This is a genomic window from Corynebacterium sp. 212_CJEI, assembly GCF_001055915.1.
In the GTDB taxonomy this organism is placed as follows: Bacteria; Actinomycetota; Actinomycetes; order Mycobacteriales; family Mycobacteriaceae; genus Corynebacterium; species Corynebacterium jeikeium_D.
In genome coordinates, this window is the sequence record NZ_JVPT01000063.1 from 1 (window position 1) to 112,122 (window position 112,122).

Annotated in this window: 90 protein-coding genes and 1 riboswitch; of the genes, 32 read left to right on the forward strand and 58 right to left on the reverse strand. The window is 58.9% G+C overall.

The window, feature by feature from the left end; genetic code table 11:
• Window positions 1-69: 69 nt before the first annotated feature.
• The 4 genes from nadA to bioB all read right to left on the reverse strand — a co-directional run bounded on the left by nadA (window position 70) and on the right by bioB (window position 3,389).
• Window positions 70-1,146 (reverse strand): quinolinate synthase NadA, encoded by a 1,077-nt coding sequence (gene nadA, locus ADB02_RS07750; RefSeq protein ID WP_016422958.1) that lies wholly within the window; start codon window positions 1,144-1,146, stop codon window positions 70-72.
• Window positions 1,147-1,438: 292 nt separating this feature from the next.
• Entirely contained in the window at window positions 1,439-2,017 is a 579-nt protein-coding gene (locus ADB02_RS07755; RefSeq protein WP_049190416.1) for a hypothetical protein, read from the reverse strand.
• A 75-nt stretch (window positions 2,018-2,092) separates the two neighbouring features.
• Window positions 2,093-2,395: a hypothetical protein gene (locus ADB02_RS07760; protein WP_016422960.1), complete on the reverse strand. Its 303-nt coding sequence runs from the start codon at window positions 2,393-2,395 to the stop codon at window positions 2,093-2,095.
• Window positions 2,382-3,389, reverse strand: a complete 1,008-nt coding sequence (gene bioB / locus ADB02_RS07765; RefSeq protein WP_049190419.1) for a biotin synthase BioB — start codon at window positions 3,387-3,389, stop codon at window positions 2,382-2,384. The genes ADB02_RS07760 and bioB overlap by 14 nt, the downstream gene beginning before the upstream one ends.
• Window positions 3,390-3,580: 191 nt before the next feature.
• Between bioB and ADB02_RS07770 the strand changes: the two genes are divergently transcribed.
• Complete coding sequence (locus ADB02_RS07770; RefSeq protein ID WP_241482436.1) at window positions 3,581-4,249, forward strand: TetR family transcriptional regulator; 669 nt, start codon at window positions 3,581-3,583, stop codon at window positions 4,247-4,249.
• A gap of 40 nt (window positions 4,250-4,289) precedes the next feature.
• Here ADB02_RS07770 and ADB02_RS07775 read toward each other — a convergent pair whose 3' ends face one another.
• The 5 genes from ADB02_RS07775 to ADB02_RS07795 all read right to left on the reverse strand — a co-directional run bounded on the left by ADB02_RS07775 (window position 4,290) and on the right by ADB02_RS07795 (window position 9,613).
• On the reverse strand, window positions 4,290-5,654 hold the full coding sequence (locus ADB02_RS07775; protein WP_049190421.1) for a Na+/H+ antiporter family protein: 1,365 nt from the start codon (window positions 5,652-5,654) through the stop codon (window positions 4,290-4,292).
• Between the two features lie 89 nt (window positions 5,655-5,743).
• Complete coding sequence (locus ADB02_RS07780; protein WP_016422964.1) at window positions 5,744-6,103, reverse strand: biotin/lipoyl-containing protein; 360 nt, start codon at window positions 6,101-6,103, stop codon at window positions 5,744-5,746.
• A 71-nt stretch (window positions 6,104-6,174) separates the two neighbouring features.
• The gene (locus ADB02_RS07785; RefSeq protein WP_049190423.1) at window positions 6,175-6,480 is read right to left on the reverse strand and encodes a hypothetical protein; all 306 of its coding nucleotides are present in this window, start codon (window positions 6,478-6,480) and stop codon (window positions 6,175-6,177) included.
• Window positions 6,480-8,093, reverse strand: a complete 1,614-nt coding sequence (locus ADB02_RS07790) for an acyl-CoA carboxylase subunit beta (RefSeq protein WP_016422966.1) — start codon at window positions 8,091-8,093, stop codon at window positions 6,480-6,482. The genes ADB02_RS07785 and ADB02_RS07790 overlap by 1 nt, the downstream gene beginning before the upstream one ends.
• A gap of 23 nt (window positions 8,094-8,116) precedes the next feature.
• The gene (locus ADB02_RS07795; protein WP_049190425.1) at window positions 8,117-9,613 is read right to left on the reverse strand and encodes a methylmalonyl-CoA carboxytransferase subunit 5S; all 1,497 of its coding nucleotides are present in this window, start codon (window positions 9,611-9,613) and stop codon (window positions 8,117-8,119) included.
• A 274-nt stretch (window positions 9,614-9,887) separates the two neighbouring features.
• Between ADB02_RS07795 and glgX the strand changes: the two genes are divergently transcribed.
• Window positions 9,888-12,029 carry a glycogen debranching protein GlgX gene (gene glgX, locus ADB02_RS07800; protein ID WP_048734718.1) on the forward strand — a complete coding sequence of 714 codons (2,142 nt, stop codon included), beginning with the start codon at window positions 9,888-9,890 and terminating at the stop codon, window positions 12,027-12,029.
• 172 nt (window positions 12,030-12,201) lie between these two features.
• Here the strand turns inward: glgX and ADB02_RS07805 are convergent, their stop codons facing one another.
• Window positions 12,202-12,444: a HigA family addiction module antitoxin gene (locus ADB02_RS07805; RefSeq protein ID WP_005510305.1), complete on the reverse strand. Its 243-nt coding sequence runs from the start codon at window positions 12,442-12,444 to the stop codon at window positions 12,202-12,204.
• A 323-nt stretch (window positions 12,445-12,767) separates the two neighbouring features.
• Here ADB02_RS07805 and ADB02_RS07810 point away from each other — a divergent pair, with 323 nt between their 5' ends.
• The 3 genes from ADB02_RS07810 to ADB02_RS07820 all read left to right on the forward strand — a co-directional run bounded on the left by ADB02_RS07810 (window position 12,768) and on the right by ADB02_RS07820 (window position 18,143).
• Entirely contained in the window at window positions 12,768-14,411 is a 1,644-nt protein-coding gene (locus tag ADB02_RS07810) for an exonuclease domain-containing protein (protein WP_049190428.1), read from the forward strand.
• A gap of 113 nt (window positions 14,412-14,524) precedes the next feature.
• The gene (gene treY / locus ADB02_RS07815; protein ID WP_048734725.1) at window positions 14,525-16,987 is read left to right on the forward strand and encodes a malto-oligosyltrehalose synthase; all 2,463 of its coding nucleotides are present in this window, start codon (window positions 14,525-14,527) and stop codon (window positions 16,985-16,987) included.
• On the forward strand, window positions 16,977-18,143 hold the full coding sequence (locus ADB02_RS07820) for a GTP pyrophosphokinase (protein ID WP_049190431.1): 1,167 nt from the start codon (window positions 16,977-16,979) through the stop codon (window positions 18,141-18,143). Before treY ends, ADB02_RS07820 begins: the two co-directional genes overlap by 11 nt.
• On the opposite strand, the gene ADB02_RS11345 is transcribed toward ADB02_RS07820, so the two are convergent.
• Window positions 18,091-18,483, reverse strand: a complete 393-nt coding sequence (locus tag ADB02_RS11345; protein WP_080969602.1) for an RNA-binding S4 domain-containing protein — start codon at window positions 18,481-18,483, stop codon at window positions 18,091-18,093. The two genes, ADB02_RS07820 and ADB02_RS11345, sit on opposite strands and share 53 nt — an antisense overlap.
• A complete protein-coding gene (locus tag ADB02_RS07825; RefSeq protein WP_005510313.1) occupies window positions 18,484-18,729 on the reverse strand; it encodes a hypothetical protein in 246 nt (81 codons plus the stop codon).
• 152 nt (window positions 18,730-18,881) lie between these two features.
• On the opposite strand from ADB02_RS07825, the gene ADB02_RS07830 reads away from it, so the two are divergent.
• Window positions 18,882-19,628, forward strand: a complete 747-nt coding sequence (locus tag ADB02_RS07830; RefSeq protein ID WP_016422973.1) for a helix-turn-helix domain-containing protein — start codon at window positions 18,882-18,884, stop codon at window positions 19,626-19,628.
• 6 nt (window positions 19,629-19,634) lie between these two features.
• Here the strand turns inward: ADB02_RS07830 and ADB02_RS07835 are convergent, their stop codons facing one another.
• On the reverse strand, window positions 19,635-20,336 hold the full coding sequence (locus tag ADB02_RS07835) for a YigZ family protein (protein WP_016422974.1): 702 nt from the start codon (window positions 20,334-20,336) through the stop codon (window positions 19,635-19,637).
• A 129-nt stretch (window positions 20,337-20,465) separates the two neighbouring features.
• Between ADB02_RS07835 and treZ the strand changes: the two genes are divergently transcribed.
• On the forward strand, window positions 20,466-22,382 hold the full coding sequence (gene treZ, locus ADB02_RS07840; RefSeq protein ID WP_049190434.1) for a malto-oligosyltrehalose trehalohydrolase: 1,917 nt from the start codon (window positions 20,466-20,468) through the stop codon (window positions 22,380-22,382).
• On the opposite strand, the gene ADB02_RS07845 is transcribed toward treZ, so the two are convergent.
• The 3 genes from ADB02_RS07845 to dnaE all read right to left on the reverse strand — a co-directional run bounded on the left by ADB02_RS07845 (window position 22,379) and on the right by dnaE (window position 31,075).
• Entirely contained in the window at window positions 22,379-26,059 is a 3,681-nt protein-coding gene (locus ADB02_RS07845) for a hypothetical protein (RefSeq protein WP_049190436.1), read from the reverse strand. The genes treZ and ADB02_RS07845 overlap by 4 nt on opposite strands.
• A gap of 106 nt (window positions 26,060-26,165) precedes the next feature.
• Window positions 26,166-27,461 carry a threonine ammonia-lyase IlvA gene (gene ilvA, locus ADB02_RS07850; protein ID WP_049190440.1) on the reverse strand — a complete coding sequence of 432 codons (1,296 nt, stop codon included), beginning with the start codon at window positions 27,459-27,461 and terminating at the stop codon, window positions 26,166-26,168.
• Window positions 27,462-27,517: 56 nt separating this feature from the next.
• Window positions 27,518-31,075, reverse strand: coding sequence for a DNA polymerase III subunit alpha (gene dnaE / locus ADB02_RS07855; RefSeq protein WP_016422978.1), 3,558 nt, complete (start codon window positions 31,073-31,075; stop codon window positions 27,518-27,520).
• A gap of 244 nt (window positions 31,076-31,319) precedes the next feature.
• Here dnaE and ADB02_RS11595 point away from each other — a divergent pair, with 244 nt between their 5' ends.
• The 3 genes from ADB02_RS11595 to ADB02_RS07865 all read left to right on the forward strand — a co-directional run bounded on the left by ADB02_RS11595 (window position 31,320) and on the right by ADB02_RS07865 (window position 34,278).
• The gene (locus tag ADB02_RS11595; protein WP_016422979.1) at window positions 31,320-31,484 is read left to right on the forward strand and encodes a hypothetical protein; all 165 of its coding nucleotides are present in this window, start codon (window positions 31,320-31,322) and stop codon (window positions 31,482-31,484) included.
• Window positions 31,485-31,564: 80 nt separating this feature from the next.
• Window positions 31,565-32,854: an alanine racemase gene (locus ADB02_RS07860; protein ID WP_049190443.1), complete on the forward strand. Its 1,290-nt coding sequence runs from the start codon at window positions 31,565-31,567 to the stop codon at window positions 32,852-32,854.
• Window positions 32,851-34,278, forward strand: coding sequence for a D-arabinono-1,4-lactone oxidase (locus ADB02_RS07865; RefSeq protein ID WP_048734784.1), 1,428 nt, complete (start codon window positions 32,851-32,853; stop codon window positions 34,276-34,278). The genes ADB02_RS07860 and ADB02_RS07865 overlap by 4 nt, the downstream gene beginning before the upstream one ends.
• Here the strand turns inward: ADB02_RS07865 and rarD are convergent.
• The 4 genes from rarD to lspA form a co-directional block, all read right to left on the reverse strand.
• Entirely contained in the window at window positions 34,275-35,243 is a 969-nt protein-coding gene (gene rarD, locus ADB02_RS07870; protein ID WP_049190448.1) for an EamA family transporter RarD, read from the reverse strand. The genes ADB02_RS07865 and rarD overlap by 4 nt on opposite strands.
• A gap of 123 nt (window positions 35,244-35,366) precedes the next feature.
• Entirely contained in the window at window positions 35,367-36,092 is a 726-nt protein-coding gene (locus ADB02_RS07875; protein WP_049170281.1) for a hypothetical protein, read from the reverse strand.
• Window positions 36,089-37,000, reverse strand: coding sequence for an RluA family pseudouridine synthase (locus ADB02_RS07880; RefSeq protein WP_042389388.1), 912 nt, complete (start codon window positions 36,998-37,000; stop codon window positions 36,089-36,091). Before ADB02_RS07880 ends, ADB02_RS07875 begins: the two co-directional genes overlap by 4 nt.
• A gap of 68 nt (window positions 37,001-37,068) precedes the next feature.
• Entirely contained in the window at window positions 37,069-37,638 is a 570-nt protein-coding gene (gene lspA, locus ADB02_RS07885; protein ID WP_049190526.1) for a signal peptidase II, read from the reverse strand.
• A 90-nt stretch (window positions 37,639-37,728) separates the two neighbouring features.
• Here lspA and ADB02_RS07890 point away from each other — a divergent pair, with 90 nt between their 5' ends.
• On the forward strand, window positions 37,729-38,757 hold the full coding sequence (locus tag ADB02_RS07890) for a hypothetical protein (protein ID WP_241482437.1): 1,029 nt from the start codon (window positions 37,729-37,731) through the stop codon (window positions 38,755-38,757).
• 170 nt (window positions 38,758-38,927) lie between these two features.
• Here the strand turns inward: ADB02_RS07890 and ADB02_RS07895 are convergent, their stop codons facing one another.
• Window positions 38,928-39,695: a hypothetical protein gene (locus tag ADB02_RS07895; RefSeq protein WP_049190453.1), complete on the reverse strand. Its 768-nt coding sequence runs from the start codon at window positions 39,693-39,695 to the stop codon at window positions 38,928-38,930.
• Between the two features lie 91 nt (window positions 39,696-39,786).
• On the opposite strand from ADB02_RS07895, the gene ADB02_RS07900 reads away from it, so the two are divergent.
• Window positions 39,787-40,773, forward strand: coding sequence for an asparaginase (locus ADB02_RS07900; protein WP_080969603.1), 987 nt, complete (start codon window positions 39,787-39,789; stop codon window positions 40,771-40,773).
• A 1-nt stretch (window position 40,774) separates the two neighbouring features.
• Here the strand turns inward: ADB02_RS07900 and ADB02_RS07905 are convergent, their stop codons facing one another.
• From ADB02_RS07905 to ADB02_RS08010, 22 genes are all read right to left on the reverse strand, one after another.
• The gene (locus ADB02_RS07905) at window positions 40,775-41,437 is read right to left on the reverse strand and encodes a DapH/DapD/GlmU-related protein (RefSeq protein ID WP_080969604.1); all 663 of its coding nucleotides are present in this window, start codon (window positions 41,435-41,437) and stop codon (window positions 40,775-40,777) included.
• A 66-nt stretch (window positions 41,438-41,503) separates the two neighbouring features.
• Complete coding sequence (locus tag ADB02_RS07910) at window positions 41,504-42,970, reverse strand: DNA polymerase IV (protein ID WP_049190455.1); 1,467 nt, start codon at window positions 42,968-42,970, stop codon at window positions 41,504-41,506.
• A 15-nt stretch (window positions 42,971-42,985) separates the two neighbouring features.
• Complete coding sequence (gene ileS / locus ADB02_RS07915; RefSeq protein WP_080969605.1) at window positions 42,986-46,246, reverse strand: isoleucine--tRNA ligase; 3,261 nt, start codon at window positions 46,244-46,246, stop codon at window positions 42,986-42,988.
• 420 nt (window positions 46,247-46,666) lie between these two features.
• Window positions 46,667-47,680, reverse strand: a complete 1,014-nt coding sequence (locus ADB02_RS07920) for a DivIVA domain-containing protein (RefSeq protein ID WP_016422992.1) — start codon at window positions 47,678-47,680, stop codon at window positions 46,667-46,669.
• Between the two features lie 398 nt (window positions 47,681-48,078).
• Complete coding sequence (locus ADB02_RS07925) at window positions 48,079-48,378, reverse strand: YggT family protein (RefSeq protein ID WP_048731166.1); 300 nt, start codon at window positions 48,376-48,378, stop codon at window positions 48,079-48,081.
• Window positions 48,379-48,441: 63 nt separating this feature from the next.
• Window positions 48,442-48,963 carry a cell division protein SepF gene (sepF, locus tag ADB02_RS07930; protein ID WP_048731168.1) on the reverse strand — a complete coding sequence of 174 codons (522 nt, stop codon included), beginning with the start codon at window positions 48,961-48,963 and terminating at the stop codon, window positions 48,442-48,444.
• 122 nt (window positions 48,964-49,085) lie between these two features.
• Window positions 49,086-49,808, reverse strand: coding sequence for a peptidoglycan editing factor PgeF (pgeF, locus tag ADB02_RS07935; RefSeq protein WP_049190457.1), 723 nt, complete (start codon window positions 49,806-49,808; stop codon window positions 49,086-49,088).
• 6 nt (window positions 49,809-49,814) lie between these two features.
• A complete protein-coding gene (gene ftsZ, locus ADB02_RS07940) occupies window positions 49,815-51,122 on the reverse strand; it encodes a cell division protein FtsZ (protein ID WP_016422996.1) in 1,308 nt (435 codons plus the stop codon).
• A 268-nt stretch (window positions 51,123-51,390) separates the two neighbouring features.
• On the reverse strand, window positions 51,391-52,167 hold the full coding sequence (locus tag ADB02_RS07945; protein WP_049190462.1) for a cell division protein FtsQ/DivIB: 777 nt from the start codon (window positions 52,165-52,167) through the stop codon (window positions 51,391-51,393).
• A 4-nt stretch (window positions 52,168-52,171) separates the two neighbouring features.
• Window positions 52,172-53,665 carry a UDP-N-acetylmuramate--L-alanine ligase gene (gene murC, locus ADB02_RS07950; protein WP_016422998.1) on the reverse strand — a complete coding sequence of 498 codons (1,494 nt, stop codon included), beginning with the start codon at window positions 53,663-53,665 and terminating at the stop codon, window positions 52,172-52,174.
• Between the two features lie 13 nt (window positions 53,666-53,678).
• A complete protein-coding gene (gene murG / locus ADB02_RS07955; protein ID WP_016422999.1) occupies window positions 53,679-54,851 on the reverse strand; it encodes an undecaprenyldiphospho-muramoylpentapeptide beta-N-acetylglucosaminyltransferase in 1,173 nt (390 codons plus the stop codon).
• A gap of 4 nt (window positions 54,852-54,855) precedes the next feature.
• Window positions 54,856-56,664 (reverse strand): putative lipid II flippase FtsW, encoded by a 1,809-nt coding sequence (gene ftsW / locus ADB02_RS07960; protein ID WP_049190464.1) that lies wholly within the window; start codon window positions 56,662-56,664, stop codon window positions 54,856-54,858.
• Window positions 56,657-58,135, reverse strand: coding sequence for a UDP-N-acetylmuramoyl-L-alanine--D-glutamate ligase (murD, locus tag ADB02_RS07965; protein WP_049190466.1), 1,479 nt, complete (start codon window positions 58,133-58,135; stop codon window positions 56,657-56,659). Before murD ends, ftsW begins: the two co-directional genes overlap by 8 nt.
• Window positions 58,132-59,238, reverse strand: a complete 1,107-nt coding sequence (mraY, locus tag ADB02_RS07970) for a phospho-N-acetylmuramoyl-pentapeptide-transferase (protein ID WP_016423002.1) — start codon at window positions 59,236-59,238, stop codon at window positions 58,132-58,134. Before mraY ends, murD begins: the two co-directional genes overlap by 4 nt.
• Window positions 59,239-60,765, reverse strand: a complete 1,527-nt coding sequence (locus ADB02_RS07975) for a UDP-N-acetylmuramoyl-tripeptide--D-alanyl-D-alanine ligase (protein ID WP_049190468.1) — start codon at window positions 60,763-60,765, stop codon at window positions 59,239-59,241.
• 132 nt (window positions 60,766-60,897) lie between these two features.
• Entirely contained in the window at window positions 60,898-62,472 is a 1,575-nt protein-coding gene (locus ADB02_RS07980) for a UDP-N-acetylmuramoyl-L-alanyl-D-glutamate--2,6-diaminopimelate ligase (protein ID WP_049190471.1), read from the reverse strand.
• 138 nt (window positions 62,473-62,610) lie between these two features.
• Window positions 62,611-64,521, reverse strand: a complete 1,911-nt coding sequence (locus ADB02_RS07985; protein ID WP_049190475.1) for a peptidoglycan D,D-transpeptidase FtsI family protein — start codon at window positions 64,519-64,521, stop codon at window positions 62,611-62,613.
• Window positions 64,522-64,862: 341 nt separating this feature from the next.
• Entirely contained in the window at window positions 64,863-65,678 is an 816-nt protein-coding gene (locus ADB02_RS07990) for a hypothetical protein (RefSeq protein ID WP_049190478.1), read from the reverse strand.
• Window positions 65,679-65,742: 64 nt separating this feature from the next.
• Entirely contained in the window at window positions 65,743-66,783 is a 1,041-nt protein-coding gene (gene rsmH, locus ADB02_RS07995) for a 16S rRNA (cytosine(1402)-N(4))-methyltransferase RsmH (RefSeq protein ID WP_049190480.1), read from the reverse strand.
• A 260-nt stretch (window positions 66,784-67,043) separates the two neighbouring features.
• A complete protein-coding gene (gene mraZ, locus ADB02_RS08000; protein ID WP_049190483.1) occupies window positions 67,044-67,475 on the reverse strand; it encodes a division/cell wall cluster transcriptional repressor MraZ in 432 nt (143 codons plus the stop codon).
• Window positions 67,476-68,184: 709 nt separating this feature from the next.
• The gene (locus ADB02_RS08005) at window positions 68,185-68,628 is read right to left on the reverse strand and encodes a DUF3040 domain-containing protein (protein ID WP_049190484.1); all 444 of its coding nucleotides are present in this window, start codon (window positions 68,626-68,628) and stop codon (window positions 68,185-68,187) included.
• Between the two features lie 229 nt (window positions 68,629-68,857).
• Window positions 68,858-69,346, reverse strand: a complete 489-nt coding sequence (locus ADB02_RS08010) for an SAV_6107 family HEPN domain-containing protein (protein WP_049190537.1) — start codon at window positions 69,344-69,346, stop codon at window positions 68,858-68,860.
• Window positions 69,347-69,552: 206 nt separating this feature from the next.
• On the opposite strand from ADB02_RS08010, the gene ADB02_RS08015 reads away from it, so the two are divergent.
• Window positions 69,553-70,143: a GNAT family N-acetyltransferase gene (locus tag ADB02_RS08015; RefSeq protein ID WP_049182147.1), complete on the forward strand. Its 591-nt coding sequence runs from the start codon at window positions 69,553-69,555 to the stop codon at window positions 70,141-70,143.
• The gene (locus ADB02_RS08020) at window positions 70,124-70,798 is read left to right on the forward strand and encodes an LppM family (lipo)protein (protein WP_049190486.1); all 675 of its coding nucleotides are present in this window, start codon (window positions 70,124-70,126) and stop codon (window positions 70,796-70,798) included. The genes ADB02_RS08015 and ADB02_RS08020 overlap by 20 nt, the downstream gene beginning before the upstream one ends.
• Before the next feature lie 3 nt (window positions 70,799-70,801).
• On the opposite strand, the gene metF is transcribed toward ADB02_RS08020, so the two are convergent.
• Window positions 70,802-71,788: a methylenetetrahydrofolate reductase [NAD(P)H] gene (gene metF, locus ADB02_RS08025; protein WP_016423012.1), complete on the reverse strand. Its 987-nt coding sequence runs from the start codon at window positions 71,786-71,788 to the stop codon at window positions 70,802-70,804.
• Between the two features lie 66 nt (window positions 71,789-71,854).
• On the opposite strand from metF, the gene ADB02_RS08030 reads away from it, so the two are divergent.
• The 4 genes from ADB02_RS08030 (at window position 71,855) to ADB02_RS08045 (ending at window position 77,376) form a co-directional block, all read left to right on the forward strand.
• Entirely contained in the window at window positions 71,855-72,967 is a 1,113-nt protein-coding gene (locus tag ADB02_RS08030; protein ID WP_049170256.1) for a polyprenyl synthetase family protein, read from the forward strand.
• Between the two features lie 18 nt (window positions 72,968-72,985).
• Entirely contained in the window at window positions 72,986-74,686 is a 1,701-nt protein-coding gene (gene crtI, locus ADB02_RS08035) for a phytoene desaturase family protein (RefSeq protein ID WP_048731199.1), read from the forward strand.
• A gap of 86 nt (window positions 74,687-74,772) precedes the next feature.
• The gene (locus ADB02_RS08040) at window positions 74,773-76,389 is read left to right on the forward strand and encodes an alpha-(1->6)-mannopyranosyltransferase A (RefSeq protein WP_049190488.1); all 1,617 of its coding nucleotides are present in this window, start codon (window positions 74,773-74,775) and stop codon (window positions 76,387-76,389) included.
• Between the two features lie 6 nt (window positions 76,390-76,395).
• On the forward strand, window positions 76,396-77,376 hold the full coding sequence (locus ADB02_RS08045) for a phytoene/squalene synthase family protein (protein ID WP_016423016.1): 981 nt from the start codon (window positions 76,396-76,398) through the stop codon (window positions 77,374-77,376).
• A 30-nt stretch (window positions 77,377-77,406) separates the two neighbouring features.
• Here the strand turns inward: ADB02_RS08045 and ADB02_RS08050 are convergent, their stop codons facing one another.
• The gene (locus ADB02_RS08050) at window positions 77,407-77,781 is read right to left on the reverse strand and encodes an Rv2175c family DNA-binding protein (RefSeq protein ID WP_005510311.1); all 375 of its coding nucleotides are present in this window, start codon (window positions 77,779-77,781) and stop codon (window positions 77,407-77,409) included.
• Between the two features lie 79 nt (window positions 77,782-77,860).
• Here ADB02_RS08050 and ADB02_RS08055 point away from each other — a divergent pair, with 79 nt between their 5' ends.
• Window positions 77,861-80,233 (forward strand): PASTA domain-containing protein, encoded by a 2,373-nt coding sequence (locus ADB02_RS08055; RefSeq protein WP_049190490.1) that lies wholly within the window; start codon window positions 77,861-77,863, stop codon window positions 80,231-80,233.
• A 72-nt stretch (window positions 80,234-80,305) separates the two neighbouring features.
• Here the strand turns inward: ADB02_RS08055 and ADB02_RS08060 are convergent, their stop codons facing one another.
• From ADB02_RS08060 to ADB02_RS08090, 7 genes are all read right to left on the reverse strand, one after another.
• Window positions 80,306-81,691 (reverse strand): class II 3-deoxy-7-phosphoheptulonate synthase, encoded by a 1,386-nt coding sequence (locus tag ADB02_RS08060; protein WP_049182155.1) that lies wholly within the window; start codon window positions 81,689-81,691, stop codon window positions 80,306-80,308.
• Between the two features lie 68 nt (window positions 81,692-81,759).
• Entirely contained in the window at window positions 81,760-82,251 is a 492-nt protein-coding gene (locus tag ADB02_RS08065; protein ID WP_016423018.1) for a polyadenylate-specific 3'-exoribonuclease AS, read from the reverse strand.
• A 151-nt stretch (window positions 82,252-82,402) separates the two neighbouring features.
• Window positions 82,403-83,194 (reverse strand): lysophospholipid acyltransferase family protein, encoded by a 792-nt coding sequence (locus ADB02_RS08070; protein ID WP_049170252.1) that lies wholly within the window; start codon window positions 83,192-83,194, stop codon window positions 82,403-82,405.
• A gap of 102 nt (window positions 83,195-83,296) precedes the next feature.
• On the reverse strand, window positions 83,297-84,310 hold the full coding sequence (locus tag ADB02_RS08075) for an ROK family glucokinase (RefSeq protein WP_049170251.1): 1,014 nt from the start codon (window positions 84,308-84,310) through the stop codon (window positions 83,297-83,299).
• 9 nt (window positions 84,311-84,319) lie between these two features.
• Window positions 84,320-85,474 (reverse strand): glycosyltransferase family 4 protein, encoded by a 1,155-nt coding sequence (locus ADB02_RS08080; protein ID WP_049190492.1) that lies wholly within the window; start codon window positions 85,472-85,474, stop codon window positions 84,320-84,322.
• A gap of 53 nt (window positions 85,475-85,527) precedes the next feature.
• Window positions 85,528-86,598, reverse strand: coding sequence for an NlpC/P60 family protein (locus ADB02_RS08085; RefSeq protein WP_353797117.1), 1,071 nt, complete (start codon window positions 86,596-86,598; stop codon window positions 85,528-85,530).
• Between the two features lie 346 nt (window positions 86,599-86,944).
• Window positions 86,945-87,523 carry a C40 family peptidase gene (locus ADB02_RS08090; protein ID WP_048731217.1) on the reverse strand — a complete coding sequence of 193 codons (579 nt, stop codon included), beginning with the start codon at window positions 87,521-87,523 and terminating at the stop codon, window positions 86,945-86,947.
• Between the two features lie 14 nt (window positions 87,524-87,537).
• Window positions 87,538-87,680, reverse strand: a riboswitch (cyclic di-AMP (ydaO/yuaA leader).
• A gap of 413 nt (window positions 87,681-88,093) precedes the next feature.
• Between ADB02_RS08090 and ADB02_RS08095 the strand changes: the two genes are divergently transcribed.
• Entirely contained in the window at window positions 88,094-89,683 is a 1,590-nt protein-coding gene (locus ADB02_RS08095) for a DEDD exonuclease domain-containing protein (protein WP_049170245.1), read from the forward strand.
• Here ADB02_RS08095 and trpD read toward each other — a convergent pair.
• Complete coding sequence (trpD, locus tag ADB02_RS08100; protein ID WP_049190496.1) at window positions 89,680-90,747, reverse strand: anthranilate phosphoribosyltransferase; 1,068 nt, start codon at window positions 90,745-90,747, stop codon at window positions 89,680-89,682. The two genes, ADB02_RS08095 and trpD, sit on opposite strands and share 4 nt — an antisense overlap.
• Before the next feature lie 537 nt (window positions 90,748-91,284).
• On the opposite strand from trpD, the gene ADB02_RS08105 reads away from it, so the two are divergent.
• The 5 genes from ADB02_RS08105 to ADB02_RS08125 all read left to right on the forward strand — a co-directional run bounded on the left by ADB02_RS08105 (window position 91,285) and on the right by ADB02_RS08125 (window position 97,592).
• A complete protein-coding gene (locus ADB02_RS08105) occupies window positions 91,285-91,899 on the forward strand; it encodes a cytochrome c oxidase subunit 3 (RefSeq protein WP_088611596.1) in 615 nt (204 codons plus the stop codon).
• Window positions 91,900-91,974: 75 nt separating this feature from the next.
• The gene (locus ADB02_RS08110) at window positions 91,975-92,865 is read left to right on the forward strand and encodes a c-type cytochrome (protein WP_049190498.1); all 891 of its coding nucleotides are present in this window, start codon (window positions 91,975-91,977) and stop codon (window positions 92,863-92,865) included.
• Entirely contained in the window at window positions 92,862-94,073 is a 1,212-nt protein-coding gene (locus ADB02_RS08115; RefSeq protein ID WP_049170241.1) for a ubiquinol-cytochrome c reductase iron-sulfur subunit, read from the forward strand. Before ADB02_RS08110 ends, ADB02_RS08115 begins: the two co-directional genes overlap by 4 nt.
• Entirely contained in the window at window positions 94,070-95,698 is a 1,629-nt protein-coding gene (locus tag ADB02_RS08120) for a cytochrome b (RefSeq protein ID WP_016423029.1), read from the forward strand. The genes ADB02_RS08115 and ADB02_RS08120 overlap by 4 nt, the downstream gene beginning before the upstream one ends.
• Before the next feature lie 166 nt (window positions 95,699-95,864).
• Window positions 95,865-97,592, forward strand: coding sequence for an ABC-F family ATP-binding cassette domain-containing protein (locus tag ADB02_RS08125; protein ID WP_049190503.1), 1,728 nt, complete (start codon window positions 95,865-95,867; stop codon window positions 97,590-97,592).
• A 163-nt stretch (window positions 97,593-97,755) separates the two neighbouring features.
• On the opposite strand, the gene ADB02_RS08130 is transcribed toward ADB02_RS08125, so the two are convergent.
• Together ADB02_RS08130 and ADB02_RS08135 are read right to left on the reverse strand one after the other, a co-directional pair.
• Window positions 97,756-98,202, reverse strand: coding sequence for a cytochrome c oxidase subunit 4 (locus ADB02_RS08130; protein ID WP_016423031.1), 447 nt, complete (start codon window positions 98,200-98,202; stop codon window positions 97,756-97,758).
• A 35-nt stretch (window positions 98,203-98,237) separates the two neighbouring features.
• Window positions 98,238-99,413 carry a cytochrome c oxidase subunit II gene (locus ADB02_RS08135; protein ID WP_049190506.1) on the reverse strand — a complete coding sequence of 392 codons (1,176 nt, stop codon included), beginning with the start codon at window positions 99,411-99,413 and terminating at the stop codon, window positions 98,238-98,240.
• A 500-nt stretch (window positions 99,414-99,913) separates the two neighbouring features.
• Between ADB02_RS08135 and asnB the strand changes: the two genes are divergently transcribed.
• Window positions 99,914-101,839, forward strand: a complete 1,926-nt coding sequence (gene asnB / locus ADB02_RS08140; RefSeq protein ID WP_049190508.1) for an asparagine synthase (glutamine-hydrolyzing) — start codon at window positions 99,914-99,916, stop codon at window positions 101,837-101,839.
• Between the two features lie 178 nt (window positions 101,840-102,017).
• Here the strand turns inward: asnB and ADB02_RS08145 are convergent, their stop codons facing one another.
• The gene (locus ADB02_RS08145; RefSeq protein WP_005512007.1) at window positions 102,018-102,359 is read right to left on the reverse strand and encodes a HesB/IscA family protein; all 342 of its coding nucleotides are present in this window, start codon (window positions 102,357-102,359) and stop codon (window positions 102,018-102,020) included.
• 309 nt (window positions 102,360-102,668) lie between these two features.
• Here ADB02_RS08145 and ADB02_RS08150 point away from each other — a divergent pair, with 309 nt between their 5' ends.
• The 4 genes from ADB02_RS08150 to ADB02_RS08165 all read left to right on the forward strand — a co-directional run bounded on the left by ADB02_RS08150 (window position 102,669) and on the right by ADB02_RS08165 (window position 106,056).
• Complete coding sequence (locus ADB02_RS08150; protein WP_016423034.1) at window positions 102,669-103,433, forward strand: DUF3043 domain-containing protein; 765 nt, start codon at window positions 102,669-102,671, stop codon at window positions 103,431-103,433.
• Window positions 103,434-103,444: 11 nt separating this feature from the next.
• Entirely contained in the window at window positions 103,445-104,038 is a 594-nt protein-coding gene (locus ADB02_RS08155) for a bifunctional adenosylcobinamide kinase/adenosylcobinamide-phosphate guanylyltransferase (RefSeq protein WP_049190511.1), read from the forward strand.
• 102 nt (window positions 104,039-104,140) lie between these two features.
• Entirely contained in the window at window positions 104,141-105,178 is a 1,038-nt protein-coding gene (cobT, locus tag ADB02_RS08160) for a nicotinate-nucleotide--dimethylbenzimidazole phosphoribosyltransferase (protein ID WP_049190512.1), read from the forward strand.
• Between the two features lie 5 nt (window positions 105,179-105,183).
• Window positions 105,184-106,056, forward strand: a complete 873-nt coding sequence (locus ADB02_RS08165) for an adenosylcobinamide-GDP ribazoletransferase (RefSeq protein ID WP_049190516.1) — start codon at window positions 105,184-105,186, stop codon at window positions 106,054-106,056.
• 548 nt (window positions 106,057-106,604) lie between these two features.
• Here the strand turns inward: ADB02_RS08165 and ADB02_RS08170 are convergent.
• Together ADB02_RS08170 and ADB02_RS08175 are read right to left on the reverse strand one after the other, a co-directional pair.
• Window positions 106,605-108,482, reverse strand: a complete 1,878-nt coding sequence (locus tag ADB02_RS08170; RefSeq protein ID WP_049190518.1) for a vWA domain-containing protein — start codon at window positions 108,480-108,482, stop codon at window positions 106,605-106,607.
• A gap of 489 nt (window positions 108,483-108,971) precedes the next feature.
• Window positions 108,972-110,087, reverse strand: a complete 1,116-nt coding sequence (locus ADB02_RS08175; RefSeq protein WP_049190520.1) for a branched-chain amino acid aminotransferase — start codon at window positions 110,085-110,087, stop codon at window positions 108,972-108,974.
• Window positions 110,088-110,309: 222 nt separating this feature from the next.
• On the opposite strand from ADB02_RS08175, the gene ADB02_RS08180 reads away from it, so the two are divergent.
• Window positions 110,310-111,848 carry a leucyl aminopeptidase gene (locus tag ADB02_RS08180; RefSeq protein ID WP_080969608.1) on the forward strand — a complete coding sequence of 513 codons (1,539 nt, stop codon included), beginning with the start codon at window positions 110,310-110,312 and terminating at the stop codon, window positions 111,846-111,848.
• Between the two features lie 173 nt (window positions 111,849-112,021).
• Window positions 112,022-112,122: biotin/lipoyl-containing protein (locus ADB02_RS11350; protein ID WP_152682038.1), on the forward strand; the 101-nt coding region annotated here is incomplete at its 3' end.

The following is a 112,122-nucleotide window of genomic DNA, read 5'->3' on the forward strand; positions in this document are numbered from 1 at the left end:
CCCCCGCCGATGACGAGGAAGTCACACGTCAGTGTCCAACTGTCGAATGATGGGCGCAGACCAAACGTGTTACTCGCCTCCGCCTGGGTTACCGATGGCGATCATGCGCTCGACCGAAGCGCGTGCCTTGTCGGCGACATCCGGCTCGACATCGACTTCATCAGTGCCCTCAACGAGGCAGCGCAGCAGAGCCGCCGGAGTGATGAGCTTCATGTACGAGCAGGAAGCGCGGTCGTTGACCGGCTCAAAGTCAACATCCGGTGCGGCCTTGCGCAGCTGGTGGAGCATACCCACCTCAGTGGCCACGAGCACCTTGCCGTTGGGCTTGTTCTCCTTCAGCTTCTGCGCCTCGGTCAGCATCTCGCCGGTGGAGAGCATCTGCACGCGCTCGGGCTCGATGGTGCCTTCACCTGCGAGGTAAATCGCAGAGTTCGCGCAACCGCACTCCGGGTGAATGAACAGCTGCGAATCGGCGTTCTCCTCCGCGCGGTGCGCGAGTTCCTCACCGTTGATGTTGGCGTGGACGTGGCACTCACCAGCCCATACCTTGATGTTGTCGCGGCCGGTCTCACGGCGGACGTGTGCGCCGAGGAACTGATCCGGGTTGAACAGGATCTCCTGGTCTTCCGGGATGGACTTGACCACGTCGACGGCGTTGGAGGAAGTACAGCAGATGTCGGTCAGAGCCTTTACGTCTGCCGTGGTGTTGACGTAGCTGACTACCAGTGCGCCGGGATTCTCTGCCTTCCACTCGGCCAGTTCGTCTGCGGTGATGGAGTCCGCCAGGGAGCAGCCGGCGCGCTCGTCCGGAATAAGGACGGTCTTCTCTGGGCTCAGAATTTTGGCGGTTTCCGCCATGAAGTGGACACCACAGAAGACGATGACGTCAGCATCGGTTTCCGCAGCGATGCGGGAAAGTCCGAGGGAGTCGCCTGTGTAATCGGCAATATCCTGAATCTCCGGCAGCTGGTAGTTGTGCGCAAGAATTACGGCATTGCGTTCGCGGGCGAGGCGCTTAATCTCCTGGGCCCAGCGCTCATCTGCAATTACGCCACCGTAGCGGCCATCTTTATCGACTACCGATTCGTACAGATCCGATTCAAGGCGCGGCAGGCTGGAAGCATTGGCCGCAAGGCTGGTATTCACGGAAAACTACGTCCTTACTTCAATGGGCTGTGGCTACGACCGGAGAAAATGCCGTCACCGTTACCGGCAACGGTCCCCGGAGGCATTCGCAGCGGACTCAAACGGGCAAGTGCAAGAGACCTAAGCTCGCCACACAATATCGAAAAAGCCCCTAAATCGGGGCGCATACTGACATCGAGGACGAACCTATTTCCCAAAATTGTAAGGCTTGTATAAGCCTATTTCCCAATAACTACCCCTGTTCAGTAGGAATTAGTGCTTTACGACGGCCCCCGCGCAGAACCTCACCGTCTCACTTAGTGACCGAATCTGCGTCCGTAGCATTGTCTGCAGCGCTCTCGTTGCCTTCCGTGAAGTCCGTTTGGAACAACACCCGGGACCACAGTGCGAGCATGGCAACCAGTGGCGCGACCAGCAGTGCTACATAGGTTTTGAAGTCTGGAATCACCGAGAACTTATCGCCCGGCTGCATTCCCGCCAGATCCGGCTGGAGCAATGCCGCAACCGACTGACCGACGAGGTACGTCACTGCTGCGCTCATCAACGCGGAGAAACCTGCCCATCCAATTGCCGTGAGCATCTGCACAGGAGTCGTGATGGCACGGTTTCGGAAGGTAGTAATTCCCAGCACCAGGCCGCTGATGGCAGTGACAGCAACAAACCAGAGCAGCCCAATAAAACCAGCGTCAACGGTTTCTTGAATAATCGCTAGTTGGTTATCCGGGAGCATTTGCACTTGCTGCTTGGGGCGTAGGAATGCCCAGGCCACTCCGGCTATCGTTCCCGTTACGACGGAGAAGAGAACAATACCCGAGGCCATTGCCACGCTCTGCTTTTCAACGTGTGGGACTCGGGTATTTTTCATAGTCATAGTTGACTAACTTACCTCACGGCGCACATCCAGTACTAGCGTGCCCGAATGGCGCACTAGCACAATCAGCGCCTTTTATCGCTGCTCCAACATAACGGAGTCCACTTCGCCGTGGCGCGAGCACTTTGCAGTCCAGCCGTCCGGACGCACCTGCACCACCATCCGACGCCCACAGAGCTGGCAGAACCGAGGCGCCTCCAGTCCAGCTTTTGCACCATAGGAGCGTTCGCGCACTTCACCAGCTTCGAGGTCGGCGCCGGTAAAAGGATCGAACTTGGGCTCATCTCCCAGCACCATGGCCTGGAGCAGCTCTGTGGAGTCGACTTTCTTACTCCGCGGCGAGCGCGGGCTAGATGTCCGAGGCTTAGACAGTTGCATTGAGGGCCTTAATTGGGAGTCGTACCTTGCCAAGCATGTCCAGATCCTGCTCCGCCGGACGGCCCAGAGTGGTCAGGTAATTACCGACAATGACAGCGTTGATACCGCCGAGCAGCCCCTTTTCTGCGCCCAGGTCGCCCAGGGTGAGCTCACGACCGCCAGCAAAACGCAGGATGGTCTTCGGCAGTGCCAGACGGAAGGCACCGATGGCACGCAGTGCGTCCTTGGCTGGCATCGGCTCGCGACCGGCGAACGGAGTGCCCGGGCGCGGGTCGAGGAAGTTCATCGGCACCTCGGTCGGGTTGAGCGCCGCCAGGTCCTGAGCAAACTCGGCACGCTGCTCAAGGGTCTCTCCCATACCCAGGATGCCGCCACAGCAGACCTCCATACCGGCTTCGCCGACCATACGCAGGGTGTCATGACGCTCTTCCCAAGTGTGGGTGGTCACGACCTGCGGGAAGTAGCTCTTAGCGGTCTCAAGGTTGTGGTTGTAGCGGTGAATACCAGCCTTGGCCAGGCGATCCACCTGCTCCTGCGTCAGGATGCCCATCGAGGCAGCCACATTAATGTCCACCTCTGCCTGAATGGCGGCGACGGCCTGTTCCATCTGGCTGAGCAGTCGCTCGTCCGGACCCTTTACTGCAGCAACGATGCAGAACTCAGTCGCACCCGACTTTGCAGTCTGCTTTGCGGCGTCCACCAGGGCCGGGATATCCAGCCATGCCGAACGCACCGGGGACTCGAACAGACCCGACTGCGAACAGAAGTGGCAGTCCTCTGGGCAGCCGCCAGTCTTCAGCGAGATAATGCCTTCAACCTCGACCTCTTCGCCGCACCACTTCAAGCGCACCTCATGAGCCAGTGCCAGCAGATCCTCGATGCTGTCGTCATCGAGGTTCAGAACTGCCAGGGTCTCCTCATAGTTCAGCCCCTCACCGCGGCCGAGCACCTTTTCTCGGGCGAGTTCCAAAATGTCCTGCTGCTGTTGAGTCATGGGGGTGATGCTCCTTGAGGCTGGGGATAAAACTTGAACACTGTTTCAGAAGTTGTTCAGTTATCAAACTTAATACTGCGTCTACAGAATGTCGAACAGGGTTCAATTCCCGTCGTGTCGCGGATTTACGCTCCCCATTTCAGCCTTGAGACATCTTCCAGATGATTCTTCTTTCGTCTACGGTAGGCAGTGTGCAATTGACCAAGGACATCATTGTCGACGCAGCTCTCACCATTCTCAACGAGTACGGACTCGGCGATCTCACGATCCGCCGCCTGACTCGCCACTTGGGTACCGCCGCTGGCGCAATGTACTGGCACTACCCTTCCAAGCAGGCACTGCTGGGCGCCGTCGCTGACCGCATCTTGGCTCCCTGCACAGAGTTTTCCGCCACCGGCGATTGGCGTGCCGACATCGAAGCCGTCGCCGAGCTGCTCTACTCCTGCCTCACCGCTCATCGGGATGGCGCCGAGGTCGTCTCGGCCGCACTCGCTACGGGCACCGCCACGATTCGCCCCGAACAACTGCTTGCCGACGTCCTGGAGAATGCCCCCGAAACCTCCATTAGCACCCCATCAGCGGCTGATACCGCATCCGTCCTCGTGTACTTCATTCTCGGTGCGACAGTCGACCAGCAGACAGCCATCGCGCTTGACCTGAACGGCGCCAAGGGCGTTTCCAACAAGGGCGACACCAGTGGCGAGAACGCCGATGATAAGGATGTTGAGGTCGAGACTTCCTCTGAAGATGCTGCTGCACAGGCAAAAGAGCTCGGCCGCCAGCGCATTGCACTGGGAACCGAGCTCTTTATCGCCGGAATTGCGGGGGTTGCGGGGACTAAGGGAATTGCAGGTCAGTAAGCCCCGCTGAAACAATCACGCTCACGGTCAAGCCCCAGCGTTAGAGCACCAGAGCTGCTACCCAACCAGCTGCCAGCAGCGGCAGGTTGAAGTGCAGGAAGGTCGGAATAACCGAATCGCGAATGTGGTCGTGCTGCCCATCGGCGTTGAGACCCATCGTCGGGCCGAGCGTCGAGTCCGATGCCGGCGAACCAGCATCGCCCAGAGCACCTGCAGTACCAATGATGGCGACGGTAGCCATCGGCGAGAAGCCCAGCGATACACACAACGGCACATAGATGATGGCGATAATCGGCAGCGTCGAGAAGGACGAACCAATACCCATCGTGACCACCAGACCAACGACCAGCATGGCGAATGCAGCGGCAGGCTTGTTGCCCGCAAACAGCTCTGCTGTAGCGGTCACCAGCGGCTCGACCTGGCCGGACTCCGACATCACCGAGGCGAAGCCCTGTGCGGAAATCATGATGAAACCAATCAGGGCCATCATCTTCATACCGGCAGTGAACACGTCGTCCGCCTCACGCCAGCGCACGGCACCGGTGAGCATGAAGATTGCCAGACCAGTGAGTGCACCAATCAGCAATGGATCGGCATCGGTCTCCATAGAATTCATCACAATCTGGACGACGAAAGTCACCACGATTGCAACGAGAGCAACGATAACTCGGTACTTCGACACCGGTTCGTCAGACTGGGGTTCTGCGTGTGAGGACTGGGCAATCGGCCGATCTTCGTAATGCCGCGGCTTCCGGTAGGAGAAAAATACGGCAATGGCCAGACCGGCCAGCATGCCGAGAGCCGGAATGCCCATCGTCATCATGATGTTGATATTGGAAACATCAAGGCCAGCATTCTCGATGTTCCCCAGCAGGATGTCGTTCAGGAAGATAGAACCGAATCCGACCGGAACCCACATGTAGGTGGTGACCAAACCGAAGGTCATCACACTGGTAATCATTCGACGGTCGATGTTGAGGCGGTTAAATACCGGCAACAGCGGCGGAATAATCAGCGGGATAAACGCAATGTGAACTGGGATGAGGTTCTGCGACATGATCGCCATGGCCAAAATGCCGGCGACCATACCCCACTTGGTCCATGCCTCTGCCTTAGATTTAGCGTCTTCATCCTCCGTGCCGATCTTGGCAATCAGCCAATCGGCCAGCAGTTTGGGCAGCCCGGAGGATGCCACTGCCATGGCAAAGGCACCCAGCATGGCATAGCTCAGGGCAATCTTCGCACCACCAGAGAGGCCTTCCTGGAAGGCAACCATTGTGGCATCGAGCCCCATACCGGCGGAAAGACCACCGACCAAGGCGCCAATAAACAGCGCTAGCACAACGTGTACCCGGCAGACCGCCAGGATTAGCATCACCAAAACGGCGAGAAGAACGGCATTCATAAGGAAAATATTAAGGCAACCTTAAGTATTTCCAGCAACCGGAGCTAGAAAGATTTCACCCCAAAATCTTTACACCCCGGCTAATGCGGCTAATCAATCGAGACGAGTCCCTGGCCGCCCTGCACTGCGTCGCCGACTTCAACATGAATAGAGCCGACGGTGCCTGCAGCCGGGGCCGTAATCTCGGTTTCCATCTTCATTGCCTCGAGAATGAGCAGCACCTCCCCAGCCTCAATCTTCTGGCCTTCCTCGACCAAAATCTTGCTGACCGAACCTGCCAGTGGCGCCACCACCGAATTGGCGGAGACACCCGAGACACTAGCGGTGGCCGGCTCAACGGAAGCGCTCGACGATCCACCCAACACGATGGGCGAAAGACGCTTGGGCTCCTCAACTACTTCAACGTCGACATCGTAGGCAATGCCGCCGACAGTCACTTTCAATTTCATGGCTCAACAATCCTCACGTAGCAAAAGTCAATGAGTCAGACTCAAATAAGTCGGTTATCGAAAATTTCCAACTAACGCAGGTTGCGCTGCTGCTGGATCTGGCGTCCCTGCGCAGCCCACGTCTTATGGCGGTTGTATCGAATTGCCTTCACCTTGCCGCGATTGCCCAGGTACGCAGACACCGCTGCCGAAATGGCGATGACAGTATCCTCGGGGATATCTGCGTCCACGCGTTTGCGCAGTTCAGCCAACTCGATCTCTGCCTGATTCAGTCGTGCCGTGGCCTTCTGCAAGCTTGTCGAGGTCGCATCCAACCGGTCGGTCAGTTCAGCGACGAGCGCTCGCAGCTCCTTAATCTCACCGATGCCGTCAGACATTACTGTGGCCCCAATCCGTGCTTCTTGGCCGGGCGAACCTCGCGCTTGTTACGCAGAACTGACAGTGCATCAGCCACACGCAGGCGGGTTTCCGCCGGGTCAATCACGTCGTCGACCAGTCCGCGCGAGGCGGCGACATACGGCGTCGAGAAGCGTGTCTTGTATTCGGCGATACGCTCGTCGCGCACGCGCGCCTGCTCTTCCTCGTCGCCCGCGGCGGCAATTTCCTTTCGGAAGACCACGTTGACCGCACCCTCTGCGCCCATCACCGCAATTTCCGCGGTCGGCCATGCGAATACGTAGTCCGCGCCGAGGTCCTTCGAGCACATCGCCAGGTACGCACCGCCGTAGGCCTTACGCATGACGACGGTCACCTTGGGCACAGACGCTGCGGAGTATGCGTAGAGCATCTTTGCGCCGTGGCGGATGATGCCGCCATGCTCCTGGGTGACGCCCGGCATGAAGCCAGGAACATCAACCAGGGTGACCAGCGGGATGTTAAAGGCATTGCAGAAGCGGATGAACTTTGCGCCCTTGTCCGAGGAATTGATGTCCAGCACACCGGACATCACGTTCGGTTGGTTGGCGACAAAGCCCACGGTACGGCCTAAAACTCGACCAAAGCCGACAACCAGGTTGGTGGCAAAACCCGCCTGGCACTCGAGGAAATCGCCATTGTCGGCGATACGGATAATGACCTCGCGGACATCGTAGCCCTTCTTGCCATCGACGGGGACGATGTCGCGGAGCTCTGGATCCGGCTCGGCGTCGAATACCGGATCCACGATTGGCGGCTCTTCCGTGTTATTCTGTGGCAGGAAGCTTAAGAGCTTCTGCGCAATCAGGATGGCCTGCTCGTCATCGTCGGCAACGAAGTCGATATTGCCGGCCTTGGCCATGTGCGCATCAGCGCCACCGAGCTGCTCGGAGGTGACTTCCTCGCCGGTCACAGACTTAATAACGCCCGGGCCGGTGATGAACATCTGTGCCTTGCGAGTCTGAATGATGAAGTCGGTCAGCGCTGGCGAGTAGGCAGCGCCACCAGCACATGGACCTGCAATGATGGAAATCTGCGGCACCAGACCGGAAAGCCAGACATTGTTGTAGAAGACCTGGCCGTAGCCCGACAGAGAGTCAATCCCCTCTTGAATGCGAGCACCACCGGAGTCGTTGATAAACACGAACGGAGTGCCGTTGTCGGCAGCAGCGCGCATGGTGGCCGCAACCTTGCGGGACTGCGTTTCACCAGCGGAGCCACCCATGACCGTGAAGTCCTGGGAGGCCACGTGCACTGCCCGGCCGAGAACCGCGGCAGTGCCGGTGACCACACCGTCGGCAGGCGCGTCGGCAGTATCCATGCCGAAGTCGGTGGTGCGGTGAGTCATAAACATGCCGGTTTCACGGAAAGTGCCCTCGTCGACGAAGTTGTCGATACGCTCGCGGGCAGTCATCTTCCCACGTTCGTGCTGCTTGGCCTGGCGGGCTTCACCGCCACCGGCCTCAACACGACGACGCTGAGCATCCAAATAATCCAGGCGCTCCGCCATCGAGGCATCGACGCCCGGCGCGACGGCACCCGCCGGATTCGGCTGGTTTGCTGAACTTTGCGACATTGCTATCTCTTCTCCCGATGTTCCTAGGCGGGTTCCACCTGGACGGTCTGTGAGCGACCGCCAACGGTGACCTTGTAGCGAATTGGCTCGCGAATGGCATTGGCAGCACCAGAGACCTGCTCCGCCTCGCGCTTGAGCTGTTCGGCAGTCTTACCGACGTTCTTCGGCCCTTCGCCGCGCGTGGTGAAGAATCCCGGTGCGACGGATGGGAACAGTGCGTTGGTCAGGACGTCCTCGGCGGTGCCGTTGTAACCGTCGAGCTCCTTGGCCTGCTTGACCAGGTCGTCCCACTCTGGTTCGAGGAGATCAGCCGGGCGAACCGTGATTTCTTCCTTCTTGATCTGTTCCGCTGCCTGCTTAATCAGCTCTGGGTTGCGCTCACCCGGGCACTGCCCGTAATAGCCGAGCATGAGGTCAGCGAACTCAGCCGTCATAACCTTGTAGCGTCCCATCAGCACGTTAAACACAGCTTGCGTGCCGACGATCTGCGAGCTCGGAGTCACCAGCGGCGGGTAACCGGCGTCCTTGCGGACAATCGGTACCTCACGCATGACCTCTTCGACGCGGTCACCCGCGCCCTGGGCCTTGAGCTGGTTTTCCATGTTCGACAACATGCCACCAGGAATCTGCGACATGAAAATGTCGGTATTGACCAGGGTTTTCGACTCGAACTCTGCGTACTTCGGACGCACCTCGCGGAAGTGGTCACGAATGGTGATGAGGTTATCCATGTTCAGGTCGGTGGTGTAGTCGGTTCCCTCCAACATTTCCACCAGCGACTCGGTCGGGTTGTGCCCCGGGCCCAGCGACATCGACGAAATTGCCGTGTCCACGACATCCGCACCAGCTTCGATGGCCTTCATCAAAGTCACCATCGTGACACCGGTGGTCGAGTGACAGTGGACGTTAATCTGGGTGTCCTCGCCGTACGTTTCCTTGATGCCGCGGATGATGTCGTAAGCCGGCTGGGGTTTCAGCAGCGCTGCCATGTCCTTCAACGCAATGGAATCCGCCCCCATATCCAGTAGACGACCAGCGAGCTTCACGTACCCGTCGACGTCGTGAAGCGGAGACGTCGTGTAGCAGATCGTGCCCTGCGCATGCTTGTCGACGTTCTTAACTGCGCGCATGGCGTGCTCGAGATTGCGTGGGTCGTTAAGCGCGTCGAAAACACGGAATACGTCCATACCGTTTTCAGCAGACTTTTCGACGAACTTGTCAACCACCATGTCCTCGTAGTGGCGGTAACCGAGGAGATTTTGACCGCGCAACAGCATCTGCAGGCGACTGTTCGGCATCAGCTTGCGGAATGTCCGCAGGCGCTCCCAGGGGTCTTCATTAAGGAAGCGGATGCAGGCGTCAAAGGTTGCGCCGCCCCAGCACTCCACACTCCAAAAACCGGCCTTGTCCATTTCTTCACAGACATCGACCATGTCTTCCATAGCCATTCGCGTTGCCATGAGGCTCTGATGAGCGTCTCGGAACGCTACTTCCGTTACACCAATGGTTCGTGGACTCATAACTCCAAAAGTAAAGGCCTTTGGGGATCTTCGCGCGTTGGTGACCGCGAATATTGGGGATTCGGCGCCCGCCAAGGTGCGTTTAGAGTGTCAAATTGCCCACTTGCAGGGTTAAATACTTATTTTCACGCGAAGTTTATGCTCTTAATCGTTCGACTCGAATTTTTCCTTGGGGGTCGTTTTTGCGAAGTGCGCTCGACAGATGGGACGGATGGCGCGCCCACACGGGACCGAAAAAGGCTCATGTTTTTTACAAAACGGTTAAGGTAGTCACATGAACCAAGCAAATACAGTCGGCGATTATCAAGTATGGCCGGGTGAGCCTTACCCGCTCGGATCTACCTACGACGGCGCTGGCACCAACTTTGCACTCTTTTCCGACGTTGCGGAAAAGGTTGAGCTTTGTCTGATTAGCGCCGAAGGCGAAGAAACACGCATTGAGTTGGAAGAAGTCGATGCGCATATCTGGCACTGCTACATCCCGTCTATCATGCCGGGCCAGCGCTACGCCTACCGCGTACACGGCCCATTCGATCCGGCCAACGGTAAGCGTTGCGACCCCAACAAGCTGCTGGTCGACCCATACGCCAAGGCTTTCGACGGCGAATTCGACGGTCACCCATCACTGTTCAACTATGACATTCATGACCACTCGAAGCGCAACACCGAGGACAGCCTGGGACACACCATGACCTCCGTGGTCATCAACCCATTCTTCGACTGGGGCGCTGACCGCGCACCTCGCACGCCGTACAACGAGACCGTGATTTACGAGGCCCACGTCAAGGGCATGACCATGACTCACCCGGATATTCCGGAGGAGCTACGTGGTACCTATGCCGGTCTCGCGCATCCGGCGATTATTGACTACCTCAAGGACCTTGGTGTCACGGCTATCGAACTGATGCCGGTCCACCAGTTCCTCCAGGACGACCACCTGCGCGAAAAGGGGCTGCGCAACTACTGGGGCTACAACACCTTCGGTTTCCTAGCACCACACCAGGACTACTCGGCTTCCCAAAAGCCAGGCGGAGCAGTCAGCGAGTTCAAGGGCATGGTGCGCGCATTTCACGATGCCGGCATTGAGGTCATCCTCGACGTGGTCTACAACCACACCGCCGAGGGCAACCACATGGGCCCAACCATCTGCTTCCGAGGCATCGACAACGAGGCCTACTACCGCCTGGTCGAGGGTGACCGCCAGCACTACATGGACTACACCGGCACCGGTAACTCCCTGAATGTGCGCCACCCACACTCGCTGCAGCTCATCATGGATTCGCTGCGCTACTGGGTCTCCGAGATGCATGTCGACGGCTTCCGTTTCGATTTGGCCTCTACTCTGGCTCGAGAATTCCACGATGTCGATCGCCTCTCCGCCTTCTTTGACTTAGTGCAGCAGGATCCGATTGTCAGCCAGGTCAAGCTCATTGCAGAACCGTGGGATGTCGGCGAAGGTGGCTACCAGGTCGGTAACTTCCCACCGCAGTGGACTGAATGGAACGGTAAGTACCGCGACACCATCCGCGACTTCTGGCGCGGTGAGCCATCCACGCTCGGCGAGTTCGCTTCACGTATCACCGGTTCCTCGGACCTGTATGCAAACAATGACCGCCGCCCAACTGCGTCGATTAACTTCGTGACCGCGCATGACGGTTTTACTCTCAATGACTTGGTCAGCTACAACGAGAAGCACAATATGGCCAACGGCGAGGACAACCGCGATGGCGAGTCCCACAACCGTTCGTGGAACTGCGGTGTGGAAGGCCCGACCGACGACGAGCGCATCATTTCGCTGCGCGCTCGCCAGCATCGTAACTTCCTGACCACTCTCCTGCTGTCCCAGGGCACTCCGATGATTAGCCACGGTGACGAAATGGGACGTGGCCAGAAGGGCAACAACAACGTCTACTGCCAGGACAACCGTTTGGCCTGGGTCGACTGGAATCAGACTCGTACCAACTCTGAACTGGTCGAATACACCCAGTTCCTGACTGAGCTGCGTGCGGAACACCCAGTCTTCCGACGCCGCCGCTTCCTGCGCGGTGGCCCGCTCGGTGCGGAAACCGACGATCGTGACATTGCCTGGCTGACCTATGAGGGTCGTGTCATGACGACCGATGACTGGAACTTCGACTTCGGCAAGTCGTTGATGGTCTGGCTCAACGGCGATGCCATCACTGAGCCTGACCGCCGAGGTCACAGGATTGAGGATGACTCCTTCCTGCTGTGCTTCAACGCCCACCACGAGGACATCATGTTCCAAATTCCGGGCACCGAATACGCACACAGCTGGGAAGTCATCATCGACACCACAGAGATCACGGGTCGCCCGACCCGCGAGCGCATCGTTGAGCCAGAAGGCGAGCTCCGCGTGCCAGCCCGTTCTACCATCGTGCTGATCGAGCGACACTAGCCGCGTCCGCGTTGGGTGTAGGGGCCTGGGCCTGGGTTGGTTCCTACACAAAAATCCCCTGTCGGCGGAAGGCTTTTCTTCCACTGACAGGGGATTTTCGGCTCTGAGTTCAACTCAAAACAGGGTTTGGGTCAACACAGCACTGCGGGAGCCGAGCTGGCGTGAAGTCTTCTTACGCAGATGCGCGCATATTGAACTCCGCCTGAGAGTTCAACCAGTACTCCGGCTCGGTGTCAAAGTAGTCGGACAGTCGATTTGCGAGGTCAGTAGTGACCGCAGTGCGGCCGGTGCGAAAGCGCTCCAGAGTTGAGCTTGGCACGCCGATGGCAAGAGCCAGTCGGTAGATAGAGAGGTGTCGCGGCTCGAGGAAATTATCGTTCAAGATAGAACCAGGGTGCACAGGATGCGTGCTCAAAATGTTTACTCCTTATTTCATCGCTTCACTGGCATACGTTGTTTCCGCTTTGCCCTACGCTTGAGCTCGAAAGCTCGAACGACCAGTTACCGCCGTTCGTCGAAAAGTATAAGGAGCGCCCGCTCAAAATGCATCCGGACATTTAACCCCCCAAAACATGTGGTTTTCAGGGGTACAGACACCCCCGCTGTCCGAACATCCCATAAATATTCCTATTTTTGTGGGCATTTCCACATTGCCGGAAGCCACATGTACTCGGCGACAGCCGCAGGTACCGCAGCCTCTATGGGGCTCAATCCGCCATCGGCGCTACCATCTAGTGCATGACTACGACCACGCCATCCTCCGAGCCCGCCGTCGTCTTCGAGCTCACCGGCGACACGGTGACTATTACCGCAGATGGGCTCCGCCTTACCCACACCATCAACACGGCTAGCACCGCCCCCGCGAAGCCCCTCCCGCTTGCCGACGTTGCCGAGGTCGCATCGGCAAGTAAAAACGGTGTCTACACTCCGGCCAACCGCTTTTTCCCCGGCACGGTAGACCTCGGGGTAGCTTTGCCAAAGGCCCGTGTGATGCCTCATCGTCAGGCAGCAGCGCAGTTGCTGGCTGACCTCATGGCGGAGATGGCCAAGAATCCGGAGTTCTACAATTCAGCAGATGCTTTTACTTCCACGTTGATGCCGTGGGTGGCACAGCGCGCGGCAGTCACCGAAGGCGTGAGTGTGGTTGAGGGCGCGGGCGACGTCGTAAAGCAGTCTGTGCCTTTTGCACCGCTTCCTACTGGGGATGAGGTTGCGGCATCGGACATCGCACCGTTTGCAGCGTTCGATGTAGAGACAGCGAACGAAGACACCGGCTCGATTATTCAGCTTGGCGTTGCGGTCGTGCGTGGCGGGAAGGTGACGGAGCGTTATTCCTGGATGTGCCGTCCGCCAAAGGGGCTGGAGTATTTTGATGAAGCCAATGTCGCGATTCATGGCATCACGGCGGCGGATGTGGCCCGTGAGCCGTCATTTCCGGAGCAGCTGGCGAAGTTTATTGACGTCGTTGGGGATTTGGACGTAGTTGCTCACAATGCGCGGTTTGATTTCACTGCCCTGTCGCGGGCGTGCCGGGCGGAAGGCATTCCAGCACCGAAGTTGAATTTTGCGTGTACTTATATGTGGGCTCGGCAGATGCAGTTGGGGCTGCCCAATTTGAAGCTGCCGACATTGGCGGAGGCCGCGGGGGCGTCGCTGGAGAATCATCATGATGCGACGGCAGATGCGGTCGCATGTGCTGAGGTAGCGCTGTGGTTGATGGAGCAGCAGCGCGCAACATCGGTGGCTGATTTGAGCCAGAAGGTCTCGCTGAGCTTGGGCCAGATTGGCAGTGGACGAGTGCGGATGGTGCGCTATGACCCGGCTGGTGTCGCCAGCACTGGCGCCGGGACCAACGCGGGAACTGGTACTGGTGCTGGTGCGCAGTCCGGCAGTTCCGCGCCGTCACGTCGGCCGCGTCGCAATGCGAAGTGGGATGCGGCCAAGACACCGGACACCATTCCAGACCCGAATCCGGACGCGGATCCAAGCGGCCTGCTGTACCAGCAGCGGGTGACGCTGACCGGCGATTTTGCCCCGTATGACAAGGGCTTTCTGTGGGATAAGATCGCCTTTGCAGGTGCGAATATCAATAAGGGTGTCACGAAGAAGACGACAATTTTGGTCGCCGGTCCGTGGGATTCGGTGACGTCGAAGGAGAAGAGGGCTCGACAGCTGCAGGCCGAAGGCCAGGAAATCCAGATTTGGACTGAGAAGGAGCTCTTCACCGCACTCGGGCTGAATCCGGAAGAGGATGGCGCGTCCGAAGCAGGAGACACTGCGGAAGGGACACCTAGCGCCAGCGCCGGAAACAACTCCAGTGAGTCGGTTCCGTTGTTCGGTTCTACTTCCCTGCCCGGCGATGACGGAATGCCACCCTTCTAGGCCACGTTCACGAGAAGAAATTCGCATTCGGACGGCAGGCGCAGACTCTGGGGCTAGCTGCTGCCACAGCGGTCAGGCAGCAGCTTTTCCTGGTGGGCGGTATAAAGGGGAACATGAGTCGCCGACCAATTACGTCCACCTACCGTCTCCAACTCCGTGGCCCCAAGGCCGACCCAAACGGGCGCGCTTTCACGTTCGCTGACGCGGCTGAACAGGTCGGCTACTTGGCAGACCTCGGAATTTCACACCTGTATCTGTCGCCTATCCTCACCGCCGTACCGGAGTCTAACCATGGCTACGATGTCATCGATCCGACGACGGTGAACCCGGAGCTCGGCGGCATGGAAGAGCTGCAGAAGCTCGCGCAGGTGGCGCACAAGGCCGGTCTGGGCATCATTATCGACCTGGTACCGAACCACCTCGGTGTTGAGGAGCCCAAGCTCAATGCCTGGTGGTGGGACGTTCTGACCTATGGCAAGGATTCTCAGTTCGAGCCATACTTCGACATCGACTGGCACGAGGACAACGGTGCCAACGGCAAGATGGGGTTGCCGATTCTGGGCTCCCCGGAGGATATCGACAAGCTGGAGCTCGACACGTCTGGTGACGAGCCACTTCTGCGTTACTACGACAATGCATTCCCGGTGCGCCCCGGCACCGAGGACGGCACCCCGCAGGAAGTACATGATCGCCAGGCCTATCGCCTGATGTACTGGAAGGACGGGGTCATTGGCTACCGTCGATTCTTCAGCGTCAACGGTCTGGCCGGCATCCGCCAGGAAAACCCGGTGGTATTCGAGCACACACACCGCATCATCCGCGAGCTGCTAGCTGCGGACATCATTGACGGTGTCCGCATTGACCACCCAGATGGCCTCAGCAACCCATTCGGATACCTCAGCGAGCTGCGCCGTCTACTCGGCGATGACAAGTGGCTGGTTATCGAGAAGATTCTGGGTGCCGAAGAGCCACTGGATCCGAGGCTCCAGGTTGACGGCACCACGGGTTACGACGCCCTGCGTGAGTTCGACAATGTCTTCGTCAACCGCGACTCCCGAGACGCCATGAGCATGTTGGCTCTGCAGCAGTCCGGTTCAACCTGGGACAAGACTGCCGTGCAGGCAACTGCGCAGGCTCTCAAGCACGATGTCGCTGCTCACGAGTTGGCTGCAGAAGTCCGTCGTCTAGCACGTGCCCTGCGCCGCGATAACTGGTCTATCAGCGGTACCAGCGTCAGCGATGAGGTACTTATCGACACCATCTGCAAGCTGGTCGCTGCCATGCCTGTCTACCGTTCGGACTATGTCTCCCTGTCGCGAGTGGCTTCCACGGTCATTGGTGAGATGGCAGCGCGTTTCCCCTCGCGTGTCTTTGCTCTCGACCTCATTTCGGCAGGTTTGGTAGCCGGTGGTGAGGCCGCCACGCGGTTCGCGCAGGTCTGTGGTGCGGTCATGGCAAAGGGTGTTGAAGACACGACCTTCTACCGCGCCTGCCGCCTGATCAGCCTGAACGAAGTCGGCGGTGATCTCGGTCGCTACGGCATGTCGGCGGCGGAGTTCCACCTGTTGCAGTCGGAACGTGCTCGCCTCTGGCCACGAACCATGACCACGCTGTCCACGCACGACACCAAGCGCGGCGAAGATGTCCGAGCCCGCATCCTCCAGCTCTCCGATGTCTCCGGCGACTGGGCTGAAAATGTCCGCAACTGGATGGCCATCACCCCCGCCCCTGACGATGCCACCGGCTACTTCCTGCTGCAGAACATCATCGGAGTCTGGCCGACCGACGGCGTAATTACCGATGAACTGCGTGAACGCCTCCACGACTACGCCATTAAGGCCATCCGCGAGGCAGATGTGCACACCTCCTGGACGGAGCCGGTCGAGGAGTTCGAACTCGGCATTCGCAGCTGGATCGACGCGCTTCTCGACGGCCCCCTGACCGACTCCATCACAGAGTTCGTCCGCTCCATTGCGCCAGCTGCCCTGACCACGTCACTGTCGCGCAAACTCCTCCAGCTTGTCGGCCCCGGCATCCCCGATACCTACCAGGGGACGGAGTTCACAGAGGACTCCCTGGTTGATCCTGACAACCGCCGGTTCGTCGACTACGATGCGCGCGTCGCGGCGCTGGATAAGGTTGCTCGCGATGAGGTCACGTCGGTAACTAAGAGTCCAGAGCACCCAGCTGAGCTGCCGGAGGACTTTACGGATGCCGATGCGGACGTCGCAAAGCTGATGGTGACTCACCACGGAGTGAAGCTGCGTGCGGAACGCCCGGAGTCCTTCGTCGGCGGCGCCTACCAGCCAGTATTCGCCGTGGGTGTCGGCGAGCGTCATTTGGTCGGTGCAGCACGTGGACCGAAGGGCGAGCCGGAAGATGTTATCGCGCTGGTGACGCGGCGTCCGCTGGGGCTGCAACGCGAAGGCGGTTGGGGCGACACTACAGTGACACTTCCCAAGGGATTCTGGACCGACCGTTTCACCGGCCATACTTGGTCAGGCACCATCGCCGTGGCTTCTCTGTTCAGCTCCTTCCCAGTAGCACTGCTGGTACGCGAGGACGATGACGACTAAGCGCATGAAGGATTCGCTTCCCGACGATTCCCGCGACCAAACCCGCAAGGCTCAGTTGGCGGAGGATCGAGAGGTTACACGTGCGCTGCAGTCGAAGTACGACTCGTGGGCAACTCGGCACCCCACCGCCGCGCAGGACTTTGTCGATGCGATTAAAGAGATTCTCTCCGATGCCGGTTTGGCCTTTGACAATGTCACGGCGCGGGTGAAGTCTTTCCGCTCATTGCGGCAGAAGGCCCTGCGTCGTGAAGCGGATGGCAGCTACGTCTACCCTGACCCGTGGCACGATATCCACGACATCATCGGTGTGCGTGTAACCACGTACCATTCGACGGAGATTCCCGCGATCATGGATGCGCTGGGAGATTCGCTGACTGTGCTGCGTAGGATTGACAAAACCGCGGAGACACGAATCAGCGGCCGGTTGGGATACGGCTCCCAGCACTTGATCTGCAAGGTGTCGACGGCGGCGCCGTCAGAGCTAGCTCCATATGCGGATATGCAGTTTGAGGTGCAACTGCGCACTGTGCTGCAGCATGCGTGGGCGGAATTTGAGCACGATATTCGCTATAAGGCCCCTGAGGGAGCGACAGACCCGCGGATTGATCGAGCTTTTGCGCTGGCCGCTGGCCTTATTGAGCTCGCGGATCAGCAGTTCGACCAAGTCGTTGCCGTGCTGGAGGAATCCACGCCGGACGATTCCGCGCAGGGAGAGGGCAAACAGCCCTCAGCTCCGGCAAAGACCACAGCCGATGACATTGTGGTGACTGAGGAAACCCTACCCGGCGTGCTGACGATGCTGCTTCCCGATGCGCCCCGATCGAAATCAGAACATTACGGCTGGGCAGAAGAACTGCTGGAACGCAATGGCATCCGCACTGTCGGGCAGCTGCGAGAGCTACTTAATCCGCAGCGCCTCAGCGCCGTAAGCAAGGCCATGAAGTACCGCTTTAACCCAGGCCATGTGCGTGTTATTGATGACCTACTACTAGCGGCTCGCGGTGAAAAGCACATCAAGGCCACTGCGGATACCAGCCATAACCCGAAGCGTCGACCAGCCCGTTTGCGCGCACGGTTGCAGCAACTAGCGGAGGCCGGGATGCCTATGAGCGACGTCCCCGAAGACGATCGAGCTGACGGCGATCGCGCTTCGTAGGCCGCCCGGCACCGCGGTCGCGCGTCGGCATCGATGCGAGAATCTCCCTCGGAGGCGGTGGCGGAGAGTGGTCGATATAGCACTGCCTGGCCACCGGAGCTCCGACCCGCTTCTTCACCGTCTTGGTGACCTCAACAATGTGTTCGCGGTGGTTTGCCCACAGTCGCACTCTGTCCCCTGGGACGACTAGAACTGAGGGTTTCACGGCTTCGCCGTTGACTTTGACGTGGCCGCCACGGCACGCATCTGCGGCCAATGAGCGAGTTTTCAGCAACCTGACCGCCCAAATCCAGGCATCAATACGCACTGGCTCGGTAGACAATTGCTGCTGAGCAGGCATTTACTGCGGATCCTTGTAGTTCACAATCCGCTGAACCTTTTGCCAATTGAGAAAACCACCGACCAGGCCGACTACTGCCAGGATGAGGAATAGAGACATGCTTCCGGCTAGAAGTCCGAGCACTGCACCGCCGACGACACCACTGCCTGCCCATACAACGGCATTGCGGGAGTACTTTCGCACCGCGTTCTTGCGGAGCTCAATGGGGTTCTGAGGTTGGGGCTGAAGATAGCTCATGGAGTACATATTAGAGCGTTCTGGTCGCCCTGACGCATCGCATAGGTCGATAGGGCGTACAATTCGGGAAAAATTTCTACAGCTATAGCAAACCTGCTAGATATTCCTATTTGGGTAGGTAATTAACACAATGGCGTAGGTTGATTGCTAGTGTTAGTCCTATGACAGAAACTGTCCGCCCCCGCCACCGCATGGTCGACCGCGTTGCGGCGATCCTCGAACTCGTTGCGCGCTCTAACGAAGGTCTAACCCTCACTGACATCGCCCACACGCTGAACTATCCGCTCAGTACCACGCAGGGCCTTGTCAACGGTCTGACTGTGACAGGTTACCTTGACGAGTCCAACAAGCGTTACACGCTCGGCATGGCGCCGTTTCTGCTCAATGTCATGGCCGGTCGTCGCATGGTCAACGTTCCGACGGCTGAGCTCGAGGCGATTCACAACGAAACTGGCTTGATTACCGTGCTGGCACTGCCGGTTGGTGGCAAGCTTTTCTACCTCAAAACCGTCGGTGAATCCATGCGCTACCAGTACCTGACGGAGAACTTCCTGCCGCGCTCGCTGTTGCGCACCTCTGCAGGTTGGGTTTTGATGAGTCGGTTTGAAAAGCGCGAACTGTGGTCCTACCTGAACTCCGCGCGGCCGGAAGACCAGGTCTATGTGGATGATTTCCTCCGCCAGGCCGGGGAAATCGCAGAGACCGGCGTCTGTGCTGCCCCGGGTATTGCCGAAGGCGGTGGCGTTGACGGTGTCTCTATCGCAGTGGAGGAAGACGGTGCTACTGTCGCGGCAGTCTGCGTCTTCGGTCGGCCAGAAAAGATTGCGGAAAATAAGGACGAGCTGGTGGAAATTCTCAAGCGCCATCGCGGCGCACACAACGGCGAGGAATCCCCGAACCAGGGTTAGTGGCTGTTAAGCGCGCAGCTCCCACCAGATTTCGCCACCGTCCGTAGACGGCTCGCTAGCTCCCTTAGTCAGCGCCTGCATTTCGCCGTCAAGCTGGGCAATCCCATCGGCAGTCACCGCGATGGAAAACTCCACGTTCTGGCCCCACCGCGTTTCCACGATCTCATAACCACGAGCACGCAATTCCGCTTCGATGCGACCGGCATCTGCGGCGGAGACACTCACTACCCTCAAGGCTCTTTGCACGCGTCGCATGCGCGTGACTTTTTCTAGACACTCTAAGACCGAATCCGAATAGGCCCTCACAAGCCCACCCGTGCCTAATTTGATGCCGCCAAAATAGCGGATCACTACGGCGGTGACATTCGTCATTCCAGAGCCCTGGAGCACATCGAGCATCGGGCGCCCTGCCGTGCCACCAGGTTCACCGTCATCTGAGGATCGCTCCACCCGATTCCCTCCGACGACCTCATGAATGTATGCGCTGCAGTGGTGGCGAGCATCCGGGTACTCCGCCTTGGCCAAATTGATGACCTCTCGGGCGCTGTCTTCGTCGTCGGCACGCGCGATCCACGTAATGAAGCGAGATTTCTTAATCTCGATTTCATTCGTGACGATGTCACCGTCGGCGGGGACAATCAGCTCGATGTCACGCTGATTCTGCGTCGCTTCGGTCGAAGTGGATGGCTCGGTGGTCATAGTGTCCATTGTTGCCTATGGGCTTAGTGCACACCCAATCACCGCCGCTCGGTACTTTTCTCGACCTCACCTTTGACTCCCCTCGAATCCGCGGTGTTCGAAAACGTTTCCCTGTGCCCATCCGCTGACTGACCTACCATGGTGCCCATGAGCAACTACCGAGTCTGGGCCCCGTACGCTTCCGAAGTTCGTCTGCTGTTGGGCAATCCTGACGCGCCAGCGATTTTGGATATGCATCCCATCGCTGACGCGACCGATGACTACGGCGCCAACTCTGGTTGGTTTGAAGCTGATGTGGCTCGCACACCGGGGGATCGCTACGCATTTTCGCTGCGGGCACATGCGGGATACGGCGCGCCTGACGACGAATCGGGGGACCACTCCTCCCCCGCTGTCGGTGACTGGACAATACCGCTGCCAGATCCGCGTTCCCAGTCGCAGCCGGATGGTCCGCATGGTTTCTCCGAGGTCGTTGACCTGGGTGCCTATAAGTGGAAGGACTCGGCCTGGTCGGGCCGGATTCTGCCAGGAGGTCTGATTTATGAGCTGCATGTGGGCACCTTCAGCGATTCTGGTGATTTCGAAGGTTTGGTGGAACATCTAGACCATCTGATTGAGCTGGGGGTAACACATATTGAGCTGATGCCAGTGCAGCCTTTCGGTGGTGACCGTAATTGGGGCTATGACGGTGTGTCCTGGCACAGCGTGCACGAGGGCTACGGTGGCCCGCGGGGTCTACAGAAGCTGATTGATACGTGCCACCGAAAGGGTTTGGCTGTCATCTTGGATGTGGTCTTTAACCACTTTGGTCCAGACGGCAACTATGTGGGATTTTTCGGCCCCTACACCGCTGGTGGCTCGACGGGTTGGGGTGAGGTTGTCAATCTCACTGGCGACAACTCTGATGAGGTGCGTGCGTATATTTTGGATGCAGTGCGCCAATGGCTGGTGGATTACCACGTCGACGGTCTTCGTCTGGACGCAGTCCATGCCCTGCATGACGAGGGGGCATTCCACATTCTGGAGCAGATGCAGGTTGTCGCAGACACTGTCGCAGCCGAGACTGGTATTCCGCGTTCTTTGATTGCAGAGTCCGACCAGAATGATCCGCGTTTGGTCCGCCCGCGCGCTGCCGGCGGCTTTGGCCTCAACGCTCAGTGGGATGATGACGTCCACCATGCACTGCACACGCTAGTATCTGGCGAGGACCACGCCTACTACTCAGACTTTGGGTCGGTGGAAGCGCTAGCTAGTGCTTTGGAAACTGGCTTCTGGCATACGGGCACAATGTCGACGTTCCGTGGTCGCACTCATGGTCGTCTCTTCGACCTGTCTGTACAGCCCATGCATGCTTTCGTAACGTACACGACCACACATGATCAAACGGGTAACCGCGCTGTCGGTGACCGTCCGTCGATGAACCTCACCCCGGCGCAGCAGGTTTTAAAGGCAGCAGTTATCGCCTGCAGTCCTTTCACCCCGATGCTCTTCCAAGGTGAGGAATGGGGCGCCTCTACCCCGTTTGCTTTCTTCTGTTCCCATGAAGATCCGGAGCTGCAGCGGCTCACGCGCGAGGGACGCCTACGTGAGTTTGCCCGTGCCGGGTGGGATCCGAAGGAGGTATCCGACCCATCGGATCCAGAGACCTTCCACCACTCGAAGCTCAATTGGCAGGAGGTCTCGGAGGACTCGCACGCCACTATTCTGGCGGCCTACCGCGATCTCTTCGCGCTGCGGAAGTCCCACCCGTCGCTTCGCACTCCCTGGTCGGCATCTGTGGTGACTGAGTATGACGAGGACAATCGTTGCCTCGTCGTTGTGCGCAGCCAGGATGAGCGCGAAATGGGTGCCCGAAACTCGGATGCCTTTGAAACTGTCGCTTTGGTTGCGAATTTCTCCGACGCCGAAACCAGCGTCAGCCTGGATTCCGAGTTCGGTTCCGCCCACCTGCTACACACTTTTGAAGACGCAGCAGCCAGCATCGTCAATGACGAAGCTGCCGGTCCCGAAATCTCGCTTCCAGCGTGGGGCTACGCTGTCGTCTCGCTCAGCTAGTCAGCCGGACTTTCAGCCTCGGTGTCGGACTCTTCCTCATCCGCCGCACCCAACTCGGGTGCTGGCCACGGCAACTCGGTAACGTCACCGTGGAGGACGTGAGCCACCAACGCGTCTGCGATGAGAATATCGCTCATCACCAACGTCGGAACCAGGTCCGCCAGCTGAGCCCACATCGGAATCAGCTCACGGACAACGGCGACACTGGCATCAGAGTTCTCAGCCTGAGTACGAGCCAATACGCGGGCAGCCACTGCAATAAGCAGTGACGTTCCCGGCACCAGAGTCCAGTGCAGCGAAGGATCATCCGCATCGATGCCGTCGAGCTTGTGGAAGCGCACATTGACCGCCTTGCGCAGTCGTGGAGACGCCTTCGACACCGTCTTAAACAACACCCGAGAGGCGGCGGCAAGCTGGGTCATGACACCGGATTCCACAATCTCAGCACGATTGCGTACCACTTCATAGATTGCCGTGAAACGAGCGTCATCGTCGGTCAGCGGACCCGGGACCATGCGGTAAGGATCAAAGACCTGTGACAAAATAGCGCTGGCCTGTGCTTCAGGCAGCGAGGTAATCTGCACCGAGCTCTGGTCGATAGTAGCGGACTCCAGAGTGGTGTCCTGGCCGCTGGCAGCAATGTCCAGCAGTCCCTGGCCACCAGTTGTGCGCAGATAATCCAGCTGTCGAGAACGGTCCACGCTCTCATCAGTGAGATCCGCTAATGCTGCCAATGCACCGAGCCACGGCACACGGCGACGTCCTGGCACTGGCTTAGTAGCGCTGAAGTCTCCCAGCACGAGTCCGGAGGCGATAAACATACCCGGCTGATCGTCGAGCGCGATAACTGAACGGTTCAACGCTGCCAGTCCGGCGCGTGGTTCGGCACACAAGATCGCACCCAACCTAGGTGCGGCCAGCAGCGGATTCGCCTGCGCCATGTCGGTTGCACGACCAGCGCGCAAGGTCGCCAGTAGCGTCCACAAACGTGCGAGCTGATCCTGATTTAGCTCGCCCCACAGTTCCTGCGCGCGAGCAACGGAATCGGTGTCCTCGCCATCGAGGTCGATAGCCTCTGCATCATCGACATGATTCAGAATGGTCGACCCGGCCGCCGGCCACTGCGGGTGGCGTTCCTTTTCCACACCGAGAGTCACCTGCGCGACGAATGGGCCGAGGCCGCGGAGCTCGTCGGGAAGCTCGCATTCGCCCTCTACGACTTCCAAGGCGACGGGTTCGCGCCACGGCTGACCGGCGGCCCAGAGCCACAGGGTCATCGGCAAGTGCGAAACGTCGTCAGCGACATCAACCTCGATGATGTCGGTGGCTTCATCGTTGAAGGCAATCTGGCGGATGGCATCGCGGGAGGAAGCCTCCACCAGTGGTACAGACAGGCGCTTCCGTCCCGTCACACGTGTCCAGTCCAAACTGATGCGCAGAGCCTTCAGTAGGGAGATACGGTCTGCAAACTTGCCGAACTCCGCGTAGCCAGTATCGCCGAAACGCTTGATGGGGACGCGACAGATGTCGCGCTCACCGCTGGAAACTGCAACATGCGCATGGCGCAACTCGCCCGGGGCATTGACGACAATCTTGCCGAAGGCATCGACACGCTTCGGGCGGGTGACCAATGTAGTGGTGCGGCGGGCGACGGATTCGTCGGCAAGCGGAACCTCAAACTGCAGCGTGCCTGGCGTGACCTGCAACTGCAGCCATGCGCCCTCCTCGGTGGAAAGCTCGACGGTACCTGTGACTTCGTCCGCCCCGAGGCGCACGATAGCCGGCTCGGCGTCAAGCGGCTTGTCACCGGAAACAACGCGGATGTCAGCGGGGCTCAGCCCGTCGATGGTTGGGATGCGGAAGCCGTCTCCACCACCGCTGTAAGTAATCGTGAGGTCTGCCTGCTCCGCAATGGCGAAGTGCTTCTGGAAGCTGCGGCCACGCGGATTGACCAGACGAACCACGAACTCGCCGACCCACGGGTAATCGTCATCGGTAAGAATCTCAACCTCGCCACCCGCGGCGGGTACCTCGAGGTCATAGACCATGACGGAATCCGTGGTAAACGCACCATATCCACCAAAATCGGTGACGATAGCACGCCAGGACTCGTCCTTACCGGACAGCGTCGGCGGGAACACAGCGACCGGACCACCGGCGTAAACCGGGGTGCCGTAGGCAGACACCGTGCCGTCGAGACGCGCGTGAGGCATGGTCATTCGCGGTTGACGCTGCGGGGATGCCGACCGAACCTCGCCGGCCGCCCCGGACCGACGAACCTGAACTGCATGAACATCGCGGAGATCGATCTCAGCGACTTGCCACAGCTCCCAGTTAAATGGGCGCGGGTCCGATAGCAATGGCACCTCAGCGCCTGTGACGGGGTCAACGAGTGTGGCATCAACCGGGTAGACCACCGTAGCGGACGTCGAGTGTAGCGAGACCTTGTCTGTGACTGACTGACCGTCGGCACCGAAAATGAGAATCGGGTCCTCAGTGCTAATCGCGGGGACTCGCCAGTGCTTCTCATCGCCGATTTCCACCAGCACATCGCGCACCGGCTCATCGATGGTCACCACTGGACGCGGCAGCGAATCCTGCAGGCCCACCACCGGCGTCGTTGCTACCGTGCCGCCGAAGGTGACACGCCAGGTCCGTCCCGCCGGATCCAGCGGCGTCGGTAGCTGTACGCCAACGGTCTGCGTCAGCTCATCGAAGTACAGCTGCGGGCGGCCGGTCGTTGCCACCACGCCCACGGCTTCACGACGATTCGCAGTACCCGCCGGACGCATACGCAGCTCTTCACGCGCAGCGGCCACCAGCATGGGCGGCAGCCCCGCATCGAGCTGGCCGAGTTCTTCCCGGGCCTCCCAGTTGGCCGGATCGGCAGCGGTGGCAATGGCGTAGCCGAGGGTTGCTTTAAACAACTTGTGTGCCTGACGAGGTGCCGTCCTGGCCAACTGACGCAGCGCCAGCGGGTAGACACCATCTTCCGCCTCTGCGATTTCGGTCAGCAGCTCCTCGAGCAGCGGGTGAACCTTCGAGAGCGCCTGTACCAAGTCATTTGATGAAGGGTCGGATAGCTCCGCTACCCCGGCAAGGTCCTCGCAGCGCTCGATAATCAGTGGCATCACTGACAGCTGCACTCCCGCGTGCAGCAAAAGCACCTGCGCTGCCCGCTGCAGCGGATCCGCGTCGGCTTGGTTGCTGTCGACGTCGTTAGGCAAACCAGCTTTGGCCAGCATTGTCGGCACTGCGGCGGCGAGGTGCTTGATGAGCGCGCCGGTAGTGTCAGCGTCTGGATCCAGCTGCAGAGCGGCTGGCCAGTCCAGCCACATTTCGCTTGCCGACGCAACACGCGCGGCGCGTCCTACCAGCGAGGCAAGGGTGACCAGCGGGTGATTGTCAACGACACTTTTCGCAGCTTCAATATCAGCAGCAGTACCGCCCGCCAGATGATGGGCCAGGAGCGTTCCCAGGAAGCGGTCGATACGCTCAACCTCGTCCATCGCCAGCCCTGACCAGACAAACAGTGGCTCAACTTTGGCCTGTGTGGCGGATTCCAGCAGACCCGGAATCCGGGTGGCCAGGTCCTGCTCTGCGGCAGCCAGCCACATTTCGACAATCACGGTATTTTCCACTCGGACACCCTGGTCGACACTGCTTGCCCCAGTCATAGTGGGTGGACGCTCCCCTTCGCTACAAAGCTTGCTCGAAAAGATTCATTTAATTAACGGAGCTGGGAGGACTTCCTCGGAGGTTTCCCAGCTGGACCCAGCAAGTCTAGGTCAAAAAGTCATACTCTGGTGTGCCGGGTACCAGTCGGCGGCACTTCAGCGGCGAGGCATCCATGCGTGCCAGCAATTCCTCGAGGTCAGAGGCACGACGTAGCTCAATACCGACAAGAGCCGCGCCAGTTTCGCGGTTGTTGCGTTTGAGGTACTCGAACTGCGAGATGTCGTCATCCGGGCCGAGAACATCGCTGAGGAACATGCGGAGCTGGCCGGGCTTCTGCGGGAAGTTGACCAGGAAGTAGTGCTTGAGGCCGCGGTAGACCAGCGAGCGCTCCATGATCTCGGCATAGCGCAGCACGTCGTTATTACCGCCCGAGATGATGCAGACAACAACCTCGTCCGGTTCAAACTGCATCTGCTCCAGAGCTGCCACAGACAGCGCACCGGCCGGCTCAGCGATGATCCCTTCGTTCTGATAGAGATCCAGCTGCGCCTCACAGACCGCGCCCTCCGGCGCAATCATCGGATGAACGCGGTTGCGGTTGGCCTCCAGGATGTGCCATGGCAGGTCACCGAAACGGGCCACCGCGGCGCCATCGACGAACGGATCGGTGTGCCCCAGCGTAATCGGGCCATTGTTCTCCAGGGCTGCGCGCATGCAGGCCGCACCCGCAGGTTCCACACCCATGACCTGGGTGTTCGGCGACATATCCGACAGGTAAGAGGTGACACCGCTGAGCAGACCACCGCCACCGACCGGTACGCAGATGGTATCCAGAGTCAACCCCTGACCGGAGAGCTGCGCAATAATTTCAGCTGCGACAGTGCCTTGTCCGACGATGGTGTTGAAGGAGTCGAATGGCTCCACCATGGTGGCACCAGTGCGCTGTGCGTCAGCACGCGCCGCAGCGGCGGCCTCATCGAAGGAGTCCCCGACAACGACAATCTCAACGGCATCGCGGCCGTGGTAAGCGATACGGTCGCGCTTCTGCTTCGGCGTGGCATTGGGCACATAGATGCGCCCCTTAATACCCAGCTGGCGGCATGCGTAGGCCACGCCTTGAGCGTGGTTTCCTGCAGATGCCGCAACGACGCCTGCTGCTCGCTCTTCGTCGGTAACCTGAACCATGGCGTTGTAGGCACCGCGAATCTTGTACGAGCGCACGTCCTGGAGGTCTTCCCGCTTGAGGAATACCTTTGCACCGGTGATTTCGGAAAGACGTGGGCTGAACTGCAGCGGAGTGGCCGCAATAACCGAAGAAATTCGTGCCTGCGCAATCTGAATATCGGCCGCGTGAACAAGTCGGCGTTCGGTCTGGGAAGCAGGCACAGAATTCTCACTCATGAGCTATGACTCTACTCGGTCATACAACCGGTTGCGACAATCAGGGCCGCGATAAGCTACCCCAAAATGCTGGCCCCAATCGTCGCCTTCAGATCACCAATCAAGCTGGCGTCCCGGTCGACCCGCAAGTGCTCGCCGAGAACCAAAGTGGTGTGGGAATCGCCGTCGACAAGCTTGAGGTAAACGTCGGAGTCGCCTGGGTTGTCCAGCAGTACTGACTTCAGCTTGGCAATCATCTCCGGAGTGCACTGATCAGTGCGCATGGTCAGACGCAGCGGCGCCGAAGTGGAGCCATTGCGACCAAGGTCCGGCAGCTTCAGGTCATCACAGACCACACTCATGCGGTCATCGCGGTACTGAACGCGGGCACGAATAAGCACGATGGCGTCTTCAGCAATGCTGGTGGCAATCATCGCGTAGGTTCTCGCAAAAGCCATAACTTCCACGCGCGCGCCGTTGTGGTCCTCAATACCGATAATCGCCCAGGGCTGGCCGTTCTTATTCACGCGACGGTCAACGCTAGAGACAATGCCACCAATAGTGATTTCGGTGTTGTTAGCGACTTCCCCACCGACGACCGTGGTCAAAGCGGTATCGGTCTGCGCGGCCAGCGATTCTTCGAACCCATCGAGTGGATGACCGGAGACATAGAGGCCCAGCATTTCTCGTTCCAGGGTCAGCTCGTGCTTGCGATCCCACTTTTCATCCGGCACACGGATTTCAAAGATGCTCTCCGATCCGGTGTCCTCTTCCCCACCGAAGCCCGCAAACAGGTCGAACTGTCCCTTGTCTGCAGCCTTCTTGGTCGACAGCACCGAGTCAATGGCCTCTTCGTGAATGAGCGCAAGGCCCTTTCGTGGGTGCCCCAGCGAGTCGAAAGCGCCGGCCTTAATCAACGACTCGGTGATGCGCTTGTTACACGGCAGCGTCTCAATCTTGTCCAGGTAGTCCGAGAACGACGTGAACTTGCCCTTCTCCTCGCGCGTCTTCACAATCGACGCGACCACATCATGGCCGACGTTGCGGATAGCGCCAAGGCCGAAGCGAATATCCTCACCGACCGGCTCGAAGTCCATACCCGACTCATTGACATCCGGCGGCAGCACCTTAATGCCAAGGTGTCGACAGTCCGACAGATAAATAGCCAGCTTGTTCTTATCATCCGCCACCGAGGTCAACAGCGCCGCCATGTACTCAGCGGTGTAGTTGGCCTTCAGATACGCGGTCCAGTAGGACACCAGGCCGTAGCCCGCCGCGTGAGACTTGTTAAACGCGTACGAGGCGAAGGGCAGAATAATATCCCACAGCTTCTGGACAGCATCCTTAGAGAAACCATTTTCCAACATGCCGCCTTCGAAGTTCACGAACTCCTTGGCCAGCACCTCGGGCTTCTTCTTACCCATGGCCTTACGGAAACCATCTGCTTGGCCCGCGGTGTAATTCGCCAGCTTCTGCGAGATCTTCATGATCTGCTCCTGGTACACGATCAGGCCGTGTGTTTCTTCCAGGATTTCTTTCAGCTGCTCATCCAGTTCCGCGTGGATGGCGTTATAAGGCTTGCGACCATTCTTAATATCCGCGTAGTCAAAGTGCGCGTTCACACCCATCGGCCCCGGACGGTACAGCGCCAGCGATGCCACGATGTCGTCGAAGCCCGTTGGCTGCATGCGTTTGAGCAGCTCACGCATTCCGCCACCATCGAGCTGGAACACACCGAGGGTGTCACCGCGCGACAGCAGCTCATAGACCTTCGGATCATCGGTCTGAAGGTCATCGAGCAGAACTGTCTCGCCTCGGTTGGACTTGATGTGCTCAATACAGTCACCGATAACCGTCAGGTTTCGAAGACCCAGGAAGTCCATCTTCAACAGACCGATGGCCTCACACGCCGGATAGTCCCAGCCAGTGATAATCGCGCCGTCAGCCTGTCGCTTCCACATCGGGATGTGATCCAAGAGTGGCACCGACGCCATCACCACGGCACAGGCGTGCACGCCGGTCTGCCTAACGACGCCCTCGAGACCACGAGCCGTCTCGTAAATTCGAGCCACATCCGGGTCGGTTTCAATAAGCTGACGAACCTCGGCGGCCTCGCCGTAGCGTGGGTGCTCCGGGTCGACGATGCCGCTCAGCGGAATGTCCTTAGCCATAATCGCAGGTGGCAGCGCCTTAGTAATGCGGTCTGCAATCTGGTAACCCGGCTGACCGAACTGCACACGCGCCGAGTCCTTCAGAGCCTGCTTGGTCTTCACCGTACCGAAGGTGACCACCTGCGCCACCTTGTCTTCGCCCCAGCGATCGGCGGCGTAGCGAATCATTTCATCGCGGCGGCGGTCATCGAAGTCGATATCGATATCCGGCGCGGACGGGCGCTCTGGGTTCAGGAATCGCTCGAAGAGAAGACCGTGCTCAATCGGGTCGATATTGGTGATCCACGTCGCGTATGCAACCAAAGAACCGGCAGCGGAACCACGCCCCGGACCGACCTTGATGCCCACCTCACGGGCATGGCGGATCAACTCCGCCACGATAAGGAAGTACGACGGGTAGCCCTTACCGTCAATCACCTCAATTTCGTACTCCGCGCGCCGGATGTACTCCTCCGGTACCTCGCGCCCTTCAAAGCGCTTGCGCAGCCCCTCCATCACGTTGTGATGCAGCCATGTCGTCGGCGTCTCCCCTTCCGGAACGTCCGCCTTCGGCATGCGATCGTGCGGGTGCTCCTCCCACAGCTCGTCGTAGTCCTCGACGCGCTCTGCGATGAGCAGCGTGTTATCGCAGGCACCCGGGACTAGGTGATCCCAGGTCGCGCGCATTTCTTCGGCGGACTTAATAAAGTAGCCGTCACCGTCGAACTTAAAACGGTCCGGGTCATTGAGCGTCTTACCCGTCTGCACACAGAGCATAGCCTCGTGAGCCTTGGCCTGGTCACGGGTGACATAGTGGCAGTCATTCGTAACCAGCGGCGGCAGGTTCAGCTTCCGGCCAATCTCCAGTAGCTCACTGCGCACACGGGTCTCAATATCCAGCCCGTGATCCATCAGCTCAAGGAAGTAGTTTTCCTTGCCGTAGATGTCCTGCCACATCCCGGCGGCCTGCAGAGCCTCGTCGAACTGCCCCAGACGCAGACGCGTCTGCACATCACCCGACGGGCAACCAGTGGTCGCGATAATGCCCTCGGCGCGTTCTGCCACCAACTCGGCATCCATACGCGGGTACTTACTAATTTGTCCCTCATACGATGCCATCGACGACAGGTAGAACAGGTTCCGCAGACCCTGCGCATTCGCAGCCAACATGGTCTGGTGCAAGTAGGAACCGCGACCCGAGACGTCGTCTCGACGCTGATGCGGTTCACCCCACTGAATGCGCTTTTTATTAAAACGGCTCTCCGGCGCCATATATGCCTCAATGCCGATGATTGGCTTGATGCCCTTGGACTTCATCTGCCGATAGAACGCATTCGAGCCAAACATATTGCCGTGGTCGGTGACACCGACCGCAGGCATTCCCTGTCGCGCAACCTCGTCGGCGAGCAAATCAATCTTCGCCATACCGTCGAGCATGGAGTACTCGGTGTGATTGTGGAGGTGCACGAAGGAGGAGTTAGCCATGAGTCCAGATTGTAGACAATCCCCCGGACTGAACAAGATTCCTTCGAACACCCAAAATGAAGCAGCCCCTTATGCCTGCACAGTTATAGCTAAAGACGTGTGCAACATCACTCTTACTTTTCCTTTACTTTTCAAAACCAGTTAACAATACTCGACACCACGGTTCGTGAGGAAGTTCTCATGTTTTCCTCGCGGCCACAAAGAAACGCACTGCCCTCGAGCAAAGAACCAAAGGAGCAATACAGTGTTCGCACCACTTTCCGATGGCCACTTCACCTACTTCCCCAAGCCCGAGCTTGACGAGGTTCTTGCAACCATCGACCGCCGCCCAGTTGCCGCCGGCTACCTCATCGATGGCGATGTCATCACCTCCAACATGGATGCCGCCCGCTACAGCTGGCTGGTCTAAAAGGGCGCAGACCTGGAAAATTCTGACTTTCTTTTCAAAATCAAAGACAGTACAGGTTTTCAATGATTACGTTTTAGGGCATGAAACTTTCTCGAGCTTCTGCCCCGGAGTCCTCGGACACATCCCGCCCGGCTCCGACATCGATGTCTCACCTGCCTGAAGCGCTGCCGCCGCAGACGCCCCAGACAGCCCGCCCGCCACTAGCTACCGACACGCTGCTTAACTGCACTTCCCTTCCTGCAGTCGTCGTCGACCTCGCGGCGGTCGAAGCCAATGCCCGCGATATGCTCCGCCGTGCAAACGGGATGCCTATCCGCGTGGCCTCGAAATCGATTCGCATTCCACAGCTTATTTCGCACGTCCTGGCCTTCCCCGGTTTCCAGGGCGTGCTGGCATATTCACTGGCAGAGGCGCTGTACCTATTCCGAGAAGGCATTAGCGACGACATCGTCGTCGCCTACCCAACTCTTGACGCCCGCGCTATCTCAGAGCTTGCCGACGATGATGCAGCGCGTGCCGCCATCTGCGTCATGGTTGACCGTCCCGAGCATCTGGAGGCGCTGGCGTCGTCGGCAAGCGAAAATGCGCCAATCCGCGTGTGCATGGACGTCGACGCATCCTTTCGTCCCCTCCCCGGCGTGCATATCGGTACGCTGCGCTCAAGCCTGTTCTCGCCGAAGCAGGCAGCGGCGTTTGCCAAGCAGATCATTGCCCACCCGGAGCTGCAGCTGGCCGGAATCATGATGTATGAGGGACACATTGCCGGAGTGGGCGATGCCGGAAACTCCCTGCGTGCGCGCGCAATTCGAGTGATGCAGGCCGTCTCAAAGAAGGAATTGGCAAAGCGCCGCGCGAAGGTTGTCGCTGCAGTCGAGAAAGTGGCGGGGCCGCTGGAGTTTGTCAACGGTGGTGGCACGGGGTCGCTGGAGTCGACGTGCGCCGAGGCCGCAGTCACCGAGGCAGCGGCGGGGTCGGGGTTCCTGGCACCAACCCTCTTCGATAACTATCGCGCATTCAATCTGCGCCCGGCGTCCTGGTTTGTGTTGCCGGCGACGCGACGCCCTAAGAAGGGCGTGGTCACGGTGTCCGGCGGTGGTCGAATTGCCTCTGGACCGGCGGGAGCTGACCGGCTGCCAACCCCCTGGTACCCCACTGGCCTGCGCTACGCGGCAGAGGAAGGACCAGGTGAGGTGCAGACTCCGCTGCTCGGCAAGACCGCCGACGCAATTTCGCTGGGAGATCCCGTGTGGTTCCGCCACGCCAAGGCCGGCGAAATAGCCGAGCACACACAAGAAGTCATTGCAGTTCGAGATGGCGCCATCATCGCCCACTGGCCCACGTACCGAGGAAAGGGATTGATCTTCACATGAGCAATTCACGCAACAACGCCCGCTTCACAGTCTCTACAGTTGAGTCCCGCGTACCACGCGTACGTCGGCGTGCGCAGGCAAAAGCCGTCGCCAACTCTCATTGGAGCAATTGGGCGCACACGCAATCGTGCACCCCGTCCTACACTCATCAGCCGCACGATGATGAGGGCGTTATCTCGGTAATTAAAGCGGCGAAGACCGAAGGAACTACGGTGCGCCCGCTAGGGGCCGGTCATTCTTTTACTTCCGTGGCCACCACCGATGGGCACCGCATTCAACTCGACCGCTGCTCTGGTCTGGTCGAACTCGACGCCGCCAACCAGACCGCCACGCTGCGTGCCGGCACTCGCCTGCGCGACACTCCAGGTATTCTGCGCCCGCTCGGTTGGGCACTTCCCAACCAGGGCGATGTCGATCCGCAGTCGCTGGCCGGTGCTATCTCTACTGGCACACACGGCACCGGGCTTGGATTCACCGGCTTCGCAGGCACCGTGAAAGGATTCAAGATTGTCACCGCGGATGGCGTCGTCAGGCACTGCCATCCGGACGCTGAGGGAATCGACGGCGAGCTCTACCGCCTCGGACGGCTGGGACTGGGTGTCTTCGGCGTGCTTACGGAGGTCACGATGTCCGTCGTGCCAGCGTTTGATCTGCACGCCGACGAGCACCGCGAAGAGTTTGATTCCCTGCGCAAGAGTTTCGCCGAGCGCTGCAAAGAAGCTGACCACCTGGAGTTTTTCTGGTTCCCGGGACAGCGCGAGACGCTGGTCAAGCACAATACTCGCATTGAACCGCAGCGCCACCGCCGCCCGAGCCGCAATAGCCTGAAGCAGCGCCTGGGCAGCGCGCGTACGTATCTTAACGACGAAGTCGTCAACAACATGGGACTCTTGGCGTGCTGCGAGATTGCTAAGGCCATTCCCGCTACGACCGATACCATCAACCGGATTGCCACCAACACCGTGCCAGAGCGCAGCTACTCCAATGAGGCGCACAAGGTCTTTGTCTCGCCGCGCCGAGTGCGTTTCTCCGAGATGGAGTACTCCGTCCCGCTCGAGGCCGCTTCCGATGTCCTCGGGGAAATCCGCGACGCGATTGCCCGCAAGAGGATGAAAGTCTCCTTCCCCATCGAGGTGCGCTCCGCGAAAGCCGATGATGTGGCCCTGTCCACTGCGTACGGTCGCGACAGTGCCTACATCGCCATCCACCGCTACTGGAAGGAAAATTACCGAGAGTACTTCAACCTCATCGAGCCGATTTTCAAGGCCCACGAAGGTCGCCCGCACTGGGGCAAATTGCACACGCTTCGCGCGGAGGATTTCGCGGAACGTTATCCGCTGTTCGGCGAGGTCCAGGCACTACGGGAAAAGGTCGACCCGCAGGGAATCTTCCTCAACGAGCACCTGCGCGAACTTTTCTGCTAATTATCTGCCGGCTTTACGACGTCCCGGGTAACCGCCCCATCCGTCTGGTCGGCGGCATCGTCGGAAACCGCGGCCGGTTCAACACCGGCCTTGTGGAGTTCCCGGCGTACCCGACGCTGCCGGCGCATCTTCAGGATGAGGTCGCAGATGAACAGCGCGACGGCACCCCAGATGATGAAGAATCCGATCCAGCGCTCCGGTTCGAGCTGCTCGCCCAGCACAGTGACTGCCAGGGTGATTTGGAGAACTGGAGTCAGGTACTGCATCAGGCCCAAGGTGGCCAGCGGCAGGCGTTTGGCACCTTCGCCGAAGAGAAGCAACGGAATGGCGGTAGCAACACCGGCGCTCATCATGAGCAGCACGTGACCAGTTCCTTCGGAGGTAAAGGTGCTCTGTCCGTTGTAGGTCAACCAGAGGATGTATGCCAGCGCAATCGGTGTGATTACGGCGGACTCGGCCGTCAGCGAAGCTGCGGAGGAAAGCGATACCCGCTTCTTCATTAGTCCGTAAAAACCGAAACTGAACGCCAGCGCCAGCGCACCCAACGGCGGATGTCCCACACCAATTGTGAGAACAATGACCGCAATGGTTGCCAGGATGACACTGCCGAGCTGCAACCGCGAGATGCTTTCACGGAAGAAAATCATCGCCAACAAAACGCTGACCAGCGGGTTGATGAAGTAGCCGAGCGCAGCCTCCGCCACCTGCCCATTGTTGACCAGGTAGACGTACACACCCCAGTTGACGGAGATCAACAGTGCGGCAATAAAAATAGTGCCCCAGGTCTTGGCACTCGCGGCCTTCAGCTCTGGCCATGCGCGCATGAAGCTGAGGGCAATAACCATAAAGACAAGGGTCCAGACGAATCGGTGCGCCAAAATCTCTACGGCCCCTGCTGGTTCCAGCAAGGGGAAATAGAGCGGAAACAGCGCCCACAAAAGGTACGCACCGAATGCCTGAATCACTGTTGACTGACTCCTTTTCGTTCTTGTTGAAACTGACTGCGTACTGGCAGCAGAGTTCTAGCCGCTTCATCCTAGTCGTTTGGACTTGGCCGCTTAGTCCTGGCTTCTATTAGGTCTGGCCGCTTAGTTCTGGCTCAGCCCCGGCGCAAAGAGCGGATCTTTATCCGTGAAGCCGGAACTCAGCACCGGGCGAATACCAAAACGGCCACGCGCCGCATCTGACGGCAGCGCCTCGACAGCTTTCACATCGGGCATTTTCTTGACATCCATCAACGATTCAGCGTCACCATAGACCAGTAACCCGTTGAAGCCGAGCCGTTCGTCGTCAATCGCGACGTCTGCGTAAGCAGCCGCTAACTCCAGCTGATCTTGCAGCAGCTTTTCTTCGCTCGCTGTTTTACTCGGCTGCGGCAAATACCGGGTGCTCACACCGCCGATGATTGCAGTCGATACTCGCAGAGAGGGTTCTTTTTCATAGACCTGTGCCGCTTCTTGCGCATCGAGCAGCCGGTCAAAAGTCACCATCGCCCAGAACTTCGGGTCCTCCACGACTGGCTGGCCGGTCTTTAGCCGGTAGTCCTCTTTCTTCATATTCGCGAGGGACTCGTCGGCACGCTCTACGTACTGCTCGGTTGCTTCCCACGGGTCCGGGCCGAGCGCATCGCCGTTGAGATTTTGCGGCTTGCTTACCCGATCGGAGGTCGAAGCGACTGCTAAAACAATCACCAATACGACAACACAGAAACCAGAGATCAGTGCCATCACTGGCGAAATACTGCCGTCACCAGTGCTTTTCGCACGAGTTTCACGGCGTGGTGGGTTCTTGGATCCCGATGGGGTCTGCGTCATGCGCTCTGCCTCAAAACTTCCAATGCGTGGTTCAAATCATCTGGGTATGGACATTCGATTTCCATCCAGCGCCCATCTGCCGGATGGTGGAAACCAAGCGAGACCGCGTGAAGCCACTGGCGGTTGAGCCCCAGCCGCTTGGCCAATGCCGGATCGGAACCGTACATGGGATCGCCGCAGCATGGGTGATTCAGCGCAGAGAAGTGCACGCGAATCTGGTGCGTGCGCCCAGTCTCTAGATTCACCTTCAGCAGCGTTGCTGGGGCGAAGGCCTCAAGCGTTTCGTAGTGCGTCACAGCATGCTTGCCATCCTGGCGGACGGCAAAACGCCAACCCGCCGAAGGATGACGGCCAATCGGCGCATCAATTGTCCCCGACAGCGGATCCGGATGCCCCTGAACCAGAGCGTGATAGGTCTTGGACACCTCACGGTTTTTGAACGCCCGCTTGAGCACGGAGTATCCCCGTTCGGAGCAGGCGACAACCATCACGCCAGAGGTGCCAACATCGAGGCGATGCACGATGCCTTTTCGCTCGGGCGGACCGGAGGTAGAAATGCGGAAACCAGCAGCCGCCAGTCCACCGATAACCGTTGGGCCTTCCCAACCGACCGACGGATGTGCGGCCACACCGACAGGCTTGTGAACAGCCACCAAATCGGAGTCGTGGTAGAGCACGTCCATGCCCTCGACGAGTTCCTCTTTGGGAACCAATGGCTTTTCCACCGGCGGCAACAACACAGAGAGGAAAGCGTTTTCTTCCAATCGGTCGGACTTGCCAACGCTCACGCCATCGACCGTGATGTCCCCAGCCGCTGCCAAATCAGCCACCGCTGTGCGCGAGAGTCCCAGCAACTTAGCCACACCGGCGTCTACCCGCATACCGGCCAAGCCCGGTGGAACGGGCATCTGCCGGGTTTCTCGGTCGGGCTGGTGCGCTCCCCCGAGTGCTGCACCGGTATTTACTGCATTGTCGTTCACTGCTGTCCTCCCTCCGCCGACTGCATCTGATCCGTCTGGGAAGATTTCTTCTCCGCTGTAATCTGATCAGCGAAGAGATCCGGCTCCTTAGAAAAAACCATCCAGATAACGAGGATAATAACGCCCACTGTAATCGCGGAGTCCGCGATATTAAATACGGCAAAACCCTTAACCGACAGGAAATCGACGACGTGGCCGACGTAGAAACCGGGTTCCCGAAACAGCCTATCGATGAGGTTGCCCAGCGCACCACCAGCAATAAGCCCCGCCGCAGTCGCCGATATAGGACTGCGCAACCAATGGGAAAAGCACATCACAGCCAGGATGTAAACCAGCTGCAACGTAGTAAAAACCCAGGTGGCGTTCGTGCCAAAGGAAAAGGCTGCACCGGGGTTAAAAACGAGCCGCAACTCGAAGAGATCGCCAATGACCTGCACCGCAGGACGGCCATCGAGAGTCTTCAAAGCGATAATCTTGGTCAGCTGATCGATAATCGCAACTGACACAATAACCGCAGCGAGAATCCCCCGCCGCGGGAAATATGTCCTCGTTTCCTTCTTAGTCACTGTCCCATAATGGCCTAACAAACCCATATTCAGCCAACTGACACCGCCCGGGTGGTTCATATCCACCACGAAACCGGTACGCTAACCGGTGTGACTCGACGTTTCCAATCTCAGTTTGTTCCGGCCTCCTCTGCTTTACGACGTGCAGGAGGCACCACCTCCTCGTGGTTCCGTCGACCTAGCCGCAGCGACCAGCCTGGTCACACCAAGCGTGGCCTGCTGGCGAGGGTCGGCACCGCTGTTGTTGCCGCTACCACTGTGGTGTCATTGGCCGCGTGCTCGTCGGAAAGCTCGGTGGAAACGCAACCCGTGGACGTTGCACAACCCAAGGTCGAATTGACCAGTGCTGGTAGCGGTGAGCTGGCGAGCGTGCGCTGGAAGGACGACGGTGCAGAGCAGGAGTCGACCGTGGCGGTGACGCAGGGCTTCGCGCAGCGTGGCGGAAACGCCGATAGCGACCAGACGTTCCCGGACACCCGCCTGGAAATCCCCCTGACCAGCACTGTTACCAGCGATAACGATACTCGTGTGGTGACGTCAGAGGTGGGTAAACCCCACGGCTCCAACGATGAGCTGAATGAGGATATCGCTACCGCACGGGGCTTTATCTCTGATTGGTCAACAACGGCCACAGGTGAGGTTAAGGAACTCAAGCTGGGAGCGCCGGAGAAGGCGACCGACACCGCTCGCGCTGGTGTGGAGATGGCGCTGCAGCAGCTGCATTCCGTACCTATCGTCTTCCCTTCCGAGGACATCGGAAAGGATGCGACCTGGACGGTCGAAAGCGAGGTCGAAGGCCAGACCACGATGACGCAGAAGGTGACCTATACCCTGCTCAGCCGTGCGGGCGACATTGTTAATTTGAAGGTCGATGTCAAGCAGGTGCCGACCGTCACGGAGTTGGACACTGGTGGCGAGGGTGCGCTGAAGGTTGTCGAGGCCACGACTGACATGCTTGCCGACCGCGTCACCATCGACCTGACTAAGCCCCTTCCGATGAAGGGCAACATCGACTTTGTGACCTCCGTGACCTACGGCGACGGCAACTCCGATGTGCGCATCACTCAGCAGACGCACCGCGGGCTGGAGTTTAAGGACGGCAGCGGGTCGAAGAAGTAGCCCAGAAGAAATAGCTCTGGCCAGCGCAAGGTTAGAAGACGAGAAAGTGTCTAGGTTTATGTCACTTTTCTTCCCAAAAAATGGGCGGAACTGTCATAAACCTAGACACTTTCTTTTGTCTGCCCAGTGCACCCGACCGGGCTAGGCTGTGATGCCTGGGCCAACGGCACCTAAGCCGGTGGAGGCGGAGGAGGCGCGTCCTCCGCCGGAGCCGGAGCTGGCGGTGGCGGGACCTCCTCAGCCGGCGGTTCAGGCGCGGGTGGCGGAACTTCCTCAGCGGGTGGTTCGGGCGCCGGAGCCGGGGCTGGCTCCTCGACCGGTGCTGGGGCCTCCTCAACCGGAGCCTCTTCAACTGGGGCTTCTTCCTCCGGCTCAGGTGGCGGCGGAGGGGTTTCGCCCGGCGCGAGGCAGAACCCAGGCTTGTGCTCCGGATCAAGCGTCGATGCCAGGTTGCAGGCCCATTCCTTGCTCAGCATCCAACGGCCATCCCTGTAAATGAAGTCCACCTGATCCACGAGCATCGGATCTTCCTCCGGGCGGAGGATATTGACACCGGCTACGGCCTGCTTCGTCGTGAAGCCGGGCGTAATCGGATCAATGACATCAAAGCTGATTTCCTGCTCATTGGCACTATTGGTGACAATGTCGAAGAAATCGCCGGCAGTATCGCCGTCCTCAATGGTCAGCGCCTTTTCCTCGATAGGTAAATCGGGGTTGATAAGGCGTGCGAGGACGTCGTTAAGCTCTGCGCGCGTCGGCAGCATGATGACGGGTTCCGCCGAGCTGGATGTCTTCGATTCAGTCGTCGGCGCTGCAGTATTGCCACCACCGCAGGCAGCTAGCCCAAGTGCGCTGACCGAGACCATCGCCGCTACTGTCACACCACGCGCTGTGCGCCAACGCATTCCGCTAACGCGCTGGTTGCAGGGGACTTTCATATGTGCACTACTCCAATAAAATCTGCATGAAGATTCGCTGGCTTCACGCCTTCCATAATCCTACACAAGGCCAAAACATCGCCTGGGTAAGATGGTGGACATGTCGACTCAGGATCATTCCCCGGCTAGCTCGACCTCGTCTAGCACGGCCTCCCCTCGCCGAATCGTTGTCATCACCACCGGCGGCACCATCGCCTGCACCACAGATCGCAGCGGTGCGCTAACCCCGACCATCTCGGGCACGGAGCTCGTCGCAGCGGTCGCGCAGCGTTATCCAGAGGGCATGTTAGAGCTGGAAGTTCGTGAGCTCGGGATGCTGGACTCGTCGAATCTCGCGTTCACCGACGTTGACCGTGTTCTCGCCGCTATTCACGAAGTGCTTGATGACGACTCCGTGGACGGTGTCGTCGTAACTCATGGCACGGACACGATGGAGGAAACGGCCATGGCTGCCGATATTTTCCATGCTGACTCGCGTCCGGTTGTCTTTACTGGTGCACAACTTCCCTATGATCATCCGGAAACCGACGGACCGGGGAACCTCTTTGAGGCCGTGACCATTGCTTCCGATGCCTCTGCGCAGGGAATTGGCGTTCTTATTGTCTTTGGCCACGCAGTCTTGCCGGTACGAGGTGCGACGAAGTGGCACACAACCGATCCTTTGGCTTTTGCCACTAATGCACCGGAGGAGCCGGTTCGTCCAGATCCGCTGCCTCTGGCGGCTTTGGCGGGCTCGAAGGTAGAGATTATCCCCGCCTACTTGGGTGCAGATGGATCACTGCTGGATTCGGCAGTCGCCGCCGGTGCACGCGGCATTGTCGTAGAAGGCCTGGGGTCGGGCAATGTCTCCGATGAGTTTGCCGCTGCCATTGCCCGGGCCATTGCCGCTGATGTGACCGTCGTGATGGCAACGCGCGTCCCGCGTGGTGATGTCCACGCCGCCTACGGCGGTGCCGGTGGCGGTGCGACGCTGGCTCGGCACGGTGTGATTAGCGCTGGTTGCGTGCATGCACCGCAGGCGCGCATCATTCTCGCCGCCGCGCTGGCTGCGAATGTGCATCCGCAGACGCTGTTCTAATTCACGCCTCGATGATGCGGATGATTTTCGCCGGGTTTCCAGCCACGACTACGCCCGCGGGAACGTCCTTAGTCACCACGGCACCCGCGGCGACCACGGAATTGTCGCCGACGTGTACACCGCCCAGGATGATGGCTCCGCCACCGATCCAGGCATTGCGTCCGATGATGATTTCATCTCCAGACTCTAGATAAGCGGCGCGGGCCTCAGCTCCCAGTGGGTGTACTGGTGGAAGAAGCTGCACGTTGGGCCCGAGCTGCGCGTAGTCGCAGATTGTCACCTTCACCACGTCAAGTGCGGTGAGCCCAAAGTTGATGAAAACGTTGTCGCCGATGTGGATGTTATCGCCGTAGTCCAGGTAAATGGGCGGGCGAACGGTGCTGCTCTCTCCGAAAGACCCCAATGCCGGTGCCAGCACTTGCTGTGCTGCCTGCTGGTTTTCGCGGAACGCGACCTCAAATTCAGCAGCCACCTGGCCAATTCGCACGTTCAGAGCCTGCGATTCCGGATGGTCCGCGATATACCACTGACCGTTTAACATGCGCTGGCGGTTATCCAGACCGTCGTCGGGAAGTGTGGTCGACGGATTCGGATCTCGATCGGTGTTGCGCAACGAGGCGCGGCGAGCTGCCTCGAGCTCTGCAATGCGGGATTCGGTAGTCATAGTGCCCCAATTTACGGACAGCGCATAAACAGAGCGCCGCGAACGGCATCGAGGCAGGCAACCGCATCACGCATCCGCGTCGGGGCCGAGTTCGTCTTCGCTTTCCCGCTCAGGTTGCGGCAAGTCGAGAGCTGCTGCTTCGTCGGATGCCAGCCACTCCGGCCAGTCCAAACTGCACACCGCAGAGCACGGGCGCAGCTCCGGGTCGTCTTCCTTCAGCGTGATCATGCGCCCGGGGCCGCTGGTGCGGCTTTCAAAGCGGACAGTCACAATCCCGTGGCCCGACCCCTGCACCCAACCATGTCCATACTCGCTGTGGTGTACGTCCGAGGTGGGTGCCCACTTGGAGTCGGAAAGCCGAACGGTCGGCAACGCACCGGTTCCAGATAGCTCGACCAGGCCGGCGGGAGCGTCGGAAAGCGCAGGTGCTGGCACTCGATCTTCGACGGTGATTGCGCGGTCGAGCTCAGGAAACAGGACTTCTTGTATGTGCGAATCCAGCCCGGAGAAACCGACGCCCACCAATCGCACTGGGCCGACCTCCGCGGGCGTGAACGCGATTCGGTGCGCCACCGCCATGAGGGTGTCGAAATCCTGTGTGGCGTAGGCGAGCGTCTCAGATCGGGTATGGATGCTCAGGTCAGACAGACGCACCTTGCAAGTGATGGTGCGAGCACCACGGCCATCTTTTTTGAGCCGTCGAAATGCGGACTCACCTGCGCGATCGACGGCGGTGTGGAGCTGGGCCTGCGACTCCAAATCCTCAGGATAGGTGTACTCCGCCGATACAGACTTGGCGACATCGCGCTCCTTAACCGGCCGATCGTCCGTCCCCTGCGCCAGCTGCCACAGCATCACACCGGTTTTGGATGTCAGCGAAACCTCGACATCGCGCTGGGACATGGCGGCAAAATCACCGATCGTCTCCACGCCCAGCGTGTGCAGTTTCGCAGCGGTGACAGGGCCAATACCCCAGAGCTTCTCTACCGGCAATGGGTGTAGAAGCTCGTGATTGCGTGCGGGGTCCAGCACGTACACGCCATCGGGTTTCGCCAGGCCGGAAGCAATTTTCGCGAACTGCTTGCCCGCGCCCGCGCCTATCGACGAGGCCAAGCCGGTCTCCCGCCGGATATCTGTCCGCAGCTGCTCCGCCCAGGCAATGACCTGCTCCTTCGAGGCTCCCTGAAGCTCTTCGGGTTCCATGAAAGCCTCGTCGACGCTGAGCTGCTCGACCACGGGCACGCGCTCGCGGATTACAGAGAACACGCGGCGCGACACCGGCCCGTAGATGCCCTTGCGCGCGCTGACCGTCACTGCGGTCGGTGGCATGAGACGACGTGCGCGAGCCATCGGCATAGCCGAGTGCGCGCCGTACGCGCGGGCCTCATAGGAGGCACCGGCGACCACACCTCGACCGCCCAGTCCGCCGACGAGGACTGGCCGCCCGCGCAGAGTCGGGCGGGTGAGCTGCTCGACGGACGCGAAGAACGCGTCCATGTCGATGTGCAGAACCCACCGCCCGGAAGTCGGCATAGAGATTACTCTCCCCTACTGCTTGGCAATATCCGCCGAGCAGCCGTCCGCCACGTCGTAGCTCAGCGACTCTCCGCCAGCGACGACCTCGAAAGCGGTTGCGAGAACCTCGCGGGCGATGAGGTCAGCGTGGCGGTTGGCCCACTCCTCACGCTCGGCCGGCACCTGCAACTTCACCGAAATGCGGTCGGTGACCTCAAGGCCAGCGTTCTTGCGGGCATCCTGCAGACCACGGATGCGGTCAGCGGCCCAACCGCGGGACTCCAGGTCCTCGTCGAGCTCAGTGTCGAGCACAACCAGGCCATTGACGCCGTCGACCTCAGCGGTGGAATCCGGCGAGATCGCGACCAGGTTGCGGGTGTACTCGCCCTCCTGCAGCGGAATGCCATCGGCGACAACCGCGCCGTCGACAACCTCATAGTTGCCAGACTTCACAGCCTTAATGACCTTCTGGACGTCCTTACCCAGGCGCGGACCGGCCACGCGAGCGTTGACGGAGACCTCGAATCGTCCCACCGAGTCCACGTCGGAGGTGAACTCCACCTTGTCGACGTTGACCTCGGAGGAAACGATGTCGGTGTACTCACGCAGACGCTCGGCATCCGGGAATGCCAGGGTCAGCTTCTTCAGCGGCAGGCGGTTACGCAGCTGGTTGGCCTTGCGGATGCGCGATGTTGCCGAGCAGACATTGCGGACAATATCCATGGACTCAACGAGTTCGTCATCGGTCGGCAGCTTGTCGACGTCCGGCCAATCCTCCAGGTGCACCGAGCGGCCGCCAGTGAGCGAGCGCCAGATGACCTCGGTGGCCATCGGCAGCAGCGGAGCAGCCACGCGGGTGAGAACCTCCAGCACCGTGTACAAGGTATTGAAGGCCTCTGGGTGCTTGACATCGCCGGCCCAGAAGCGGTCGCGGGAGCGACGCACGTACCAGTTGGTCAGTGCGTCACAGAACTGACGGACCTCATCGGTGGCAGCAGCAATGTCAGTGTTGTCCAGGCATTCAGTGACAGCACGGACGGTTGCTGCAAGCTTGGCCAGGATGTACTTGTCCAGGATGTTGTCGGAGTCTACCGACCACTCGGCCGGTTTGGAAGCGTAGAGCTGCAGGAACGAGTATGCGTTCCACATCGGGAGCAGCGCCTGGCGCACGCCCTCACGAATGCCCTGCTCGGTGACAATCAGGTTGCCGCCGCGCAGAATCGGGCTGGACATGAGGAACCAGCGCATGGCGTCGGAGCCGTCGCGGTCGAAGACCTCGTTGACGTCCGGGTAGTTGCGCTTGGACTTACTCATCTTGTTGCCGTCATCGCCCAACACGATGCCGTGGGCGACGACCTTCTTGAACGCCGGGCGGTCGAACAGTGCAACCGACAGGACGTGAAGCAGGTAGAACCAGCCGCGGGACTGGCCGATGTATTCCACAATGAAGTCGGCCGGTGCGTGGGACTCGAACCACTCCTTGTTCTCGAACGGGTAGTGGAACTGCGCAAACGGCATGGAACCGGAGTCGAACCAGACATCCAGGACATCCGGGACGCGGCGCATCATGGACTTACCTGTCGGGTCGTCCGGGTTCGGGCGCACCAGCTCGTCAATCTCCGGGCGGTGCAGTGTGGTCGGGCGAACGCCGAAGTCCGCCTCCAGCTCATCGAGGGAACCGTAGACGTCGACACGCGGGTACTCGTCGTTGTCGGAAACCCACACCGGAATAGGCGATCCCCAGTAGCGGGTACGGGAGATGTTCCAGTCACGTGCGCCCTCGAGCCACTTGCCGAACTGACCGTCGCGGACGTGCTCCGGCATCCACTCAATCTCGTTGTGGTTGAGCTCCACCATGCGCTCGCGGATCTTGGTAACGGACACAAACCAGCTCGGCAGTGCCATGTAGATCAGCGGCTCGCCCGAACGCCAGGAGTGCGGGTAGGAGTGCTCGATGGTGCGGTGCTGGACGACGCGGCCAGCGGCCTTCAGGTCACGGATGATGTCCTTGTTGGCGTCAAAGACCAACTTGCCCTGGTACTCCGGCACCTGTGAAGTGAACTTACCGTCCATGTCCACCGGAATGATGACATCAATGCCGTATTCATTACAGGTGTTCATATCGTCTTCACCGAAGGCCGGCGCCTGGTGGACCACACCAGTACCGTCCTCGGTGGTGACATAGTCCGCCACCATAATCTGGAAAGCGTTCGGGTGATCTGCGAAGTAGTCGAAGATCGGCTGATAGGTCAGGCCTTCCAGGTCAGCACCAGCGAAGGTAGCCACGACCTCGTGTTCCTTGCCCAATTCCTTGGCGTAGGCACCAATCAGTGCTTCTGCCAGCAGGAAGGTCTTACCTGCAAACTCCGGCACGGAGGAATCCTCGCCGACCTTAACTACGGCGTAGGTGACCTTCGGGTTCACGGCCAGACCAAGGTTGGACGGCAGCGTCCACGGCGTGGTGGTCCAAGCGATAGCCGCAGTGTCAGCGAGCACCGGGTTGTCCGCCAGCGTCTTCTCCGCTGCCGAGCCTGCCTTGGCGCCGGTGAACGGGAAGGTCACGGTCAGGGTCGGGTCCTGCCGCATCTTGTAGGAGTCATCCAGGCGGGTCTCCTGGTTGGACAGCGGGGTGTGCTCTGCCCAGGAGTACGGCAGCACGCGGAATCCCTGGTAGACCAGGCCCTTGTTGTAGAGCTCCTTGAAGGCCCAAATCACGGACTCCATGTAACTCATGTCCATGGTCTTGTATCCGCCGTCAAAATCAACCCAACGCGCTTGACGAGTGACATATTCCTTCCACTCGCCCGCGTACCGCAACACCGACTCAGCGCAGTACTTGTTGAAGTTAGCCAGACCCATTTCCTCGATCTGGCCCTTGTCCTTAATACCGAGCTGCTTCTCTGCCTCCAGCTCAGCCGGAAGACCGTGGCAGTCCCAGCCGAAGACGCGACCAACCTGGTAGCCACGCATGGTCTTGTAACGAGGGACGATGTCCTTGACGTAACCGGTCAGCAGGTGACCGTAGTGCGGTAGACCGTTGGCGAACGGCGGGCCATCATAAAAGACGTATTCGTCAGCACCATCACGCTGATCGATAGAGGCCTGGAAAGTGCTGTCCTTGCCCCAGTACTCCAGAACCTTTTCCTCCAGTTCCGGAAACTTCGGGCTGGAGGTGTACTTACCAAAGTCAGCAGTGCGCGGATACGCGCCACCTGCCGGAGTGGCCTCAGCAGAGGCATTTACATCGTTCGAATTAGACACCGTTTCTACGTCACTTCCGTGGTCGAACATCATTAATACTCACCACGGGGACGCATGCCTAGCCCCTTCAGCGTTGTTACTGGTGACGCTGAAAAGGAGTCTCGCGCGGTACCACCCCGCTTGGCATCACGCTTTACGACGGTTCTTGCGAACAAGAACCATGCGGTTTCACGCGATAGCCCGCTTATTTAATAAGGCTTTGTAACGGTGCCAAACCGTTCGGTTCTACTGAGCCCATTTTCTACTGGACTGTTCTTCCGAAACGCTCCCCGGTGATGGCCGGCTCATTGCGCGTATGGGTGTCAGTATAGCAGTGTCTCAGGCAACTACTACAACCCTGACCGGAACAAAGAATGCGATTGGTTCGCAGGGAAAGATAACAAAAACCACCGCGCTCTGCCTCCCCTCCCTGGGGAGCCGAGCGTGGTGGTTTTCTACGTGTTGGCTACGTAATTAGTTGTTGTAGCCGTCGGCCGGGGCAGCCGACTCGCGAGAGTTCAGGTCGTCGAGCTGGGACTCCAGGAAGGTCTTCAGGCGGGTGCGGTACTCGCGCTCGAAGATGTGCAGCTCCTCGATGCGCCCCTCCAGAGCGGTCTGCTGCTCCTTGACGGTGGTCATGATCTCGTGGTGCTTGCGCTCTGCATCGTCCTGCAGCGCGGTTGCCTTCTGCTGCGCTGCGGTGATGGTGGCGTTAGAGCGAGCGTCTGCGTCGCTGATCATCTGCTCGCTGCGCTGGCGAGCGTCAGTGAGGGTCGACTCAGACTCGTTGCGGGCATCAGCCAACAGCTGCTCACTGCGCTCCTTGGCATCAGCCAAAGTTGCTTCTGCCTCATTGCGAGCGTTGGTGATAGTGCGCTCGGCCTCTTCATTGGCCTCTGCCACGGTGCGGTCAGCGTTTTCACGAGCCTCGGTGACAAGCTTGTTGGCCTCAGCGTCGGCGTCAGTGGTGACGCGATCAGCGGTGTCCTGAGCAGCCTGCAGGATACGAGCAGCGCGGAGGCTAACTTCCTGCGACTCGGTGCCGGTGCTTGCTGCAACTGCCTGCGGCTGCTCCGCAGCTGCGGAGGAAGCCTGCTGTGCAGAAGCCTCTGCCTCAGAAGCACGCTTCTCAAGAGCATCCAGACGATCCTGGTAGTGAGCCTCAATCTCCTGCTGCTGAGCGCTCAGGCGCTCGTTGTACTCAGCGCGCAGCTCCTGCTCAATTTCCTTGCGCAGCTTGTCCTCATCGACAGCCGGCGCCGCAGCGGCAGCACCGGAAGCAGCGTAGTCTGCGCCCCCACCCTGCTCTAGCTGACCTTCAAGGTCCTCAACGCGCTGGCGCAGCTCAGCGTTTTCATCCTGGAGCTCACCCAGTGCGTCCTCCACGAGGTCGAGGAACTGATCGACCTCGTCCTCGTTGTAACCACGCTTGCCAATCGGAGGCTTGCTGAAAGCCACATTATGCACATCAGCCGGAGTCAACGGCATGGTGAGTTCCCCTAACACTTTGAGCGGACAGTTCTTAAGAAATCTTAAGAGAATTATTTCCAGTAGTACTGTTTACCCGGCCAATCCTACCTGCTCTAGTCACAGTCCTCACCCCATTTATTTTGGGCAGGACTCTATCCCCCACGTTCTAACCAATGGCAAAGTTCTAGTAAAACGTTAAACCTCGCCCTTACCCTGCACCTTTAGCCACAGAACTTTACCCCCGACACAACAAAAACCCATTGGGGATTATATTCCCCAACGGGTTCCTATTGTTGCCCCCGATTAACACCCCCGGCGGCAATTCAATGCCCGAGAACATCGCATTCGGGACAGTCAAAACAACACAGCTCCACCGAAATCCACATTGTGGATCCCAAGCAAACAGTTAGCGATATTTACGCCACCGCGCCGAGAGCTACCTGCAGCACCATTCGCAGAATCATAAGGATGAAGAACAAAACAAGCACAGACATGTCCACCATCACGTTGCCCATCGGCATAGGCGGGATGAGTCGGCGCAACAGCTTCACCGGCGGGTCGGTAATGACAAAAACAACTTCGCCAATCGACGAAAACACCCTGCCTGGTCGCCAAGAGCGAGAAAATGACTGAATCATTTCAATCACAATGCGAGCCAACAGCAGATAGGTGAAAAGCTTCAGCAGGATTAGCAGAACTAGCAGTAGTGAAGACACGAATAAACAGTCTAGCTAATTAATCGAAATACGAAACACTAACAAGCCATGCGAGCCGGCTGACTAGCCGGACATCCGGTCGAACTGGCCCTCGTTGACATCGCAGCCATGCGGGTACAGGGTGAACACGGAGCCGTCAGCCTTGATTCGACCGCGCAGACCGAAAACCAGTCCAGCAACGAAGTCGACATAGCGCTTAGCCTCAGATGGGTCAAGCTCACTCAGATCGAAGGTGACAATGTCACCGTCGCGGAAGTGCGAACCGATGTCCGGAGCCTTGGAGTACTTGTCCTGGAAACCACTTTCCGGCTTGATGAAGACCTGCTCCGGTTCCTTGGTCTCAGCAACGGAGTGCAGGTTGCCGTAGCGGTAGTCCTCCTCGCGTGAGTTCACACTTGCAGTCTCACGTGGAGCCTCTTCGCGCAGCTCGTAGCGGTGGCGCTCCGCACGACGCGAGTCGGCATAGGAGTCATCAAAACGCTCCTCGTCACGGCGGTCAAACTCGTCGTAGTGCTCGTCGTAAGCCGCGTCATCAGTCGGGGTAAGACCGAAGAAATTTGAAACCCCACGGAAGAAATCAGCCATCTTCTGCTACGTCCTTCTTAGTGTGCGAATTTAAGTCTGTGCTACCCACAACCTACCGGCTGGGTTGGCAATATCGCATAGACACGCGCAAATTTGGCGCGCCAAAATTACAACTTTGAAACTTAGCCCTGCTCAGGCAGGATTACGATGCCCGCCTGACGGCCAGTCTTCCCCTCCCGCCGGTAGGAAAAGTACTGCTCATTGTCAATAGTGCAGCTGGGCTCGACATTGACATGCCGTACACCGAGGTCATAGAGCTGACGCATCAGGCCGGCGCGCACGTCGACACCGGCAGTCCCCTGCTTCGTTCGCATCTTCGCTCCGGGCAAATGCTTATCGACGTCATCGGCCATCGACTCAGGCACCTCGTAATTGTGGCCAGAAGCCGCCGCACCGAGAAGCGCATGGATATTCTCGGGCGTGGCACCGAGCTCAATCATCTTCTCGACAGATTTACGAACGATTCCGTTGCGGGCACCGGTCCGCCCTGCGTGTACCGCAGCGGCGACACCCGCATAATCGTCGGAAAGCAAGACGGGAACGCAATCGGCAACGAGCACTACCAGCGCGAGACCCGGCGTGGTCGTGACGATGGCGTCGGTAGCCGAGACAGGCTCAGTTTGTGGTTCGTTGACGACGGTGACCGTGTTGGTGTGAAGCTGCTCCATGTAGACGAAGCGGGCACGGTCGATTCCCAGAGAATCGGCCAAGCGCTGGCGGTTGCGTTCGACTGCGGACGGGTCATCGCCGACATGATCTCCAAGATTGAAGGAATCATATGGTGGCAGCGAAAACCCGCCGCGCCGATTCGTCAGAATTTTTCGGCTGCGGCGGGATTCAGTCATGATTTCTTAGAAGCCCCACTCCGGCAGGTCACTGGAAGCCTGGTAGCCGCCACGACGGTCGTCGCGGTCATCGCGGTGAGCACCACGGTAGTTGCGGTTTTCCTGCGTACGCGGTGTCGGGTTATCGGTGAACAGACCACCGCTGTTCGGGTTGGTGCGCGGGACAAAGCGGTCGCGATCCTCACGCTCGCGCGGCTGTGCGACCGGGCGCTCTTCCTCCACACGCGGGGCCGGAGCGCCGAGGTTGTCACCGCCCGGCAGTGCGCTGCCCTGTCGCGGTGCCTGCTCAGCGGCCGGACGCGCCTCGGCATCCTGTGCAGCCGGACGTGCAGCGGCACCTGCAGCTGGCTTGTCCAGCGGGTTGCCGTTACCCTGCTCAAAACCGGTAGCAATCACAGTGACGCGAACTTCGTCACCGAGGTTGTCGTCGATAATGGTACCGAAGATGATGTTGGCATCCGGATCAGCCTTTTCCTCCACGATGGACGCGGCGGCGTTGACCTCCATCAGGCCGAGATCGGAGCCACCGGCGACGGAAATAAGCACACCCTGTGCACCATCCATGGTGGACTCCAGCAGCGGGGAGTTAATGGCCTGAGTCGCGGCATTCATCACACGGTCGTCGCCGCGTGCGGAGCCAACGCCCATCAGAGCCGAGCCAGCCTCAGCCATTACCGAGCGGACGTCGGCGAAGTCGACGTTAATCATGCCCGGAATGGTAATCAGGTCAGTAATACCCTGGACACCGTTGTAAAGAATCTCGTCGGCAAAGCGGAACGCGTCCATCATGGACAGATCCTGCTCACCAATCTGCAGCAGACGCTGGTTCGGAATGGTGATAAGGGTGTCACAGACCTCCTTGAGGGTTTCAATGCCCTCAGCGGCCTGGCGCGCACGGCGCTTGCCCTCGAAGTCGAACGGCTTGGTTACCACGCCGACGGTCAGGGCACCGGACTTCTTGGCGATGCTCGCGACAACCGGAGCTGCACCGGTACCGGTTCCACCGCCCTCACCTGCGGTAACGAAGACCATGTCGGCGCCCTTGAGGGTCTCTTCAATCTCGTCCTTGTGGTCTTCCGCGGAAGTGCGGCCAACCTCGGGGTTAGCGCCAGCTCCCAGACCACGAGTTGCCTCACGCCCAATGTCGAGCTTGACATCAGCGTCGGAGAACATCAGGGCCTGCGAGTCGGTGTTGACTGCGATAAATTCGACACCCTTCAGCCCCTCCTCGATCATGCGGTTGACAGCATTGACGCCACCGCCGCCGACACCGACGACTTTGATAACGGCGAGGTAGTTATTCGGGGAGGTCATTGCGCGTTTCTCGCCCTTTCCTATAGGTCCTAAATAATTTCATCTAGCCACGTTGCACATGGGCCGCACGACAGCATTGGCACCGCCGGGCAGTACAGCTCTCCATGACACCGCACGGAAGAAGTGCATCATGGCCGAAAAGCTGTTGACCCCATTGTGGTCGAAAACTGCAAATAATTCAGCGACCTTTTAGCGCGTGTCGCTACCTTAAACCTGCACTTGAGGGATAGTGTTTAGCCACAGAAATCACTCCAGACACCACCATTCTCTACTCTCCCTTAGCAGCGGGTAGTCGGGGGTTGGAGACATTCCAAATCTTCTCGCCACGGTTCAGCACAATCTCCGTCGCGCGTGCCTTTTCTGCCGCATTATCCGAGGACCCGAAGTACACCTCGTATCCATCGGTCAGAAATAGCTTGATCTCTGCCTCGGAAGGAGCGCTAATCCGCTCCACACGGTGTGCAACGGGCTCTGGCAACGCCTTGACGACGTTCAAAACCGCCTTGATAACGCGCGGTTCGGGGTCAACTTTGCCGTCTGTTGGCTCATCCACACGAGGTGCATCAACAACCTCGATGACACCCGCCGGCGGGGCTGCCGTGACGAACTCCTGACCATTTGCGGAAAACAGATGCTCTCCGTCAGTGGCACGGACAAACACCACCGGGGTGAATTCTCGTACCGAAATAGTCACGCCCTGCGGCCACGAACGACTGACAGTCACGCTATCGACCCACGGCTGCCCCGCCACGGAGCGCGCTGAGGCATCCGTGTCCAAGCGAATGAGCTTTTGATTCTCGGAGATACCACTGGCCTCGACAATCGCGTCTTTATCCCCGTGGACGACGCCCTCAACATCGATGTTTTTCACAACCAGCCACGGCGAAAACCACACCACCGCTGCAACGATGGCGATAATCGCGGCCAGGCCACCGCCGACGAGCCAGCCGCGTCGCGGGGCGCGCGCTGAACGCCGACGCCACGACGCTGTTGCGCCCCGGCCTGCACCGTCGGTCTGCTGAGATTGCTTTCGGCTGGTTTTCACAGTGCTACGACTCCACCTGTTCGTCGTTGTCTCCGCTGAGCTCGCGCACGATTTCGTCGGCAAGCATCGTCACAGAGCCAGCGCCGATGGTCAGGATGACGTCGTGCGGTTCGGCGATTTCGCGAACGCGAGCCGGGACGCTGGTGAAATGCGGCTCATACGTCACAGGGATGGTCATTTTGTTGGCAATGAGCGCGCCGTCGACGCCCGGCAGTGGCTCCTCGCGGGCGCCGAAGACATCGAGCAATACGGCCTTGTCCGCCAGAGACAGGGCGGCAGCGAACTCGTCGGCAAAGTTGCGAGTACGCGAGTACAAGTGAGGCTGGAACACAGCGATGACCTTGCCACGACCGGCCTCGGTGACCAACTCCCGAGCTGCGCCGAGAACTGCGGAGACCTCGGTCGGGTGATGCGCGTAGTCGTCGTAGATACGAGCGCCAACAAATGGCCCCTCGCCGATACTGCCGTGGTAGTCAAAGCGGCGACGGACACCGGTGAATTCACCGAGACCGCGCGCCATACGCCCCAAATCTGCCCCGACGCAGTCGCCACCGACCATTGCAGCCAGCGCGTTGAGCGCCATGTGACGGCCGGGCTGATGAAGTTCAAACCTCACCGATGTCGAGCCAACAGTGGCCTCCACGCGGGCACCACCACCGACCGGAGTCCAGCCGTGCAAAACGGCACCGACCGGCAGCGTCGGGTGTTGAGCCAAGGCTTCTTCCCCACCATAAGCCAGCACGTTAATGCCGCGCTCCACCGCGCGCTCGCCCAATGCGGCCGCATGCGGATCCTCAGCACAGATGACCAGATGACCGCCATCCTTAATGCGCTCTGCAAAAGCGTCAAAGACGGCGTAGTAGGTCTCGTCGTCACCGAAAAAGTCAAGGTGATCGGGCTCGATGTTGGTAATTACGGCCACTTCCGGCTGGTAGGTCAACAACGAGGCATCCGACTCATCGGCCTCAGCAACAAAGACATCGCCACTGCCCTGGTGAGCATTGACACCGGCCTTGCTCATCAGACCGCCAACGGCAAAAGACGGATCCAAACCAGCTGCCTGCAAAGCGGCGACGGTCATCGATGTAGTCGAGGTTTTGCCGTGAGTACCGGCGATCAGGAGAGCCTTGGAGTCCTGCATCAACAGCGCTAACACATCGGAGCGTTTGAGCACCGGAATGTCCAGCTCATGTGCACCGGCCAGCTCCGGATTCGTCTTCGGGATAGCAGCGAAGGAAATGACCACTGCGTCCGGCAGCTCTCCCTCGCCAGCAAGCTCGAGATTCGCACGGTCATGCCCAATGGCGATGGTGGCTCCCATCGCACGTAGTCCCACCACCGCGCGGGACTCCTTGACATCGGAACCGGTAACACGAATGCCACGCGCCAACAGGATGCGAGCGATACCGGACATACCGGCACCGCCAATGCCAATCATGTGGACACTTGCGGGCAGCTCTCCCGTTACCGGCTGAAAGTCATCGAAATTAACGTTCATGTTTATGCTCGCTTTACTTCTTAGAGTTCACAGCCGCAGACAGCACCCGACGGGCGATGTTCTCCGCAGCGTTACCATGTCCAATGTTGGCCAGGGCGCGGCGCCCGTCGGCAAGCTTTTCTGGGGACGTGACCAGCGGAATCACGATATCCGAAACTGATGCCGCAGTCAGCGACTCGTCGGCGATGAGAATACCGCCACCAGCATCGATGACATCGGTGGCGTTGAGCGCCTGTTCCCCATTTCCGTGTGGCAGCGGAACGTACACCGCAGGCAAGCCGACAGCTGAGACTTCAGCCACCGTCATCGCACCGGAACGGCACAAAATCAGGTCGGCGGCGGAGTACGCCAGATCCATCCGGTCGATGTACGGCACAGCGACATAGGGGGCGTCCTCGCGGATAGCCTCGACCTCGACGTGATTCTTCTTGCCGTAGGCATGCAGTACAGATACACCGGCGTTGGCGAGCTCTGCGGCTGCACCGGTAACAGCTTCGTTGATGGAACGTGCCCCCTGCGAACCACCGGTGACAAAGAGCACCGGACCCTCCTGCGGTAAACCGAAGAACTCGCGGGCTTCGGCACGCTTGGCGTCGCGGTCCAACGCCGCGAGACTGGCACGCACGGGATTGCCAACAACCTCGGCCTTCAGGCCAGAGCCAGTCACGGCAGCCAAACCGACGCCCCCGAGTGCGACACCGAGCTTATTGGCCAGGCCCGCACGGGCGTTGGCCTCGTGAACCAGGAACGGAATCTTCTTCCCCGCACGGCACGCCATGTAGGCCGGTGCCGATACGTAGCCACCAAAGCCGATGACCGCATCAGCGTCAATGCGCTTGAAAACCTTGCGGGTCTCACGCACCGCACGAGCGACGTTGAGAGGCAGCTTGAACAAATCCGCAGTCGGCTTGCGCGGCACCGGCACTGGCGGAATCAGCTCTAGGTCATAGCCTCGCGCCGGTACGAGGGTTGACTCCAACCCCCGATTCGTACCGAGTGCAATGACGCGGGCATCCGGCTGCAGTTTCAAAATCGCATCCGCTACTGCCAGTGCAGGTTCGATATGGCCAGCCGTACCACCGCCGGCCACCACAATGGTCGGAGCAGAGCCATCTTCCTTGAGAAACTGCTCAGACTCCGAAGCGCCTTTCGCCCCAGCGGCTGCGCCCAGATTCTTGTCTGCCATGGTGTTATCGATTCCTCCTCCGCGGTGCTGAACCGCCGTTCCTATTGTTTCGGCCCGGGCGCTGGCGCGAACGCGACTGTCCGCCACGACCTTCGCCCCGAATCCTACTGCCCCGGCCTGAGCTTGACGACGACCAGGAGCCCTGTGACCGTCCAGTCCGCGGCGACCTCGCTGTAAAACCCCGCGTCCGTCCGTCGTCACTACGAGGGGAATAATCCACTTCGCGGCCACGAACACTGCCCGAGTTTCCGGAGCTTCCGGACGCTCGGAAGCCACGCTGCGGGGTGGCACCTCGGCCACTGCGGCTGCCTCCACTACGGCCGGCCCGGTTGGGTCGGTCAGCTCGGCCACTGTAGGTTTCCCGCACCTGCGCCCCCTCGCCACGTGGAGTACGCGCTCCACTGGTCACCACGGGCGGACCAAAGCGTTGCGGATCGCGATGGGCACGCACCTTCGGCGCGTGGCGACGCGATTCGTCATACGGGATTGGTTCCGGAATACCCAGGAACCTGTCCAGCCCCGGACGTCCCGAAGTCTGCATTGCAGAGACTGCCTCCGATTCGTGGCGGGCACATGTGGCCAGCAGACCCATCGAGAACAACGTCACCATCGCCGATGTACCACCAGCGGAAATCAGCGGCAGCTGCAGACCAGTCACTGGCAACGCACCAACGACGTAGCCGATGTTGATGAAAGCCTGCACCACGGTTGCAGCAGTAATCGTGCCCGCGAGCAGACGGAGAAACGGATCGTTCTGACGACCGGCGATACGAAGTCCCACCCAGCCGAGCGCTGCGTAGAGCAAAATAACCATCAGCGCGCCGAGAAAACCAGTCTCCTCACCGATAATGGCGAAAATGAAGTCATTCTTCGCCTCCGGTAGGTATCCCCACTTCGCGCTCGACTGACCGAGACCGACACCGGTGAGAGATCCGTCGGCAAGCGAAAGAAAGCCCTGGTAGGACTGGTAGGCATCTCCCTGCACATCGTTGAAGTTACCGAGCAGCGAGTCCAAGTAGACCCTGATTCGCGCCGAACGGAAACCCGCGGTGACGGTAAAAATCACCAGGGCGAAAGCCGCAGCGGCAAGCAGCCCGGTGATGAATACTCGCGGCAGGCCAGCAAACCACGCCAACGCCACCACGACGAACGCCATGGAAGCAACCATGCCGAGGTCACGCTGCAGCATCACCAGTGCCAATACCACGAAGCTGACCGCACCGAACAGCCCGAACAAATCGGTATAGGACACAGCAGTGCGGACCTTTTCAGCCAGCAGCTTCGAACCCCACAGTGCCAGCGCAATTTTCGCGATTTCTGATGGCTGCATGGTGATACCACCAATACTCAGCCACGAACGCGCACCGGTTTCCTCCAGGCCGATGCCGATACCAGGGATAATCACCAAAACCAGCAGCACAAAGGACAAAATCAGCGCTGCTGTCGATAGCGAGCGAATCAATTCCACCCGCATTCGCAGCACGATCCACATGGAGATAAGACCCGCCACCACCATGACCAGCTGACGGATGAACACCGACCACACGCTGCCCGAGTCGTTACCCGCGCTGGCCATGGATGCCGACAGCACCATCACCAGTCCGATTGACGTCAGCAGCGCGACGATAATCATCAGTAGGTGGTAGTCGAACAGCGGACGCGACTTCCAGTCGTTAAAACGCTCCACCCACGCCGGCCGCTCTCGAGCACTAGAGCTAGACGACGAGGGCCGCTGTGAACTGGTAGCCTTCGTCCCCTTTTGTGCCGTCGCGGCACTAGCGCTTAAATTACGAGCCTTGCGGGAGTTATCCATCAGTTGACGTCACCTTCTGCGCCCATTGCGCGAACAAGTCGCCACGTTCAGCCATTCCGGAGTACATGTCCAAGCTGGCGGCAGCTGGTGCCAACAGCACCACATCCCCAGGGTTGGCATATTCACTAGCTGCCATACAGGCCTTTGCCATGGCATCAACCTTGTCGGTGTCATCAATGACAACGACCGGCACAGCAGGTGCGATGCGGGAGAGCGCATCGCTGACTAGTTGCCTATCGACGCCCAGAACCACGGCGGCCTGCAGGCGATGAGCATGCTTCGCCACTAGCGGAGAGATTTCCGCGCCCTTGAGCTGACCACCGACGATCCAAACGACACGCTCATGACCGGACAGTGCAGCGTCGGCAGCGTGGGGGTTGGTGGCCTTGGAGTCATCAATCCACACGACATCATTTGCCTTATGGACAATCTGACCGCGGTGTGCGCGAACTTCGAAAGTCTCCAATGCCGCTGCAATTTGCTCCGGTGAGGTACCGATACTGCGCGCCATCGCAGTGGCGGCCACCGCGTCGAGAACACCTGCCCGGCCGGGAGGAGAAATTCCCGCTACCGGTGCGATGACAATGCCCGGACCAGAGTCGTCAGCTGCGGCATCGCCGCCGCCAAAAGCGCGGTCGACAATCATGCCGTCGCGAACTCCGACCTGGTGTGCCTCCGGGGGACCATCGGTAAAGCCCACGACGGAGTTGCCGAGCTCGTCGTTTTTCAGCATCTTTTCCACGTGCTCGACGACATCTGCGTCATCCGCACCGTAGATTGCGACAGTACCGCGCAGCGCACGGGTCTTGTCCAGACCGTAGTTTTCGTAAGAACCGTGCCAGTCGATGTGGTCTTCCGCCAGGTTCAGCAGTACTCCCGCATCTGGGCGAATGTTTGGAGCCCAGTGCAGCTGGAAGCTGGACAGCTCTGCGGCCAAGACCTCGATACGAGGCTCAGCAGTCAGTGCGTCGTACAGAGCCACACCAATGTTGCCCACAGCTGCGCCCTGCTCCCCGAGCATGGCGGCCAGCATGGAGGTGGTTGTGGTCTTGCCGTTAGTGCCGGTGACTACCAGCCAGGTACGTTTCGGCCCCCACAGCTGGGCACAGTCGCCGGCGAAAGCCAGCGCCACATCGCCGAATACCGGGACACCGGCCTCAGCGGCGGCGCCGAACAGCGGACTGGTCGGACGCCACCCCGGCGAGGTCACAATCGCAACCGCGTCGGCAAGCTCGTCGCGAGCGTCTGCGGTCGTGACATGCCGAACCGAAAAGTCAGCGGCAACCAGTGCGCCGAGAGCGGAATCGTCCACGACGACAACTTCCGGACAGCCGATGTCCTTGAGCATCGCAATGGCACCGCGACCGGAAACTCCGGCTCCTGCCACCAGAACTCGACCAGAGCGCACCGTAGCGACTAAGTCGAGATTTCGGATATCGGTGAGGTTGGTCGGGTCTGGTGAGTTAATCATTGAAATACGCCTACCTGAGAGAGCCAGTCACTGTAGAAGATGGCTGCGCCAATCATGTTGAAAATGCCTGCGAGTAGCCAGAAGCGAACGACAACAGTTGTCTCCGCCCAACCTCCGTTTTCGAAGTGGTGATGGAGAGGAGCCATGCGGAATACGCGCTTGCCAGTCGTCTGGAAAACCGCGATCTGGATTGCCACGGAAGCAACTTCCATCACGAAGATGAAGCCAATGATAACCATCAGCAGCTCAGTCTTGGTGACAAATGACAGACCCGCTACCAAACCGCCAAGAGCCAGCGAACCGGTATCTCCCATGAAGATCTTTGCCGGCGCTGCATTCCACCACAGGAAGCCCAAACAGGCGCCCAGACCCGCGACGGAAATAACGGCGATATCCAGCGGATCGCGGACGTTGTAGCAACCGCTGCCCAGCGAAGCCTCGCAAGAGTTACGGAACTGCCAGAAGGAAATCAGCGTGTAGGTGGCCAGTAGCAGCGCGGTGGCGCCAGCGGCCAGGCCGTCAAGGCCATCAGTGAGATTGACGGCATTCGTCCATGCGGCAATGACGATGAAGACAAATACCAGGAAGACAATCATGCCGAACCACACAGGCCCCGGTGCCAGATTCAGGAACGGAATATCTCGAATCAGCGACAAGCTCGTCGAACCGGGAGTCAAGCCAGACGCATCCGGGAACTGCAGCAGCAGCACGCCGAAAATCAGCGCTGCCGCCAGCTGCCCAACCAGCTTCGCTGTCTTGTTCAGCCCCAGGTTGCGTCCTTTGTAGAGTTTGATGAAGTCATCGGCAAAACCCAATGCGCCCATCGCCAGAACCAGGAACATCACCAACAGACCGGAGGCGGACGGCCCCACGCCAGTCTGGATATACGTAACGAGGTGTGAGAGGAAATAACCAGCGACGATTGCGGCGATGATGGCGATGCCGCCCATAGTCGGAGTTCCCCGCTTGCGCAGGTGGCTCTTCGGCCCTTCTTCACGGATCTCCTGGCCAAGACCTTCAGCAGAGAATTTGCGAATAAGCACTGGTGTTAAAAAGACACTCACCAGAAATGCAATCGCACCACTGAGAATAAGTTGAATCACTTACTTTTCCTCTCCGCTTTCACCTTCGGGCGTAGTCCCAACCTTGGCAGCCAGCGAGTCCGCGACCCGCCACATACCGTCCGCATAGGAGGCCTTGACTAACACCACATCGTCCGGACGCACCTCGGCCGCCACCAAATCCGCGGCAGTGGATGTATCCGGCACCCTAGAAGTATTTAACCCCAACTCTTCCGCTTTGTCGGCCAGGGCATGCACATTAGAACTCTCTCCGACTGCAATTAGTCGATCGATGCCGCGGCCCACAAGGTACTCGCCAAGCGACGAGTGCTCATCTTCAGCGGAATCACCAAGCTCACCCATCTGTCCCAGCACGGCCCACGATGAGGCGTCCTGGTGCGTTGGGCCAGCTGCTGTACGTGCCAGAGCATCAATCCCCGCACGCATCGAATCAGGGTTGGCATTGTAGGAATCGTTAATAACGACGATGTTGCCAGTGAGCTGCTGGACATCCATGCGCCGCTCTGACGCTGCCACATGCGCGGCCATCGCCTTTGCGACCTGCTCAGCATCAATACCGGATTCCACTGCCACCGCAATCGCCGCCAGGGCATTGGCCACTTGGTGCGCACCATAGACCTGCAGTTGGATCGGGAATGTACGCCCGTCCGGTACATGCAGGTCAAAAGATGCACGAGCAAAATCGTCGAGCTGCACATTCGTGGCGCGGTAATCCGCGGTTGCGTGGCGTTCGGAGTTCTCATCTGCAGAGAAGAACACCACCTTCGCCTGGGTACGCGGAGCCATGCCAGTGACGTAGTCATCGTCGGCATTAAGTACGGCCACACCGCCCTGCTCCGCAGCCGGCAGCGCTTCCACGAGCTCGCCCTTAGCCTGCGCGATTGCCTCGCGCGAGCCAAACTCACCAAGGTGCGCCGTGCCAACATTGAGCACCGCACCAATAGTCGGTGGCGCAATGCGCGCCAGGTGGGCCACATGCCCAATTCCGCGTGCGCTCATCTCCGCAACCAGGTACTTCGTCTCCGAAGTGCACTGCAGCACCGTGTACGGATGTCCAATTTCGTTGTTAAACGACCCCTTCGGCGCCACCGTCGGACCGTCGGTACGCAGCAGCGTCGCCATCATGTCCTTCGTCGACGTCTTTCCCGCCGAACCCGTCACACCGACGACATGCAGCTGATCCTTCTTCAGCTCGTCGACGACGTAACGCGCCAACTTACCAAGCGCTTCCAGCACCGCCGCCCCGGAACCATCCGGATCGTGTGCAAATGCGTCGGCATTGGAGTCCTGCTTACCAAGGGGCTTGACGACGACCGCAGGTTGCCCAACATCTCGTGCCGCCAGTGCCATCGTCGCTCCAGCGGCCACAGCCTGATCGATGAAGTCGTGGCCGTCGACACGCGCGCCCGGCAGGGCGAGGAAGAGCGAGCCTTCGCGAATTTTTCGGGAATCGAATTCTGCGGGCTGAGTCACTGTGGCGTCATCATCGACGTGGACGAGTTCACCTCCCACGATGTGAGCGATTTCCGCGGCGGTCAGGGCAATCATGATGTCTATAGTCCTTGTTGGTTAGAGTTCCAGGCGCCTAGTAAAGGATGATTTCTTGATTTTATTCGCTTACCGCGAATGGTTCGCGGTAGGCATGTCAGGTGGTGCGCTTCCTCAGCGATTTCAGCAATCTCAATCAGCGGATCCCTCCAGTCGCTGTGTGAGTGCTTCGGCCAGCTGTTCACGGTCATCGAACGGGTGAATCACGCCACCGATATCCTGGCCGGTTTCGTGTCCCTTGCCAGCCACCACGATGCTGTCACCGCTGTGGGCGAGCTCGACGACACGGCGAATTGCCTGGCCGCGATCGCCGATTTCCTCAACAACCGTGTCAGAACTGGCCTTGCCGCTGGCAACGGCTTCCTTCGCACCGGCGACCACGGCCGCACGGATTTCAGAGGGCACCTCGGAGCGTGGGTTGTCATCGGTGATGATGACGACATCGGCACCGCATGCAGCCTCAGCTCCCATAATTGGACGCTTGGCACTATCGCGGTCGCCACCGGCGCCGACGACAACCAGCACGCGACCTTCGGTCTGTGCGCGCAATGTGGCCAACACCTCAGCTACTGCGGCTGGCTTGTGGGCATAGTCCACCACAGCCAGGAAGTCCTGTCCGCGGTCGATGCGCTCCATGCGGCCTGGCACACGCACCTGCGCCAGGCCGCTCTTGGCCGCGTCATTGGCATGCCCAATCGCATCGAGCACAGCCCATGCGACTGCGGCATTGGCAACGTTGAAAGCACCCGGCAGAGGAACTTCCACCTCAACTGTGTCAGTGTTGTTTCGCGTTAGCTCCACATGCTGGACACCGTTAGTGGCGACAGTGGCTGCAGCGGCGTGCCATTCTGCAAAGACCTCGGCAGCTGGCGTCTTGTCGGTTACGCGATGCTGAGTATGGACAGTGGTGACTTGGACATCCGGGTCGCCGGCAGCGATATCTGCCATGCGGACACCCCAGTCGTCGTCGATGCACACGACAGCCTTCGGTGCATGTGTCGGACCTTCAGGATCAAAGAGCTTGGCCTTGGCTTGGAAATACTCTTCCAAGGTCTTGTGGAAGTCCAGGTGATCCTGCGAGAGGTTGAGGAAACAGCCGACGTCGAAACTGACTCCGTCTACACGTCCCAACGACAGTGCGTGGGAAGAAACCTCCATGACAACGTGCGTCACACCCTCGGAGAGCATCTGGTGGAACAGGCGCTGGAGGGCTGGAGCCTCTGGGGTAGTCAGGCTCGACGGAACGGCACGGCCATTGATGCGCGTGCCGGTAGTACCAATGATGCCTGTCGAGCATCCAGCTGCCAGCAGCGCGCCCTCCAGCATGTAGGTCGTGGTGGTCTTGCCAGAGGTGCCGGTAACCCCAATGATGGTCAGTGAATCCGAGGGATGATCGTAGATTTCTGCAGCAACGTGCCCCATGACGGCCCGGACATCGTCGACAACCAGGACTGGGCGAGTCTCCCCTGCTTCCCGCAGGATTTTCAGACCTTCCTCATCAGTCAGGATCGCTGTAGCAGCCGACTGCTGCGCGTAGCGCGCACCATGCGTGCGAGTACCTGGGACGGCAGCAAACATTCCGCCTTCAGGCACTTCGGCAGCGTTGAGTTCGATCGCGGCGATATCCGCTCCTGCCGCCGCGGATTCGGTAATGCCGTCAAGTCGGCCATGCGCGAGGTTACACAATTTCGCAAGGGTGGCGGTCATTGGCTGTTCCCTCTTTCAAGTCAGTCGTTGGTGTACAACAAATTGGAAAAATTCAAGAGATTCACTTTGCAGAAACCAAAGTAATAAAAGTCTGTGTATTAGTGCTGTCGCGGTAACTTCATTGTGGTGGTGACCTCGTTACGGCTGCAGCAACAACTTGCCTTCGCGGGGTGGCGACGGCGGTACGTTGTAGCGGTTAAGCGCCCAAGCGGCGATGTCCTTAAACAGTGGGGCTGCTGACTGACCGCCGTCACCATGAACACCACGCTGGGGTTCATCAAGCATGATGCCAATGACAAAACGGGGATCGTCGGCAGGCGCGATGCCTGCAAACGTGATGTAGTACTTGGAATTCGAGTACGCGCCGGTGTCGGGGTCAACCTTCTGCGCCGTACCTGTCTTGCCTGTGAGCGAATACCCCTCAATACTATTTCCGGCAGCGGTACCCGACTGCTGCCCCGTGGGATCAGACTGCATAACGCCTTCAAACATGGCGCGCACAGTTTGGGCGGTCTCCGGGCTAACCACACGCACTGTTTCCGGGCGCTCTGTTGCCGTCTTCGTGCCGTCCGGGGAAATTGTCGAACGAATCATACGCGGCGGGATGCGCTCGCCATCGTTGGCGATTGCCTGGAAAACTCCTGTCATCTGCAGCAGTGTCATGGCCATACCCTGACCAATGGGCAGGTTCGCAAATGTACCGCCGGACCACTGCGGACGCTGCGGCACCAAGCCGGAAGATTCACTGGGCAACTCGATACCCGTGGACTGCCCCAGCCCGAAGAGATGCAGCATCTCAGCGAAGCGGTCCTGACCCAAACGCTCTGCCAGCATTAGGGTGCCGACATTGGAGGACTTGCCGAATACACCGGTCGTCGTGAAAGCTTCCGTGCCGTGCTCCCATGCATCGCGCACGGTGACACCCGCCATATCAATCGTGCCCGGAACCTGCAGAACCTCATCCGGTGTGGTCTTGCCGTCTTCGATAGCGGCCGCTGCGGTAATAATCTTTGCTACAGAGCCCGGCTCAAATGGGTTCGATACAGCGGAGTTTCCGATAGTGCGCCCCTCTTCGAGCTCGGCCCCCATATCCTTATTCGGGTTAGCCGTGTCCGCCTGCGCCATTGCAAGCACTTCGCCGGTCTTCGCGTCGAGCACGACTGCCGACGCATCCTTCGCTCCCGAGTTGGCCTTCGCCTGGTTGACCTGCTGCTGGACAAAGTACTGCATGTCGAGGTCCAGGGTCAGCTCGTAAGTCGTACCGTCCACAGCTGCGTGGACATCGCGCGTGGATCCCGGGATTGCCACACCGTTAGAGGCGATATCAATGGTCTTGCCACCGTTAATACCCTGCAAAGTGGCATCACGAGAGGCTTCAAAGCCGAACTGGCCGACGCCATCCATGCCAATCTTGCCGATGACGTTAGCCGCCGTCGCCCCATTCGGGTACTGGCGAATATCCTGACGCTCCGCCACCAGTTCCGGATACTTTTCCACGATGGCAGCGGCCTTGTCCGGGTCGACATTACGCACGAGCACCTCATAGGTGCTGTCCTCATTGCGCAGCTTCTCCAGAATGTCCTTCGAGCTCACCCGGGACGGCGCGCTCATCACCGAGTTCTCCTCGGTTTCGGGTTCCGCTTGACGACGGCGACTGCTTCCCGACTTCTCCGCGTCGATGTCGGCCACGTCGAGTAGCTTCGGCAAATCCTTGGCGATCTGCTCGAGGCGTTCATCGTAGGTAGCGACATCATCCGGGCGCTGCTTATGGGCGTCCCCAATCCACTTGCGCAAAGTGTTCGGGTGAACGGTAATACTGCGTGCCTCCATAGTGAAGGCAAGCTGAGCTCCGTTACGATCGAGAATCGCACCGCGCCGAGCTGCATCAACAACTTCCACCGTGCGCTGATTCTGCGCCGCCGCCGACAGGTCAGGACCTGCGACGAGCTGCACCCAAGCCAAACGGGAGACCAGCACTACAACTGCGATAGCGCCTATAAACTGCAGCCAGTTGCGACGTCGGATGAAGTCCTTATTACTAATGCGCATTTTTTCGCGCGGGGGCACGCTTCGGTTGGTTTTAGCATCGAGCCCCCGGCTGCGCTGACCATCCCGAACGCGACTTTGGCCTCTGCGCTCACGGGATGTAATTCGGTAAGCACGTTCGCCGAAGTCATACCCCCCTCCACGGTTGGGGTAGTCGTCTTCAGATCGAATCATGCGCTAGTGCTTTCTACTAAGTCGATTCTCCCGCGCGCGATAACGTTAGGCGGTATTCCCTGCCATCGCGAGTACTGAATTAATTAGTCTACAGTCGACTGACCAGAAACAGTGGAACCGCCAGAATATCGGACAGTTGGCCAGTTTGGCCCAGTTTGTTTTCTAAGTTCCTACGGTGCTGGAGCTGGCTCGGGTGCCGGAGCTTCCGGTGCTTCCGGCGCCGCGACTGGCGCTTCTGGGGCTGGCGCTGGCGCTTCAGCCTCAGGCGCGGGTGCCGGAGCCGGCGCAGGTGCTGGTGCGGGCTCATGGTTCTGCGGCGCATACGGAGCGGTTGCCGGCAACCCGTTCGGACGTGGGTGCGCTTCCTCAATGGCCGGTGCCTGCATCCCCGGAACATTCTCGGTGTCCTTCGGGTTCGACGACGGCGCATGCGGAACATTCGGCGACTCACTGTTGAGGTCGATAATCTTCTGCTGCTTCTCATCGCCCGGTCGCACTTCCACGACCTTGCCTTCCGGATCAGTCGTCAAAACGGCAGGCTGCTCCGGATTGACCATGCCCTCTTCCACAGCACGCTGCGCGATAGCACCGGTTGACTTCATGTAAGCAACATCCCGCTCGAGCACCTCCAGCTGGTTACGCAGCTCCTTTTCCTTGGTCTGCGCAGCATCCAGCTGCAAGGATGTCGAGGTCGAAATACCCGACAGCCACATCGCCGCCACGATTCCGGCAACGACGAGAATAATCATCACGGCCGCACCGGCAAACTTGTGGTTATCCCTCGAGGACGTCGTAACGCGACGCCCACGCACCGAGATGACCTGCTGAGAACCTGTGCGCCCAAACCGCCTGCGCTGATAAAGATCCTGTTTCGTGCGGGCGCTGCGGCCGCGCTGACGAGTCTTCGTCTTGGCACCGGCGACGGTTGCAGATGCGCCGCGGGAGGTGCGCCGGGTGGGGGCGTGCTCCGTGATTGTCGTTGCCATGCTCGAAAGTTCTCCCAGTACTTAGATTGTGAAGGGTGCGTTTGGTGCGGTTGAAAGGTTTGGGTCAATCGGCTCGAATTCGCTCGATACAGCGAACTCTCACCGGTGCGGCTCGGGGGTTGTCTTCGATCTCGCTTGCCGACGCCTTTTCCGCACCTCTCGTGATGAGAGCAAAGTGCGGTTCATGCCCCGGAAGCTCCATCGGGAGCCCCGGTGGGGTTGTCGACTTCACGCGCTCCGCAAAGTCCTTCTTGACGATGCGGTCTTCCAGGCTCTGGTAGCTCATGAACACTGCACGCCCATCGACTGCGAGTGCATCGCAGACCTGTGGCAGTACATTTTCCAGAGCTTCAAGCTCACGATTTACCTCGATACGAAGAGCCTGAAACGTACGCTTGGCCGGGTGTCCGCCCTTGCGGCGAGATGCCGCCGGAATGGTTTCGTAGAGCAGCTCAACCAGACGGCCGGAGGTCGTAAACGGTTCCTTCTCCCGCTCACGCAGGATTGCCGAGGCGATCTTGCCGGCGAAGCGCTCGTCGCCGTAGGTCGATAGGATGCGCGCGATATCACCGTGCGAATAGGTATTGAGCACATCCGCTGCGGTAATCCCCTGGCTTGCATCCATGCGCATGTCCAGCGGGGCGTCGACTCGGTAGGCGAATCCACGATTGACCTGGTCAAGCTGCATCGAGGAAACACCGAGATCGAAAAGCGCACCTGCAATGCCCTTCTCAGCGGCGCGGGCGAGAATATCCTCCGCGCCACTTCCACCAGCGGCTGCAGGAATCTCACCACTGAGCACCTCGGCGAGCGAATCGAAACGCACACGGAAGGCTACAAAGCGATCACCGAAGCGCGCGAGACGTTCTTCTGCCCCTCGCAATGCATTGTCATCGCGATCGAGTCCAACAACGCAGAGCTTCGGGAACTGCTCCAACAGGTATTCCGTGTGTCCACCGGCACCAAGAGTGCCGTCGACAACTACTGCGTCGTCACCCAGCGCCTCGATGCCCGGGCGCAATAAATCAGTTACTCGGTGAAGCAAAACGGGGACATGACCAAACTCGCCGGACTTGCGATCATCCGCAGGTGCCGATCCGTTCATTTCCCCTCCTCACCGGGTATGTTCGCACTGGTCAGAGAATCTATCGAGTGTATTCCCGGTTTGCTTAACGACGAGTGCCGCGCCAGCAACCAGACCGCACCTCATGAGCACTACTGGGAATGCTGCTATCGGTGCTTAAAACAAAAAGCGGGGATGTTCACAGGGCCCCGCCTGACAGAACCTGGTATCGGGGAAGTACACCAGGGGCTATCAGGCAGAGTCCATGCGGACATTCCCTCTTTTCGGTTATTCCAAGCGGTTTATAAAACGCTGAACAGCGAGTCATCCTCACCTTCGGAGAAATCAGCTTCATGCTCCGCCTGGTAGGCCTCCCAGGACTCTTTGTCCCAGATCTCCAGAAAGTCAATAGAGCCGATAACCACGCACTCCTTGGAGAGATTCGCGTACCGACGGTGATCCATCGATAACGTGATTCGCCCCGAGCCATCAGGACGCTGCTCATCTGTGCTCGCCGCAAGATTTCGGATGAAAGCTCGCGCCTTGGCATTCGTACGAGAGGCCTTAGTAGCCCGCTGAGCTAATTTGACGAACTCCTCTTTCGGATACACCGCCAGAGAATGATCCTGCCCTTTAGTGACCATCAGGCCACCTGCGAGATCCTCACGGAACTTCGCCGGCAACGTCAGGCGCCCTTTGTCATCAAGCTTCGGCGTATAGGTGCCCAGAAACATGCGTCACTGGCCTCCTATCCCCGTGTCAACCTCAATGTCAACGCACAAACGCTTACCGAATTCAGGGATTTAGGCGTTGCCTTCAAGCAGAGCCAGAGGACTGTGCTTTCCCGCTGTGCCAAAATCTCGCCAAACTTTAAGCGCAAATCGGATATTCACTTCTGCAATGTTGACCAACCTCAATCAACATCACGCCCCACTTTACCCCACTATCTGCCACTATCAACACAAGAAGGAGAAAAATAGTCACAGCATCAGCGCAACCCCACCGCCAGGACATCCATTTTAACCCAATTGACCTGGGATTTTAAAGAATCACCTCGACAATTAAAGCGCGAATAAAAAGTGGGGCACCCACCCGCGACCACGCCGATAACGACGCCACACCAACCACATTGTTAACAGAAAGCAGTTTACGCCCCACTACCCACCACTTACCTGCTAAAAACCATCCAGATTCAACCTGGTCGCCAGACTTAGTGCGTTGACCTGCAATTTTGTTTCACCAGAGCCAAACTTTCGGAGATACCAACAACGACCGCAGATAAGAATTCCTCCATCCCAATAGCTAAGTGGGGGAAAGTGGGGACTCGGGGTGGGGCAAAGTGGGTGAGATCTTGTGGAGACGATTCACGTCTAAAAAAACCCAAAAAAGTGAGGGCAAGCCATCGCTGGCTTGCCCTCACTGTTAATTCTTGAGGCTTATCCCCTAACGGCCCTCGAAGCGGCCACGGAAACGCGATTCCAACGTGGAATCACCAGAGGAACCACGACCACCCGAGGCTCCTCGACGGCTCTTTGCCACTCCAGACTTAGACTTTCCAAAGTTCAGCCCCGAAGCAGAACTAGACTTCTTCTGCTTACCGGCGCCGGTCAGAGCCCAAACGCCGGAACCGAACATAAGACCAAAGCCGGCTACCGACAACACAATGAACCAATTGCTCACAGAGAAAAGAGCGACGCCGCCAATCAGCATCAGCAGGCCAAGGAGCATGAGCGCAAAAACCTGGATCGAAAACCCACGGGGTGCGCTGTTTTCCTCCGGAAAGTTGAACGCATTTCCGGCCATCGTCGAACTAAATTTAGGATCCTCAGCGTAGAGTGCAGACTCGATTTCGTCGAGCATCCGCTGTTCGTGCTCAGATAGTCCCACAATTCCTCCATCGCCTACTTGAGCATTGCCCACCGCGATACTGGCGAGCCTTGACCCTCAACCAACAATGCCGATACAGCAAAGTTAATCACAGGCCACCTGCTGCTAACGCGGCGTCCGTTAGCTTCATTCTTACCCCTTCAACGGGCGACTCACCTCTATTGTTCCATGAATCCGAACAATCCCCCATTTATTTAGGAAAGCAACGCTCTAGCACGCCCCCACCGGCTTACGCAGCCGCGGGCAGAACACCCAGCTCAGCCCGGACAGCCCCCAAGAATGCACAACTTAATTCCCACAGCTCCTGCGCCCGCCGAGAGTCAATGCGACGCGAAATACCCAACCGGACTTCCTCACGCAGTGCGGTGAACTGCTCGAACTTGGTGACCCAGCTATCAAATTCGGGCTGCTCTTTCTTTAAACGCAACCAGGCACTCTGTGTTGCCGAACGACGACGCTTAACTACCGAGCCCGAACGAGCGCCCGAGCCAGAACCCCCAGCCACCGACACATCGTCGCGATTCAACAGCGCGCCTGCGCAACGCAGCGCCGCACAGTAGGAAAGCTCCAACATCTCATCAGAGCTGGCATTCCGAGCATTCGCTAGCAGAGCCTCTGCCCGCCCCAGCAGCTCCAGCGATTGCCTTGAGACACCGACCGGGGCGACCGAACCCGACTGCGAAATCGCCCTAAACTCCACCACGTTCGACCTTGCCACCACCCTGCTTCTCCTTTCACGCAGCATTCACATGAGCACGGATTTTCCGCTTCCCCTTAGCGGGATTGACTGCAATCTATCCCCAACCCCGGACTACGCCAGGCATACTTTCGCACACCTGTTCGACTCGATGTTATTGCAGTAATCTCACAACTAAGTTCGTCTAAGTCGCTAATCTGGTCACTGTGAAATACAGCGTGGTTCCGATGACAGCAGGAGACTTCAATCTCCGCCTGCAAGAAGCAGTGGCTCTCTACATCACCGCGATGCAGTACAACCCCGCGATCTTGCCCGGTCGTCTCCACGAATGGCAGAAGCAAACCACTCAACCCGGCTTCATGGCTGCTGCAGCCATAGCTCACCCCGAAGAGCTCTCCCCTGCCCAGGCTCTCCGCGACCCGCGCTGCAGGTTGGTCGGCATCGGCTACTGCCGTACAGGATTGGACACGCACTGGTGGTATCGCCAGGTAAGAGATGGACTGCTCATGGACGGGCGCTCGCTACCGGACGTCGTCAAGCTCTTGGGCAACTACGCCGAACTGTCTGAGATTCACATACACCCCAGCTTTCAGGGGCGGGGACTCGGTAAACGACTGCTCCGCGAGTTGGTCGATTCCCGCCCAGAGACGCGAGTTCTGTTGTCAACCCCGGAATACCCGAATGAGGCCAATAGGGCATGGCAGCTCTACCGCCAATTTGGTTTCAAGGATGTTTTAAGGAACTTTTATTTCACAGGGGACTCCCGTCCCTTCGCAGTTCTAGGAGTAGATCTTCCCCGTGACATCATCACCGAGTGAACCTTCCACACCACGTCGACGGCTTTCGCCTCTGCGCATTGCCACCGCAATAGCCGGAATTGCCGCTATCTTGCCGCTCAGCGGCTGCTTTGACGCACAGGCTGGCATTACCATTTCCGGCGACGACAGGGTCTCGGGCACAATTCACGTAACACCCACGGAGGAAGTCCGTTCCCAATTTGAGCAGTGGCAAGTACCGGAAGATCTCTCCGACCGCGTCTCGCAGGGAGTAATCGACTCCTCCACAGGAAAGATGGAAGTCTCGTTCAACGAGCTGCACTTCATTGAACTCACCGATACGCTCCGACAGCTTTCCGACGATCGCGTAGACATCGACCTAGACCGTACCGGTGGCGGCAAGATTTCGATGAACGGCCACATGGATTTGACTCACCTGCCCGGCGCGAAGGTTGATTTCGTCGTCGCGTTCCCGGAGCAGGTTACTGACTCCAATGGCCGCCAGACCGAACCGAACAAGGTGGAATGGCAGCTCGCCAGTGGCGAGAACCATAATGTATGGGCTTCGTCGCCGGCTGGATCCACCAAGCGGAATCAATTCCTATTATTTGCCGGTGTGACCACAGCCGCCGGTGTCCTAGCCTCAGTGCTAGGTGTCCTGTGGGCGCGAAGAGTTCGCGACATGCAGGACTTTTAGCAATTAAAAACCGCCGCGCAGCATATCCTGGCCGGTGCCCCATTCGGGCGCCATGCCGAGGTTGTGCAAAACTTCCTGGGAGGCGCGAGCGAAGTTCATAGTCATAAAGTGCAGCCCCGGCACGCCTTCGGCGATGAGCCGCTCTGCCATGTTGGTCGAAAACTCGATACCAATCTTGCGAATCTCATCTTTATTGGCCTGCTCGTCACCATCTGCTGCCTTAATCAGGCGTTCCTCCAAATCGGATGGCAACTGTGCCCCGGAGAGCTCAACCTGCCTGCGCACTGAGCGCAGCGATGTAATCGGCATCAGCCCCGGAATGATGGGCTTGGCACCGTGCACTGGGTCGGCTTCCACCAGGCGGTCTCGAAGGCGCAAGTAGTGCTCAATATCGAAGAACATCTGCGTAATCGAGTATTCGGCTCCCGCGCGCAGCTTGGCCAGCGTGTACTGCGTGTCATGGTCCAAATCCGGCGAGCGGTAATGTCCCTCCGGGAACGACGCAATGCCGATTTCAAATTTCTCGAACTCCGGCTCGGCCTTAATTAGCTCAATCAGTTCGCTGGCGTAGTGCAGACCGCCCTCGGTCTCCACCCAAGGGCCAAGCGGGTCTCCCGGCGGGTCACCACGCAGAACGAGCAGATTCGTCAGCCCCGCGCTGAGATAAGAGCGCAGGATTTCCCGCAGCTCGTCGACAGTGTGCTCTACCAATGTCAGGTGCACAAGCGTTGTAAGCGGCTGCCTCGAAACGCGCTGGGCGATTCGCAGGGTGCGGTCGCGGCTAGAACCACCGGCGCCGTAGGTCACGGATGCAAAGGAGGCACCAAGATCATGGAAAGCCTCAGCTGCTCGGAGAAGACGTTCCTCGGCCGCGTCGTCACGCGGGGGCATGAACTCGACCGAGAAGGGAATACTGCCCGCGCTCGGCATTGAAAGCGCCTGGCGGATTGTCACTTGGCGGCCTGGCGACAGTGGCATTGTTGAGGACATAGTCACTCATACTAAGCGGTGTCCTATTCTTGAGTCAGCATTACCCGTCATCGACGAGAGGCTCACATGAGCGAAGAACTGGATTTGGCCGCGCTACAGCCCCGCGAAGTACCAGCTACTGTTACCAAAACGCTGGAGAATTACCTCAAAAGCCGTGGCGACGATGTCGCGTCGGTCGATGCGGTGTACACCGAGGCCATAGATTCGCTCCACTCCTTCGTCCTCAATGGGGGCAAGCGCGTGCGTCCAGCCTTCGCCTGGCAGGGGTGGTTGGGGGCAGGCGGCCTCGAAGGCCGTTTCTCCCCAGCCGAGGATTCCCTGGCTGTGATGAACGCGGTGAGTGCCTTGGAACTCATTCAAGCCTGCGCACTCATTCATGACGACATCATCGATGACGCTGATACGCGCCGTGGCGCACCGACTATCCACAAGGTATTCGAGGCCAAGCACGAGGCCAATAGCTGGAATGGAGCCGCCGACCGCTTCGGTATTTCCGCCGCGATTCTCATTGGCGATGTCGCCCTGACCTGGGCTGATGACATGATGCACTCTTCAGGCCTCAGCTCGGAGGCGCTAACCCGCGCACTTGTCCCCTGGCGGGCGATGCGCACTGAAGTACTTGGCGGCCAACTGCTCGATATCACGGCCGAAGCCAGCCGGGACAGTCGCGTCGAGACCGCTGAGAAAATCAATCTGTTCAAGACCGCCGCCTACACCATCGAGCGGCCGCTCCACATTGGTGCTGCGATTGCCGGCGCCCCAGCGGAATTGGTTGAGGCCTACCGCAGCTTCGGCCGCGATATCGGTGTGGCATTCCAGCTCCGCGACGATCAGCTGGGTGTTTTCGGCGATCCCGAAGTCACGGGCAAGCCTGCCGGCGATGACCTCCGCGAGGGCAAGCGAACCGTACTGGTCGGCCAGGCTTTAAGCCTCTACCTCGATTCCGCACCTGAAAAGGCCCGCTTTATCGATGAACGCCTGGGAGCGGTCTCGTCTGCTGCAGATATTGATGAGCTACGAAATCTCATCGCTGATTCCGGCGCTGCCGATGCCGTCGAACGTGAAATTGACCGCCTGACCAGCCGCGCTTTCTCCACTATCGAGAATGCCGACCTGCCTGCAACGTCGCGCGAGAACCTCATTGCTATGGGCGTTCGCGCCACCGCTCGTCAGCATTAGACCAGGTGTTGCGTAGTCATGCCCGCTGCTTCCCCCACTCGTGCCCCCATTAATTCCCCGCGTCTGCGACGTGCGGTCACTCGTCCTCATAAGGGCTCCAAACCACGACTGACCATCATCGGCGCAGGCCTGTCCGGACTTACCGCCGCGCTCTACGCCATCGCCGATGGCTACGATGTCACCGTTGTCGAGCGGGGAAGTTTCGTCGGCGGACGCTGCGCCAGTGAACCCATCACAGTCGATATCGACGAGCAATCGCTCACCGCAGTCTTCGACACTGGCGCAACTGTATGGACCATGCCCTCGCTTGTCGACGATGCCCTCGCCGCCGTCGGCCTCTACGCGCGCGATATCGACCCGGGTTTTTCGGCCTCCCCAATCACGCCCACCTACCGTGCGGAATTTGCCACCCGCGGCGGACTCGACGTGTTTTCCAACGAAGACATGATGGCCGATGAACTCGCGCGCTTCGGTGCCTCTGACTCCACCGTCGCCGGTTACCGCAAACTTCGCACGTGGCTGCAAACTCTCTTCAATGCCTGCTTCGACAACTTCATGTCCCGCAGCTTTGACCGCGTTACGGACCTATTCACCGGGCCCGGCGCGCTTCGCGACCTCACTACGCTCCTCCGACTCGGTGCCTTCGGCGCCCTCGAACCTAAGATTCGTGCCTTCCTCGGAGATAATGATCTCGCTCGCGTTTTCAGCTTCCAGGCGCTTTACGCAGGTGTGCCTCCCGCTAAGGCCCGTGCGGTCTACGGCTGCATTTCCCACATGGATACCTCGATGGGGGTTTACTATCCGCACTCCCCCGCATTTGGTTCGGGTATAGGCGCCGTCAGCGAGTTGCTCGCCGAGGCCGTCCGTCGAGCTGGCGGAACCATCGACTTCGGCGTTGATGTCACTGGGCTGAAAGTTGACGAAGCAGGCTTTGTCTCCGCCATCACCACGGCAACTGGCGAGCGTCCCACCGATGCCGTCATCGCTACGACCGATTTACCTGTGGTGCAGAGCTGGCTTCACGACGCGGCTACCTCTGCCGCCGGTAGCTCATCGAAGCGGCGAGGCCTTCGGAGCGTCGTAAAGCGGACGGGAGCGCGACGGTTGTTCCCAGTTCGATTTTCTCCATCGGCGGTGGTGGCGCACGGGCTGATTCCGGTTTCGGAGACTGCGACGTGGCCGAAGCGGCATCACCTGATTTCGTTTGGCGAAAAGTGGAACGAAACCTTTGAGGAGATCTCGTCACCGCGTCATGGAAAGCTAATGTCGGACCCATCATTGCTGGTCACCCGGCCTGCGGTGAGCGCGCCGGAGCGTATTGTCACAGATGCGAACGGCGTGCAGTGGGAGCCCGTCAGTGTGCTCGCGCCGTGCCCCAACTTGCAGTCGGCCAATCTGATCTGGTCACGAATCGGTGGGGACTACGTTGCGAAAATAACCGCTGAGCTGGAGCGGCGCGGACTGACCGGGATTTCTACGAAGTGGCGAGTCGGTCGGATCGATACCCCTCAGCAGTGGCAAGAACGCGACATGGGCGTTGGCTCGCCGTTTGGGCTGGCGCATCTGTTCCGACAGACGGGGCCGTTCCGTCCCCGCAACTTCTCTCCGAAGATGCCAAAGAATCTGACGCTGGCGGGATCGACGACGGTGCCGGGGGTTGGCGTGCCGACGGTCATGATTTCGGGACGACTTGCGGCACAGCGGTTTGAAACGCCTTAGCTCATGAATGTCTCCCGGATGTCTGCCGGTGGTCACTGACCAACTAGGATTAATGCATCAGCAATGTATCGATTGTTTAGGTTGACATGAATTTATCGCGGAGTGCTCAGCTGGGTGTCTACGGTGGCATCCTCATTGCTCTGGGCTCCTACGGTTCCGGTGCGAATCGCTACCGTGGCGGCCTTGTCCACGCTCTGGGACTCGACTGGATCACCTACGGTCACGGTCAGATTTTCTGTGAGATTGTGATTTGGGTAGGTATCGCCCTGCTGCTTATCTCGTGGCTGCGCATCGGGCGGGAACTGCTGTTCTCGAAGGGGACCATCCGGGACATTGTGGCCGGTTCTGCCCATGATGGCGACGCAGCAGACGCTGCGGTTCCAGCGAACGCTGGCGGCGATGAGTCCACGTTGCGTCGGTTCAATTCAATCCTGATGGCCTGGGCAATTCCCCTCGCGCTGGCCGCACCGCTGTTCTCTCGCGATGTCTATTCGTATCTCATGCAGGGCGCGATGGTCCGCGATGGGTTTGATCCCTACACTGAGGGAGCTGCAGCCAATCCAGGGCCGATGCTGCTGGAGGTATCCGCAGATTGGCGGAATACCACCACCCCGTATGGCCCGCTGCATCTGGGAATTGGCGAGGTCATCACGCGGATTGTCGGCGACAACATCACCGTCGGCGTGATTCTCTACCGCATTGTGTGTCTGCTGGGCTTCGCCGCCATTGTCTGGTCGATCCCGCGAATCGCCCGGGAGCTTGGAGCAAATCCGGCTTTCGCACAGTGGCTCGGTGTGCTCAATCCACTGGTGCTACTGCATCTGATTGCGGGTATGCACAACGAGGCACTGATGGTCGGATTGGTCAGCCTGGCACTAGTCGCCGCACTGCACATGGAGCGCATGCGGGGTGGCCTGGTCGCTGCTGTCCTCATCGGAATTGGCGTCGCGCTGAAAGCCACCGCTGTCCTGGCGCTGCCCTTCGTCGTGTGGATTGTGTTGACCAGGCGCGAGCCCATCGCCACGGTTCAAGAGATGCTGCGCAAGATTCCGGCGATTGCCGGTGTGGGCATCGTGTTGGTCGCAGTTTGCGTCGGCACGCTTGCAGTGGTGACGTGGCTGACCGGCTCGAGCTGGGGCTGGATTTCCGAGATCAGTGGCAATACCAAGGTGATTAACCCCCTGGCAGCACCGTCAGCGGTCGCTGGTGTGATCTCGGGCGTCACGGCGTGGTTCAACGACGACATCGGTTTCAATGTCATCGTCAGCCACACACGCGTGGTCTCCTCCATCATCATGCTGGTGGGACTCGTGATCTCCTGGTTCTACTTCCGAGCCACCCCTCGTAACAATGTCGCTGGCATGATTGCCGCCTACGTGGTGGCCTGCGTATTTAATGCCGTGGCACTTCCCTGGTACTACGCCAGCTTATTGACTCCCATGGGAACGATTCGCCCGCCACGATGGGTGGTTCAAGGCACCGTGTTGTTCACATTCATCCTGTCGCTGTCCTTCGCCGGCGGCGGCAATCACCGCTTCTACGACGTGCCCTGGATGGTTATCATTACCGTTCTCGGCTGGCTGGCCGTCGGCTGGCTGACCACTGGAAAATTCAGCTGGAAGTACCCGTGGCGTGACGATAAAACCGCCGCAGACACGGATTCCACGGTGGCGCCCCTGTCGCGGTCGACCGAGGTCGCATAGTTGTCCATGCCCACCCCACAGCCTCTCTCGACCATCGCGCTGCCACAGTCCTACGAGCTCTGCCGCGATATTATGGCCTCCCACGGTCGCACGTATTCCCTGGCCACGCGACTATTGGCACCCCGCCAACAGCGTGCGGTGTGGTCTCTCTACGCCTGGGCACGCATCGTCGATGACTACGTCGACTGCCCCGCCGACGCCGACCGCTCCCCCACGCACATCGAAGCCACGGTCACACGTTTAAGCGAGCTTTTCCACTCAGCTGTCGTCATCGGTTCGCTTGACGACGTCCACCGCGACCGCGACCGTGCCGTCATCTCGGCGGCCGCACAGACTTTTCGCGACTACGACATCGATCCACAGCTCTCTGCGGACTTTGTTCACTCCATGTTGATGGACGTGCCCGACACATCGTGCCACATTGCGCATTTTGAAACATGGGAGCAACTCGACTCGTATATGTGGGGCTCCGCAGCAGTCATCGGCCTTGAGATGATGCCCATCCTAGGCACCCGCGCAGGGGTCTCCCGCGAGGAAGCCACTCCCTACGCAGAGCTCCTGGGAAAAGCCTTTCAGGTGACGAATTTCCTCCGCGACATCGCCGAGGATTTTCGCCGTGGCCGTATTTACCTACCACTGAATGAGTGGGAGGCCTTCGGAGTGGGTACCGAGGAGATCGGCTACTGTGCCGCCACGGGACAGACGACCCCGGCGGTACGTCAGGCATTGGCCTTCTTCATCGCTCGCAACCGCGCACTCTATGCCGAAGCCAGCAGCGGCGTGGACATGTTAGAGGTGCCAGGGCGTCAGGCTATCCGTGCCGCGGAGATTCTCTACTCAGACATTCTCGGCGAAATTGAGCGCATGAACTACAACGTCTTTGCGCAACGCGCTCAAGTGGGACGCGCTCGAAAAGCAAAAATCGCCCTCCCGCTGCTTTTCACAGCAGTGGCCGGGCGATTACGACAGGAGCTATCGCGGGCGTAGGACGGCGGGCGTAGGACGCCGTCCGGGTCTTTACAACGCCATAGCCTGTGCGCGGCGCATTACTTCGCGTGCAAGGTGACCGTGCAGGGCGTCCACCGGACGTCCAGGCAGAGATTCATCTTCGGTGAATAGCCACTCCAGCGTTTCTTCTCGCGTGTAGCCGCCGTCGGCAAGCAATGCGAGTGCGCCAGGTACAAAACGCGCGACCTCATCATCTTCAAAGAAGCGGGCGGGAATTTGTGCAATGCCGTCGCGGTGGACTGCAATAAGGCGACCCTCCTGCAGCAACGCGTGAATTCGAGTGACGGTGACGCCAATGAGGTCAGCGGCATCGGGCAGCGCAAGAGTGGGTTCGTCGGCGCTCAGGACATCGTGGCAAGTTGGAATCTTTCTCACACTGGTCACTTTAGCGCGTTGGCCTTGCAGTAGGTACGTCCCCATATACTTATTAGAAGCAACTGATTGGAACAGGGAAGGCTGGTTTATGTCGCAGCTTGTCGAGGGGCAGATTCTCGATGGTCGCTACCGCATCGGAGCCACCATCGCACACGGTGGCATGAGCACCGTGTACTGCGCCACCGATTTGCGGCTCGATCGCAGGGTGGCCGCAAAGGTCATGGATCCGCGTTTTGTCGACGACGAGTCTTTCCGCATCCGCTTCGAACGTGAGGCCCGCGCGGTCGCGCACCTCAATGACGAGTCGCTTGTCAACGTCTACGACCAGGGCACGGACCCGGCGGGGCATGTTTTCCTCATTATGGAATTCGTCGACGGTGGGACCCTCCGCGAACTGCTCCGTCAGCGCGGTCCGATGCCTCCGCATGCAGCTGCCGTCGTGATGCGCTCAGTTCTGCGCGCCCTATCGGTGGCGCATTCCCGCGGCATGGTGCACCGAGATATCAAGCCGGAAAATGTGCTGATTGCCTCGGACGGGCGAGTGAAGCTGGCGGACTTCGGTCTAGTGCGCGCGGCCGCTGATGCCAAGGTGACCTCTAACTCGGTCATCGTCGGCACCGTCGCTTATCTGGCTCCGGAGCAGGTCACGGGTGAATCCATCTCCCCTGCATCCGATGTGTATGCGGCGGGTATTTTGCTCTTTGAGCTGCTTACCGGCACCACGCCATTCATCGCCGATTCTTCGCTCGGCGTTGCCATGAAGCGATTGAACGAAGATGTCCCGCCACCCTCGGAGTTCATCGACGGCGTTCCCGAGGAGTTCGACGAGTTGGTCGCCCGCGCTTGTTCCCGCAGGCCGGAGGATCGGTTTGAGACGGCCGAGGAATTCGGTGACGCACTCGAAGACATTGCGGACAAACTCGCGCTGCCACCATTCCGCGTGCCGTCGCCCGTCAATTCAGCAGCCGCCAACGCTGCCGCCATGGAGGGGCTCACAGAGGACTTCCACCGACCGGGCAACGACCATTTCGATGACAGACACGGCACCGCAGAGACGGCACCCGAGCGCTTCGGTCACGACGGCTATGGCTTCTCGACGGACGCACCCGGTAGCCCCGTTTCTTCCCGACCACCGGGACCACCAAACGTTTTCGATGATTTCGACGACCCGGATGCGGGGCGGACACGCACTTTCGATCGCTATGACGAGTACAACCCCCCTGGCTGGGAATCCCCGGAGCCGTCTGGTGGAGCTCTCGTACCAGCCGACGTTCCAGGCGCTCCGGAATATCCGCTGCCGCCGGACACTCAGGGCCCACAGCACCCACAGCATCCGCAGCCGCGATCTGCTCAGACTCAGACGCCTAAGAGCCGTCGAGCTACCCGACAGCGGACGCGCCGTGGATGTGCATTGTGGCTGATTATCGCCCTGGTTGCCACGTTGGGCATGGGGCTTGGCGCGTGGTGGCTGGGCTCTGGCCGTTACGGCGAAGTGCCCTCTATCACTGGGCTGTCGCAACCACAGGCGATGACCGCAATCAGTGAGGCGGGCTTTGAACCGGTGGTTGATGAGCGCTACGACAACGATGTCGCAGTGTCCCAGATTATTGGCTCGGACCCCCTGGCTGGAGCGCGGGTTGTCCGCGGTGATGATGTTCGCGTGCTGGTCAGCCTCGGCCGCCCGACTGTGCCCGCATATCCCGCGAACCACTCAAAGGAAGTGTTCAGTGCTGCCCTAGCTAAGCGGACGTTGAAAGAAGAGGTCGGAGACCCCGTCTTTTCCGATGATGTCTCCACCGGCGGCTTGGTATATGCGGTTCCTGCTCCAGGACAGACCGTCGAAGTTGGCTCAGTTGTGACTGTGCATTACTCCAAGGGGCCAGCACCGGTGAAGGTGCCAAAAATCGTGGGGCTTCAAGAGGATGAAGCTCGTGAGCTGTTGAGCAAGGCCGGGCTGGAAGTCCGGGAGGTATCGGCGGAGTTCTCCTCCTCTGCTGAGCCGGAAGAGGTTCTTTCCGTGTCTCCTGAGGAAGGCACTGGCCTCGAACGCGGTAGTTCTGTGACGTTGACCATTAACAACGGCATCGAAGTGCCCAATGTAGTGGGCAAGTCGGAAGATACTGCTCGCCAAATACTGCAGCGCGAGGGCATTGAGGTAAGCGAAGTAAAGGACGCGTCCTCCTCCTCGCGCGACTACGGCCGTGTCGACGCAGTCTCACCGAGTGCAGGTCGTCTGGTTAACCCCAATGATGCGACTGTCACGCTGACCGTGTCCAGAGCAGTGAAGGTTCCGCAGCTGCTGGGTAAAACTGTTGCGCAGGCACGTCGTGAAGCGGAGAAACAGCATCTTCAGCTCGACATCGACGGCTCTGCGAACGATGACGATCGCATCGTATTGCAGTCACCCCGACCGGGCGCTAAGGCCACGGCGGGTGACAGCATTTCGGTCAGCACTCTGTAAAAAAGTGCGGCGCTCTACTGAGTGCGGTGCTGCACTAGCTGGGCTAGTTGTACCTAGCTGAGCTGGTTGCAACTAGTTGCGCAGCATCTCGGCAACCAGGAAGGCCAGCTCCAGCGACTGCTGAGTGTTCAAACGCGGGTCGCAGGCGGATGCGTAACGGCCTGGCAGATCGACATCGGAAATGTCCTGCGCGCCACCGAGGCACTCAGTGACATCTTCGCCGGTCAGCTCCACGTGGATACCACCCGGGTGCGAGCCGATCGAGCGGTGCACCTCGAAGAAGCCCTGAACTTCGTCGACAATGCGGTCGAAGTGGCGGGTCTTGTAACCATTGGAGGCCGAGTAAGTGTTGCCGTGCATCGGATCGCACTGCCAAATGACCTTATGACCAGAAGCTTCCACAGCCTCAACGATGGGAGGCAGCACGGAGCGAACCTTGTCATTGCCCAGACGCGAAGTCAGGGTCAGGCGACCAGGCTGGAAGAACGGGTCGAGCTTGTCGGCGTAAGCGACAGCCTCCTCCGGCGTGGTGGTCGGGCCAATCTTCACACCGACGGGGTTGCCAATCATGGCAGCCAGGTTGATGTGGAAGTCCTCAATACCACGGGTGCGCTCACCAATCCACAGCTGATGCGCGGAGAGGTTGAACAGCTCCTGATTGCCATCGTTTTCAGACAGGCGCAGCATAGCGCGCTCGTAGTCAACAACCAGTGCCTCATGCGAGCAGTAAATTTGCGCGGTCTGCAGGTTCGAGTCCGCAACACCACAGGCAGCCATGAACCGCAGTGCGTGATCAATCTCGCGTGCCAGGTCCTCGTAGCGGGCACCAGCCGGCGAGTTGCTGACGAACTCACGGTTCCACTCGTGCAGACGATGCAGGTCAGCGGTGCCCGAACCTGTCAGTGCACGTACCAGGTTCATCGCCGCAGACGCATTGGCGTAAGCACGCACCATTCGAGCTGGGTCGTGAACTCGAGCTTCTTCAGTCGGCTCAACGCCGTTGACCATGTCGCCGCGGTAGCTAAGCAAGCCGTCGCCGTCGATGTCCTTCGAGCGCGGCTTAGCGTACTGACCAGCGATACGAGCCATCTTTACAACCGGGGTGGATGCGCCGTAGGTCAGCACAACGGCCATCTGCAGCAAGGTCTTCACATTGGCGCGAATGTGCGGCTCAGTATTGGACTCAAAGGTCTCCGCACAATCACCGCCCTGCAGCAGGAAGGCCTTACCATTAGCGACGTCGGCAAGCTCCTGACGAAGCTTACGAACCTCAGGCGCGACCACAATTGGCGGCACCGATTCGAGAATGCGACGCACGTTAGCAGCGGCGCGGGCATCCCAGCTTGGCTGCTGTAGGGCTTGGCGGGATACGACATCAGCAAAGCGCTCAGCCATGTCGCCGGGAAGCGGTGGCAGATCGGGCAGGTCATCTACAGGGAGATCAATAGTCCAACTCACAGAAGTTCATTGTAGTGCCCCTGCCAGAAGGGTGTTAGTCAGGTCACCAAATATTCGAATTCCGTTGCTTAATCAAGCGGCAACTTCTGTGCAATCTTTTGAAACTTCAGCAGATTGTGCTGGGCATCTGCCAGCGCGTCGTGCTTACCTGCAGTCTGTTTCGGCAACCGTGGCTTGCCCGCCATCTCCCAGTACTGCTTGAGTTCACGGGTATAACGTGGCATGAACTGCGGCAGCTTGGTCATATCACCCCAAAGCTGCACCAACGCAATGTGATCGTAGGCGCCTACCCAAGCCCACAGCTCTGGGCTGCCCGTACCGGGTTCGGTGAAAAATGCCAGCAGTTCCTCGCGGATCGTGTCCCGGTTCTTCCACAGCGGAGATGAGGGGTTGGGCAGCTGATTGAGCACGTTGGCCCGCACCCACGGGCCGGCCTTGCTCTCATTGAACTCGGTAGACACCGCGTAGTATTCGCGGCCGTCCTCAGCTACGACACCGATGGAGACAAGATCAATAGTCTTGCCGTCTTCAATAAACTCGGTGTCATAAAAATAACGCACGGTGTGGAATCCTCTCCAGCCTCGGCCTCGCGTCGGCTACCTCGCGACCAAAAGACCGTGGAGCCCTACCGAGCAAATCTTACCCATGCACCGAATCGCCATAGGAAGTGTGCAGCCCCACTGTCGCGAAAACTATCTGCGCCTAATTATTCTAGCGAGCGCGTCGGAACCAGCGACGGGGGGTCGGCTTCGGCCCCGGAGCCGGAGTAGTGAGCTCTCCACCCGGTTCGGTTCCCGCTGGATAGCCGGTGCCGGCCTCCAAGGACTTCTTCACATCAGTCGCGTAAGCATCGACATATTCCTGACCAGAAAGCTTCTGAATTTCCTTAATCAGGTCATCCGTCAGTGCCCTGGCCGCTTCATACTCATCGCTGTACTTGGCTTTGTACTCCGACGGATCAATCGGATCGCCGATAATCGTGCCGACCTTCACCGGACGAGGAATCCACGAACCAATCGGGTTGGCTTTCTCCGTATCAATCATCGCCATTGGGAACACCGGCACACCGGCCTCCAGCGCGACACGTGCCGCACCGGTTTTACCGCGGTACAGTCGACCATCGGGACTACGGGTGCCTTCCAAGGAAATGCCCAGCAGGTCACCGCGTGACAGCACCTTCAAGCCGGCGTTCAGCGCATCGCGAGCTGCATCACCAGAGGTACGGTCAATCGGCACCTGCCCCACCGAGGAGAAGAAGAACTTCTGGATACCGCCGACAAAGCCCGGCGTGGTGAAGTACTCCGCCTTCGCCAGGAACGTCAGCTGACGACGGCAGACCAGTGGGAAGAAAAAGTGATCCATCACAGCAAGGTGGTTCGACGCCATCAGCGCTGGACCTTCCTGAGGAATCTTCTCACCACCGATGTAGTACGGGCGATTATAGATCCGCAGCCAAGGGCCAATGAGGATGTACTTAAAGAACTTGTACCAGCGATTATTCACAGTTTAAAACTATACAGGTTCAGTTGGTCCGACGATCCATCTCCGCAGCCATTCCCCCACCTTTTCGCGGGCGAATTCCCCTGCAATCCCCAAATTGACGCTTTACGACGATGTCGCACCCTCGGCAGCCACAACGCTGCGCGCAATATCCGCCGCACCAATCAACCCAGCATCCGCACCTAGTTCAGCGACCCGCACATCCGCTACCGGACGATAGCCAGCGCCGGTGAGATTGCGGGCAAACTCGGCCTTGGCCTTGTCCAGGTATAGATCAGACGCCGAGGCAACACCGCCACCGATAACAATCAATTCCGGATCAAAGACATCGCCCACCATCGACAGGCCACGCCCCAGCCAGGTAGCAAAGTCATCAATCGCAGCTAGAGCCAATTCATCCCCCTGGCGAGCAGCCGAGACGACATCGGTACCAGTTACCGAGCCGGCCACGAGCCCGTCGGTAAGCCGCGAGAAGTAGCGACCGGATTCAGAGAGTTCCTGAGCGGTGGTAACCAACGCCGTACCCGAGCAGTAACGCTCCAAGCAACCACGCTTTCCGCAGGAGCAGGGACGACCATCCGGCACAACGGTGAGGTGGCCGAATTCCGGCGCCGTGCCGTACGCGCCACGGTAAATCTCACCCCCCTGCATCATCGCGCCGCCGATTCCCGTACCCAGCGCAAACAGCACCCAATTATCCGCACCGCGAGCCGCACCAAAGCGATACTCACCCCAGGCGGCCGAGTTGGCATCGTGCTCAAGCTGCAGCGGACATGGGAGAAGCAAGGATAAACGCTTGACGACGTTCGCATCGCGCCACGGCAGATGCGGGGCAAAACGAACCGTCTGGCGGTCAGAATCCAAAAAACCAGCTACAGCTAAACCGATGGCGCTGACATCTGGAAAGCGTTCAACCAAGCGCTCGGATGTCTGGACAATGCCACGTTCAATGGCATCCACACTGCCATCAGAACTGGTCTGAACTCGATACAGCACCTGCCCATCAGCGCTGACCACTGCAGCGCGCAGGTTTGTTCCACCAATATCAAAACCGATAGCCGGGCGATCAGCGGCGTCGGACTCGTCTGAGTTCGGATGAATCGGAATATCGGTGGACATAACAGTTGATTATAAAGGGATTGCGCAGGTTCGGAGAATTCGGCGAGCCCGAGCAGCCATGACCTCCCAGGTCCACGACTGCACAACATGCTCCCGACCACAGGCTCCCATCGCCGCCGCGCGCTCCGGATTATCCAAAATCTCAACCAGCCCGGTGGCGACGCTGCGCTTCGAGGCCCCGTCGACAACGATGCCAGTTTCGCCATCGATAACTGTCTCCGGGGCGCCACCAGACTTGCCAGCTATGACAGGGACACCGCAGGCCTGTGCTTCCAAGTAGACAATGCCGAGGCCTTCTACATCGAGGCCACGTCCGCGGGTTCGGGCGGGCATGGCAAAAATGCTGGCCGCATTGTAATAGGCGGGGAGGTCATCATAAGAGACCTTGCCGGCAAAAATAACCTGCTCGGAGACCCCGAGCTTTACTGCCAGCTTTTTCAATTCTCGGTTCAACGGACCAACGCCCACGATCAGCAACCTGGCATCCGGGTGCTGCTCAAGAACCTTAGGCATGCTGCGAATCAGCATATCTTGGCCTTTTCGGCGCACTAGCCGAGAAATACAGACGATAAGCGGCTGGGACTCACCGATTCCGTGGTGCTGCCGGATCTTCTGTCCCGCCTCGGGGTCCGGGGAAAATCGCTCGATATCGACACCGGAAGGCAGGCGTTCAAATGCTGTTTGCGGACCAAAGGCTGCCGCAAATCGACCACGGGTGTAGCGGGAAATATAGGTCACAACATCGGAGCTCTTACCAATGCGCCTCAGCATCTGGCGGGCCAATGGCAGCATCGACCAGCCCACTTCATGTCCGTGAGTGGTAGCAACGATGCGGGTGGCACCTGCGCGACGGCATGCGTCGGCAAGCAAACCAAGTGGCGCGGCGGCACCAAACCATACGGTGTCAATGCGTTCGGTGCGAATAATCTGAGCGGCGCGACGAGCTACGTGCGGCAGTGGCAGCAGCACGGAATCACGCATGCGATAAACACGGTACGGTAGCGACTCGTCGTAGGCGCGGAGCTTTTCTTCGGGGGCTCGCGAGGACGCGAGGACTACGAGGTTCTCCGGATCCAAACGAGCACAGAAATCACGCAGGTAGGACTCGATTCCACCATCGCGAGGCGGGAAGTCATTCGTAATGAGCAGTACGCGCGCAGACATGGAGCCGAGTTTATCTACCTTGACTAAAAGGACGCGAGGTCACCTGCCGCTAGTTAGAAGCGGACAGCGCCTTGGTACGGGCCACCTTGGTCGATGGAAACGACCTGGACTGGAATACCGTAGTCGGAAGCATGGACAATCTGACCATTGCCGATGTACATGCCCACGTGCGTGATTCCCGGGTAGTAACCGATGATGTCGCCCGGCTGCAGCTGGTCGCGGCTCACCGGAGTACCACCGGCGAGCTGTGCCTGCGAGGTCCGCGGGATGGACTTACCAATCTGCTGGTACGCCCAGTACATCAGGCCGGAGCAGTCGAATGCGGAGGGACCAGCAGCTCCCCACGAGTACGGGGAACCCAGCTTCGACATCGCGGCATCAACTGCGGCGGAAGATCCGAGCAGTTTGTCCAACCCTTCGGTAATTGGGTTGTTCTTGGAAATCCAGATTTCCCGCTGTTCGGGGCTCAGCGATTCAACCATGGACTTGACATGCTCGGCGCGCTCATCAAATTCGGCGCTGCGCTTGTCCAAATCATCGCGGCGCTTGGCCAGGTCATCGAGCTGCTTGCGGATATCGCCCTGCAGACGCAGCGCATTGGCCTTGCCATCCTCGGCATCCTTGCGGGCTTGCACCGCACGGCTGACGACTTCATCGTTGTCGCGGAACATCTTGTTGATGTAGCCGGCACGGTCGATAGCGTCCTGAGCACTGGAAGATCCCAGGGCGGCAGACAATGGGTCGACGATTTCACCACGCATCCGCTTCTTCGCGAAGTAGGAAATCTCACCAGAGAGCGCCTTGAGATTATCCTGTGCTCGGAGAACCTGATCCTCAGAGTGCTTCAGTTCCCCTTCGGCGTGCCGGAGTTCCTCTTCCTTGGCCTGAACCTGAGAATCCAGCTCGGTAACTTCCTCAGAAACCGCTTCGGTATCCCGAGAAATCTTCTCCAGCTCTGCAATAATGCCGTCTGCAGTAGCCAGATCCGGGGCTGGCTGTTCATCCTGCGCAGAGGCAATCGGCGCCAAACCTACGGAGCCAAAGGTTAGCCCAGTCACGACCGTAAGCCCGACTACACCGCGACGAGAGTTGTGGCGACGGCGAGAGGCACGGTGACGCGACAAATCCAAACCCTTTTCAAGTTGTGTATTCAAATTTCTTCCCCGAAAAACAAAACATCAAACCACTTGACGCATTCGAGCAAATTGTAGCAGCCTTGCCGCGGAACAACACACCGACAAACCGCCAGCACAAAGGGGTATCCAAAGGGAGTAACCAGGATAGCCCTTCGACTCCACGCATTGCGTAACCGCAGTAGAAAAACAAAAAATGAGGCGAGTGCCCCTATAGTGCTTTACGACGCGCATAGCGTCAGCACCCGGGCGCTCGCCTCAGTGCCCCCTCGGTAAAAAGAGAGCCAAGGCTCTGCGGGGCATCAAGGCCCCGCAGGTTGTCATCCGTTCAAACAGATTAGAAGCGGACGAAGTTGTGAACCGGCATGTAGTTCATCGGAGCTTCCTTGACGACATCGCCGGACTGCGGAGCGTGAATCACGTTGCCGTTGCCGGAGAAGATGCCGACGTGGGTAGCGCCAGAGTAGAAGGAAACGATGTCACCCAGTGCCGGGCTGGAGACCGCGGTACCCTGGGAAGCCTGCGCCTGGGAGGTACGCGGGATCGACTTACCGACCTGCTGGTATGCCCAGGAGGTCAGACCGGAGCAGTCGAAAGAGTTCGGACCGGTAGCGCCCCACACATACGGGGAACCGATCTTGGAACGTGCAGCGGAGACGATAGCCGAACCAGTGGACGGTGCTGCAACGTTTGCAACGCTGCCGGAGGTAACCTCACCTGCGATGTCGTTGAACTTGCCAACAACATCCTGCATACCTGCAACCTGCGGGGTATCGAAGCCGTTCAGTGCGCCCTGGATGTCGTTCAGCGGGTTAGCGTTAGCGGTCGGAACTGCGAGAGCGGTAACGCCGGCGACAGTTGCGCCAAATGCGACTGCGTTGCGTGCAAAGTTAGAACGGCGGTGGTGCTTGCCCATTGTTTTGAAACTCCAAAATCTTCCTGTTTAGCCGACCGGGTTAGCTGACGGGTTCGGAAGAATGGAAGACTTCCTACCCTCCGGGATTTCCCTTTGGGATTCACCCCATGGTTCGAGGTGGGTCCCCGGCTCGAATCCCCTGAGGCTCTCACTACTTAGACCCTCAGGACCTTCGATAAGGCTCTGTGTTTTCTTATCAATGACCGGCACCAACTCAGTGGCCCCGTTTCAATGTCTCGATAAGGTTACGAAATGGCATCAAGTTTTGTCTAGCCGTTTGTCCAGAAAACCGCTCGAGGCCCGGTTGTTACCATCGATAGAACTAAACCGTTACCAAGCTGTTACAACTAAACACTCCCCCTATAGCGGAATAATAACAGTTTGATAAACGTGTCACTACCTGGCATTTTGAAGTCCGCCGAGAACTTTACACTTAATGCCTTAAAGTCGACACATTTTTATCGCGGGCTCAAAACGTGTTTTATGTCACACTCCAGCTTGCAACAGCTCAATTTGCTCAAGTTTCACAGTTTTAACACCACTAGGAGCGCTCAGCATAGGATTATTGACGTGGATTCAGGACAACAGCACTTCCCTCTCGAAGGCACCGTCGATGATTCTCTTTTCAACACCACCTTTGTCGTCGTAGACCTGGAAACGACCGGATTGAAGGCCAAAAACGACCACATCATTGAAATTGGGGCCATCAAAACCCGTGGCGGTAAGACAATTGGCACCTTTTCCAGCTTCATCGACCCCGGTATGGAGATCCCCGACCACATCACATCTCTGACCGGCATCACTACCGCCGATGTTGAAACCGCCCCACAGCTCGGCACAGTTATTACTCAGTTCCTCGAATTTGCCCGGGGAAGCGTCTGGGTTGCGCATAATGCCAAGTTCGATATTGGATTCCTCCGCCAGGCTTGCACAGATTTGGGCCTAGATTGGCCGAGCCCCAGTGTCGTAGACACCCTCACGTTGGCGCGTCGCGTCCTCGACCGCTCACAAGTTGGCAGTTTCAAGCTCTCACAGCTCGCACGGTACGTCGGTTCTCCGAATCGCCCCACCCACCGGGCGCTTGACGACGCAATCGCAACCGTCGACGTCCTTCACTACCTCGTGGAGAGACTAGCTGGCGATGAAGTACAAACAGCGTCCGAGCTAGTGCACTACTCGCCCACCGTCGCTCCAGAGGTTCGTGCTAAACGGCACCTTGCCGATGGAGCTCCGCACACCCCTGGTGTCTATGTTTTTCGGTCAAGAAATGACGACCCCTTATATATAGGTACAGCTCTCGATTTGCGACGTAGACTTCTGCAGTATTTCAACGGTACTGATTCTCGTCGCAAGATTACGGAAATGGTCTCTCTAGCCGAACGCGTCGAGATCATCGAGTGCCCGCACGGCTTCGCTGCAGAAATTCGCGAGGCTCGTCTGATCTCTGCACTCCGTCCGCCCTACAACCGACAACGCACCGAACCAACCCGCGGCTGGTACATCGTCCCCACTAGCCCCGGTCGGCCTGCCAAGATTAGCCGGGCAGTCACCGACGCCCGCAGCCTAGGTCCTTTCCGCACGCGCGACACCGCTACTGCCATCCGCGACAGGTTCTCCGCGCTTAACGACGACTTTGCGATAACAACCGCTCAGATCTCCACCACCGGCGCAGACGAGATCGCAGACATGATTGCAGAGATATCAGCACTTGCCGAAGCACACCGCTTCCAACGCGCGGCAGTGCAACGTGACCGCGCCGCGGAGTTCATTATCAGCTTGGACAAGCAGCAGCGCCTGAGCATGCTTGCCGCCATCCCATCTCTGCAAGCCGCTTTCCCCGATGGCAATGGCGGCTGGCATCTAGCGGAAATTCGCTACGGCAGGTTGGCCGGCGCCAGCACCGCACCACGTGGCGCGGAAATGAACTACATCATCGAGCTCATGGAGAGTTCAGCCCAAACAGTCACTCCAGATGATTCCTTATATAAAGGAGCATCGATTGATGAACTCAGTATTATCTGGAAATGGCTGCAGCGCCCGGAGGTACGAATAAAGCCCACCGGAGGCGAGTATTCCTACCCTAGGTTAGGCGCAGGAAAATACCTTCAGTGGGCAATTGACGCGCAGCAAGCACGTCGTGAAGCGCGACGCGAACCTTAACCCTTCATCGCCGCGGTAAGGATGTCCAAGCACAGCCCCGACTGGAGCGTTTCCTTGACCTCTTCAATGGAGTCGGCCATAGCTTCCTTTAGCGGACGGCCACTCAGACCACGCGAAATGGCGATTGCGGCGGCGGAGTTAAGGATGACTGCATCGCGAATCGGGCCTTCGAGCTCGCCAGCCCAAATGCGACGTGCAACATCAGCGTTGTAAGCAGGGTCACCGCCACGCAGCGCGTCAATTTCGGAGTACTCCATGCCATAGTCATGTGGATCGATGGCATCTTCGGCAACTCCACCGTTTTCCACAATAAAGACCTTGGTGGGGCCAGTAACGGTAATCTCGTCGAGGCCATCGCTTCCGCGAACCACCAGCGCGCGCTGACCACGGCGGGCGAAGGTGTCCGCCATCGTCTCCATCTGATCTTCGAAGGCACAGCCAATCAAGCTCGCCTGCGGGCGTGCTGGATTCGTCAGCGGCCCCAACAGGTTGAAGACTGTCGGAACCGCTAGCTCCTTACGCACCGGTCCAGCGAAGCGCATGGCCGGATGAAAGCGAGCGGCAAAGAGGAAGCGCACGTAGAAATCCGGATGTTCCGGAGAAGTAACGAGACCGTTCTCAATGTCGATGCCAAAGGCCTCCAGCATGTCAGCTCCGCCCGACTTCGAGGAAGCCGCGCGGTTACCGTGCTTGAGCACCGGCACACCGCTGGCCGCGATAACAATCATGGACATCGTGGAGATGTTGACGGTATTTGCGCCATCACCACCGGTGCCGACGATATCGACTGCACCGCGCTCAATAACACCGGCGAGCTGTGGATCATGAACTGGGCGGGCAAATGAAAGCATGCCCTCAGCCGCAGCATCGAGCTCGGCAGCCGTAATCCCCTTGGCGAGGAGACCGAAAGCAAACGTTGCGGTCTGCACGTCTCCGGAAGCACCGGACATGATTTGATCCATGGCGAATCGAATGCCCTCACCGGAAACTTCGCGGCCAGCGCCAATCGTGGAGAGAACATGGCGCCAGTTTTCGACCGCCCTCTTATCGCCGATCTCGCTCATCGCCACTCCCTTCCACTAGATAGTCAAGTCTGTATTCGTACTTTATTAATACAACTGCACCTAGGTACTGCTGGCTATCCCGCCCACCAGGCGCACCACATCACAGGGCTGTTGAAAAAAATCCCACCGTGATGTACGTAATAAGACAAGATACCTCCCCCATATATCCAGCGCATCACCAGGTCCACCTTTTGCGTTCACCGAAAATCTCACCCCCATTGGGGCAACTGGAAAAATACGATATTAAACAGAGCCGAACCTGCGATAAACTAACCGACAACTGATGTCGCAGTATCGCTAACCCAGGTTCACCGGAGGTGAACCTGGCAGTCCAGGGGATGGACACCGCGCAACTCAGCACAACCAAACCCTCGAATTCGCCCGCGTCGGATAAAGACACCGGAAAGTTCCCATCAGGGGGAAAAATTAGTGAAATTCTCAGAAACCTTTCCTCGCGACCTGGGATTTTAGGAATTTTTATACAAAAACGGGGGTTGCAACGTGACTACTCCTTAAGAACAGTACATACTGTTAGTTGTGACGAGCGCAGTTGAAAATCAAGGTATGACAGCACCACGTCGTGCTGCGACACTGAACCGACCGAATATGGTCAGTGTCGGCACGATTGTGTTCCTGTCTCAGGAATTAATGTTCTTCGCCGGTCTGTTCGCGATGTACTTCGTGTCACGCGCGAACGGCCAGGGCGATTCGTGGGATTGGGGTACCGGCCACCTCAATGTCCCGTACGCACTATTGATCACCGTGATCCTAGTGTCGTCTTCGTTCACTGCCCAGTGGGGCGTGTTCGCGGCCGAGCGTGGCGACGTTTTCGCACTCCGTAAGTGGTACGCACTGTCTACCGCCCTGGGTGCAATCTTCCTCGTCGGCCAGGCTTACGAGTACTTCACACTGGTTAGCCACGGTCTGACCATTCAGAACTCCATTTACGGTTCGGTCTTCTTCATCACCACCGGATTCCACGCAGCCCACGTCCTCGCGGGTGTGCTGGCTTTCGTTGTGGTGCTTATCCGTACCTCCAAGGCGAAGTTCACCCCGGCACAGGCCACTGCTGCCATCGTGGTCTCGTACTACTGGCACTTCGTCGACGTCGTGTGGATTGGCCTGTTTATCACCATCTACTTCATCCAGTAGGCCGTATTGGCCGTCCTTTGTTTAGTACGGCCTACAGCCCATCCACTTTCCACGAACAGTATTAAAGGGAAAAAGATGGAAAACACTACCTCCGAAACCAAGGACACCACGTCCTTGGCTGCGGCCCCGAAGTCAAAGGGCCGCCGCAAGATGCGCCGTACTGCCTCCGGCATTATGGCTATGGCTCTCGCCCTCACCGGCGCGGGCTTCCTCGCTAATGCTCTGACCCCTGATGCACAGACGGCTACTGCTCAGCAGAATGAAGCCGCAATGATTCAGCAGGGCAAGGAGCTTTACGACGTTGCTTGTATTACTTGCCACGGCGCCAACCTTCAGGGCGTTAAGGACCGCGGCAAGTCGCTGATCGGCGTCGGCGAAGGCTCGGTTTACTTCCAGGTTCACTCCGGTCGTATGCCGATGCTCCGCAACGAGGCTCAGGCAGCACGTAAGACCCCGCGTTACTCCGAAGAGCAGACGCTGGCTATCGCAGCCTACGTCCAGGCTAATGGCGGCGGCGCCGGCATCGTCCGCGACGAGGACGGCTCCATCGCTATGGAGTCGCTACGCGGTAAGAACGCTGGCCCGAACGGTGAGCTTGACAAGGCTGACGTTGCTCGCGGTTCCGAGCTGTTCCGCCTGAACTGTGCATCCTGCCACAACTTCACCGGTCGTGGCGGCGCACTGTCCAGCGGTAAGTACGCACCGGTCCTGGATCCTGCAAATGAGCAGGAAATCTACCAGGCCATGCTGACCGGCCCGCAGAATATGCCGAAGTTCTCTGACCGCCAGCTGTCTGCTGACGAGAAGAAGGACATCATCGCCTACATCAAGAACGCCAAGGAAACTCCGACCCCGGGTGGTTGGGGCATTGGTGGCATCGGCCCAGTTGCTGAGGGCCTTGTCATGTGGATTGTAGGCATTGTCGCTCTCGTAGCGGCCGCTCTTTGGATTGGATCCCGCCGATGAGTAATAACGAAAACAAGAAGTACAGCTCCGAAGAGCTGTCGAAGATGAGCAATGCGGATCTCGCTCGTCTGGGTGCTGAACTCGATGACGTGACCATTGCTTACCGCAAGGAACGCTTCCCGATTGCCAACGACCCGGCTGAAAAGCGCGCGGCTCGTGGTGTCACCATCTGGCTGGCACTGTCGGTCATTCTTGGCCTGGCATTCATCGCCATCTACCTGTTCTACCCGTGGCACTACAAGGGGCACGGCGAAGAGGGTCTGTGGCTGTACACTATGTACACCCCGCTGCTGGGTATCACCATCGGTGGCTGCATCGTCACCCTGGGTATTGGTGCAGTTAAGTTCACCAAGCGCTTCATTCCGGAAGAGATTTCGGTTCAGCGCCGCCACGATGGTCCGTCCGAAGAGGTCGACCAGAAGACCATCGTTGCCCTGCTGAACGATTCTTGGCAGACCTCCACCCTGGGTCGTCGCTCCGCTATCAAGGGCCTCCTTGGTACCGGCGCCGTCCTGGCTGGTATCGGCATGATCCTTCCGCTTGGCGGCATGATTAAGAACCCGTGGAAGCCACGCCACGACGTTGACGTCACTGGTGACGGCACCCTGTGGACCACTGGCTGGACTCTCGTCGAGAAGGGCCACAAGGTTTACCTGGGTCGCGACACCGGCGCTATCGCTGAAGAGGGCGTACACGGCTACACCACTAAGGGCGTTTCCCGCCTGGTTCGCCTCCGCCCAGAGGACCTGTCCGCAGGTTCCATGGAGACCGTCTTCCCTCTTCCGGAGGAGGACGTCAACGACGGCGACAAGTACTCCAAGGATGCTGATGTCTACGAGGCACACATGCACTCGATTCACGGCTCCCGCAACTCGGTCATGCTGATCCGTCTGCGTTCCCAGGACGCTGAAAAGGCAATCCTGCGCAAGGGTCAGGAAGACTTCCACTACGGCGACTACTTCGCCTACTCGAAGATTTGTACACACATCGGTTGCCCGACTTCTCTGTACGAACAGCAGACGAACCGTATTCTCTGCCCATGCCACCAGTCGCAGTTCGATGCACTGCACTACGGCAAGCCGGTCTTCGGTCCAGCTGCTCGCGCTCTTCCAGAGCTGCCGATCAGCGTTGACGAAGAAGGCTACATGTACGCAGAGGGCAACTTCATTGAGCCCGTCGGTCCGGCATTCTGGGAGCGTCAGTCATGAGTAATCCAACGAAACTAGCAACCGCTGCTAAGAATATGGATGACCGCTACACCCTGTCTGGCGGCATGCGTAAGCAGCTCAATAAGGTATTCCCTACCCACTGGTCCTTCCTGCTGGGCGAGATTGCACTCTACTCCTTCGTAGTCCTGCTCTTCTCGGGTGTTTACCTGACTCTGTTCTTCGACCCGTCGATGTCGAAGGTCATTTACGACGGTGCCTACGCGCCGCTCAACGGTGTCGAGATGTCTCGCGCCTACGAGACCGCCCTGCAGATCTCCTTCGAGGTTCGCGGTGGCCTGTTCATTCGCCAGATTCACCACTGGGGTGCTCTGCTGTTCGCCGTGTCCATCATGGCGCACATGTTCCGCATCTTCTTCACCGGCGCATTCCGCAAGCCGCGTGAGGCTAACTGGGTCATCGGTTCCATCCTCCTGCTGCTGTCCGTGGCAGAGGGCTTCATGGGTTACTCCCTGCCGGACGACCTGCTTTCCGGTGTTGGTCTGCGTATTATGTCCGCAATCATCATCGGTCTGCCGATTATCGGCACCTGGCTGCACTGGATGATGTTCAACGGCGACTTCCCGGGTGACATGATTATCCCGCGCCTGTACATTGCACACGTGCTGATTCTCCCGGCCCTGCTGCTGGGTCTGATTGCCGCTCACCTGGCTCTGGTCTGGTACCAGAAGCACACCCAGTTCCCTGGCGCAGGTCGTACCGAGAACAACGTCGTCGGCGTTCGTATTCTCCCGATCTTCGCAGTCAAGTCCGTTTCCTTCGGCCTGATTACGTTCGGCTTCCTGGCGCTATTCGCTGGTATCTTCCAGATCAACGCAATTTGGAACCTTGGCCCGTACAACCCGGCGCAGGTTTCCGCTGGTTCCCAGCCGGATATCTACATGCTGTGGACTGACGGTGCTGCCCGTGTCATGCCGCCGTGGGAGCTTTACTTGGGCTCTTACACGATCCCGGCAGTCTTCTGGGTCGCCCTGCTCTGTGGTGTTCTGGTTGTCCTGCTCTTCGCTTACCCGTTCATCGAGGCGAAGATCACCGGCGACAACGCCCACCACAACCTGCTGCAGCGTCCGCGCGACGTGCCGGTTCGCTCCGGCCTGGGTGCCATGGCTTTGGTCTTCTACACCCTGCTGACTCTGTCCGGTGGTAACGACCTGATCGCATACCACTTCCAGATCTCGCTGAACGTGATGACCTGGGTTGGCCGTATCGGTCTGATCATCCTGCCTCCGATCGCTTACTTCGTCACTTACCGAATCTGCATCGGCCTGCAGCGCTCTGACCGCGCTGTCCTGGAGCACGGCATCGAGACGGGCATCATCAACCAGCTACCTGATGGTTCCTTCATCGAGGTCCACCAGCCACTGGGTCCGGTCGACGAGCACGGCCACGCCGTTCCGCTCGAGTACCAGGGTGCTTACGTCCCGAAGACCATGAACGAACTGGGCGCCGCTGGTAGCCCGGGTCGCGGTAGCTTCTTCAGCCCGGACTCCCCGGAGATCGCCGAAGAGGCAGCTCGTATCGAGCACGAGAACCACGAGCAGCAGGCTCAGATGTTCCGTGACCTCGAAGCTCAAAACGCTGAAGAGCGTCGCCAGCTCGAGCAGTAAAGTTCCGCGGTAGGTTTTCTACTGCGCTCAAATAAGACCACCCCGGTCCGCATCCACTTCGGATGTCGACCGGGGTGGTTTTTGTTACCCAGATTCTTCCGATTTCGCCTTGACCCCACATATGTCGGATACCAAATCTACTGTTTACCAGTACTAAAATGGACATATGTCTACCAGTCCCTCCCCCACCACCGATCTTTCGAGCAACGCCACACAGCTTGTCGCCAACGGTGTCAACTTCGACTACGAGGCCACGCCTGTTTTGCGCGATGTCTCGCTCACGCTTTCCGACGGCGATGTCCTCGGTCTGGTTGGAGACAACGGAGCCGGCAAGTCCACTCTTCTTTGGCTGCTGTCGGGTCGTCGTCGGCCCACGAGCGGTACGGTGACTCATATTGGCACGCGTGTACTCGGCTCTCAGGAACTGGAAGCTCCTTTCGACTCCACGGTGCAAATGCTTATCGATGAAGCCCTCGGCCCCTCGAAACGTCGTTTAGCGGAGTTAGAAGAGGCAGCTGAGGCGATGGCCTTAGCAGAGACCCCAGATGAGTCTAAGGCGGCAGAGAAGGCGTATTCGAAGGCCTTCTCGGACGTCATGGCTCACGATGACTGGAACGCCGAACATAATGCGGAGATTGTGCTCGACCATCTCGGCCTGACCGGTTCTGCTCCGGACGGCGCTCCCCTGACAGAGCAACTAACCACGGAGATTTCCGGCGGGCAGCGGGCGCGGTTGGGGCTCGCGATTACGCTCATTCGAAAGCCAGAGATTCTGCTTCTCGACGAGCCCACCAACCATCTCGATGAACGCGGTCGCCAGCTCGTGATTGACACCATCCAGAACCACCCTGGAGTGGTTGTGGTGGCAACACATGACCGCGACTTCCTGGATGCCGTTTGTACTGTAATTGGAGACTTGGTGCCGGGGCGCCCTGGTATTGGGCTGTTCCGTGGTAATTACTCCGACTACGCGAAGCACCGTCGCCACCAGCGTGAGCTATGGGAGCACCAGTGGCGCTCGGAGGAGCATGAACGCAATCGGTTGGAAGACACCATCGAGAATGGCGCTCGTGAGATCTCACCGGGTCGGGAAATGACGGACAATAACAAGATGGCTTATGACCGCCGTGGCGGTCGTGTAGAGCGGCAAATCGCCCGCCGCGTGCGTTCGGCTAAGCAGCGGCTGGAGGAACTCATTGAGGAAGGTGTGGAGCGTCCACCGGCACTACTGGGCTTTGATGCCCCGTTGACCGCACCCCTACCGACCAAGCGCGCTGCTTCGGGCAGCGATGAAGATTTTCACATCAAGATGCGCGGTGTGGTCGTCCCAGATCGAATTCGGGTTGGTTCACTGACTATTCGTCCCGGCGACAAGGTCGTGATCACCGGCCCTAATGGGGCCGGCAAATCTACTTTGTTTAAGACGATCATGGGGCAAGTTGAGACGCAGGCTGGCGAGGTGCGTATCGGCGAGAACTGTCGAGTAGCCATGCTGGCTCAGGAACAAGACTGGGAAAACCCAAAGAAGTCCGCCCGTGAGTTGTACGACCTTGCGCCCAATGCCCGCGTGCCTCTCGACGACTTTGGATTGCTTAGCCCTGAGGATGCCAATCGACCGGTAGGAAGCCTCTCCATCGGCCAGCAGCGCCGGGTGGCGTTAGCGTTGGTCGTAGCCAATCCGCCGGAGATCTTGCTGCTCGATGAGCCTACGAACCATCTGAGTGTGGATCTAATCGAGCAGGCCCAAGACGCGATCGCATCTGCAGAGGGCACAATTATTGTGATTACCCACGATCACCGCATGATCAACTCGCTCGAAGCGCGTCATCTGCAGGTGACTGACGGTGAGGTCATCGAACTACCTAAGGGGCAGAAACCCGTCGAATTCGCTTGATGCGGAATCATATATTGACTACAGATCCTAACCGACGAGGTAACACCAGTTAGGAATCCCCTCCCACTCGCCCAAACAAAAAAGTCTCTCCCACTAACGCCCTTGTTAGTGGGAGAGACTTTTCGGTTATCTACGACTGTGGTTCAGTCTGATTGCACTCGGACTAGTGCTTCTCCGGCGGAGTGATGTACTGAGTGTTGAGCTTGGTGCCGGAGACGATCAGAATTACCGCGCCAAGGACAATCAGCCAGTAGGCCATGAATGCGATGCCGTAGCCCATGAGGAGGATGCCCATGGTCATCACGAACGGCCAAATCGAGCTAGCGGAGAAGAAACCGAGGGTACCTGCACCGTCGGCAATCTCTGCCTCTTCGAAGTCGGCCGGGGTGATGTCGGAGCGGCGCTCAGTGAAGTGGAAGTATCCACCGAGCATCAGAGTCATCAGAGCTGCGAGGACCAGGCCGGTTGCGCCAGCCCACTCGAGGCGACCCTGGCTTTCGTTGATGACGTTACCGGTGTCCTGGAGGTACTGAGTGCCGAAGATGTAGACGACAGCCATGAACCCCAGGAACACGGTAAGTCCGTAGAAGAGCTTTGCTGCAGACTTCATTTGAGAACTTCCTTTAAGTAAGAATCTTGCTGGGTTTACTTGGCGGTCGCGTTCAGGTCAATGGTGTTAGCACCACGATCACCCATGTCGCGGGTGTCGACACGACCGGAGTTGAACGGCGAAGTGGAGACTGCGAATGCCGGCTCACCGATGTGCTTCAGAGCATCAGCGTTAGTAGCTTCTGGGTTCTCCTGGCGGAACTTGATGTACTCGGTGAATGCCTCACGGGAGACAGCACGAATCTCGAAGTTCATCATTGCGTGGTAGGTACCACACATCTCGGCACAACGGCCAACGAATGCGTTCTTGACCTTGTCGCTCGGGTTGTCCTCTGGTCGGTTGGCAATCTTGTCCGAGTCAATCTTTTCGATCTGGAAGACACGGTTGGACTTGTTAGCCTCCGGGTGCGGGAACACGTCGCGCTTGAAGAGGAACTCCGGAACCCAGAAGGAGTGAATCACGTCAGCGGACGCGAGGTCGAACTGGATTGCAGTGTCTTCCGGAACAACGAGGACCGGAACCTCTTCGGTGGTACCGAGGGTCTCAATCTCGTCGTAGTGCAGGTAGTCGAGGCTCTCCTTGGAGCGTCCGTGAACCGGGTGCTCCTTCTGCTTTGCGCGATCCTCAGCGGACGGAACCTCGTGGCCGCCCTCGGTGAAGAACTGCTCATCAGCCGGCTTCTCAATACGGCCGTTGTATTCCTCGCCGCCCATCAGGTCAGCGGAAATGTTGGCGTAACCGAACTTCCAGTTCCACTGGAAACCGGTGACGTCGACGGTAACTTCCGGATCCTTATCCAGGGCAGTGACCTTGTCCTGAGTCTGAACCGTGAAGAAGAACAGAGTCATCACGATCAGAATCGGGAGAATGGTCAGAGACAACTCAACCGGAACGTTGTATGCAGTCTGGCGCGGGAACTCGCCCTTGCCCTTCTTTTCAGCCTTCTTAGCTGTGAAGTTTGCCATCGAGTAAAGGGTAACGCCCCAAACGATGATGCCGATAATCCAAGCTGCAACCCAGGTCCAAACCCAGAAGTTACCCATGGACTGTGCTTCCGGGGTCACACCTTCCGGCCAACCAAAGCGGAGCAGCTTGAAGAAGCCGTTCTCCGGAGGATTAACATCGCAGCCGGCAAGCAAGGCTGCGCTACCGGTGGCAACGCCGAGGACGCCGAGCTTACGGGCGACTCCGAACTTTCTACGCTGATTCACGTGTGTCTGCCTTCCTGATCCACACAATTTTCGATAACCGATTAAGGTTTCGTCCTACCCAAGCAGAGTAGTCGATTCTTAAGCTTTCTCCACAATAAATATGGCTGTGGGGTGCCTTTGAGTATATCTGCCCTAATAAAATACTGAGAAAGACCCGCCTATCGGGGGTGGCATTCTCACCAGTTACACCCTGTTGACGCTCCTAAGTCTATGAATTTTTTAGTGTTTGTGCCACGCGCTGACGCACACACCGTCCCGCGCAACCTTGCCCCGAGCCCTAGACACGGCAAACTCAGACATTCTCGCTTTTCCCCAAAAGGCATTAAAGTAGGTGCAGCATTTCTATGTGGCGCCAATCTGGGGTTCAACCCAGCTACTCAGCCACGCGGCGGTCCTTCACGGCCACCGGTTAAGGCGACAACCAGTCGCGCTGAGCCGCTAGCTACGGAGCCGTCGAAAATCCATTAAGTGACACTAAGCGAAAGGTGCGCGCACGAAGCATGTGTGGTCTTCTCGGAATCCTGGCTGCAAATTCTGACGCAGCGGAGCTCGTTCCCGTTGTCGAAAGGGCCCTGCCCTGCATGCGGCACCGCGGCCCTGACGATGCAGGCACGTGGCACGATGAGGACGCAGTTTTCGGCTTCAACCGCCTATCCATTATTGATATTGCCCACAGCCACCAACCGCTGCAGTGGGGACCAGAGAATCAGCCGAATCGTTACTCCATGACCTTCAACGGCGAAATCTACAATTTCGTCGAACTTCGCGAGCAGCTGGAGAAGAAAGGCTATGCCTTTAATACCTCCGGCGATGGTGAACCTATCGTCGTTGGGTTCCACCACTGGGGAGCGGACGTCGTAAAGCACTTGCGCGGCATGTTCGGCATTGCCATTTGGGACAGCGTCGAGCGCAAGCTTTTCCTGGCGCGCGATCCGTTCGGCATTAAGCCGCTCTACTACGCCACCACAGAGCGTGGCACAATTTTCGGTTCTGAGAAGAAGTCCCTGCTCGAAGCTGCGCCGGAGATGGGCATCGATGCGAAGAAGCTGAATAAGCGCGCACTGGAGCACTACGTCGATCTGCAGTACGTTCCGGAGCCGGAGTCGCTGCACACTGACATTGTTCGTCTGGAGTCGGGTTGCACTGCCATCGTTACGCCTGGTGGCGAAGTTAAGCAGACCCGCTACTTCAAGCCGAATTTCCCGATTCAGCCAGTGGCTAAGGGCGCTGAACAGGATGTTTTTGACCGCATTGCCCGTGCGCTGGAGGACAGCGTCGAGAAGCATATGCGTGCCGACGTCACGGTGGGCTCGTTCCTGTCGGGCGGTATCGACTCCACTGCGATTGCAACTTTGGCTAAGCGCCACAACCCGAACCTGCTGACGTTTACCACTGGCTTCGAGCGCGAGGGCTTCTCCGAGGTCGATGTGGCTGCCGAGTCCGCCGCCGCCATTGGCGTCGAGCACATTGTGAAGGTCGTCTCGCCGGAGGAGTTCGCCGGGGCGATTCCGAGGATTATGTGGTACCTCGATGACCCGGTAGCTGACCCTGCACTGGTGCCGCTGTACTTCGTGGCCGCAGAGGCTCGTAAGCACGTTAAGGTCGTACTGTCCGGTGAGGGCGCAGACGAGCTCTTTGGTGGTTACACCATTTATAAGGAGCCGCTGTCGCTGAAGCCGTTCGACAAGGTTCCATCTCCCCTGCTGCGCGGTCTGGCTAAGGTCGGCGAAGCTCTGCCAGAGGGCATGCGCGGCAAGTCGCTCCTGCAGCGAGGCACTACTCCGCTGGAACAGCGCTACTACGGCAATGCTCGTTCCTTTAACTTTGAGCAGCTGCAGGAAGTGCTGCCGTGGGCCAAGAAGGAATGGGACCACAGCGATGTCACTGCGCCGATTTACGCGCAGTCTGAAGGCTGGGACCCGGTGACTCGGATGCAGCACTTGGATCTGTTCACCTGGTTGCGTGGCGACATTCTGGTCAAGGCGGACAAGATCACCATGGCTAACTCCCTGGAGCTGCGCGTGCCGTTCCTCGACCGTGTGGTCTTCGACGTTGCACAGACGCTGCCGGTGGACATGCGTGTTTCTCACGGCACCACCAAGTACGCACTGCGTCGCGCCATGGAGCAGATTGTTCCGGAGCACGTGCTCAACCGCCGCAAACTGGGCTTCCCGGTGCCGATTCGCCACTGGCTGGCAGGCGACGAACTGCACGGCTGGGCCGAGGACATCATCCGCGAGTCCCAGACCGATGAGTTCATTAATAAGGACGCCGTGCTCAAGATGCTCGCCGAGCACCACCCAACCGAGCGCGACCACTCCCGCCGCCTCTGGACCATCCTTGCTTTCATGGTCTGGCACGGCATCTTCATCGAAGACCGCATTACTCCGGACATCGAGCAGCGCGACTACCCCGTCGAGCTCTAGCTCGCTTTACGACGGTCCCCGCGCCTCAACCCCATCCTGCCCCGGCAGGCTGCCACCATAGCTGGGGCAACCAATAGAAAAGGCTCGGACCTCACTCAGTTAACAAGAGTGAGGTCCGAGCCTTTTACTATCCGACGCTTTTCACAGCGTCTGCTGACAACTCTGCTCAGCTAATGACTTAGTTGAAGGAGTCACCGCAAGCGCAGGAGCCAGTGGCATTCGGGTTATCGATGGTGAAGCCCTGCTGTTCAATGGTGTCAGCGAAGTCGATGGTGGCACCGGACAGGTACGGAACCGACTGGCGATCAACGACCAGCTTGACGCCACCGAAAACTTCGGCGACATCGCCGTCGAGGCTGCGGTCATCGAAGTAGAGCTGGTAGCGCAGGCCGGCACAGCCGCCCGGAGCCACGGAAATACGCAGTGCCAGGTCGGTGGCACCTTCTTGGTCCAGAAGTGCCTTTGCCTTGGCAGCCGCAGCTTCGGTCAGGGTAACGCCAGTGCTCTGAGCAGTAGTCATAGCGCGTGTCCTCCTTGTTGAAGTGTTTAAGTATGCGAGTCGACCCCAAGGTCGGCTACGTCATTATTTATCACAACCTTACCGACCAGTCTTTAATTCCCAATTCTGGGTTCTCTTTTTCTTTCTCTTTTTCGGAAGTCTCTTTTTGCCGCCACATCGCAACCACACCACGGCTTCCCACGCCACAAGCGCACTCTTCCCGCCTGCCCCTGCGGCGGTCATCCCCAAAACCTCGCCCTTGCCCCGTCCCTGCCCCTCAACCTGCAACCTAATTAGGGAAGCACCTTGAAGACCTTATAATCTGGGGTCGTGAATCTACCGTGGAAAAAGAATGACAAAAAGTCCAAGGCAGCTGAGGCAGCTAACGCTGACGCAACCAACGCCGGAGACGTAGCCACCGACGCGACCGCATCCAGCGGGGCCAAGGGCACCGCTTCGGAGTCTCAGCAGCCCGAGAAGAAGCACAGCGGTGCTTTTACTCCCAAGAAGGGGCGCCCCACTCCGAAGCGCAACGAGGTTGAGCGCGAACGCGGCATCCGCCGTGGCCCGGTCGAGGCGCCGCTGACCGCTAAGGAAGCTCGCCAGCGCCGCAAGGAGCTCAAGGCTTCCATGTCCAAGGAAGAGCTCAAGGCCGCCAAGGCACGCGAGCGAGCAGAGCGACGTGAGCAGCGTCGCATTGCCGACGAGCGCATGGCCGCCGGCGATCCGCGCTACATGCTGCCACGCGACCAGGGCGCTGAGCGCAAGTTTGTCCGCGACTGGGTTGATTCCCGTCGCTTCCTCGCTAACGTGTTCCTCCCGTTCGCGCTGATTCTGCTGCTGATTATGATGATTGGCACTTCCCTGCCGAAGCTGGCCAACATCGCATCTCTCATCGCGATGGTTCTCATCATCGCCCTGATTATCGAGGGCATTTACATCGGCCGCCGTGCCATCAAGTTGACGCGTGAGCGCTTCCCGAAGACCACCGAAGGGGCCTGGGGACTGGGCTTCTACGCTTACTCCCGCGCTTCTCAGCCGCGTCGTCTGCGTACTCCGCGTCCGCAGGTCAACATCGGCGACGAAATCAAGTAGCCTCATCTGCCATGCGCACTTTGGTTCTCGGTGGCGCCCGCTCAGGCAAGTCCTCATGGGCTGAGCACGAGCTGCTGGCCACCGCCGCAGCCTCAACCGGCGGTGCCTCAGATGCTGCAGCCTCAACGGTGTTGCATTACATCGCAACAGCACGGCCCTGGCCCGGTGATAGCGATTTTCACTCCAGGGTCGAGGAGCACCGCATTCGTCGTCAAGCACAGGCAAAAGAGCACGGAGTGGCCTGGCACACGGTTGATGACGTCGATGCGGTGGAAGCTCTCGCGTCGCCGGAGCGGCGCATGCTGCTGGACGATGTCGGCACCTGGCTGACGCACATCATCGACGCGCAGGGGCTGTGGGAGGCGCCGAGGGGCAGCGTCGCGCCGTGGACGCACTCGCTTGTCGACGCCGTGCGCAACTTCCCCGCAGATTCCGACCTGTTCATTGTGTCGCCCGAAGTGGGCTTCGGTGTCATTCCCGAACACCGCTCAGGGCGGCTTTTCCGTGATGAAATTGGCCTTCTCAACCAACAGCTCGCAGCTGTCTGTGATCGTGTTGTCCTAGTTGTGGCTGGCTGCCCCATGGAAGTCAAGGCGGCGAACTAGATTCACTCCACGCCGCTTCCCCTATGACGGTCTGCCTAGCAATGCGAATAACTGTGCACCAATGGTCGGTAGACAAATCGTTTTCGGGTAGCGTTTGAGAGTATGAACGCGGATTATTTTGGACCGGTAGCACGCCCTGACGAAGAGACTGAACAGGCCGCCCGCGCGCGCCATGAGCAGTTGACTAAACCCGCAGGCTCACTTGGCCGGTTGGAAGAACTCGGCATTTGGATTTCGGCGTGTCAGGGAGAATGCCCTCCGCGTGACCTGGACGATTGTCGTGTTTATGTCTTCGCTGGTGACCACGGTGTTGCCCAGGGCGGGGTGTCCGCGTACCCGTCCGAGGTGTCTATTCAGATGCTTGCCAATATCGAGGCAAAGGGTGCCGGCGTGAACGCTATCGCTGACATCGCGGGAGCCACTGTTACCGGTGTGGACATTTCCCTCGACCACGATGCCGAAGGGCCATACCGTATCCGTCGCAGCTGTGGTTCTATCGACCGCGAGGATGCGATGAGCGAGGAGGAGGTCGATAAGGCCATCCGCACGGGCATCGCGATTGCCGACGCCGCCGTTGATGAAGGCGCTGACCTGCTCATTGCCGGCGACCTGGGCATCGGAAACACCACTCCAGCCGCGGCGCTGATTGGTGCCGTGACAAACTCCGAACCGGTGGTCGTCGTCGGCCGAGGCACTGGCATTGATGACGAGGGGTGGAAGCTCAAGGTCGCTGCCGTACGCGATGCCATGTTCCGCGTGCGTCGCCTGCGCAATGACCCGGTTGAGGTGCTCCGTCGTATTTCCTCGCCGGATATGACCGTGATGGCCGCGTTCTTGGCGCAAGCAGCGGTTCGTCGCACTCCTGTGATTTTGGACGGAGTGGTTGTCACATCCGCTGCTCTGCTGGCTGACCAGCTCGCTCCGGGCGCCCGCGATTGGTGGGTCGCCGGCCACAAGTCGGCAGAGCCCGCGCACGCGCTTGCCCTTCGACACCTGGATAAGGAACCACTTCTCGAATACGGGATGCGTCTTGGCGAAGGCTCCGGCGCCGTCGCTGCCCTACCGCTGGTCAAGTCCGGCGTATCGGTCCTGCGCAACATGGCTACTTTCGCCGACGCAGGCGTAAGCACCAAGGACTAATCGACTTGTCCGACAAAGCCGGCCCGTCTCGCCAGGACAACCTCGACGGCGATCCCTCTGCTCACGGCAATGCCGTCGCTGAGGCCATCACCACTGCCCTGTCCTGGCTCACCATCCTGCCCTTCAAAGGCGCGAGCGTGTTCGACCGCATCACCGGCCGTCGCGCCATCGCCGCACTGCCAGTAGCTGGGCTCGTTCCTGCCGCGGGTGCAGTTCTCATCACGGCGGCGCTGTTCGCAACGTCGTCGTCACGCACGCCCACGCTTTACGACGTCACCCCGATCCTCGGCGGCACCCTGATTATGGTGGCGGCACAGATGTTGACCCGCGCGATGCACCTGGATGGGCTGGCGGATGTGGCGGATGCCCTCGGCTCGTATAAGCCGCCGGAGGGGGCGCGGGAGGTGCTGCGCGATCCGAGCACCGGCCCAATGGGCGTGGGCTCCATCGTGCTGACGATGTTGACGACGACGACTGCTTTTGCCGTGATTGTGGCTAGTGTGCTGTCGCAGTGGTCTGCTGGTCAGATGTGGCCTGGTGTGGTTGCGCTGTGCTTGCCTTTTGTAGCCTCTCGCGCGGCAGCAACGACTGCCTGCTGGCGCGGCTTTCCGCCTTTTTCGAACAGCGGCTTCGGCTCTCTGACTGCCGGTACTCAGTCCACAGTCACGGTGACCTGCTGGTGGATACTGCTGCTCGCTGTGTCGGGCTGGGTGGTTGGGCTCGTGGGCGTAGTCGCTTGTGCACTGAGCTTTGGCGTTACACTGCTGCTGACGCGGCATTGCGTGAAGAGGTTTGGCGGAGTCAACGGCGACGTGTTTGGTGCAGTCATTGAGATAGCGTGCGCTGTCTGTGCCGTGGCACTTGCCATAGGGTTCTAGCAGGGAAAATGCGCGCATTGCCCCCGTTGGGGTTTTCTTTAAAAAGAACTATTGACGGTCGCTTTGACGCGGACGTATTCTGAGGGCACACCGCCGGGAAGGCGGAGTACAGGAGGCTCGTTTCGGGGCTCGCCCAAATTATTTTGCGCCGACCGTTTGCCGGGGCGCCAAGAACGAGCACACCTTCTAGCCTCCCAGCTAATTAAAAAAGCGCGTCCCGCCGCAGCGATGCACGGGACGCGCTTTTCTTTGTTGGGGTGACACTCCCGGGGTTTAGGTTCAGCGGGGGCTAGTGACTGCGGTTATGTTAGCGACAGCGGGCCAATGCGAGTTACTGACTGCGTTTATGTCAAAAATGGTCCGAAAAATGGCTTGAAAGTGTCATAAACTCACACAGTTTCACATCTGCAGCCCTTAATTCTTGGAGTTGTCAGTTCTTGCGGCTAAGTAGCAAAAAATGTGCCCGCCAGCGATACGCCAAGCGGACACAATTTTCCTGTCTGCCCCCTGCCCCCCCTGCTCAGGAACTTCCTGATCTTACGGTTTGTCTACTCCTTGCGCTTCTTGTTCTGGTAGACGATTGCGCCGGCAATGCCGATAAACACGGCGACCACTGCTACAACGGTGCCAATGACCAACGGGCTCATGCCCTCATCTTCCATGTCCGACGAGGATGCGGATGCCTGAGAATCCGTATCCGAGGAGTCAGATTCATTCGACGCATCTTCTGACGAGTCCTTTGACGATTCCTGTTCCGGCTCTCCCTTGGCCAGAATCGGCTTATCGGATGGAGTCGGGCCGTTCTTGTCAGTCGGTCGCCAGTCAGGCCCCTTAGTTGGCTTGTTGTCCAGGAGGAATGCGAGCTGGAACGGCTGATCGATGCCACTGACCTCTTCATCCGGGCGATAGTTAGCCATTCGGACAGTCGCGTAGTAGTAGCCGGCGTTGGCTACAGGTCGTCCTCCAACATTAGATTCTCGGTTGTTGTATTCGACCGGACGATCTGTTGACAAGTTCAGGTCCTCGGAATCCTGATAAAAGTGCATTGTTCCATCCGCCACGGAAACCTCGAATGGATTCAACAGCGCAACTCCCATGGAATCGGCATTATCGCGCTCCGAATTTCCAGTGCGGGCAGCAATCACTGGTCGCTGACCCCACTCCACAGGGATCTTGTAGAACTTCTGTTCACCGGGCACGATTGTGTCAGAGATGGTATCCCCAGATTTAACTTCCGGCGCTTGGGCTGCGTTATTGCCACCGTTTACGGGCTTGGCCTCTCCAAAAGTGGCCTTTTTGTAGGCTTTGTCCCCAGTCGAGGAAGACCGTCCTTCATTTAGCTTGTCAGCATCCTGCTTCTTCAGCACTGGCTCAAACTGGACGCTAACCTCGACCTTCACCGGTTCATCACGATAGTCCGCTACTGAATCACCGTCATAGACCCACACGTTGTTTGCGACGAGCCACTTGGTTTGATCGCAACTGGATTCGATGCGGTCACTATCCCATGCAAGAATGCTTGCATCAGCCGAAGTTGGAGTCCACGAATCGGCACTAGCTTCGGCGCCAGTCAGCGACCCCATACGACCGTCGTCCTGGCATTTTCCGCCAGTTTCATTGATGATTTCGTCAACTTCAGTTCGGACATCCTGCTGGCCCTTACCCTCAGCATCGATATTCGCTAACACCTTTGAGGTAACAATCGCGTTGTGTCCCTTCGGCACCGCGATTCGGTAGTAGAGCGGGGTGCGGTCCTGGTTGGCGACCTCGGGCACCAGCGTGGTCTGGTACTTGCCCTCACCGAGCCACTTCGCGCCTTCCTTAGTCTCGGAGAACTCGAACGGAGTACCCGTAGTTTCGTAGCCCTGCACTGACCGCTGAGTCAAAAACTTCATGTGGTCTGCGAGCTGGGTGGCATCGTCCGCAGTCATGCTCTGTCCACCGGATACCTGCGCAACGCACTCAAGCTCAGCGCGAGCTTCTTCATCGACCTTGAAGCCCACTGTGTGAATCGTCAGGCCAACACCCTGCCCTGCCAGTTCCTTCGCAACCTCACACACCGGTGGCGGCGCGCAGGTGTCGATACCGTCAGAGACCAAAATAATTGACCGCTCACCGTCTGGGCCAAGCTCATCAGCCGCCTTACGCAGTGCATTGCCGATCGGCGTGTAGCCCTGAGCTTCCAACCCGGCAATCCTGCTCTTCAGGCCTTCTTTGTCGACCTTTTGGACAGGCGACAGCACCTCGATGTCCTGGCAACCACGTTCGCGGTTGGATTCATCACTGGATTCGCGCTGGCCATAAACCAGCATGCCAAGCAGCGCATCATCCGGGAGGGAGTCAATCAGCTCCGTGGATGCGCGCTTTGCCGCATCGAGGCGGGTGCCTCCGGCGTCGTCGGCAAGCATCGAACCAGACAGATCCATGATTAGCTCTGCTTTTGCTTCGCCCGTACCCCCTTCGCCCGTAGGAGCGGGCTGTTCCACCCCGGACGGCGAAGGCGAATCTTGGGCTGCCGCCACCGGAGCCGGAATCGCACTAAACCCAATCGTCCACGCAGCCAACAACAGAGCGACAACGATGGTTACCCTTAGGCGCTTTGAACTACTTGACGAAAAACTATCTTTAAAAAAGTCTTGAACTACCACCATCACAGCGCCTCAAACTGTTTTCCCAACTACAAAAATCAATCGTGTTGGTAGTTTTTCACAGTGACCCCGGTCACGCTAGAGGTGTTTTTAACGGCTAAACAAATGCCGTCTGAACAATTCATGAACCATGAGAAAATCGCACAGCCGTTGGGGAGCCAGCAAAGCAAAAACGCAGCCCCTGACCAGCGAATACTGACCAGGGGCTGCGAAAGTACTAATTCTAGTAACCACTATTAAATTTTTCTTAACCGACCTACGCCGAAACTAAGCCTCAACGAGCTTGTAAATCCAACCGTGGGTGTCCTCAACCTCGCCGTGCTGGATACCGGTCAGCCGCTCGCGCAGCTTCATGGCCCACTCACCGGTCTCGCCGCCGTTGATCTCGAACTCGCCCTCAGCGGACTTCACAAACCCGACCGGGGTGATGACTGCAGCAGTACCGCAGGCGAATGCCTCGCCCATAACACCGGAGGTGGCATCATTCTTCCATTCCTCGGTGGAAATGCGACGCTCCTCGACATTCATGCCCAGATCCTGAGCAGCCTGCAGCAGCGATGCCCGAGTAATGCCCGGCAGCAGCGAACCAGACAGCTCTGGAGTCACCAGCCGAACACCAGCGTCAGCAGTCTCATCCGGGTAGATGAACGCCAGATTCATGCCGCCCATCTCCTCGATGTACTTGCGCTCGACAGCGTCCAGCCACACAACCTGGTCGCAGCCCTTTTCCTCTGCCTGCTGCTGAGCCGCCAGCGAAGCTGCGTAGTTACCTGCGAACTTCGCAGCACCGGTGCCGCCCGGCGCGGCACGCACGTACTCGTGGGAGATCCACACGGTCACCGGGTTAATGCCACCGGAGAAGTACGCGCCGGCAGGTGAAGCGATGAGCAGGAAGGTGTAAGAGTTCGACGGGTGCACGCCCAGGGTGCTCTCGGTGGAGAACATGATTGGACGCAGGTACAGGGATTCTTCGCCACCAGCTGGCGGCACCCATGCTGCATCGGCTTCAACCAGCAGGCGAATTGCCTCGAGGAAGGTCTCCTCCGGCAGCTGCGGCATTGCAATGCGGTCAGCGGAGCGCTGGAAGCGACGGGCGTTCTGCTCCGGGCGGAAAGTAACAATGGAACCATCCGGCATGCGATACGCCTTCAGGCCCTCAAAAATCGACTGCCCGTAATGCAGGACCGAAGAAGACGGCTGCATTTCAATCGAACCGTATGCCTGCAGCTTGGCGCCATGCCAGCCTTTGTCTGCAGTCCAGTCAATTCGGACCATGTGGTCGGTGAAGTGCTTACCGAAACCAGGGTTGGCCAAAATCTCCTCGCGCTCGGCATCAGAGAGTGGATTCGGGTTACGTTCGATTGCAAATTCCAAAGCAGACATGTCTTTCATCCTAAACCGTCGAGGATCGAGTCGTATCAATACTCGCCCCCGAAAGACCGTGTTAGTCAGGGCAATGTCAGCGTCGCGGGCACTAGGCGCGGGTACATTCCAATAGTCGTGGCGCTGGCTCGTCAGTCCGCTGTCCAGGGGTGAAGGACACGAACCGGCAAATAGGGATACGGTGGTGTACCACATAGTACGACTACAAGGAGATGCAACTACATGTCAGTCCCCGCTAACAATGATTCGGCACAGCTCGGTGCCTCTCGCAACGCCGCTGTTTTGTCCAATTACCTGCCGGCTATCGGCACTCGCGTGGTCATCGCTGCCGACAACTCTCTGCCCGCGGACGCCGACGCGGTCCTCGTCGCGCTTATCGACGGCGAGGATGGCCTCGAGCTGGTCGCACCCGAGGCCATCGGTTCGGTTGCAGAGCAGCTGCTCGCCTCCTTTGAGGCAGTCTCCGCCAGCGCTAAGGCCGAGTCCGTGACCACCATCCCGGCTCCTGCTGGCCTGGATGTCGACAGTGTCACGGGCGTTGGCGTGGGTTCTGAGGACCTGGATGCCGAGGACATCCGCCGTGCCTGCGGCGCCGCTGCGCGCCGTATGACCAAGGCCAAGGTGGTCTTTAACACTCTCGGCGCCATCGATCCGCAGGCTGCAGCCGAGGGCTTTGCGCTGGGCGCTTACGCTTACTCCGGTCAGAAGAGCGACGAAGAAAGCAACGAGGCCACCCAGAAGGTGGTTGTGTTGGGCGCTGATGACGACGTCGTAAAGCGCGCTTCGGCAATTGTAGATGCCGTTGCCACCGCGCGTGACTTCGTCAATACAGCATCGTCGCACCTCTACCCCGAGACGTTTGCTGACGCTGCTGCAGCGCTGGGCCGTGACGCGGGGCTCGAGGTCGAGGTGCTTGACGACGACGCTCTGCGCGCCGGCGGTTTCGGAGGCCTCAATGCCGTGGGTGGTGGATCCTCGCGCGGGCCGCGCCTGGTACGCCTGATCTGGAAGGGCGATGAGTCGGCAGAGAATTCGCTGGGCCTGGTCGGTAAGGGCATCACCTTTGATACTGGCGGTATTTCGCTGAAGCCGGGCGCCAGCATGGAGAACATGATCTCCGATATGGGCGGCGCTGCGGCTGTTATTGCCACAGTCGTCCTGGCTGCTCGCCTAGGTGTATCCACCCCGGTGACCGCAACTGTTCCAATGGCGGAGAACATGCCGGGTGGTAAGGCGTACCGTCCGGGCGACGTCATTACGCAGTACGGCGGTAAGACCATTGAGATTCTGAATACCGACGCTGAGGGCCGCCTCGTACTCGCAGACGCCATTGTCCGCGCCTGCGAAGACAAGCCGACTCACCTGATTGACACCGCTACCCTAACCGGTGCGCAGCTGGTCGCTCTTGGCGAGCGCACCCCGGGCGTCCTGGGTAACGACGAGTTCCGTGACCGTGTTGCAGAGCTGTCTCAGAGCATTGGTGAAAATGGTTGGGCAATGCCGATTCCAGTTGAGCTAGCAGAGGCCCTGAAGTCGCCGGTGGCTGACCTGCGGAATGTCACGAACTCTCGCTTTGGCGGTATGAGTGTTGCAGCTGCATACCTGCGCGAATTCGTTGGCGAGGATGTTGAATGGGTTCACATCGACGTTGCCGGTCCGGCCTTCAACACCACCGGGGAGTATGGTTATACCCCGAAGCGGGGCACTGGTGTTCCGGTTCGGACGATGTTCTCTGTGATTGAGGATTTGGCAACGAAGTAGCCGGTCATCCGACTGCGCCCCGCCCGGCTGGAATCCTGGCTGGAATGAGCTATTCCACGCACCAGTCGAAAGCGGGCGCAGCCCACGGGGCAAGCAGAGTTTTCAACCTGTAAGCTAATTTGTAATAACCGTCTTAAAACGAGATTTCTTAACTTTTCGAGGAGTGCACAAACATGGCGACCTCTATTGAGATGCCGGAGCTCGGTGAATCAGTTACCGAAGGCACCATTACCACCTGGCTGAAGAAGGTCGGCGACACCGTCGAGGTCGACGA

What these genes read in the sequence shown, in the direction of transcription:
- ADB02_RS07755 (WP_049190416.1), bottom strand. Translation starts at nt 2,017, where the DNA reads ATGACTATGAAAAATACCCGAGTCCCACACGTTGAAAAGCAGAGCGTG.
- ADB02_RS07760 (WP_016422960.1), bottom strand. Translation starts at nt 2,395, where the DNA reads ATGCAACTGTCTAAGCCTCGGACATCTAGCCCGCGCTCGCCGCGGAGT.
- bioB (WP_049190419.1), bottom strand. Translation starts at nt 3,389, where the DNA reads ATGACTCAACAGCAGCAGGACATTTTGGAACTCGCCCGAGAAAAGGTG.
- ADB02_RS07775 (WP_049190421.1), bottom strand. Translation starts at nt 5,654, where the DNA reads ATGAATGCCGTTCTTCTCGCCGTTTTGGTGATGCTAATCCTGGCGGTC.
- ADB02_RS07780 (WP_016422964.1), bottom strand. Translation starts at nt 6,103, where the DNA reads ATGAAATTGAAAGTGACTGTCGGCGGCATTGCCTACGATGTCGACGTT.
- ADB02_RS07785 (WP_049190423.1), bottom strand. Translation starts at nt 6,480, where the DNA reads ATGTCTGACGGCATCGGTGAGATTAAGGAGCTGCGAGCGCTCGTCGCT.
- ADB02_RS07790 (WP_016422966.1), bottom strand. Translation starts at nt 8,093, where the DNA reads ATGTCGCAAAGTTCAGCAAACCAGCCGAATCCGGCGGGTGCCGTCGCG.
- ADB02_RS07795 (WP_049190425.1), bottom strand. Translation starts at nt 9,613, where the DNA reads ATGAGTCCACGAACCATTGGTGTAACGGAAGTAGCGTTCCGAGACGCT.
- glgX (WP_048734718.1), top strand. Translation starts at nt 9,888, where the DNA reads ATGAACCAAGCAAATACAGTCGGCGATTATCAAGTATGGCCGGGTGAG.
- ADB02_RS07810 (WP_049190428.1), top strand. Translation starts at nt 12,768, where the DNA reads ATGACTACGACCACGCCATCCTCCGAGCCCGCCGTCGTCTTCGAGCTC.
- treY (WP_048734725.1), top strand. Translation starts at nt 14,525, where the DNA reads ATGAGTCGCCGACCAATTACGTCCACCTACCGTCTCCAACTCCGTGGC.
- ADB02_RS07820 (WP_049190431.1), top strand. Translation starts at nt 16,977, where the DNA reads ATGACGACTAAGCGCATGAAGGATTCGCTTCCCGACGATTCCCGCGAC.
- ADB02_RS11345 (WP_080969602.1), bottom strand. Translation starts at nt 18,483, where the DNA reads ATGCCTGCTCAGCAGCAATTGTCTACCGAGCCAGTGCGTATTGATGCC.
- ADB02_RS07825 (WP_005510313.1), bottom strand. Translation starts at nt 18,729, where the DNA reads ATGTACTCCATGAGCTATCTTCAGCCCCAACCTCAGAACCCCATTGAG.
- ADB02_RS07830 (WP_016422973.1), top strand. Translation starts at nt 18,882, where the DNA reads ATGACAGAAACTGTCCGCCCCCGCCACCGCATGGTCGACCGCGTTGCG.
- ADB02_RS07835 (WP_016422974.1), bottom strand. Translation starts at nt 20,336, where the DNA reads ATGGACACTATGACCACCGAGCCATCCACTTCGACCGAAGCGACGCAG.
- treZ (WP_049190434.1), top strand. Translation starts at nt 20,466, where the DNA reads ATGGTGCCCATGAGCAACTACCGAGTCTGGGCCCCGTACGCTTCCGAA.
- ADB02_RS07845 (WP_049190436.1), bottom strand. Translation starts at nt 26,059, where the DNA reads ATGACTGGGGCAAGCAGTGTCGACCAGGGTGTCCGAGTGGAAAATACC.
- ilvA (WP_049190440.1), bottom strand. Translation starts at nt 27,461, where the DNA reads ATGAGTGAGAATTCTGTGCCTGCTTCCCAGACCGAACGCCGACTTGTT.
- dnaE (WP_016422978.1), bottom strand. Translation starts at nt 31,075, where the DNA reads ATGGCTAACTCCTCCTTCGTGCACCTCCACAATCACACCGAGTACTCC.
- ADB02_RS07860 (WP_049190443.1), top strand. Translation starts at nt 31,565, where the DNA reads ATGAAACTTTCTCGAGCTTCTGCCCCGGAGTCCTCGGACACATCCCGC.
- ADB02_RS07865 (WP_048734784.1), top strand. Translation starts at nt 32,851, where the DNA reads ATGAGCAATTCACGCAACAACGCCCGCTTCACAGTCTCTACAGTTGAG.
- ADB02_RS07875 (WP_049170281.1), bottom strand. Translation starts at nt 36,092, where the DNA reads ATGACGCAGACCCCATCGGGATCCAAGAACCCACCACGCCGTGAAACT.
- ADB02_RS07880 (WP_042389388.1), bottom strand. Translation starts at nt 37,000, where the DNA reads ATGCCCGTTCCACCGGGCTTGGCCGGTATGCGGGTAGACGCCGGTGTG.
- ADB02_RS07895 (WP_049190453.1), bottom strand. Translation starts at nt 39,695, where the DNA reads ATGAAAGTCCCCTGCAACCAGCGCGTTAGCGGAATGCGTTGGCGCACA.
- ADB02_RS07900 (WP_080969603.1), top strand. Translation starts at nt 39,787, where the DNA reads ATGGTGGACATGTCGACTCAGGATCATTCCCCGGCTAGCTCGACCTCG.
- ADB02_RS07905 (WP_080969604.1), bottom strand. Translation starts at nt 41,437, where the DNA reads ATGACTACCGAATCCCGCATTGCAGAGCTCGAGGCAGCTCGCCGCGCC.
- ADB02_RS07910 (WP_049190455.1), bottom strand. Translation starts at nt 42,970, where the DNA reads ATGCCGACTTCCGGGCGGTGGGTTCTGCACATCGACATGGACGCGTTC.
- ileS (WP_080969605.1), bottom strand. Translation starts at nt 46,246, where the DNA reads ATGATGTTCGACCACGGAAGTGACGTAGAAACGGTGTCTAATTCGAAC.
- ADB02_RS07920 (WP_016422992.1), bottom strand. Translation starts at nt 47,680, where the DNA reads ATGCCGTTGACTCCGGCTGATGTGCATAATGTGGCTTTCAGCAAGCCT.
- sepF (WP_048731168.1), bottom strand. Translation starts at nt 48,963, where the DNA reads ATGGCTGATTTCTTCCGTGGGGTTTCAAATTTCTTCGGTCTTACCCCG.
- pgeF (WP_049190457.1), bottom strand. Translation starts at nt 49,808, where the DNA reads ATGACTGAATCCCGCCGCAGCCGAAAAATTCTGACGAATCGGCGCGGC.
- ftsZ (WP_016422996.1), bottom strand. Translation starts at nt 51,122, where the DNA reads ATGACCTCCCCGAATAACTACCTCGCCGTTATCAAAGTCGTCGGTGTC.
- murC (WP_016422998.1), bottom strand. Translation starts at nt 53,665, where the DNA reads ATGAACGTTAATTTCGATGACTTTCAGCCGGTAACGGGAGAGCTGCCC.
- murG (WP_016422999.1), bottom strand. Translation starts at nt 54,851, where the DNA reads ATGGCAGACAAGAATCTGGGCGCAGCCGCTGGGGCGAAAGGCGCTTCG.
- ftsW (WP_049190464.1), bottom strand. Translation starts at nt 56,664, where the DNA reads ATGGATAACTCCCGCAAGGCTCGTAATTTAAGCGCTAGTGCCGCGACG.
- murD (WP_049190466.1), bottom strand. Translation starts at nt 58,135, where the DNA reads ATGATTAACTCACCAGACCCGACCAACCTCACCGATATCCGAAATCTC.
- ADB02_RS07975 (WP_049190468.1), bottom strand. Translation starts at nt 60,765, where the DNA reads ATGATTGCCCTGACCGCCGCGGAAATCGCTCACATCGTGGGAGGTGAA.
- ADB02_RS07980 (WP_049190471.1), bottom strand. Translation starts at nt 62,472, where the DNA reads ATGACCGCCACCCTTGCGAAATTGTGTAACCTCGCGCATGGCCGACTT.
- ADB02_RS07985 (WP_049190475.1), bottom strand. Translation starts at nt 64,521, where the DNA reads ATGCGCATTAGTAATAAGGACTTCATCCGACGTCGCAACTGGCTGCAG.
- ADB02_RS07990 (WP_049190478.1), bottom strand. Translation starts at nt 65,678, where the DNA reads ATGGCAACGACAATCACGGAGCACGCCCCCACCCGGCGCACCTCCCGC.
- rsmH (WP_049190480.1), bottom strand. Translation starts at nt 66,783, where the DNA reads ATGAACGGATCGGCACCTGCGGATGATCGCAAGTCCGGCGAGTTTGGT.
- mraZ (WP_049190483.1), bottom strand. Translation starts at nt 67,475, where the DNA reads ATGTTTCTGGGCACCTATACGCCGAAGCTTGATGACAAAGGGCGCCTG.
- ADB02_RS08015 (WP_049182147.1), top strand. Translation starts at nt 69,553, where the DNA reads ATGACAGCAGGAGACTTCAATCTCCGCCTGCAAGAAGCAGTGGCTCTC.
- metF (WP_016423012.1), bottom strand. Translation starts at nt 71,788, where the DNA reads ATGTCCTCAACAATGCCACTGTCGCCAGGCCGCCAAGTGACAATCCGC.
- ADB02_RS08030 (WP_049170256.1), top strand. Translation starts at nt 71,855, where the DNA reads ATGAGCGAAGAACTGGATTTGGCCGCGCTACAGCCCCGCGAAGTACCA.
- crtI (WP_048731199.1), top strand. Translation starts at nt 72,986, where the DNA reads ATGCCCGCTGCTTCCCCCACTCGTGCCCCCATTAATTCCCCGCGTCTG.
- ADB02_RS08040 (WP_049190488.1), top strand. Translation starts at nt 74,773, where the DNA reads ATGAATTTATCGCGGAGTGCTCAGCTGGGTGTCTACGGTGGCATCCTC.
- ADB02_RS08045 (WP_016423016.1), top strand. Translation starts at nt 76,396, where the DNA reads ATGCCCACCCCACAGCCTCTCTCGACCATCGCGCTGCCACAGTCCTAC.
- ADB02_RS08055 (WP_049190490.1), top strand. Translation starts at nt 77,861, where the DNA reads ATGTCGCAGCTTGTCGAGGGGCAGATTCTCGATGGTCGCTACCGCATC.
- ADB02_RS08075 (WP_049170251.1), bottom strand. Translation starts at nt 84,310, where the DNA reads ATGTCCACCGATATTCCGATTCATCCGAACTCAGACGAGTCCGACGCC.
- ADB02_RS08080 (WP_049190492.1), bottom strand. Translation starts at nt 85,474, where the DNA reads ATGTCTGCGCGCGTACTGCTCATTACGAATGACTTCCCGCCTCGCGAT.
- ADB02_RS08090 (WP_048731217.1), bottom strand. Translation starts at nt 87,523, where the DNA reads ATGGGCAAGCACCACCGCCGTTCTAACTTTGCACGCAACGCAGTCGCA.
- trpD (WP_049190496.1), bottom strand. Translation starts at nt 90,747, where the DNA reads ATGAGCGAGATCGGCGATAAGAGGGCGGTCGAAAACTGGCGCCATGTT.
- ADB02_RS08110 (WP_049190498.1), top strand. Translation starts at nt 91,975, where the DNA reads ATGGAAAACACTACCTCCGAAACCAAGGACACCACGTCCTTGGCTGCG.
- ADB02_RS08115 (WP_049170241.1), top strand. Translation starts at nt 92,862, where the DNA reads ATGAGTAATAACGAAAACAAGAAGTACAGCTCCGAAGAGCTGTCGAAG.
- ADB02_RS08120 (WP_016423029.1), top strand. Translation starts at nt 94,070, where the DNA reads ATGAGTAATCCAACGAAACTAGCAACCGCTGCTAAGAATATGGATGAC.
- ADB02_RS08125 (WP_049190503.1), top strand. Translation starts at nt 95,865, where the DNA reads ATGTCTACCAGTCCCTCCCCCACCACCGATCTTTCGAGCAACGCCACA.
- ADB02_RS08130 (WP_016423031.1), bottom strand. Translation starts at nt 98,202, where the DNA reads ATGAAGTCTGCAGCAAAGCTCTTCTACGGACTTACCGTGTTCCTGGGG.
- asnB (WP_049190508.1), top strand. Translation starts at nt 99,914, where the DNA reads ATGTGTGGTCTTCTCGGAATCCTGGCTGCAAATTCTGACGCAGCGGAG.
- ADB02_RS08145 (WP_005512007.1), bottom strand. Translation starts at nt 102,359, where the DNA reads ATGACTACTGCTCAGAGCACTGGCGTTACCCTGACCGAAGCTGCGGCT.
- ADB02_RS08155 (WP_049190511.1), top strand. Translation starts at nt 103,445, where the DNA reads ATGCGCACTTTGGTTCTCGGTGGCGCCCGCTCAGGCAAGTCCTCATGG.
- cobT (WP_049190512.1), top strand. Translation starts at nt 104,141, where the DNA reads ATGAACGCGGATTATTTTGGACCGGTAGCACGCCCTGACGAAGAGACT.
- ADB02_RS08170 (WP_049190518.1), bottom strand. Translation starts at nt 108,482, where the DNA reads ATGGATCTGTCTGGTTCGATGCTTGCCGACGACGCCGGAGGCACCCGC.
- ADB02_RS08175 (WP_049190520.1), bottom strand. Translation starts at nt 110,087, where the DNA reads ATGTCTGCTTTGGAATTTGCAATCGAACGTAACCCGAATCCACTCTCT.
- ADB02_RS08180 (WP_080969608.1), top strand. Translation starts at nt 110,310, where the DNA reads ATGTCAGTCCCCGCTAACAATGATTCGGCACAGCTCGGTGCCTCTCGC.